Origin of the sequence: Castellaniella sp., from assembly GCF_034675905.1 — a bacterium.
Taxonomy (GTDB): Bacteria; Pseudomonadota; Gammaproteobacteria; order Burkholderiales; family Burkholderiaceae_B; genus Castellaniella.
Window position 1 is genome coordinate 173,015 of the sequence record NZ_JAUCCV010000010.1, and the last position, 113,284, is coordinate 286,298.

Here is a 113,284-nt window from a genome sequence, read left to right on the forward strand (position 1 = left end):
CAGGGATGTTGCAGGCTGGACAAGACCAGTTCATCGAGCCGATAGCGCAAGCTGATCCACAGGATATAGCTCAGGCGCCAGAACGTCAGCATGCGGCCTCCGGCAGGTGCTGCAAGCGGACATCCAGGCGGTCGAGACGGGATTCCAGCGCCCGCAGATCACCGCGCCAGCGGCGAAAATCCGCCCCCCGCAGGCCGATGCCGGATTCCTCTGCCAGATATTCGGTCAGATTGTCCTGCGCCCGCCCGGCGCTATGCCGCAGACCGGCCGCCAACTGCCGCCCCCCCTGGATCAAACGGATCGCCATGACGTCGCCTACGATACGAGACAGGTCGTCTTCGACATCCCAGCGCAGATCCCGCGCCAAGTCGGACACCAGGTGCGCCAGACCGGCATCCCCCTGGATGCGGGCCAGCGCCGTCACGCCCGCCAGGCCCTGAGACCGCCAGGCTGCCGGCAGGTCGCGCAGCCGGTCTGCCGGCACGGACAAGGTGACATCGGGCACGATGGCCGCATCACAGGCCTGCAGTGTGCCATCCGCGCCGATGCCGGCCTGCAACGACCAGGCGCCGGCAGACACCCGTAACGACTTGCCGGCATGGGCGGACAAGCGTTCACGCGCCCAGGACTCGCGCCGCAACAAGGCATTGAGCCCGGACAGCAGCAGGTCTGCAGGCCGGGGCAGGAAAGAAGGAAGCAATATGTTCATGCGCAGGAAGCCGATGACCTGTCCAATCAGGGACGGGCGCCGACACCACAGAGATGCGTCAGCCCGGAAAAACACCATGGACAGGGTTCAGAAAACCGGGGGTCCGGGAAACGCCTATCGGCTACCCCGGACCCCCAGTTTACTGGTTTTGCGTGCCTCCCATGCGGGGGAGACCGTGAACCGCAACAGGCCTGTCATGCCCCGCTAGGGGGCATGCATCACGCCTGCGGGTCGAGCTGTTGAATCCCAGCCAGCAGCCAGCCCGCGCCATCAGCCTTGTACAGGTTCCAGACCTCTTCCACGCGGAAGGCCTCGGCGCCAGCGGCTTCGCGCAGCATGCCCGAATACCGCACGCTGGCCAGGTGGCCGCCCGCCACCGTTTCGATCCCCAGCAGCTCTGCATTCAGCAGGACGATCTCGGTGCGATTGCCCTCGTTGGGCTGGGGCAGACGCGGCGTGATTTCCGCCAGCAGATCATCGGTCAGCAATTCGCGCAAGGCGTCGCGGTCGCCCGCATCCCACAGCCCCTGGACCTGGGTGAACTGCTGTTTGGCCTGGCTCAGGAAGGTCGGCACGTCAAAGTCGCCCGGAATGAACCAGGACGGGTCCTGGGCGGCGGTGGACGGGACGGATTCGATCACCGGCGCGGCAGACGCGGCAGGCGCCGATGCCCCTGACGGCTGATTCCAGGCGGCAGGCTGCTGCGCCTGACGATAGCTGTTGTTGCCGCCGGCGCCGGCAGGCGCCAAGGGACGCTGGGCGCCCCGCAGGCGCCGCACCAGGTACATGACGGCGAAGATCACCAGACCGATCAGCAGCGCGCTGGACAGGAATTCCAGGAACGCCCCCGACAAGCCCATGCTGGACAGCAAGGCAGCGATACCCAGACCCGCTGCGATACCGGCAATCGGCCCCAACCAACGGGACATGCCCGACTTGGCTGCGCCAGCCGCAGCCGTCCCTGCCGCACCGGCAGCCGGCGTCGCAGCCCGCTGGGTGGCGGTCGAGGCCGCCGGCGGCGTGACTGCCTGGCGCTGCTTCATGACGTTGGAGGACTGGCGGCCAAAGCTCATGCCGCCGCCCATGCGGCGCGCCTGGGCATCGGTGGTGACGGCCAGCATCAGCAAGGCCGCAACCAGCAGCAAGGTAGCGACGGCCCAACGGGGCATTTGAACAATCATGGAGTCTCCTGGATGAAATCGTGCATCAGCTTGGACATTCGGATTTCCTGAAATCTGACAAGAAGCTGAATCACCGTAAATTACCACAGATTCCAATGATTCGCAGCAGTCGGTCTGTCACGAAAAACAGCGCCGTCGCGGGATCTGCAGAAACAATCAGGGCCGCACGAAGCGGCCCTAATACCGGTGAGACAGTGCGCCTAGTCCAGCCGGACGCCTTCATGCAGCGCCACCACGCCGGCGGTCATATTGAAATACTGCACCCGGCCGAAACCCACGGTGCGCAGCATCTCGGCCAGGGTGTTCTGATCCGGATGCATGCGGATGGATTCCGCCAGATAGCGGTAGCTGCCCTCGTCGGACGCCACCAGCTGCCCGATCTTGGGCAGGATATTGAAGGAATACCAGTCGTAGACCGGCGCCAGCGCCGGGGCGACTCGGGAAAATTCCAGCACCAGCAGTTTGCCGCCCGGTTTCAGAACCCGATGCATTTCCGCCAGGGCCCGGTCCTTGTGCGTCATGTTGCGCAGACCAAACGCCACCGACACCCGGTCGAAATGGCGGTCGGGAAACGGCAGGCATTCGGCATCGCACACCGCGACCGGCGTGACCAGACCGCGATCCAGCAGGCGATCGCGCCCCACCCGCAGCATGGAATCATTGATGTCCGTCAGCCAGACCTGGCCCGTCGGCCCTGCCCGTTTGGCAAAGGCCCGCGCCAGGTCGCCGGTGCCGCCGGCGATATCCAGCACCCGCATGCCGGGGCGAATCTGCGCCCGACCCACGGTAAAGGCCTTCCAGGCGCGGTGCAGGCCGCCCGACATCAGATCATTCATCAGGTCGTAGCGGCTGGCAACCGAATGGAAGACTTCAGCCACGCGATGCGCCTTGTCGGCCTCGCGGACGGTCTCGAATCCGAAATGGGTTTGCGACGCCTGACCTGGCGGTTGGGATGGTTCACTCATGATCCGCGTATCGTACCGCATTCCTCTGGTCAACCGCGCTAAAGAACAGCAGCGGCAGCGTCATATGAATGAAATAATGTGACCGTATGATGACCACGCTCAATACGACCACAGGATTCACATATCTGTCATGTCCGCCACGATTCTGATCATCGAAGACGAACCCGCCATTCTGGAGCTGCTGTCCGTCAATCTGACGCATGCCGGCTACACGGTCAACACGGCACAAGACACCCGCCAGGCTCAGGTCCAGATCCAGAGCGTGCTGCCCGATCTGATCCTGCTGGACTGGATGCTGCCGGACCAGCCGGGCATCCGCCTGGCCCAGCAATTGCGCGCCGCCCCCCGCACCCGCGACATCCCGCTGATCATGCTGACCGCACGCGGCGCGGAACAGGATAAAGTCGACGGCCTGGAAGCCGGCGCAGACGACTATCTGACCAAGCCCTTCTCGCCACGCGAACTGTTGGCCCGCATCAAATCGCTACTGCGCCGCCGTGCGCCCCAGCTGACACCCGACCCGATCCAGGCAGGTGAGCTGATGCTGGACCCCAATGCCCGGCAGGTGTTTGCGCGCCAGCAGACGCTGACCATGGGGCCGACGGAATTCCGCCTGCTACACTTCCTGATGACGCATGCGCAACGCGTGTACAGCCGCAGCCAATTGCTGGACCAGGTCTGGGGCGATCACGTCTTCGTCGAGGAACGCACGGTGGATGTCCACATCCGCCGCCTGCGCAAGGCACTCTCGCCCGCCAACCAGGAACACACCATCCAGACCGTCCGGGGCGCCGGCTACCGTTTCAGCACGACACATACGGAATGACCAAAACGCTTGTTTCCATCGCGCTCTGGGCGCTGAGCGGCTGGCTGCTGGGCGCCTGGCTGGGCGCCGCCACCGGCTGGGCGATTTTCGCCCTGGGGCTGCTGACCATGATCCTCGTCAGCGGCCTGCAACTGTCGCGCATCGCCCGCTGGGTGCGAAACATCGATGATCCGCCCCCGCCCTCGATCGGCCCCTGGGATGAAATCCTGGCCCCCATCTATCGCAAGCTGAAACAGAACCGCCTGGACCTGCAGGAACGCAGCCGCAATTTTCAGCGCGCCTTGCTGGCCGCCGAAGCTCTGCCGGACGGCGCCCTGACACTGGCGCCGGACAAATCCCTGCTCTGGTGCAACCAGACGGCGGCCGAACACCTGGGATTGAATCTGCACCAGGACCGTGGACACAGCGTGCTGAATATCATCCGCGCACCGGAATTCGCCCGCTATGCACGACAGGACAGCTGGGACAAACCGCTGATCCTGCATCTGAGCCATAGCGGCCAGGTCCGCACCCTGATGCTGCATCTGGCGCCCTACGGGATCGGGCAATTTCTGATGGTCACACGCGACATCACCCAGATCGAGCGCCTAGAAAATACCCGTACCGAATTCGTCGCCAACGTCTCGCACGAAATGCGCACTCCGCTAACCGTGCTGTCCGGTTTCGTCGAAACGCTGCTGGATCTGCCTGACGAGGCCATCAGCACGGCACAACGCAGGCACTACCTGGAATTGATGGCCCAGCAGGCTCACCATATGCAGGCCCTGGTCGCCGACCTGTTGACGCTGTCATCCCTGGAAACAACCCCCAACAGCGCGGGCGCTCCGGCGCCTGTGTCCGCCCTGATCCGTACCGCGCTGACACAATGCCAGGCCCTGTCCAAAGGGCAGCATCAGTTCGATATCCAGCTGGATGACTCCTTGCAGGTCACCGGCCAAAGCAAAGAATTGTCTTCAGCGTTCAGCAATCTGCTGACCAACGCCGTGCGTTACACCCCGGCCGGCGGGACCATCACGGTCAAGTGGACGTCACAGCCGGACGGCGGCGCCTGTTATCAGGTGCATGACACCGGCATCGGCATCGCCACAGACGACATCCCCCGGCTGACGGAACGTTTTTTCCGTGTGGATCGCGGGCGGTCGCGCGTCACGGGAGGCACAGGCCTGGGCCTGGCGATCACCAAACACGTCGCCCTGCGCCACCAGGCCACGCTGGACATCGACAGCGCGCCGGGCGCCGGCAGTACCTTTTCGATCCACTTCCCTGCGGCCCGGGTCTGCCCGGCGGCCCCTCAGGCAGCTGTGGCAGACCACGCCGCCTGACGCCCTACAGAAACAGCTGGTAGGCCGGATTGTCGGTCTCGTTCCAGTAGGGATAGCCCAGGGTCGACAGAAAGTCCTTGAAGGCTTTCTTGTCGTCCGGCGGCACCTGCATGCCCACCAGGATGCGGCCATAATCATCGCCCTGATTCCGGTAATGAAACAGGCTGATGTTCCAGTCGGGATTCATGGCGCCCAGGAACTTCATCAAGGCGCCGGGGCGTTCCGGGAATTCAAACCGGTACAGCACTTCATGCTTGGCCAGGCCCGAATGGCCGCCCACCATGTAGCGCAAGTGCGTCTTGGCCATTTCGTTGCTGGTCAGATCCAGCGTGGGGAATTCCTGCTTGCGGAAATGCGCCGCCAGTTTTTCGATTTCCGATTCCGAGCGGATCTGCAGGCCGACATACACGTGAGCCTGTTCGGCGTCGGAAATCCGGTAATTGAACTCCGTCACGGCCCGCTGACCGACCGCCTCGCACAAACGCAGGAAACTGCCACGCTTTTCCGGCAAGGTGATGGCGAACAGGGCCTCGCGCGCCTCGCCCACATCGGCGCGCTCAGCCACAAAACGCAAACGGTCGAAATTCATGTTGGCGCCACAGGTAATGGCCACCAGGGTCTTGCCTTTCCATTTCTGCTGGGCGGCATACCGCTTGGCCCCGGCCAGCGCCAGGGCGCCGGCCGGCTCCAGCACGCTGCGCGTGTCCTGGAAAACGTCCTTGATGCCGGCGCAGATCGCATCCGTATCCACGGTGATGAAATCATCCACGTATTCACGCACCAGGCGGAATGTTTCCTGCCCCACCTGCTTGACCGCCGTGCCGTCGGAAAACAAGCCCACGTCGTTCAGGCGTACCCGCCGGCCAGCCCGTACGCTGCGGATCATGGCGTCGGAATCTTCGGTCTGCACGCCGATCACCTGGATGTCCGGGCGCAATTGCTTGATGTAGGCGGCGACACCGGAAATCAAGCCGCCGCCGCCGATGGCAACAAACACAGCATCGATGGGGCCGGTGTGCTGGCGCAGGATTTCCATGGCCACAGTGCCCTGCCCCGCAATGACATCGGGGTCATCAAAGGGATGCACGAACGTCAGGCCATCCCGCGCCTGAAGTTCGGTCGCATGTTCCGCCGCCTCGGTGAAGCTGTCGCCAAACAGCACCACCTCACCGCCCAGCGCGCGCACGGCATCAATTTTGACCAGAGGCGTGGTCACCGGCATGACAATGACGGCCCGGCACTTCAAGCGGTTGGCCGACAGCGCGACGCCCTGGGCATGATTGCCGGCGGATGCCGCGATCACCCCGCGCTTCAGTTCCTCGGCGCTCAGATGCGCCATCTTGTTATAGGCGCCGCGCAGTTTGAAACTGAATACCGGCTGGGTGTCTTCACGCTTGAGCAATACCGTGTTGCCGATGCGCTTGCTGATTCGGGGGGCCAGGTCCAGGGGGGTTTCATGGGCGACGTCATAGACTTTGGACGTCAGGATGCGCTTCAGATAATCGACGGACATGGCACACAGAAGGTGATGAGGGAAGCTGAAAAGAATATCACAGGGAAAAACCGGATTCATGCCGGCCCCTGCAGCCCCTAAGATCACACTGCCCATCCACCACGCCGCCACGGTCCCAGCTCGACGAAAGCCAAGCAGCCCGGTACAGTGGCGCTAGCAGATACTACAGGCTTGAAATTTCACACTATGGGTACCGACGAGCAGCGCTATGCATTCTCCAAACCGCTGTGCATCACCAGCGCGCTGCTAAGTCTGATCGTCCTCAGTCTCATCTGGCTGGGCATTTCACAGCGGATCAGCACAGAGCGCGACCAGGCGGTCGAGGCCGCCATGCTCGCCAACTCCAATCTGACCATCGCCTTCGAACAGGACATCTTTCGCACGTTCAAGGCGGCGGAACAGGTCGCCGCCTTTGTTCGCGAAGGCTACCTGAAGCATGGCGCCGCCCCTGACCTGCAACAGTGGGTCCGGCAGCACGTCATCCGCGAAGACATGTTCACCATCATCAGCGTGGTGGACGAACACGGCACGATCATCGCCAGCAGCCAGGACACGTCCCCCACAGTCAATTACGCAGATCGGGATTTCTTTCTGGCCCAGCGCAGCAATACCCAGGACACGCTGTTCATCAGCCGCCCCGTGCTGGGCAGGGTGTCAGGCGAATGGCGCATCCCGCTGTCCTTGCGCATCTCACGCCCGGACGGCAGTTTCGCCGGTGTTGTGGTCATGGCGATCAACCCGGCCTATCTGACCAATTTCTATCGCCAGGCCAATCTGGGCGCAAACGGTCTGCTGGAAGTCACCGGGCTGGACGGCTATACGCGCGGACGCAAGATCGGCAACCAGATCAGCTTCGACCAGGATGCGCACGCGCTCTCCTGGTTCACCCGGCGCACGAGCGCCCCGACAGGCAATTTCAAGGACGACGCAGATATCGACGGCATCACACGCATCATCAGCTACCGGACCCTGGGCGACTATCCTCTCATGGCGGTTGTCGGGACCTCCTATGACGAGGCAGTCGCCGCCCACCGGCACCGGCGCACCGCCTATCTGCTGGTCGCCAGCGCCCTCTCGGTCCTGATTCTGTGTTTTGCCGCCAGTCTGATTCTGGCCATGTCACGCCAACGGGCCATCACCCTGGCGCTGCAGGCCAGCAAGGCCAAACTGGTACATGCCGCACGGCATGATCCGCTGACCGGGCTGCCCAACCGCGTCCTGTTTCAAGAACGCTGCTTAAGAGCCATGGAAGCCGCTCGGCGCCACGATACCCTGGCGGCAATCCTGTATCTGGATCTGGACGGCTTCAAAGAAGTCAACGACTGCTATGGCCACGCCACCGGCGACGATCTGTTGCAACAAGTCGCGCTGCGTCTGGCGCAGCACGTGCGCGCCGCGTCCGAAGATACGGTGGCGCGCTTCGGCGGCGACGAATTCGGCATTGTGCTCAATCACCTGGCATCCCAGGATGATGGCAAACACATCATTCTGCATATTCTGGCCGCCATGTCCCAGCCGTTTACGCTGGACGGAGCCGAGGTCCGGATCTCAGCCAGCATCGGCGCCGTCCTGTATCCCACGCACGGCGCCGACCTGAACACGCTGATCGGCAAAGCCGACACCGCCATGTACACCGCCAAGCACGCAGGCAAGAATCGCTTTGCCTGGTGGACAGCGGCGCGGCGGCAGACCGGCTGAGACCTGGCGCCGACGAGGCGCTTACAAGGCAGCGATGGCCTCGTCGTAAGCCGCCCGCAAGCGGGTATAGACAGGACCCGGCTTGCCCGTCCCCACCGGCTGCCCATCATATTGCGTGATGGGCAGGACTTCCTTGGTGGCCGACGACAACATCAATTCATCGGCAGCGGCGACCTCGGCCTGGGTAATGGGGCGGGACTCAAAAGGAATTCCGGCACGGGCGGCCAGCTGTTCCAGAAAGCCGTAGCGGATGCCTTCCAGGATCAGGTGATCCCGGACCGGCGCACGCATCACGCCGCCCTTGACCACCCAGATATTGCAGGACGAGCCTTCGGACAGCTGGCCATCGCGAAACTGCACGACCTCGTCCACTCCGGCATCCGTGGCGTACTGCTTGGCCAGCACATTGCCCAACAGGGAAACCGATTTGATCTCGCAATGCAGCCAGCGTTCGTCAGGCATGCTGACAGCCGTCATGCCGTGTTCCCGCTTATGCGCATCGGGGCGTTTGAGCGGCGAGACCATGCAAAAGACTGTCGCCTGACTGCTGGCCGGAAAGCCATGATCCCGTTTGGCCACGCCGCGCGTGACTTGCAGATACACCGTGCAATCCCCCTGGGCGTCCGTGCGCGACAGCATGTCGGCGACCAGGTTTTCCCAATCGGAGAGGCTGCGCCCGGTATCCAGGCGAATGGCCTTCAGGCTGCGCTGCAGGCGGGCCAGATGGTGCGACATCAGGAAGGGCTTGCCCCCATAGCAGGGGACGACTTCGTAAATGCCGTCGCCGAAAATGAAACCTCGGTCCAATACCGAGATCTTGGCATCGCCCAAGCGGACGTAATCGCCATTCAGATAGACAATGCTGTCATTGTCAACACCGGGAATCATGACTTATACCTTTAAAAATACGGAAAGAGCCCCCCACGCCGCACAGGCTTCGCCCGCTTGCCGCCCCTCAAGGGGGACCCTTTGCCTTGGGGCAGCCCGGCGGCAAATCAATGGTGCAGAATTTTCGACAGGAAGTGCTTGGCGCGGTCGGAGCGGGCATCCGGATTGCCGAAGAATTCGTCCTTGGTGCAATCCTCGATGATGGAGCCTTCGTCCATGAAGATCACGCGATCAGCCACGCTGCGGGCAAAGCCCATTTCGTGGGTCACGACCATCATGGTCATGCCTTCTTTGGCCAGATCGACCATGACGTCCAGCACCTCGTTGACCATTTCCGGGTCCAGCGCGGACGTGGGTTCGTCAAACAGCATGGCCATCGGGTCCATGGCCAGCGCCCGGGCGATCGCCACGCGCTGCTGCTGGCCGCCGGACAACTGACCGGGATATTTATCGATGTGGGCGCTCAGTCCGACGCGGTCCAGCAGGGCCCGGCCGCGTTCCTTGGCCTCTGTTTCGGGGCGGTTCAGAACCTTCATCTGCGCCAGCGTCAGATTGCGCATGACCGACAAGTGCGGGAACAGCTCAAAGTGCTGGAACACCATGCCGATGCGCGAGCGCAATTTCGGCAGATTGGTGCCGGCGCCGCCGACGGATACGCCGTCGATGAAGATCTCGCCCTTTTGAAAGGGTTCCAGCGCATTGGCGGTCTTGATCAGGGTGGATTTCCCCGAGCCCGACGGCCCGCAGATCACCACGACCTCGCCGGTGGACACCTTGGTGGTGCAATCTGTCAGGACCTGAAAGGAACCATACCATTTACTGACGTTCTTGAATTCAATCATGTTTTAACTCCTGCCCTCAGCGCACGATAGCGATGCGACGCTCAAGCCGCTTGACCGAGCGGGATGCAATATAGGAAATAATGAAATAGACGACGGCGGCGAAGATGAACATTTCCACCATGCGTCCATCGCGCTGGGCGATATTGTTGGCGGCCCCCAGGAAGTCGGTCAATGACAGCACGTAGACCAGGGACGTATCCTGAAACAACACGATCATCTGGGTCAGCAGCACCGGCGTCATATTGCGAAATGCCTGCGGCAGCACGATCTGCCCCATGACCTGCCAGTAGTTCAGCCCCAGCGCATAGCCGGCCCCGACCTGCCCGAAGGGAATCGACTGGATGCCCGCGCGCATGATCTCGCAGAAATAAGCCGCCTCGAACAGCACGAAGGTGATCATCGCCGAGGTGAACCCACCCACGGCAATCGGTCTCCCCGCCCCAGTGACCCAGCCAATGATGTAGGGCACCAGAAAGTAGAACCAGAAGATGATCAGGATCAGCGGCAAGGCCCGCATCAGGTTGACATAAAACCCTGCCACCCCCGAAATGACCCGGTTTGAAGACAGCCGCATCATGGCCATCAAGGTACCCAGGATCACGGCGCCGATCGTCGACAACACCGTCAGTTTCAGTGTGAACACCAGACCCGTACCCAGCACATACGGCAGGGTGCGCCAGATGACATCAAAATCAAATGCATGCATGATCGCCCCTTTAACGCTTGGTGCCGATGAAACCCGGCACGCTGATCCATTTTTCGAGCAAGCGCATCAGTACCACCACCACCAGATTGATGATGAGATACAAGATGGTCGCAGCCGTGAAACTTTCGAAAATCTGGAAGGAGAATTCCTGCATGGAACGGGCGGCCCCGGTGATTTCCAGCAAGCCGATGGTAAAGGCGATGGACGAGTTCTTGATCAGGTTCAAGGCCTCGGAGGTGAGCGGCGGCATGATGATGCGCACCGTCATGGGCAACAGCACGTAGCGGTACATTTGCGGCCGGGTCAGACCCAGGGCCGTCGCCGCCATGCTCTGCCCGGTGGGCAGCGCCGTGATACCGGCCCGCACTTGTTCGGCGATCCGGGACGAGGTGAATAGGCCCAGACAGACGGTCGCCGTCCAGAAAGTGCTCCAGACCGGGTCGGCTGTCTTGATCATGTCGCCCAGCGCCTTGGGCACCAGTTCGGGAAACACGAAATACCACAAGAACATCTGCACCAGCAGCGGGACATTGCGGAAAAGTTCGACATAGGCCGCGCATACGCGCTCTACCCAGGCGATGCGGGTCGTGCGCAAGACCCCGACCACGACGCCGACGACCAGGGCAATCACCCAGGCCAGCACCGACACGCCGAGAGTCCAGTACATGCCCCGGATCAAGGTATACAAATAGGTTCCGGTGCCGTCAGGGGCGTCCGCCCAGAAAATCAGCCAGTTCCAGTGGTAATTCATACGAATATCCTGTGCAGCGCGTCCAGATGCGAAAACCACACCCAGCGGCGCCAGTGATGCAAACGGCACCCCCCAGCGTTCAATCCGGGAGGTGCCGCCACTTTTGAAGTGTTTCCCTGAAGACTATTTATTTATAGTCGGCGGGATTGGGCGAGTCGGTCGGATGCGCGATGACATTTTTCAGTTCAGGCGTCATCGGCCAGTTCAGGTTGATGTTCTTGGGCGGAATCGGCGAGGTGAACCATTTCTTGTACAGCGCGTCGATTTTGCCGTCCTTCATCATGGCCTTGACCGCATTGTCGACCGCCGTCTTGAATTGCGGGTCGCCCTTGGGTTCGATCATGCCGTAAGGTTCGATCGTGTAGGCCTTTTCGCTGATCATCCAATCGCCCGCATTTTGCGAGTTGGCCACCAGACCAGCCAGCAGGATGTCATCCATGAAGAATGCCGTCGCACGGCCGCTGGAGACGGTCAGGAAGGCTTCGGAGTGATCCTTGGCCGGGATGATGCGCATGCCCAGATTCTGATCAGCATTGACCTGGGTCAACCATTTCAGATTGCTGGTGCCGGATGTGGATACCACGGTCTTGCCCTTGAAGTCGGCCAGATCGTTCAGCTTGGAAGCCTTCAGGGCGGCGAAACGCGTGGCGGTGACAAACGTGGTCGGCGTGAAGGCGACCTGTTCCTGGCGCTGAGCGTTATTGGTGGCCGAGCCGCAGGAAATATCCACGGTGCCATTGGCCACCAGCGGGATCCGCGTGGAAGAGGTCACAGAGACCAGCTTGATCTTCAGGTTGGGCAGGCCCAGGTCCTTTTTCAGGGCATCGGCAATCCCGTAGCAGATGTCCATGGAATAGCCGACAGGCTTTTGATTGTCGTCCAGATAGGAAAACGGAATCGAGGAATCGCGATGCCCGAGGGTCAGTTCCCCCGTGGCTTTGATTTTGTCGATCCGGCTGGTTTCGGCCTGGGCGGCGGTCATGCCCGCGACCGAGACGGCAGTTGCCAGAATGATGGGCAATAGTTTCATGGTTCCTCCTGAAAAGCTTGTTGTAATAGGTGTTCCGTCGGTCATGACGGGAACGGGGCCTGCCTGGGGTACGGCAAGCGACCGTTAGTTTAATCATTTTGTCGTCCTCGACACCACGCCGCATGAAACAGCAAGGTGATCCGTACCATTATCAGCAGATCACCGTGTTCCAACAAATAGCAATTTCACGGGGTCCCATAACGACAGGCTATGCTCTATACTGCTAGGCTGACAGACGTCACCAGCTGCCATATCCGGCTGTTCCAGCCGGCTTTTATTTCCTCCTTTCATTCGATACCCCATGCGGTTGCGGCACATCGAAATCTTCGAGGCCATACGCCAGGCCGGGTCGCTGACCCAGGCGGCTGCTTTGCTGAACATCTCGCAGCCCGCCGCCAGCAAGATCCTGGCTCACGCCGAATCCCAACTGGGTTTCAAGCTGTTTGACCGGGTCAAAGGCCGGCTCGTCCCCACCCGGGAAGCCGAAATCCTGACCCCGCAGATCGAACAGCTAGGCCAGGACCTGGCCCACGTGCGCCGGCTGGCGGCCAATCTGCGCCAAGGCAGGCAAGGACACCTGCGCATCGGCTGCGCACCCGCCATCGGACTGGGGCTGCTGCCCATGGCCATCCAGCGCTTCCATCCGGGGTCCGACGCCTCTTTCAAGATCAGCACCCTGCACAGTCCCGACCTGGTCGAAGGCCTGCACGCCCAGGAACTGGACTTGGTGATTACCTTCGACGATCACGATCACCCCGGCCTGCGCCGCATCCCTATCGGCGTCACGGAACTGGCCTACCTGAGCCTGACCCCCACCGCCAGCCCCATCAAACTCACCCAACTGGCCAGACGACCGGTCATCGCGCTGGACACCCGCGATCAGGTCGGCACCGTCATGGACCACGCCCTGCAACAGGCAGGCATCAGCCTGGACACCCGCATCATCGTCCAGACCCACTACGTAGCCTGCAGCCTGGTCGAGGCCGGCTGCGGCGACGCCATCGTGGACTTGCTGACCGGGCGCGCCATGCTGAAACCCGGCATGACGCTCAGCCGCCTGGATCCTCCCGTACCGATCCCGATCAACATCATGGTGCACGCCAACGACCCCCTCAGCCTGTTGCATCGCGACTTCATCGATTGCATTCAGGACATCTGCACGGCGCTCTCCCACCCGCCGCCCACCCCCGCTTCCTAAGCACCCATACCCATTGGTTATGGATGATGCCTTGATCGGCATTTGTCACCGCCCTGGCTGAGACCGACAATTCCCGCTGTTCCCTGTTCATGGATACGGAAAATGCATGCATGCGTGATTGGCGCCGGTGTCATCGGTGTGACGACGGCTTGGCAACTGGCCCGCGAAGGCTGGCAGGTGACGCTGGTCGATGCGGCCACCGAACCGGCCAGCGGCGCCAGCCATGCCAATGGCGGACAGCTCAGCTACAGCTACGTCGCCCCCTTGGCCGGACCTGGCGTACTGCCGCACCTGCCAAGCTGGCTGCTCAGCCCCAGTTCGCCGCTGCGCTTTCGTCTGCGCGCTGATCCTTTGCAATGGCGCTGGTGCCTGCAATTCCTGCAGGCCTGCAATGCCCGCGCCGCTTCGGCGACATCCGCGCAACTGCTGGCCTTGTCTTATCTCAGCCGGCAGGTGCTGCACGACATTCAGCAGGACAATCCCATCGACTTTGCCCATGCGCGCAACGGCAAGCTGATCGTCTACCGCACGCCCGCGCTGCTGGACAAGGCGCGCGCGCAGGTCGCCCTGCAGGCCGATCTGGGATCCGACCAGCAGATCCTGACGACCGAACAGCTGATCGCACAAGAGCCTGCGCTGGCGCCGGCCCGCGCCACCCTGGCGGGCGCGATCTATACGTCCAGCGAAGAGTCCGGGGACTGCGCCCGCTTCACACAAGGACTGGCCAGGCAGCTGGCGACCATGGGTCAGGTGACGCTGCGTCCGCAGACCACTATTCAACAGCTGGAACGCCATCACGGGCGCATCCGCCGCCTGTTGACCGTGACCGGGGAAGCCATCGAGGCAGACCAGTTCGTGCTGGCCGCCGGCATGGGCAGCCGCCCGCTGTTGGCTGCCCTGGGCGTACGTGCGCCCCTGTATCCCCTGAAAGGCTACAGCCTGAGCCTGCCGTGCCATCAGGAACAGGTCCCCGCCATCAGCGTGACCGACTACGAACGCCGCACGGTCTATGCCAAACTGGGCGATACCCTGCGTATTGCCGCGATGGTCGGCATCGGCATGCCAAGTCAGGGCATCGAAGCCGACCGCATTGCCCTGGTCAAACGGCAGGCGCAGGAACTGCTGCCGCAAGTGAACCTGGGTCCGGCGCAGGCTTGGGCGGGACAGCGTCCGGCGACCCCGCATGGCCGCCCCCTGATCGGCCGCAGCCGGGCCGCCGACAATCTGTGGCTGAACATCGGTCACGGCGCACTGGGATTCACGCTGGCCTGCGGCAGCAGTCATCTGCTGGGCAGTTTGATGGCCGGCGCAGCACCAGCCATCAACCCCGCCCCCTTCCGACCCGACTGCTGAACCTCGCGAACGGCGCCCCACCCCCGTCTGATCACCACCCCAGTTGGATTACACTGCCTCCACCATGGAAGCCTGGCTGCAATCCTCCATCCACGCCCTGCTGGCCGCACTGGCCTTGCCTGGGGTCGGCTTGCCCGCCATCTTCGTGATCAGCCTGGTGTCCGCCACGCTGCTGCCCCTGGGATCCGAGCCGGCCGTCTTCACTTACGTCCATCTGGCGCCGCATATGTTCTGGCCGGCTGTGCTGGTCGCCACGCTGGGCAACACCCTGGGCGGCGCCATCACCTACGCGATGGGTGCGGGCGCTGAAAACATCTGGCAGCGCTGGCGCCACCCCCACACGACGGTCTCGACGCCAGCCGCCCTCCCGGCAGGCGGTCGCTGGCACGGCCTGACGACCGCTTGGTTTCGCCGCTTCGGGCCGCCAGCACTGCTGCTGTCATGGCTGCCGGGCGTGGGAGATCCTTTATGCGCAGTCGCCGGCTGGCTGAAGCTGCCCTTCTGGCCCAGCGTGTGCTACATGGCCATCGGCAAATTTTTACGCTATGTGATGATGACCGCCGCCCTGATGCACGCCTGGCCCTGGCTCAGCCAGTGGTTGTAGCGTCTGCAACGCACCGGCAACCTTCAAATATCGTCAAAGAATGCAAATACATGGATACCATCTGATAGATTGATGGTAAGTCAATGTATTCAGCTGCGGCATTTCATGTTTTCACCTCACCGCTCTCCGGACAGCACAGGCCGTTCCATCGCCTGGGCGCTCTTGGTGCTGGCGGCTACTTTTCTTCTGACCCTGCTCAGCCAGCCGTTCCCAAGAGAAGCGGGTCCCGCCCTCTGGCCTCTCGATGCCATACTGGCGGGCCTGCTGCTGCGATTCTGGGTGCTCAGGCATGCCGCCGTCTGGCTCGCCATCTACGCCGGGCCAACCCTTGCCCGCATGCTCCTGGGCGGCTCCTGGAACCTGTCCAGCCTGTATAGCCTGGTCGATCTGTCAGGCATACTGGCTGCCCAGTATCTTCTGACTTCCCACTGGGCGCCCAAAAACCTGCGCAGCGCCCAAGCGATCGGCCGGGTACTGCTTGCCTGCACGGCAGCGGCCGCCATCAACACCAGCATGGCGCTGACCTTGCTGCCCTGGGCGCATCAATCTGGCATGACAGCCACTGCCGCCGACTGGCTGTTCAGCCGGTTATTGGGCTACTGCGCATTCCTGCCGCCTATCCTGCTGCTACCCAGACGCGGATCGCGCCTGGCGGATCAGGCCTCCCTCTGGCGCAAATGGTTCAAGCGCCTGAAACAACCGCGATCCCTGCTGCCGCTTGTCACCCTGATCGCCAGTCTGGGGCTTTGTTTCCTGTTGGGCGGCCTGGGCGCCATTGCCTTCCCCATCCCTGCTCTCTTGTATTGCGCCTGGCTCTACCGCCAGCAGACCAGCGCCTGGTTGACCGCCGGCACAGCCGGGCTGCTGATCCTCAGCGCCATTCAAGGCTGGATTCCCACCTATTATCTCTCGGCGCCCGCAGCAACGGCTCCCTCCTGGGCGATGGCGTCGCTGCATCTCGGCATTCTGCTGCTGGTGGCAGCGCCCTTGCTGCTCTCCGGCACCGTAGCGGCGCACCATGAGCAGGTCTCCACCCTGACCCAGGCGCTGAACCACGACACCCTCACCCGAGCCTTGTCGCGCGCCGCTTTTTTAAAAGATTCCCAGGCACATCTACGCAGCACATCGGCCCCATCGCCACAGGCCGGCATGCTGATGCTGGACCTCGATCACTTCAAGCATCTGAACGATCACTACGGCCACGCAGCGGGCGATCAGGCCTTGAGAGAATTCTCAAGCTGCATCCATGCCGCCATCCGCCCGGGCGATCTATTCGGCCGCTTGGGCGGTGAAGAATTCGGCATTACCCTGCCGGGCACATCACTACAGGCATCCGCAGACATCGCAGAACGCTTGCGCGCTTACATCGAGGCGCTGGTTATCCGCGTATCCGACGGCACGAGCCTGTTCATCACCGTCAGCATCGGCGTTGCTCATACCTCGCAAAGCCCTCACGACAGCCCCGACGAACTGCTGACCTACGCCGATCAGGCGCTATACCAGGCAAAACGCAGCGGCCGCAACCAGGTCTGCGTCTACCGTGACGCCGCCCGCTTGGCCGAGCCGCCCGATCCCCCTGCACCAGACAGTTTCACATTGCCATCAGAGCACACGTCTACTAGCATAGCGCCAGCCACGAACAGGATTGCCATGACTGCCTCTGCCGACCTCCTCCCCTTGATCGCCGTGCTGGAAGACGACCCGGCGCAATCCGCATGGCTGCAGCAGATCCTGCTGCCGGCCGGTTTCGGCTGCCAGGCTTTCGACAAGGGCAACGATCTGCTGGCCGCTCTGCGGACCTCCAATACCTTCCAGCTGCTGCTGCTGGACTGGGAACTGCCTGGCATCAGCGGCATGGAAGTCCTGCGCTGGGTCAGGGCCAACCTGCCGGGCAACATTCCGGTGATTTTCGTCACCAGCCGCACGCTGGAAAGCGACCTCGTCGAAGGCCTGGATGCCGGGGCCAACGATTATCTGTGCAAACCCTGCCGCCCCGCCGAGCTGCTGGCCCGCATCCGCGCCCAACTGCGTCCGCAGCAATCCCATGCCAGCCCCGACTCCCGCTTTCACCTGGGAGAATTCTCGGTCGACCCCAGCAGCCGGGAGATCCACCTGCGTGGTGAAATCATCCAGATGACCCCCAAGGAATTCGATCTGGCCGCCCTGTTCCTGCGGCACCCCTGGCGGCTGTTTTCCCGTGACGACCTGAGTACGCTGGTCTGGAACCGGGAAATTCCCAGCACATCCCGCACACTGGACACGCACTTGTCCAACATCCGCAAAAAACTCCAGCTCGGCCCGGCATCCGGCACCTTGCTGAACGCATCGTACGCGCTGGGCTATCGGCTCGAGCTGCTGGAAGATCCACAGGAAGATTCATGACGTTCTCTACTTTGCCTGCTCGCGTCCGCCGCCGCGCGCCCTTGGGTATGGTCTTGCTGGGCGCAAGCCTGGCGCTGCTGCTTGGCACGACTGCGCACGCCCGCCCGCTGGGCGCCCAAGGCGACTATTTTCTCTACCAGGTCGAACCGGGCGATACGCTGGAAGCGCTGGCGCGCCACTACACGCTGGACCCCGGCAACTGGCCTACGCTGCAAACCCTGAACCAAGTGGCGGACCCCTACCTGCTGCAGATCGCCCGGGTGTTGCGTATTCCACTGGCCATCATTCCCCGGCGCCCGGCCCAAGCCAAAGTAACGCACCTGAGCGAGCAGGCAACCCGCAACGGGCAGCCCCTGCGAGCCGGTGACAGGCTCGAAACCGGCGACACCCTGCGCAGCAGCCAGGGGTCCGTTACCCTGACCCTGGAAGACCATAGCCTGCTCACCATCGCCCCCGACACCGAAATACAGGTCCGCAACCTGCAGACCTTTCGCGGCAGTGAGCTGAGCGACACGGTATTGAGCCTGCCCCACGGCAGCGTCGAATCTTCCGTGGCGCCGGATAAAACCGGAGTGGGTCGCTTCGAGATCCGCACGCCCGCTACCGTCACCGGCGTGCGCGGCACGCAACTGCGCGTCCATGCCAACAAAGCCGGCTCCCGCCACGAAGTGCTGAGCGGCGAAGCCGCGATCCGGAACGCCGCCCACGCCGAGCAATCGCTCGCCCGAGACCACGGGGCCGCCTACGATACCTCCGGGGCCTTGCTGGGCACCCACGCCCTGCTCCCTGCCCCCCAGCTTCATCCGCTCGAAAAAGGCGCCTCGTCGCTGACATGGTCGCCGGTGCCCGGGGCCTCGGCCTACCGGGTCCGCATCGCGCTGGAATCCGCCGGGACACAACTGGAATTCAACCAGCAGGTGACGCAGCCCCAGATCTCGCTTGTCCCGTCAGGGATCGGCGTCCGCTACGTCTTTGTCCGGGCAATCGACGCGCTGGGGATTGAAGGCAGCGACGCCAGGCTGAGCATCTGGACTCCCGATGGCCTGATCAGTTCAGACGGCAATCCTGTGCGCGGCGGCAGCGACGGCGCACCGATCCGCCTGATGGACTACTAAGGCTCCGCCAAGGCATGTCCCCGCCGCCCAGCCACCATCCGCTCCGCCTGCAGCGGCGCCTGCTGGCGGAATGGCTGGGCCTGACCCTGGCGTTATCGCTGCTGATCATCGCCATCTCGGTCGGGGGCCGGTCCCCGATCTTGCGCGACATCAACCAGCAGGCCTACGACCTGAGCATGCAGCTCACCCCGCGGCCTATCGCTGACCGCGACATCGTCCTGGTCACGATCGATGACGCCAGCATTGAAGCGCTGGGTTATTGGCCCTGGCCGCGATCCGTCCATGCGGCGCTGCTGCCGCACCTGCGCCAGGCGCGAGCGGTCGTCCTGGACCTGATTCTGGCTGACCCACGCCCCGGCCGCCCCCAGGATGATCAGTTGCTGGCCGACGCCATGACCGATCACGGACGCGTCGTACTGCCCGAAGTGCTGGACCCGGAAGGCCGGCATGTGATCCGTCCCCTGCCGATACTCGCACAGGCGGCGGCCGCCATCGGCCGCATCGATACGCGGGCCGGTCCCGACGGGCGCCTGCGCGCCATCACACTGCAGCGCACCAGCCGCCAAGGGGATCGCATGCCCCATCTCAGCGTGGCGTTGACGCAAATGGCCGGCCTGCAGACTGCGGCACAACAGGCATCCTCCCCGCCAGCCGACACGCCGTCCTATCTGCAGTTCACGGACCCTGCGCACAGCTTTGTCCGCTACCCCTATGCGGCGGTCCTGGGGGGCGCGATTCCAGCAACAGAATTTCAAGACAAGATCGTCCTGGTCGGGGCATGGGCCTCCGGGTTGGGGGACCAACTGCCCACCGCCATGGGCAGCGGCCTGACCGCCGGGGTCGAAATCCTGGCCGACAGCATCCAGAATCAGAAGCAATCCTTATGGATCCGCATCACGCCGCCCTGGGTCACGATGCTGGTTTCTTTATGCATTCTGTGGCTGGCTTGCCTGGGTTTGCGCAGATTGTCCCCGCGCGCGGGCCTGGCGGGCACGCTGGCCGCGTTGCTGAGCTTTCTGCTGGCGGATGCCTGGCTCCTGTCCCAGGCGAACCTCTGGGTGCCCCCTGCGGGCCTGCTGGTGGCGATTCTCCTGGCCTACCCGCTATGGGGCTGGCGCATACAAGAGGCATCCCTGCAGCATATCGACCGGGAACTGGAACGCCTGCAGATCCCCTCCAGGCAGAGCCAGACGCCACCCGCCCGATGGGTCGGCCCCAACACCCTGCCAGCGCGCGCGGCTCGCCTGCAACAGGCGGTATCCCGCCTGAAAACAGCCGCTCAGGATCAAAGAGACACTCTGGGCTTCATTTCCCACGATATGCGTTCACCGCAAAATGCCATCCTGGCGGCCATCGACCTGCACCGTCAAACGCCCGCGCAATGGAGCAAAGCCGCCACGCTGTCCCACATCGAACAACAAGCCCATACGACCTTGCATCTGGTGGACAATTTCGTCCAGCTGGCGCGCGCCGAATCCACGCCCTTGCAGAAGCACCCTTGCATCCTGGACGATCTGGTCCAGGACTGCTGTGATCGCCGCTGGTCCCAGGCGGCGCAACGCCGCATCACACTGACCTTCAAACCCTGCGGCCACGAAGACACCATCGACATCGATAGCGAGCTGATGCGCCGCGCCGTCGGCAACCTGCTGGACAACGCCATCCTGTACAGCTTCGAAGACGGAGAAATACAGTGCCGCATCGACAGAAATGCATCCTCCTGGTGCATCCATGTCCAGGATGCCGGTCCCGGCATCACGCCTGAACAGGCGCCCCATCTGTTCACCCGCTTCTGGCGCGCCGCCGGAGACGGTAAAAAGCCGGCAGGCAGCGGCCTGGGCCTGGCTTTCGTCCAGACGGTCGCGCAACGCCATGGCGGTCAGGCGAGCTGCACCAGCGAGCCGGGACATGGCGCCCGCTTCAGCATCCAGCTGCCGGACGTCAACTAGCGGCCAGACAGCCGGGCCGGCCGAGTTTTGCCATTACACTAAGCGATTGCCCCTGCCTTCCATAGGGACACTACCGCCACGATGCCCTCATGAACGCCCCCGTCGCCTCCGAACTGCTCGAACCCGCCCAAGCGCCTCGCCTGCGCGAAATTCCCTACAACTACACCTCCTGGTCGGATCGTGAAATCGTCCGCCGGCTCTTGGGGGAATCCGCCTGGCAACTCCTGTCCGAACTGCGTGGACAGCGGCGCACCGGCCGATCCGCGCGGATGCTGTTCGAAGTGCTGGGCGATATCTGGGTCGTGCAACGCAATCCCTACCTGCAAGACGACCTGCTGGACAATCCCAAGCGCCGCCACCAATTGGTCGAGGCGCTGAACCACCGCCTGAACGAGGTCGACCACCGCCGCGACGATGACCACGGCCCGCGCGACGCCCAGGTCCAGCAGCTGCTGGCTGCCGCCCGTACCGCTGTCGCCACGTTCGAGGACGATTTCATCACGGTGGAAAAGCTGCGCCACGACGCCATGAAGCAGCTGTCGCGCCTGACCAAACGGGACAACATCCGTTTTGACGGCCTGTCACGGGTGTCGCACGTGACCGACGCCACCGACTGGCGGGTGGAATATCCCTTTGTCGTGCTGATGCCCGACACCGAGGACGAGATCGCCGCCCTGGTGCGCGCCTGCATCCAGTTGGGCCTGACCATCGTGCCGCGCGGCGGCGGCACCGGCTACACCGGCGGCGCCATTCCCCTGACCTGGCGCTCCGCCGTCATCAACACCGAAAAACTGGATGCCATCGGCCAGGTCGAAGCCATCGCCCTGCCGGGCGTCGACGCGCCGGTGCACACCATCCTGACCGGGGCCGGCGTCGTCACGCGCCGGGTGGCCGAAGCCGCCGAAGCTGCCGGGCGCGTCTTTGCCGTGGACCCGACGTCGGCGGACGCATCCTGCGTGGGCGGCAACGTCGCCATGAACGCCGGCGGTAAAAAAGCCGTGCTGTGGGGTACTGCACTGGACAATCTGGCCTGGTGGCGCATGGTAGACCCCCAGGGCAACTGGCTGGAAGTCACCCGCCTGGACCACAATCTGGGCAAGATCCACGATGCCGCGCAGGCCTGCTTCGAGCTGAAATGGTTCGACGGCAAGCAACGCCCCGGCCAGACCGTACTCAAAACAGAAGTCCTGACCATCGAGGGCCATCGTTTTCGTAAAGCCGGGCTGGGCAAAGACGTCACCGATAAATTCCTGGCCGGCCTGCCCGGCGTGCAAAAAGAAGGCTGCGACGGACTGATCACCGCCGCCCGCTGGATCCTGCACCGCATGCCTGCACACACACGCACGGTCTGCATGGAGTTCTTCGGCCAGGCCCGCCAGGCGGTCCCGTCCATCGTCGAAGTCAAACACTATCTGGACACCGATGGCCGCGCCGCCGGCGCCATCCTGGCCGGCCTGGAGCATCTGGACGAGCGCTACCTGCGGGCCGTCGGCTACGCCACCAAAAGCAAGCGCGGCACCCTGCCCAAAATGGTGCTGATCGGCGACATCGTCGGCGACGATGAGCACGCGGTGGCCTTGGCCGCCAGCGAGGTCGTGCGCATCGCCAATTCGCGCCACGGCGAGGGCTTCATCGCCGTCAGCCCCGAATCCCGCAAGAAATTCTGGCTGGATCGCGCCCGCACCGCAGCGATTTCCCGCCACACCAACGCCTTCAAGATCAATGAAGACGTGGTGATCCCGCTGCCGCGCATGGGCGAATACACGGACGCCATCGAACGCATCAACATCGAACTGTCCACGCGCAACAAGCTGCGCCTGATCGACGCCCTGGAAAGCTATCTGCAGGGAGACCTGCCCGTCGGCAAGGCCGAAGACCCGGACGACGCCGAACACACCCGGGACTTCATCCTCTCCACCCGGCGGCACGATGCGCTGGCCACCCTGGCGGCTGTCCGCACCCGCTGGACCTGGCTGCTGGAGCATCTGGACGCATCGCTGGCGGACCACCGGGACACGCTGACAGGCCTGGGCCTGGACGCCTTGCTGCCCGCCCTGGACGAACGCCTGGCCTCGCAGCCGGACAGCCGTATCGTGGACATCATCCAGGATCACACGCTGCGCATTTCCTGGAAGACCGACATCCGCGGCGCCATGGAACGCCATTTTGCCGGCGCGGAATGCGCCGCCGTGCTGGCGGGCCTGCAGGCCACCCACGACCGCATCCTGAAAAGCCGCGTGTTCGTCGCCCTGCACATGCACGCGGGCGACGGCAATGTGCACACCAACATCCCGGTCAATTCCGACGACTACGAGATGCTGCGCGAAGCCAACCAGGCCGTGGCCCGCATCATGAAAATCGCCCGCAGCCTGGACGGCGTGATCTCCGGCGAACACGGCATCGGCCTGACGAAATTCGAATACCTGAACGAGGCCGAACTGGCGCCGTTCCAGGACTACAAACGGCGCATCGACCCGGATGGCCATTTCAATGCCGGCAAGCTGATGCCCGGCGCCGATTTGTCACGCGCCTGGACGCCCAGCTTCAACCTGCTGGGCTACGAATCGCTGATCATGCAGCGCAGCGAAATCGGCGCCATTTCCAATGCGATCAAGGACTGCCTGCGCTGCGGCAAGTGCAAGCCGGTCTGCGCCACCCACGTGCCGCGCGCCAATCTGCTGTATTCGCCGCGCAACAAGATCCTGGCCACCTCTCTGCTGATCGAGGCCTTCCTGTACGAGGAACAGACCCGGCGCGGCGTCAGCATCCGCCACTGGGAAGAATTCGAGGACGTGGGCGATCATTGCACCCTGTGCCACAAATGCTACAACCCCTGTCCCGTGGATATCGACTTCGGCAACGTGTCCATGGACATGCGCGCCCTGCTGCGGCGCATGGGGAAAAAATCCTTCAACCCCGGCACAGCGGCGTCCATGTTCTTCCTGAATGCCAAGGACCCGCGCGTCATCAAGGCGACCCGCACGGCCATGATCGACATGGGTTACAAAGCCCAGCGTCTGGCGCATGACCTGCTGGCCCCGATCGCCAAGAAACAAATGGCCCACCCGCCCGCCACGGTAGGCAAGGCGCCGGTCCGCGAGCAGGTGATCCACTTCATCAACAAGAAAATGCCCGGCGGACTGCCCAAGCAGACGGCACGCAAGCTGCTGGACATCGAAGACCCCGATATCGTCCCCATCATCCGCAATCCGGCCACCACGGCCCCCCATAGCGAAGCCGTGTTCTATTTCCCCGGTTGCGGATCGGAACGCCTGTTCTCGCAGGTGGGCCTGGCGACCCAGGCCATGCTGTGGCATGTCGGCGTCCAGACGGTGCTGCCGCCCGGTTATCTGTGCTGCGGCTATCCGCAGCGCGGCAATGGTCTGGCCGACAAGGCCGAGCAAATGGTGACAGACAACCGCGTGCTGTTCCACCGCATGGCCACCACGCTGAACTATCTGGATATCAAGACGGTGGTGGTCAGTTGCGGCACCTGTTACGACCAGCTGGAAAGCTACGAGTTCGACAAGATTTTCCCTGGCTGCCGCCTGATCGACATCCACGAATACTTACTGGAAAAAGGCGTGGACATCGCCGGAGTGCAGGGCGTGCGCTACATCTACCACGACCCCTGCCATACCCCCATGAAGCAGCAGGATCCGATGAAAACGGTGAAATCACTGCTGGGTGAATCCAACGCGATCAAGACCGACCGCTGCTGCGGGGAATCGGGCACGCTGGCGGTGTCGCGGCCTGATATTTCGACGCAGATCCGCTTTCGCAAACAGGAAGAACTGGCAAAGAACACCGCCGCCATCCGCGCCGATGGTTTCCAGGGCGAGGTCAAGATGGTGACGTCCTGTCCGTCCTGTCTGCAGGGGCTGGCCCGCTACGAACAGGATACGGGGCTGTCAGCAGATTACATCGTGGTAGAGATGGCCAAGCACCTGCTGGGGGAAAACTGGATGCCGGATTACGTCCAGGCGGCGAATTCCGGGGGGATTGAGCGGGTGCTGGTGTAGAAAGACAGGCGCGCGCGCCGGAGACTGATATCTCGGGGGCGCGCCCAACACCCGGTCCTGCGCGGTTCAGGCTTCCTTGCCCGTGGCGAATTCGCAGACCGTGTAGACAGGCAGGCCCGAATCGCGCACGGCCTTGGATCCGCCCAGATCGGGCAGGTCGATGATGGCGGCGGCTTCGGCGACGTTGGCGCCCAATCGCTGCAGCAGGCGCGAGGCGGCCAGCATGGTGCCGCCGGTGGCGATCAGGTCGTCGATCAGCAGGACGCGCTGGCCGGGGCGCACAGAATCGGTGTGCATTTCTACCGTGGCATTGCCGTATTCCAGGGCGTATTCCTCTGCCACGGTGCGGTAGGGCAGTTTGCCCTGCTTGCGCACAGGCACGAAACCCAGATTCAGTTCGTAGGCCAGCACAGACCCGACGATGAAGCCGCGCGCGTCGATGCCCGCCACCAGATCCAGGCGCTGGCGCATGTAGCGATAGACAAACAGATCGATCAGCACCCGAAACGAGCGCGGATCCTGCAGCACAGGCGTAATGTCGCGAAACTGGACACCCGCCTTCGGCCAATCGGGTACGGTACGGATCGTGTCGCGGATGTACTGGGCCGGATCGGTTTGCATGGCATCATCCTGATAGAAAGCGAGGCGGCCACAGTGTAGCCTGGAAATTTCACCATCGGGCCTGCAATGTGATCTGGTCAAAATCATCGACCAGCACGGTCACCCCGACCTGCGCACGCCCGTTTGACGGCAAAACGGGCAAGGCGATGCGCCACAGGCCATCAGCTTGCCGTTGCGCGGTCCGGCGCACCGGCTCGATGCCGGCGTCAGGGGCTCCCACGGCGACGGCCACGCTTTGCGCGATGAACGGCTTGCCGTCAGGCTGCGTCAGGTGGATCGTCCAGCTGCCGCCGAACGGTTCCAGCACCACCTGCACCCGGTCATCGGCCAGCGTCACGGCGCTGGCGACCGCGACGGGGGCTGAGGCCAGGCTGCGCGGTGGCGGCGTAAAGCGCCACAAAGCCACCACCGCCAATATCACGACCGCCAGGACGATCTCGGCGCGTATGGCGCTGCGCAGACGGCTGCGGGCTGTTCCCCGACCGGCCAGCACCGGCCCGGTCAGACGCCAACGGTTATAGGCAGCCAGGCAAAACAGCAGCCCGACCAGACACAGCTTTGCGGTCAATACACGGCCATAATCCGTATGCCACAGATCGGCGACACGATCCAGCTGCAGCACGGACAGCAAGGCGCCGCTTAGGACCAGCAAGGCCACCACCGGCGTGATCCAGCATGAAAACCGCGCCAGCGCACGATGGCCGCCAGCAGCCTCCAGCGGACGGCGCAACAGGCGCGACAAGGGCATCAGGACGCCGATCCAGGCAATCGCCATCATGACATGCAACGCCACGGCAGGGCGCGACAGCCACTGGGGCGGCGCCGTCCCGGCATGCCCGCTGACCGCCAGCGCCATGCCGGCAAACAGCAGGCTGGCCAGCGCCGCACCCAGGAACAGACCTCGGGGGCGCAGCACCTGAGCCAGCGCGGCAGCCCCAAACCCTATGGCCGCGAGACCCAGGGTCGCTGCGTAAGTGCTGGCCAGGGCTTGCGCCCATGTGGCAGGCTGCGCCAGCGCAGCCCAGGGCGCATCCCGCAGGTCCAGTCCCTGCAGGCCCAGACTGACGGGCAGCAAGACCACCCCCAGGCTGATCGCAGGACGAGACCATGTGTTCCGTCCGTTTGCGTCCAAAAACCGGGACAGGGCGGCGCCCACTGCCGTGAACAAGCACAGGTATCCCAGCCATCGGACGATCCAGATAGCCAGGCTACGGGCGGACGCCGGCGGGCCAGCAGCCGCCACAGGCGCGCTGCTGGCGCCGATCGCATAATCCAGCGTGCCGCCCACAGGATGCCCATCCGTCGAAACGACACGCCAGCTCAACAGATACGTCCCCTGCGCGCGGTCCTCAGGAACGGGAATGCGGACCTCCCGCCCCTGATCCTGCACCGGCCCAAGGGCCAGCGACTGGCCATCCGGCCCGACAAGCTGCGCCGCCGTGACACCGACAGGTTCACTGAAGGTCAGCACGACGGCGGCAGGCGCCTGTGCCAGCACAGAACCGGATGCAGGCGACGCCGTCACGAGCGCCGCATGCCCCCAAGCCAGCTGCGACCCCGTCAGCAAGCAGCCCAGCGCGACGAGCAGGACTCTCATCAGTGATGATGCCCTGCTGCCGCTGCAGGCGCCACCAGCTTGACACGCGGCGCGGCGCCTTCGGCTTCTTCACCCCCGCTGGTATTGATCCAGCGATCCACCCCTTGGGCGCATTCCTGCACGACCGGGAAATACAATGTCGAGCCCGCCTTCAACGAAGACGACAGGAAAGCGCGAAACACGAACTCGTCGTAGTAGGCGTCCGGTAAAGCGCCGCTCCAGCTGACTTCCCGCACCCCCTGATCCAGCTTGGCGCCGTGCAGCGTCTGCGGCTGATCGTATTTGCCCTGGACGATGTCAGTCTTCCAGCCGGCCTTGGGCTGCGGCTTGACCGCCAGCACGCCTTCCGGGATGCGTACCCGCAAGCGGGTGGTATCAGACCCCTGGCAGCCATGCGGAACACGCACCACCGCCATGTAGTAGCTGCCCACGGTCGCCTGCCCGGTTGCCAGCGTCACGTGCGCCTGGGCGGCGGGAAGGGAAAAAAACAACGCAGCAGCGGCGCCGCCGATAAAAGACAATTTCATGAGATCAACCTTTTCAGTATGTTGCGACAGATCATCAGACGCGGCGGCACGGATTAGCGCACCCATGATCGGTACGCGCATGCGCGGCAAAAGCCGGTCATGCCGTCCGCATCCATCAAGCAAGACAGGGTCAGATCTGCGGCGGTGCGCGGGAACCCAGTGGAGCGCCATACGGATGAGCCGCCGGCGGCGGGCCATCCGGGTGAACCAAGGTCAGGATGACGCCCAGCAGGACAGCTGGGATGACCGGCGCACCAGAAGGCAGCGGAACGCCGCCCCCATGAAAGGAGATCAGTGAGTAAGGGCAGTGATTCGCATCGAAGTGGTCCGCCGGATCACCCTGGATCGGCTCATGCGATGTCTGGGCTGGGGCGCCGCACAAGACAACCAAGGGCAATCCATCCGCAGCGCCCGCCAGATTGGGCATATAGCCCATCGGCACCAGCGCGCGCAGCACCCATGCCAGACACAGGGCCCACGCCCAGGTGAATGACAAGCGGCGACTGCATCGATAGGCCTCGGATCCCATGGACAGCAGTATAAACGTCAAGGCACAGTAAAATCGACACATGCACACCCAGCCCCAGATCACTCCGGACGCACTGCGCCACAGCGCAACGCGCACCTTCGACATCGAAATCCAGGCCCTGCAAGCCCTGCAAGGGCGCATCGACGCCCATTTCGAGCAGGCGGCGCGCCTGATCCTGGACTGTCCTGGCCGCGTGGTCGTCACCGGCATCGGCAAATCCGGCCACGTCGCCCGGAAAATCGCCGCCACCCTGGCCTCGACCGGCACGCCCGCCTTTTTCATGCATGCCGCCGAAGCCATCCATGGCGACCTGGGAATGCTGACCGGCCAGGATATTCTGCTGGCGATTTCCTACTCCGGGTCCGCCCAGGAACTGATCACCATCATTTCCGTGGCCAAGCGCATGGGTACGCGCATCATCGCCATGACCGGCCATCCCGAATCCGAACTGGCGCGCAGCGCCGACATCTCCCTGGATGCCGCCGTCGACCACGAGGCCTGCCCCTTGAATCTGGCGCCGACCGCCAGCACCACGGCGGCCCTGGTGCTGGGCGACGCGCTGGCCGTAGCCTGCCTGGAAGCCCGCGGCTTCAATCGCGACGACTTCGCCCGATCCCATCCTGGCGGGGCGCTGGGCCGCCGCCTGCTGACCTCGGTGGCCGACGTCATGCGCAGCGGCGCCGCCCTGCCGCGCGTGGCAGCCGACACGCTGATCCCCGACGCCCTGACGGAAATGTCCTCGAAAGGCATGGGCATGACCATCGTGCTGGACCAGGGCCGGCCGGTGGGTATTTTCACCGACGGCGATCTGCGCCGCATGATCGCCCAGCACGGCGACATCCGCGCGCTGCCTGTGTCCGCCGGCATGAGCCGCCACCCGCGGGACATCGCCGCCGACGCCCCCGCCATCGAGGCGGCCAGCATCATGGACGCCCACAAGCTGAATCAGATGCTGGTGCTGGACGGTGACGGGCTATTATTGGGTGCTTTGCACATGCATGACCTTCTGGCTGCCAAGGTGATCTGATGAACGAACTGCCCGGTTTTTCCCACCCCGCTGAAGCCCAGATCCTGGCCCGCACCAGCGCCGAGGTCCGCGAGCGCGCCCGTGCGGTGCGCATGATGATCTTCGATGTGGACGGCATCCTGACGGACGGCAGCTTGTGGTACGGCGAACACGGCGAAGCCGTCAAACCCTTCAATGCGCTGGACGGCCACGGATTGCGCCTGCTGCGCGAACAAGGCATCCGCGTTGCCTGGGTCAGCGGCCGCAAAAGCGCCATCACCGCCCGCCGCGCGGCCGAACTGGGCATCTCGCCAGTGCTGCAGGGCATCCACGACAAGATCACCACAGTAGAAGACCTGGCCCGCGAAGCGGGTCTGGGGCTGGACGCTGTAGGCTATATGGGCGACGACATCATCGACCTGCCCGTGCTGCAGCGCGTAGGCTTTGCCGCCAGCGTACCCAACGCCCCATTCTACGTCAGCCAGGCGGCGCACTGGGTCGCTGGTCTGCCTGGCGGACGGGGCGCCGTGCGCGAATGCTGTGACTTGGTGCTGGCCGCCCAGGGGCGTCTGGGGGCTTGCTTTACCGCATCTCTGTCCACGCTGGGCGGCGCCATCCAATGAAGGAACGGCTACCCGGCTTGGTCGCGGTCCTGCTGCTGGGCCTGCTGGTGCTGGGCACCTGGTGGGCCTCGGACTACGCCCTGCGGTCGATCGAGATCGATCCGCCCCGGCGGATCACGCACGAACGCGATTCCTGGGCCAGCGCCTTTGTCATGCTGCGCACCGACCCCAAAGGACATGCCATCAATCGTCTGGAAGGCAGCGCCATGGAGCACTTTCCCGACACGGACAGCTACGAGATCACCGCCCCCAAAGCCACCGGTCATCAAGCGAATTCCCCGATCACTGTCGGGACCGCCAAAATGGGCACTCTGGATCAGCACGGCGAACGCATCATCCTGAACGGCGATGCACACCTGCAGCGCCTGCCCGATAGCGATCACCAGCTGCTGGACGTGCGCAGCGAACAGCTGACCATCGAACCCAACCAGGACCTGGTCTACACCGACCGGCCGGCGCTGGTCGTCAACGGCCACTCCACCATGCGCGGCCAAGGGATGCGCTACGATAACCGCACCCGCCAGCTGACGGTCAAGGCCGCCAGCGACGTCAAGATTTCCGGCGAAGATCAGGCGGCCCGCAATACCGGACCCAACAAGACCAAACAACCATGAAAACCTTGCCCCTCGCCCTGTTTGCCGCACTGGTCGGCTCTTGCCTGGCCCTGTCCGCGCAAGCAGCCCCCGCCCAGGCTAAAGCCGCCGAGCCCGACACGATCATTCTGTCCGATACGCTGCACTATGACGACATCAGCAAAGTCAGCACCTTCACCGGCAATGTGGTCCTGACCCGAGGCGCCATGACCTTGCGCGCCGACAAGCTCGTCACCCGCGAAGACGCGCAGGGCAATCAGTTCGGCACGGCCACTGCCGGCAAGGGCGGCGCCGTCACCATCCGCCAGGAAAATCCGGCCAAATTCGAAACGCTGATCGCGACCGGCCAGCAGGCGGACTATGCCGGGCAATCCGGCGACATCACCCTGACCGGCCAGGCCACCGTCACCCGGCAAATTTGCGGTCAGTCCTTTGACAATGTGCGCGGCGCCCGCATCATCTACCACGAAAAAACCGGCACCTACGAAGCCTTCGGCGGCCAGAATTCCGCCGCTGCCGGCGGGCGCGTCCGATCCCTGGCGCAACCTCAGTCCCGCGTCGACCAGGCCATCGCCAAATGCCGGGCAGGACGCTCGTAACCGCATCACGCCTCATGTCTGCCACTACACATCCCACGCCAGAACCCGCCCGCAGCAGCGGCTGCCTCCAGGCCATCGGCCTGGGCAAGACCTTTGGCCGCCGCGCCGTGGTCCAGGACGTTTCCCTGTCCGTCGGCAGCGGCGAGGTCGTCGGCCTGCTGGGCCCCAACGGGGCCGGCAAGACCACCAGCTTTTACATGATCGTCGGCCTGATCCCGGCCGACACCGGCCGCATTGCCATCGATCACCATGATGTCACCGGCGTGCCCATGCACCGCCGCGCTCAGCTGGGGCTGTCGTACCTGCCTCAGGATGCCTCGGTCTTTCGCCGCCTGACGGTCGAGCAGAACATCCGGGCCGTGCTGGAACTGCAACGTGACCCGCAAGGTCATCCGCTGCCGGGTCATGCCATCGAAGAACGGCTGGAATCCCTGATCGACGAACTACAGATCGAACACATCCGCCGCAATATGGCGCTGTCGCTATCCGGCGGGGAACGCCGCCGGGTGGAGATCGCCCGCGCCCTGGCGACCCATCCCCGCTTCATTCTGCTGGACGAACCCTTTGCCGGGGTCGATCCCATCGCCGTGATCGAAATCCAGCGCATCGTGCAGTTCCTGCGCGGGCGCAATATCGGCGTGCTGATCACCGACCACAACGTGCGCGAAACCCTGGGCATCTGTGATCGCGCCTATATCATCAGCGAAGGCCGGGTGCTGACCAGCGGCCACCCCAACGAGATCGTCGACAACGAAGCCGTGCGCCAAGTCTATCTGGGCAAGAATTTCCGGATGTAGGCTGCCCTGGCCCTCAGGGGACCCGGCAGCTTGTTTACCAGCCGACCCAAAAACAAATCGCCCCTGCATGCAGGGGCGATTTTCATGTGCGCGGCCAGACATTGCCCGCCAGCGAATCCATCTATCTTACCTTTTTTCACCCCTCTTGCTGTCTTTTTGCCAACCGGTACACTGGACCTGTCATCAATCTGTCAGAAAAGGAGCCCCCTTCCCCTCACTCCCGGTTCTTTTACAGAACCACCCCTGTTTTTTTCCGCAAGGAGCCTGCACTATGAGCCTGACAATCACCGGTCGTCATCTGGAAATCACCCCAGCCATCCGCGAATACGTCCACACCAAGACCGCTCGCGTCCTGCGGCACTTCGATCAGGTCATCGATACCCAGGTCATGCTCTCGATCGAACCGCTCAAACACACGGCTGAAATCACCATGCGTCTGCGCGGCAAGGATCTGCATTGCGCAGCCTCGGATGACAATCTGTACGCGGCCATCGACCTGCTGGTCGACAAAGTCGACCGCCAGGTGATCAAATACAAATCCAAGGCTCAGACATACGCCCATGAACCACCAAAGCGCCAGGAAATCCACGCTGAATAAGCCTTCCTACCGCTTGGCCGCAATCGGCCGCCACTGACTCATGGCCTCGCAGCGTTGCTCCGGGGCCATGTTGATATCCAGAGGCATCTGACACCTATAATGTCGTCATGAACCTCAGCTCCCGCATTCTGCCACCGGGCAATATCGTCCTGGATCTGGCGGCGACCAGCAAGAAACGTGCCTTCGAGCACGCCGGCCTGCTGTTTGAAAACAATCAGGGCGTGGCCCGCATGTCCGTCTTTCATAGCCTGCTGGCACGCGAGCGCCTGGGATCGACAGCCCTCGGTCACGACGTCGCCATCCCTCACGGCCGTCTGAAAGACCTGCGCGAACCGCATGCCGCCTTCATCCGGCTGGCCAATCCGATCCGTTTCGACGCCAATGACGGGCGCACCGCGCGCCTGTTGTTTTTCCTGTTGATGCCCGAAGCCGCCACCCAGACCCATCTGGATCTGCTGGCCGGCATCGCTCGCCTGCTGTCCGATGTTCAGGTGCGCCAGACGCTGGCCCAGTCCACCGACCCGCAGCAGATCCATCAACTTATTCTGAACGGTGCTGACCACCAGCCGACTGAACATGCTGACCATTCAAGAGCTGATTCGTGACAACGCCGACAAGATCAGCTTCACCTGGCTAGCCGGGCAGGACGCCGCCGCCGAGCGCGCCATCCCGGACACCCGGGAGGCCGCTGCCGATCTGGTCGGCCACCTGAACCTGATCCACCCCAGCCGCATCCAGGTATTTGGCGCCGAAGAAATCTCCTACTACCGCCACCTGGATATCAAGCGCCGCCGCCACCACCTGGAAGATCTCGTCGCAGGCGGCGTCCCGGCCATCGTCCTGGCCGGCAGCACCGAAGCCCCCGACGATCTGCAGGCCTTCTGCCAGGAACAGGCGATCCCGCTGGTGGGCACCCCCGTCGACGCCGCCCACCTGATCGATCTGTTGCGCATCTATCTGGGCAAGCGCATCGCCCCCAAAACCACGGTGCATGGTGTCTTCATGGACGTGCTGGGCCTGGGGGTGCTGATCACCGGCGAATCCGGCCTGGGGAAAAGCGAACTGGCCCTGGAACTGATTTCCCGCGGCCACGGCCTGGTGGCCGACGACGCAGTCGAACTGTCCCGCACCGCGCCCAATTTCGTCGAAGGCCAATGCCCCTCGCTGCTGCAGAACCTGCTTGAAGTCCGCGGCCTGGGTTTGCTGGACATCCGCACGATCTTTGGCGAAACATCCGTGCGGCGCAAGATGAAGATCAAGCTCATCGTGCATCTGGTGCGCATGACGCCGGATAATTTCGAGCGTCTGCCCATGCAGGACGAATACCAGGACATCCTGGGCATCCCCATCCGCCGCGTCATGCTGCAGGTGGCCGCCGGCCGCAACCTGGCCGTGCTGGTCGAGGCCGCTGTGCGCAACACTATCCTCAGTCTGCGCGGCATCGATACCATGGGCGAATTCATCGAACGCCAGGCCCTGGCCATCATGGAAAGCACCCGGGAAAAACGCCCGTGACTCACTGTATTTTTTCTTGCATCGACGGCGCAGGCCGACAAGGCGCACCATGCTGAACATCGTTCTCATCACAGGCATTTCAGGATCCGGCAAGTCCGTGGCCTTGCGCATGCTGGAGGACACCGGCTACATCTGCATCGACAATCTGCCTGTCCGCTTCCTGCACGACTTTATCGCCAGCACCCAGGATAGCGGCCTGGAACGGGTGGCGGTCGCCATCGACGTGCGCACCCCCGGCGATCTGGACGAACTGCCCGGCATCCTGACCAGCCTGCGGGCCATGGGCACGGCGCTGCACGTCATTTTTCTGGATGCCGACGACCATACCCTGATGCAGCGGTATTCCGAATCCCGGCGCCGGCACCCCCTGACCGACCGGATGCAGCACGAAGGGCTGGACGCCTCGCTGCAGGGCTGCATCAGCCGCGAACGCGATCTGCTGGCGCCCTTGCGCCACCAGGAACACGTCATCGACACGTCCGACCTGACGCCAGGCCAGCTGCGCAGCTGGGTGCGCGACCTGGTACAGGTCGATCGGGCCTCGGTCATCCTGACCTTTGAATCCTTTGCCTACAAACGCGGCGTCCCGCATGACGCCGACCTGGTCTTTGACGTGCGCTGCCTGCCCAACCCGCACTACGACCCCGACTTGCGCCCCCTGACCGGGCGCGACGCACCAGTGGCCGCCTGGCTGGCCCAATTCGGCAGCGTTGACGCCATGATCGAAGATATTTCCGGCTTTATCCGCAAATGGCTGCCGCTCTACATGCAGGACACGCGCAATTACCTGACAGTGGCCATCGGCTGCACGGGCGGGCAGCACCGCTCGGTCTACGTCACCGAGCAGCTGGCGCGGCGCTTTGCCGACCATTCGCCCTTATTGGTGCGCCACCGTAATCCCATGCTGCATACGCCGACGCCATGACCACAACCACCCTGACCATTCCGCCCGCATGCCCCTCGCAGCCGCCCCGGCCATCATTCGGGCGCGCCCTGATGATCAGCGGGCTGTGTCTCCTGATGGCAGTGCTGGCAGGCTGCGCCTCACGATCAGGCGGCTACTACAAGGACGACGGCCCGGGCGACCGCGTCCCCGCCGACATCGCGTCGATCCCCGACGCCGTGCCGCGCCTCGAACGGCACGCGCCTGCCAATTTTCGGCCCTATGAAGTCTTCGGCGTGCGCTACATCCCCATCAGCGAAGACCAACCCTATCGCCAAGAAGGCATCGCCTCGTGGTATGGACGAAAATTCCATGGGGAGAAGACCGCCAATGGCGAAACCTATGATATGTATGCCATGACGGCCGCCCACCCGACCCTGCCGATTCCCAGCTACGCCCAGGTGACCAGCCAGGTCAACGGGCGCTCTGTCGTCGTGCGCATCAATGATCGCGGCCCCTTTCATCCAGGACGCATCATCGATCTGTCTTACGTCGCCGCCGCCAAGCTGGGCCTGATCGGCCCCGGTAGCGGACGCGTGCTCGTCCAGGCCATCACCAACGCTGACATCCGCGCGGGCCGCACGCCGGGCGCACCCTTGATGGCCTCAGCCAGCCCGGTGGCCGAACCCATCCAGCCGCAAGCCAGCCTCGTCAGCGCGCCCCCAGCGCCTGCCCCCGCGCCTGCGCCCGCCGCCATGACGGCGACGACGGCCACAGGCGGCGGCATTTATCTGCAATTCGGCGCCTTTTCCTCGTTGGACAATGCACAGGCCCTGGCTCAGCGCGTCAACGCACAGATGGATGGGTCTCTGGGCCAGGTATCCGTCAGCCACCAGCCGCCGCTCTACAAGGTGCGCATGGGACCCTTCCCATCCCGCGATCAGGCGCACCAGACAGCCAGCGCGTTGTCCGCCTCTGCGGGGATGAACCCGGTCATCGCCCTGGATCAGGGCTTGTGACGCAAGGCCCAGGCATACAGGTGATCACGCGGCAGCCCTGTCGCCGCCGCCCCCACCCGCGCCGCATCGCGCACGGATAACTCGGCCAGCAGCGCCTCCATCAACCGCTGCTGATCGGCGGACAGATCGTCTTCCGATGTCTCTTGGACGGCGACAGGCGCATGCAGCACCAGCACGAACTCGCCCTGACTGCGGTGGGAGTCTTCGGCCAGCCAATCCAGCACTTGCCCCACAGGCAAGGTGTGGATCTCCTCGAAGCGCTTGCTGAGTTCCCGGGCCAGCGTCAGCAGCCGATCCGGAGCGGCCAGCGCACACAAATCGGTCAAGGCCGCCTGCAGGCGATGCGGCGTCTCGAACAACACCACCGGCACAGGCCAGTTCAGCCAGCGGCCCAGCCATTTACGCCGCGCCTGGGGCTTGGAAGGCATGAAGCCGGCAAACGCAAAACCTGGCTCGTCGTCACGCGTCGCGCCGCTGGCCATCAGGGCGGTGATCACGGCGCTGGGGCCCGGCAAGGGCATGACCCGATAGCCCGCTGCCTGCACCTGGCGCACGATGCGGGCGCCGGGATCGCTGACGGCCGGCGCGCCGGCATCGGATACCAGCGCAATCCGCTGCCCCTGCGATAAGCGCTGCACGATGGTCTCGGCCGCTTGTTGCTCGTTGTGCCGATGCGCCGACAGCAAGGGGGTGGCGATTCCCCAGGCATCCAGCAGCGTCCGGCTGGTGCGCGTGTCTTCCGCCGCGATGGCATCACAGCGTCGCAAGGCCTCCCAGGCCCGCAGGCTGAGATCGCCCAGATTGCCGATAGGGGTGGCCACCACGTACAGGCAGGCGGGCGGCCAGGTCTGCTCCGCCACTTGCTGTGCGTGACGTTTCCATGTCAGCGCCCCTTCATCCAGACCATCCATGTCCGCCATACTGAATACCTTATTTCCAGAATATTTCCGCACCATGTCGGCCGACCCATACATCCGGGCCCAAGAAGCCCAGCGCCTGGCCCGACGCCGGCGCCGACGAACCCGACGCGGTAGCGCCAGCCCGACGGCCAGCCTGGCAGCGCCGGACAGCGCCTGTATCGCCGGGGGGTCGCCCACGCAACAACAAGGACACGCGGCTGAAACCTTGGCCGCACGGCATCTGAACGCCCTGGGGTTATTGATCCTGGCCCGTAACTTGCGCTGCCGTGCGGGTGAAATCGACCTGGCAGCCCGACACGGGCCTGCTCTGGTCTTCATCGAGGTGCGGCAGCGGCGCGACCAGCACCACGGAGGCGCCGCCGCCAGTGTAAACCGGGCGAAGCAGACCCGCCTGATCCGCGCCGCCCGCTACTTTCTGCCCACCCTGACCCGCCTGCATTTCGAGGGTCGTCAGCCCCCCTGCCGCTTTGACGTCATCGGCATCGAAGATGCCCGGATCGACTGGATAAGGGATGCTTTCCGAATGGAATAATGGTTACGTCCGCCCTCGCCCATCGCGCGCGCTCATGCGATAATCGCCTGCATGGATATGACCTCCCGCATGACGTCGCACTTCGATGATGCCGTCGATACTTTCAAAACCAGCGCCCGCGAACTGGCCCCTGCCCTGGCGGCCGGAGTCGACCTGCTCTTTGGCGCTCTGACGAACAACGCCCGCATCCTGGCCTGCGGCAACGGCGGGTCTGCTGCCGACGCCCAGCATTTCGTGGCGGAACTGGTCGGCCGCTTCGAGCGCGACCGCCTGCCGCTGGCGGGTATCGCCCTGAACACCGATACCTCGATCATGACGGCGGTCGGCAACGACTACAGCTTCGCTTCCATCTTCGAACGCCAGGTCAATGCGCTGGGGCAACCCGGCGATGTGCTGGTCGCCATTTCCACCAGCGGCAATTCGCCCAATGTGATCAAGGCCATCGAAGCCGCCCACGAACGCGAAATGCAGGTCATCGCCCTATCCGGCAAGGGCGGCGGCCAGATCAATTCTCTGCTCTACGAAACCGACATCCATCTGTGCGTCCCGCATGATCGCACCATGCGCATCCAGGAAGTCCATATCCTGCTGCTGCATGCGCTGTGTGACGGCATCGACGCTTTGCTCCTGGGAGACCCCCTCTGATGACCCTGTCCAATCGCCTGTCCTTCACCCGTTCTCTGGCTCGTTGCCTGCTTGGCCTGGCCGGCCTGTCAGCCTTATCCGGATGCGGCCTGCTGATCGTCGGCGGCACAGCGGCCACGACAGCCCTGGTCGCGACGGATCGCCGCACCGCCGGCGAACAGGTAGACGACCAGACCATCGAACTGCGGGTCTCCAGCGAAATGAACAAGGCCTTTGGCGACAAAGCCCGCTTGACCGGCACATCCTACGCCGGCCGGCTGCTGCTGATAGGCGACGTCCCCACCGAAGCCGACCGCCAGCAAGCCGTCAGCATCGCCCGCACCATCCCCAAGGTCCATTCCGTCGATAACTACATCCGCGTGGGCGACCTGACGGCGCTCAGTGTGCGCACCAACGACACCTGGATCACCTCAAAGGTCAAAAGCCAACTGACGACCACCGAAAATGTGCCCTTCCGCACAATCAAGGTCACCACCGAACGCGGCGTCGTCTATCTGATGGGCAAGGTCACCGCCGCCGAAGGCGAACTGTCCGCCAAGGTCGCCTCCGGCATCACGGGCGTCAACAAAGTCGTAAAATTGTTCCAGATCGTGTCGCGGGAAAGCCTGATCACGGACCCTGACAAGCCCGCTCCCGTCACGGATTCCAGTTCCCCCAGCGCGACTGCCACGCCGACTGCGGCTGATGGCGGGGGCGCACAACCTATGCCCGTGCAATGAAAAAACTGATTCTCGGCCTGGCTGCGGTGATCGCCATCGGCGGCGCCGCCGCGCTCTGGCAACTGCAAGGCGGCGCTCAGGCGGCGCCCGATGTCGCATTCACCGACCTGCAAGGCCAAACCGTCACGACGCAAGACCTGCGCGGCAAAGTCGTGCTGGTGAAATTCTGGGCGACCAGCTGCACCACCTGCATCGCGCAGATGCCCGACACCATCCGCCATTACCAAGACCTCAAATCCCGGGGCTTCGACACGATCGGCGTGGCCATGCAGTACGACCCGCCCAATTACGTCAAGAACTACGCTGAAACCCGCCAACTGCCCTTCCCGGTCGTCATCGACGCCCAGGGCAAACTCGCTCAGGCATTCGGCGACGTACGCCTGACCCCGACGGCCTTCCTGATCGACAAGCAAGGCAACATCATCAAACGCTATCTGGGCAATTACGACGAACAGGCCTTTCTGGCCACGGTAGAAAAGGCGCTGGCTTCATGAATACGCTGACGGACACCGCCTCGGCGCTCTCGGCCACCATCAAGGCCGAAGTCCTCTCCGAGGCCCTGCCCTACATCCGCCGTTTCCACGGCAAGACGGTCGTCATCAAGTACGGCGGCAACGCCATGACCGACGAACACCTGCAGCGCACCTTCGCACACGACGTGGTGCTGCTGAAACTGGTCGGCCTGAACCCGATCGTGGTGCACGGCGGCGGGCCGCAGATCAACAGCGCCCTGAAACGCATCGGCAAAGAAGGCACCTTCATCCAGGGCATGCGCGTCACCGACGCCGAAACCATGGAAGTCGTCGAATGGGTGTTGGGCGGCCAGGTGCAGCAGGACATCGTCATGATGGTCAACGAGGCAGGCGGCAAGGCCGTAGGCCTGACCGGCAAGGATGGCTGCATGATCCAGGCGCGTAAAAAACTGATGGCCGACCCGGACCACCCCGGCGAAATGCTGGACATCGGTTTTGTGGGCGACATCGAACGCATCGAACCTGCCGTGGTCAAGGCCCTGCAGGACGATCAGTTCATCCCCATCATTTCGTCCATCGGCTATGGCGAAGACGGCCAGGCCTACAACATCAACGCCGACGTGGTCGCCGGCAAGATGGCCGAGGTGCTCGGGGCGGAAAAACTGGTCATGCTGACCAATACCCCCGGCGTGCTGGACAAAAACGGCGAACTGCTGCGCAGCCTGTCGGCCCAGACCATCGATACGCTGTTCCAGGACGGTACGCTGTCAGGCGGCATGCTGCCGAAAATATCGTCTGCCCTGGATGCCGCCCGGTTCGGCGTGAATTCGGTGCACATCATCGATGGCCGGGTGCCACACTGCCTGCTGCTGGAAATCCTGACCGACCGCGGGGTCGGCACCATGATCAGTTCGCACTGATGACGGCGCGCAGCGCCAACCGCGCGACATGACCCCATTACGCGCCCCCAGCCCGCTGCGGCGGGGGCGTCCTGTCCGGCCTGACGATCCGATCTGGCTGTTCGACCTGGACAATACCCTGCACGACGCCTCGCATGCCATTTTCGGCATGATCGACCAGCGCATGGGCGCCGCCGTCGCCCAGGCGCTGGATCTGCCGGACGATCAGGCGGACGCGCTGCGGCGGCGTTACTGGAAACGCTATGGCGCCACTGCCATCGGGATGGCCCGCCACCACCATGTCAATCTACGGCAATTTCTGGCCAGCTGCCATGATTTCGATGTAGCCCCATTGGTGCGGGCGGAAACCGGCCTGAAGGCCCGGCTGCGCAACCTGCCGGGCACCCGTATCGTGCTGACCAATGCGCCGGCGCACTACGCCCGCCGTGTGCTCAAAGCGCTGGGCGTGCTGCAGGAATTCGACGGCCTATGGGCCATCGACCACATGATGCCCATGGGACTGCCGCGCCCCAAGCCTTCCCTGGGACTGATGCGCCAGATCGTCGCCCGCCTGGGCGCGCCGGCGCACCGGATCATCCTGGTCGAAGATACGCTGCGCAATCTGAAATCCGCACGTCAGGCCGGTCTGGGCACCGCCTATCTGTACCACCCCGGCACGCCGTTTGCACGGCAGCAGCATGGTCGCGACCTGTACGTGGACGTGCGCGTCAATCGCCTGAGCACCTTGCTGCTGCAGGCGCACGCCGGGCGCATACCGGGCAGCCGGGATCACGCCTGAAACGGATCGTATGCCACTGCATGCGCAGGGCGTCGACCGATAGCAGCCGTCCCACCAAAGGTTCGCCCATGCCGGTGATCAGTTTGATCGCTTCAGCGGCCTGAACGCTGCCCACCATGCCGACCAGCGGCCCCAGGACGCCGGTGGTGGCGCAGCGCAGTTCTTCCACGTCATCGGCTTCGGGAAACAGGCAGTGATAACAGGGCGACGCGTCATCACGCAGATCGTAGACGCTGATCTGGCCGGAAAACTTGATGGCCGCTCCGGATACCAGAGGGACACGATTGGCCACACACGCCCGGTTGATGGCGTGCCGAGTGGCAAAATTATCGCTGCAATCCAGCACCAGATCGACCTGGGCGCTCAGTTCGCGCAAACGCGCTTCGTCCAGGCGCTCGACCAGCGCCTGCACCTGGATATCGGGATTCAAGGCCAGCAGGGCATCGCGGCCGGATTCGGCCTTGGGCCGTCCCAGCCCGGCCATCGTATGCAGAATCTGGCGCTGCAGATTGCTGAGTTCGACAGCATCGTCATCCACCAGCAGCAGATGTCCGACTCCGGCTGCCGCCAGATACAGAGCGGCGGGAGAACCCAGACCGCCCGCCCCCAGGATCAGCACCCGGGCGGCCAGCAGGCGTTCCTGGCCCTCGATGCCCAGCTCATCCAGCAGGATGTGCCGGGCGTAGCGCATCAGTTGCGCATCGCCCAGCGTGACCGGCCCCTGGGTCATTGGGTCTTGATCAGCCCTTCGGGGGTGATCCGATAGCGATCCACCTCGCCCGAGCCCTCATTCAGGGTTTTTTTTTTCAGCAGCCGCCGGTTTGGCCGCCGATGCCGCAGCAGGTTTTGCAGCCTGCGTCTTATCCGCCGCCTGCGCCTGGCGCACCAGGGCAGGATCGGATTTCAGCACCGGGCGGCCCTGCAGCGCATTGATGGCCTGCTGCAGCTGCCAATCGTCGGCGCCGCCGAACTCGAACATCTTGATTTCACCCTCGACGAAATCACCGTCTTCGTCCTGGTCCGCCAGCGGCGTCGCCTGGCTGGTGGTCAGGTGGTGCTGCAGATCGACTTCGCGTTGCATGCGAAACAGATTGCCGGCCGCGCTGTCGTCGACGACATGGTCCGGCGCCACTCCGGTATTCTGGATGGAACGGCCGCTGGGCGTGTAATAACGGGCGGTGGTCAGCTTGATCCCGGTGTCCTTGCTGAGCTGCAGCACCGATTGCACGGAGCCCTTGCCGAACGTGCGGTTGCCGATGATCTGGGCGCGCTTGTAGTCCTGCAGGGCGCCCGCCACGATTTCCGATGCCGATGCCGAACCGACATTGACCAGGACGACCATGGGAATCGTGCGCGTCCAGGACGGCAGGCTGACCCCGGCATCGACGCCGTGGTTGCTGGTCAGGGATCGTGCGTAGAATTCCTCGTTGGACGAAGGAATACGGCCCTTGGTGGATACCACCAGCTTGCCGGAATCCACGAATGCCGACGTCACGCCGATGGCGCCATCCAGCAGGCCGCCCGGATCGTTGCGCAGATCCAGGATCAGCCCCTTGGGCGCCTGTTTTTTCGACAGATCGGCCAGCATCTTGACCAGATCGGCCGTTGTGCGGTCCTGGAACTGGCTGACGCGTACATAGGCAATGTCATGCGCCAGCATCTTGCCCCGCACGCTGCGGGTCTTGATCATCTCGCGCACGATATGAAATTTCAGGGGCTTGGGGCTGCCGGCGCGCTCAATGGTCAGATCGATGGGGGTGCCGGGTTCGCCGCGCATTTTCTTGACCGCATCGTTCAGGGACATGCCTTTGGTCGGCTCGCCATTGATCTGCGTGATCAAGTCGCCGGTCAGGATACCGGCGCGAGCGGCCGGCGTGTCCTCGATCGGTGCGATGACCTTGGGCATGCCTTCCTGGGTGCCGATTTCGATGCCCAGGCCGCCGAAACCGCCGCGGGTGATGTCCTGCATCTGCTTATAGGCTTCTTCGTCCAGATAGACGGAATGCGGGTCCAGGTCGGAGAACAGGCCCTTGATGGCATCATCCATCAGCACCTGATCGGCCACGGGCTCTACATAGCTGGACTTGATGGCGCCATAGACGTTGGCGAACTGCTGCAGGCTTTTAAGCGGCAGAGGTTCGCCTTTCTGGGCAGCGGCAGTGATGCCCAGGCTGACCAGGACACCCCCCAGAAAACCCGCCACGATCCAGCCCAACGTTCGATTCTTTCGCATGCCCATGCACGTTCCCTAAACAAATGCCCTGCTCGAATATCCTGCCCACATGCCGCACGACACAATGCGCACGCGCCAAACTCAACATAGTACAGAAATTAAGGCTGCAACCATAGTTGGGGATTGATCGGCGCCCCCTGGTGGCGCAGCTCAAAGTACAAGCCTGGTTCGACCTGCCCCCCCGTGGCGCCGACACGGGCGATCACATCCCCCGCCGCCACCACATCGCCGACCTGCTTCAACAGGGCCTGAGCATAGCCATAGATGCTGAGATACTGTTGACCGTGGTCGATGATGATCAGATTGCCGAAACCGCTGAGCCAATGCGCATACACCACCCGCCCGGGAGCAACAGCATGCGCCGGCGTGCCAACCGCCGCGCGCAGCACAATGCCGCGCCACACACCGCCCTCGGGGCGCTGCATGCCGAACCGCCCCTGCACCTCGCCCGCCACTGGCCGCGGCAGGTTTTTATGCAGCCCTGAAAACCCCTTGTCGGGCATGAGCCGGCCCACGTCCTCGGCAGGTTCGGCGGCTGCCGGCGGCACGGGCCGCGCTGTATCCGCCGAGGCGGCCTGTTCCTCGGCAGACAGCCCGGAACCGGCGGATTCCCGCACGTGGCGTTCTGCTTGCTCGCGCACCTGCTGCGCCTGCCGGGCAGCCTGTTCCTGCTGCGCTTTCAGCCGCTGCTGTTCGCGCTGCGCCCGTTCCGCTTGTTCCTTGGCATGGCGTTCAGCGGCCGCCTTGAGCGCCGCCTGGCGGCGGGCTTCGGCACGGACGATTTCGGCATCCAGCGACTCAATCAAGGACCCCAGCCGCGCATCCCTGGCCTGCAGATCCTTGGCTTGCGAGTGCTCGTCTTTCAAGCGGGCCTGAATCTGGGCCAGCACTTCGTGGCGCTGCGCCTGCTGCGCCTGCAATGCCTGCTTCTGAACCTGTGTGTCGGCGACCAGCGCGTCGAGTTCCTGCTGGCTCTCATCTGCCTGCTGCTGCAATTCGGCCAGCCGCACCACCGTCGCCCGCAGCGTCTTCAAGGTCTGGGTCCGGGCCCGCGAGACATAGGCCAGATAAGCCAATTCCCGGCCGATGTCCTGGGGGTCCTTGCCCGACAACAGCGCAGTCCAGGGTGACAGACCGCTGGCGTATTGGGCACGCAGTTGGTCGGCCAAGGCCTGGCGCTGCCGATCAAATTCAGCAGTCTGTTGCTGATGCGCCGTCTGCAGCCGCGCCAGCGTACCGGTCAGGGTCTTGTGGCGCTGATCCAGATCCGCCAGCTTGCGGCTGATGTCGGAGATCGCCTGCTCGGAATCCTTAAGAGCAAGCGTGGCATCCTGACGCGCAGATTCCGTCGATCCAATGCGTTTTTGCAGCGCATCGATCCGGTCGCGCAAGGCCTGACGGTCTTCACGGGCCTGCGTCTGGCGGACCTGCAAAGAAGATTGCGCCTGAGCGCAGACCACCGCCAGGCACAGGCACAACCCCAGACCGATACGTCGCATATCAGGCCTGTTGCGCCTTGCCCTGATTGGCCACCGCCTGCATGGCGGCCCGGATCTGATCCTCGTCGCCCAGATAGTAATGGCGCAAGGGCCGCAGTTCGTCGTCCAGTTCGTAGACCAGCGGCTGGCCAGTGGGGATGTTCAAACTGATGATGTCTTCATCGGACACACCGTCCAGGTGCTTAATCAAGGCCCTCAGGCTGTTGCCGTGGGCGGAAATCAACACACGCCGCCCGGAACGGATGGCAGGCGCGATGGAATCGTTCCAGAACGGCACGACGCGGTCCACCGTATCGCGCAAACATTCCGTCGCTGGCAGCTGATCGGCCGGCACGCGTTGGTAGCGGGCATCGAACCGCGGGTGGCGGGGGTCGTCATCGGCCAAGGGATTGGGCGCGATGTCGTAGGCCCGGCGCCACTGCAGCACCTGCGCATCACCGTATTTGGCAGCGGTCTCCGCCTTGTTCAGGCCTTGCAGGGCGCCGTAGTGCCGTTCGTTCAGGCGCCAACTCAGCCCGATCGGCGTATGCATGGCATCCATGGCGTCCAAGGCGATCCAGAGCGTGCGAATGGCGCGTTTCAGGACGGAAGAAAAAGCCAAGTCAAACACATAACCCTGCTCACGCAGCAGTTCACCTGCTTGCCGCGCCTGGGTTCTGCCTGTATCGGTCAGGTCCACATCGGTCCAGCCGGTAAAGCGGTTTTCGAGATTCCATTGGCTTTCGCCATGACGCATGAGGACCAGTTTGTGCATGATCGGTTAACCTGAGAAGTTGAAAACTGCGGACCATTTTATAATCCCTCAGCATACAATTTCCCCTCGACCGCTGTTACAGGAAGCACTGTGGACTTTTTACTCAGTCAAAACAACCTCTGGATCCTGCTTATCGCCCTGGCATCCGGGGCCATGCTGCTGTGGCCCGGCCTGGCCAAAGGACGCTCCAACGCACGCATCCCTCTGGCCGATGCCATCCAGCACATCAATCGCGATCAAGGCGTGTTCGTGGACATCCGTCCGTCCGAACAATTCAAGGCAGGCCACATCCCCCAAGCCCGCAACATCACCCTGGATACGCTGGATGCCCACATCGGCACCTTGCCCCAGGACAAACCCGTCGTCATCGTCGACGCCCATGGGCGCGAGGGCGCCCGCGCCGTGGCGCAGCTGCGCAAACACGGTTTTACCCAGGCATTCTGTCTGGATGGCGGCTTGAACGCCTGGACCGAAGGCGGCATGCCCCTGAAAAAATCCTGACCGAGTCTTCCCCAATGGCCCAAGTCACCATGTACTGCACGACCGTGTGTCCTTACTGCACACGCGCCGAGATGCTGTTGAAACAGCGCGGCGTCCAGAATATTCACAAAATCTATGTGGACCGGGACCCGGACCAGCGTTCCATCATGATGGAACGCACCGGCCGGCGCACCGTGCCGCAAATCTACATCGACGAACGCCACATCGGCGGCTTCGATGACCTATCCGCGCTGGATCGCGCCGACGGCCTGCTGCCGCTGCTGCAAGCCTGACTCTGTTCCCGCCCCCTCACCCCTCTTGCACGGAAATCTCCATGTCTGAAGAAAATCAAACCGAAAACGGCCAGGCCCCCAGCTTTGGGCTGCAACGCACCTACATCAAAGACCTGTCTCTGGAAATGCCCAATGCGCCGGGCATCTTTCTGGAACAGGAAGGCCCGACCGTCGAGGTCTCCATCCAGGTCGGCGGCCAGCAACTGGCAGAATCCGTGTTCGAAGCCGTGGTCACGGCCACGGTGACCACCCGCATCGGCGACAAGGTCCTGTACCTGGTCGAGCTCAGCCAGGCCGGCATCTTCGAAGCCTCCAACATCCCTGCCGATCAGCTCGATCCGCTCCTGGGCATCGTCTGCCCGACCATGCTCTACCCCTATCTGCGGGCCAATGTGGCCGACACCATCACGCGCACCTCGCTGCCGCCGCTGCACCTCAGCGAGATGAACTTCCAGGCCTTGTACGAACAACGCGTGGCTCAGCAACAAGGCGGCGACCAAGCGCAGGGCGAAGACTCCGGTCTGATCCTGCCCCCAGGCGCCCGCAACTAAGCAGACAGGCCCGGCATCGGCAGCGCACCACTTGCCTATCCGGGCCATCGCCTTTCACCAGACCCGCCATATGTCATCCGTTCGGCTATCCGTCTTGGGCGCCGGCAGTTGGGGCACCGCGCTGGCCGCACTGGCCAGCCTGCGCAGCGACACCCTGCTGTGGGCCCGCGATACCGAGACAATCCACGCCATCCAGCAGACCCGCCGCAATCCGCGCTATCTGCCGGGCATCGATTTGCCTGCCGCTCTGGCAGCCACTGATGACTGGTCGGCAGCGCTGGCTCACGTGCTGCAAGGGCCGGACGACGCCACCCGGCTGATCGTGCTGGGCGTCCCCATGGCGGGGCTGGAGAATCTGTGTCGCCGGCTGGCCAGCGACCTGCCCGCCCAGGTGCGCACCCCTATCCATCTGCTCTGGACCTGCAAGGGCATCAGCCCCGACACCCAGCAATGGCCGCATCAGATCGTCAGCGCCGCGCTGCCCCACGCCCCCTGGCTGCAAGCCGGCGTCCTGTCCGGCCCTTCGTTCGCGCGTGAAGTCGCCCGGGGCCTGCCGGTCGCTCTGACCGTCGCCAGCACCCAGGCTCAGACCGGGCAAGCCGCACAAGCCGCCTTTCATGGCACCCAGGCCCGCATCTACACGACCCGCGACATCATCGGCGTCGAAGTCGGCGGGGCGCTGAAAAACGTCATGGCCATCGCCTGCGGCATCAGCGACGGGCTGCAACTGGGCACCAATGCCCGAGCGGCGCTGATCACCCGAGGGCTGGCGGAAATCCAGCGCCTGGGCGTCACGCTGGGCGGGCGCGCGGAAACCTTTACTGGTCTGACAGGTCTGGGCGATCTGGTGCTGACCGCTACAGGCGATCTGTCGCGCAATCGTCAGGTCGGCATTGCGCTTGGCCAAGGCCAGTCGCTGGATACGATCCTGGCCAGCGGCATGACCGCCGAAGGCGTGCGCTGCGCCCGCGCGGCGCTGGCCCTGGGAGCGCGCCACGAAATCGAACTGCCCATCACCGAAGCCGTGTGCCAGGTGTTGTTCGAAGGCCTGCCCCCGCGCCAAGCCGTCGCGGCATTGCTGGCCCGCGAAGCGCGGTCGGAATAAGCCGGCCCCCTAGAGGACCATCACACGCCGCCGGCATAGCCGGATTGCCGCCAGGCCTCGAATACCGTCACCGCGACGGCATTGGACAGGTTCAGGCTACGCTGCTGCGGGCGCATCGGCAGGCGAATGCGCTGCTCCATGGGAAAAACAGCCAACTGTTCGGCAGACAGGCCGGCGGTTTCCCGGCCAAAGACAAACACATCACCGGGCTGCAACGCCCGTTCGCCGATCAGCACCGACCCATGCGTCGTCAAGGCGAAGCGGCGGGCAGGATCCCCGCCGATGGCATCCAGCGCCTGCGTCAGGCTGTCATGCACCCGCATGTCCGCCCACTCGTGATAGTCCAGCCCCGCCCGGCGCATGCGGGCATCGTCCAGCGGAAACCCCAAAGGGCGCACCAGATGCAGAAAGGTCCCGGCATTGGCGGTCAGCCGGATGATATTGCCCGTATTGGGCGGAATTTCGGGTTCGACGAGGACGACGTGAAACATGGCGATAGAGGAGATCCGCTGCGCAGCAGGCGCATATACGGATCCGATTGTAAAACGCGCCACGGCCGCCGCCCGAAAGACCTGCTCGTCCCCTGACCGTCACAGCCCGGGGGGAAGCGCGCGGTGCACGGCGCGGGCGAGAACCCAGCCTTCCACCCGATCAACACCAGCGGCCTTCAGCGCCATAGAGACCGCCTGCATCGTCGCGCCGGTTGTCAGCACGTCGTCCACGACGGCGACCCGCGCGCCGGCCAACTGCCCCGCCTGACCGCAGGCATACAGACCGGCCTGGGCGTGCAAGCGGTCGGCGCGTCCCAGCAGCGCTTGTTTCCTGCCGTCCTGCACACGTTGCACGCCGGTCAGCCGGTACCTCAACCCCAGCCGCAGCGCCAGCAGGCGGGCGACCTCGGCTGGCGGGCTGAAACCCCGCTGACGCAGCGCCTGACGCCGTGCAGGCACCGGCACGATCCAATCAGGGCGGTTTGCCGGCACGGCATCACGCACGGCGCGGGCCAGCTGATCGGCCAGCACCTGAGCCAAAGACACGCGACAACGGACCTTGTAATCCTGGATCAGATCCCGTCCCAGGCCCTGATAGTCAAATGCCGCAATGATCCGCTCATAGGCCGGGACTTCGGGCGGGCAATCAGGACACAGGCCCGCCGTCAAAGGATGCACGCATACAGGGCAGCGAGAACGAGCTGGATCCATCGCCAGCGCCCCTGTACAGGCCTCGCACAGACCCTGCCCCAGCATTCGTCGCCCGCACCCCGGGCATTCAGCCGGTAGCCAGTCGCGCCAGGCTGTGAGATGCCGCATAATGTCACCTTCCTTTCCGCCAGTGCGCTCCATCACATCACAGTATCGGGCGCGGCGGCACCGGCCTTGATCCTTTATGCCACAGCTTCCCCGCCTGCCCATCGACCCAGCCGCCGTATCGCGACAATTCGCCCGGCGCGCGCCTCTGGACGCCCCGCAGTTTCTGTTTGGCGAAATCGCCCAACGCATGCTGCGCCGCCTGAGCTACATCCGGATCGATCCACACGATATTCTCGACGCCGGCTGCGGGGCGGCGCACGCCCTGGACCCATTGCGCGCCCGCTACCCGAACCTGCATTACATCGGCCAGGACAACTGCGCGGCGCTGCTGGATACGGCCCGCGAGCGCTTCCTGAGCAAACCGGGTTTCTGGCACCGCCTGCGCAACAAACCCACACCTCAGCCTGAATTCCTGCAAACGGACCTGGCCGAATCCGGACTGCCCGGCGAAAGCCTGGACCTGGTGTGGTCGAATCTGGCCTTGCACTGGCACCCGGAACCGCATCTGGTGTTGCAGGAATGGCGCCGGATCCTGCGCAACGACGCCCTGGCCATGTATTCCAGCCTGGGACCGGGGTCATTGCGCGAGCTGCGCGATGCCGCCGCCGAGGCCGGTCTGGACACCCAGCCCATGGAATTCGTGGACATGCACGATTTCGGCGATCTGATGCTGCAGGTCGGCTTCGCCGACCCTGTGATGGATCAGGAAATCATCACCCTGACTTACAAAACCGCCGACAAGCTGCTGGATGACGTGCACATACTGGGCGGCAACCCCCACACGCAGCGGCGGCCAGGGCTGGCGGGCCGCGCCTGGCGCGACCGACTGATCCAGGCGCTGGAGCGCCGCCGCCACCAGGACGGCACCATTCATCTCAGTCTGGAAGTCGCCTACGGCCATGCCTGGCGGGCAGCCGCCCGGCGCGGCGTGATCGGCGAACTGCCCGTCACGGTCTTCAAACGCGCCCAGCCCCTGGAAGACGGCAAGCCGCCGCCCAGGGTCGTGCCGCGCAAACCGGACGCTTAAACCGGCGCCCCGTACAGGTCGTATTCGTCGGCATCTTCGATGCGGACCTGAATCAAGTCGCCAGGGGCGCGGCCCGCGGCATTGCGCAGCAGCACGCTGCCGTCGATTTCCGGGGCATCGGCCATGGATCGGGCGGTAGCGCCGCCTTGATCATCGACCTCGTCCACCAGCACCGTCAGGGTCTGCCCGACCTTGGCTGCCAGACGCTGCGTGGAAATCGCCTGCTGATGCGCCATGAAGCGTTCCCAGCGTTCTGCCTTGACCTCGTCGGGCACCGGATCGGCCAGCTCATTGGCCTTGGCGCCCTCTACCGGGGAATACTGGAAACAGCCGACCCGATCCAGCTGCGCCTCGCTCATCCAGTCCAGCAGGTATTGGAAATCTTCTTCCGTTTCTCCCGGGAAGCCCACGATGAACGTGGAACGCAGCGTCATGTCCGGACAGGTTTCACGCCACTGGCGGATGCGCGCCAGGGTGCGGTCTTCAAAGGCAGGGCGCTTCATGGCTTTCAGGATGCGCGGACTGGCGTGCTGGAAGGGAATATCCAGGTACGGCAGGATGCGGCCCTCGGCCATCAGGGGGATCAGCTCGTCCACGTGAGGGTACGGGTAGACATAGTGCATGCGCACCCAGACGCCGAATTCACCCAGGGCCTGAGCCAGCTCGGTCAGGCGGGTCTTGACCGGCCGCCCATCCCAGAAGCCCGTGCGGTATTTGACATCCACGCCGTAGGCGCTGGTGTCCTGGGAAATCACCAGCAGTTCCTTGACGCCTGCATCCACCAGGCGGCGGGCCTCGCCCAGCACATCGCCGATCGGCCGGCTGACCAAGCGCCCGCGCATGGATGGAATGATGCAGAAACTGCAGTTGTGGTTGCAGCCTTCGGAGATTTTCAGGTAGGCATAGTGGCGCGGCGTCAGGCGGATGCCCTGGGGCGGCACCAGATCCACGTAAGGATCATGCGCGCGGTCATGCGGGGCGGCGTCGTGTACCGCCCGCACTACTTGTTCATACTGTTGCGGGCCGGTCACCGCCAGCACCGCCGGATGCACGGTGCGGATCATGTCGGCCTCGACGCCCAGGCAGCCGGTCACGATGACCTTGCCGTTTTCAGCAATGGCCTCGCCGATGGCGTCCAGCGATTCGGCCTTGGCGCTGTCGATGAAGCCGCAGGTATTGACCACCACTACGTCCGCGCCATCATAATTGGCGCTGATGGTGTAGCCATCCATACGCAGCTGGGTCAGAATTCGTTCTGAATCGACCAGGGCCTTGGGGCAGCCTAGGCTGACGAAACCGACACGGGGGGATAGGCTCATGAAATCCTCGAGGTGCAGAGCAAACCCTTGATTTTAATGAATTGGTGCTACAGTCCCCAAAAATCGCCTCTGATCTGCAGAATTCAGTCTCCCATCGTGCCAGAATCACCACACGCCCCTCTCGCTTCCCCCGACTCACCGCCTCGAACCGGCATCGCCCTGTCGCAGCAGCTGCTGGCGGCCGCCCAGGCCATACGCGGCGTGCTGACCGGCCAGTCGCTGTCCGAAGCCCTGGATCAAACACCGCCCGCGCTGCGTCCGGCGGCCCAGGCGCTGTCCTTTCACGCCATGCGCCAACTGGGTTTCGTCCAGACGGCGCGCGCGCTGTTGGCGCCCCGCCGACCGCCCGACCGTCTGACCGAGGCCTTGCTGCTGCTGGGCCTGAGCCTGCTGGAAGCAAGCTTGCGCCAGGCCGATGGCGCCCCCCTGATTCCCGGCACACCGATCTATACCGAACATACCCTGGTGCACCAGCTGGTGCAGGCGGCGCAATCCGACCGCCACACGCGCCCTGCAAAAAACCTGATCAATGCGGTCCTGCGCCGTTACGGACGGGAAAGGGCGCTGCTGCTGCCGCAGATCCTGAGCAAACCGCTGGCCCGCTGGAATCACCCTGACTGGTGGGTCGGCGCCCTGCAGCAAGCCTGGCCGCAGGACTGGGCAGCCATCCTGCAGGCTGCCGACCAGCCCCCGCCCATGACGCTGCGAACCAACGTCCGCCAGATATCCCGCGACGAGCTGCTGACACAACTGCGGCAGGCCGGCATCATCGCCACGCCGGTCGGATCCGCCGGCCTGATCCTGGACCGCCCGCTGCCCGTGCGCGACATTCCGGGCTTTGCCGACGGCAGATGGTCAGTGCAGGATGCCTCCGCCCAGCGGGCAGGCGAACTGCTGCCCCTGCAAGACGGCATGCGGGTGCTGGACGCCTGTGCAGCGCCGGGCGGCAAGACCGCCCACCTGCTGGAACGCCACACCCTGGCCTTGACTGCGCTGGACAGCGATGAACGCCGCCTGGCGCGGGTTGCCGACAACCTGCAGCGCCTGCGCCTGTCGTCGGACACCGTGCAGCTACGCTGCGCCGATGCCGCCGCCCCCGCCGACTGGTGGGACGGCCAGCCCTACGACGCCATTCTGGCCGACGTCCCCTGCACGGCATCCGGTGTCGTGCGCCGCCACCCGGACATCCGCTGGCTGCGCCGCGCCGAAGACGTGACCCGCACCGCTGCGCTGCAAGCCAGCATCGTCGACGCTTTGTGGCCGCTGCTGAAGCCTGGCGGCCATCTGCTGTATGCCACCTGCTCGATCTTCCCCCAGGAAGGCGAATCCCAGGTCCAGTCCTTCCTGGTTCGTCATGGCAACGCGCAGCGCCTGCCTGCCCCCGGACAGATTCTGCCGGGCGGAACGGACCACGGCGACGGATTTTTCTATGCCCTGATCCGCAAGCAGACATCCGCCGCCATCGGGTAGAAACTGCTCCAGCGACAAGGCGACGCATCACCTGCCGCTTGCGCTCAAACGCAGCGTCATCAACAATACCGCCATTGTCTGCTTCGTCGCCCGGCTCGTGCATGCTTCGTTTTCTGATCACCCTGAGCTTCTGCCTGCTGAATTTTCTGCCAGCCGCGCATGGCCGTGAAGGTCAGGTCATCCGTATCGATCCCCTGGTGCAGCAGGGCCAGTTGCTGATCGACGCCGATGTCAATTTCACGCTGGACGGCGACCTGCGCGACGCCGCACAAAAGGGCGTACCCCTGTATTTCACTGCGGACCTGGAGATCCATCATCCCCGCTGGTGGTGGTTCGATCAGACGATCATTGCTGCGGAACAGACCTGGCGCATCCAATTCAACGCCTTGACCCGGCAGTGGCGCGTCTCCCTGGACACGCTGTCCCTGCCCGCCACCACCCTGGACGAAGCCCTCGATCTGGTGCGCCACATCCGAGGCTGGCAGGTAGGTTCCGCCGACCAGTTCCGGCCCGATACCGATTACGAAGGACAGTTGCGACTGCGGCTGGACACCTCACGGCTGGCCCGGCCGTTTCAGGTTGATGCCCTCAACAGCAACGCCTGGTCACTGACCACCCCATGGAAAAAATTCACCTTTTCTCTTTCCGACGGCACGCCCCGAAACTGATCCGCTGGGCGTTGCGCATCACCTTGCTGGTGGCCGCCGTCAGCGCCATGGCCCTCTTGGGCCTGCTGGTCTGGTCCACAGGCAACGCCTCGCGCTATGCGCAGCAGTACGACCTGCTGTTGCTGCTCAACGGCGTGCTGGCTGTGGCCCTGATGTCCTGGGTCGCCATGCTGACCATCCGGCTGATCCGCCAGATCCGGCGGCGCCAGTTCGGCGCCCGGATGACGGCGCGCTTCACACTGTATTTCACCCTGATCGGCATTCTGCCCGGCGTCGTCATTTACGTGCTGTCGGTGCAATTCATGTCGCGCTCGATCGAATCCTGGTTCAACGTGCGCGTGGACAGCGCCCTGGAGGCCGGCCTGAACCTGGGCCGCGCCGCCCTGGATGCCCAGCTGACCGAACTGACCGGCCGCGCCCATACCATGGCGCTGCGCTTGAACACCGCCAGCGACGCCGAAACCGCGCTACTGATCACCTCGCTGCGGGAAAGCAGCAACATCGACGAAGCCATGGTGTTCACCGGCACTGGCCGGCTGGTGGCCTTTTCCTCCTCCGCGTTCGGCCAATTGCTGCCCGATCTGCCGCCCAACAGCGTGATGAACCAATTGCGGGTATCGCAGGGCTATGCAGCCGCCGAAGCCGACGTGACATCCGGCAGCGGTCCCACCAGTACGGGGCTGCACCTGCGCGTCGTGATCCCGCTGGGATCTTCCGCCGACCGCCTGGGTTCACCGATGGGCCTGGGCAGCGATACCCGCTGGCTGCAGCTCATCCAGGCGGTACCCGAACGCATCGCCCACAACGCCAGCCAGGTGCAGCAAGGGTTCCGCGACTACCAGGAATTGGCCCTGTCGCGGCTGGGCCTGCGCAAGCTGTACGGCATCACCCTGACCCTGGCGTTGATCCTGGCGGTATTCGCCGCCGTCGTCGTCGCCCTGGCGGTGTCGCGCCGGCTGGTGCGGCCCTTGCTGACGCTGGCCTCGGGCACCCAGGCTGTGGGCGTGGGCGATTACCGCCCCCTGCCAGAGCCCCCGGCCCGCGAAGAGGTTGGCCAGTTGACCCGGTCATTCAACGCCATGACACGTCAACTGGAGGAGGCCCGGCGCATGGTGGACCGCCACCGACGTCAGCTGGAACAAAGCAATCTGTACCTGGAATCGGTGCTGAGCAACCTGTCATCCGGGGTGCTGGTCTTCGACCATGCGTTCCGCCTGAGTCTGTTCAATCAGGGGGCGCAAAGCATCCTGCATCTGGATCTGCGCACCTGTCAGGGACGGCCCCTGGAAACCGTAGAGGGCGCCCTGCCCCTGTCCCAGCTGATCCGTCAGGCTTTTGCCGCCCACAGCGCAGTTGAATCGACACGCCCTTACTGGCAGCAGCAATTTGAAATCGAATTGCAGCAGGCGCCGGACAATGAACGCAAAAAACACGTCATTACACTATTGGCGCGCGGCACCAGCCTGATCATGGATGGCCGCGAAGACGGTTACCTGGTCGTGTTCGACGACATCAGCGAGGTCATTTCGGCCAGCCGCACGGTCGCCTGGGGCGAAGTCGCCCGCCGCCTGGCGCATGAAATCAAGAACCCGCTGACGCCCATCCAGCTATCCGCCGAACGCCTGGCCATGAAACTGGCCGACCGCCTGAATCCCGACGACGCAGCCATGTTGCAGCGGTCCACCCAGACCATCGTCAACCAGGTCACCTCACTCAAGCACATGGTGGACGACTTCCGCGAATACGCCCGCACGCCGCCGCCCCAGATGCAGGAGATCGACCTGAACGCGCTGCTGAGCGATGTCCTGGCGCTATACGGCTGGGACTCGGCGGAACCCGGCGCCGCCCGATCCGGCGTGCGCATCGACGTCCGCCTGGCCGACGACCTTCCGCCGATCCAGGGCGATCCGGCGCAACTGCGTCAGGTGATCCACAACCTGCTGGCCAACGCCCGCGATGCCGCCAGCGCCCACGCAGCCCCCGGCACGGCGGAAATCCGCATCCAGACACGGCTGATCGCTCCCGAAGACGCGACAGGCCATACCAGCATCCGCCTGACGGTGTCGGACAACGGCCCCGGTTTCGCGCCGGAAGTGCTGCACCGGGTCTTTGAACCCTATGTGACCACCAAAGCCGCCGGCACCGGCCTGGGGCTGGCCATCGTCAAGAAAATCGTCGAGGAACACGGCGCCCAGGTGGATATCTCCAACCGATCCGAAGGCGGCGCCCGGCTCTCGATCCTGTTCTCGCTGCAAGCGTCCCGCCCCGTCCGGCTGGACGCCGAAGGTCAGGCACAGGATAATACGCACAACACATAGGTGAGGTGATATGGCCAGAATTCTGGTGGTCGACGACGAAATCGGCATTCGTGAACTGCTGTCCGAAATTCTCTACGATGAAGGCCATACGGTCGCTCTCGCAGAAAATGCTGCTCAGGCCCGCGACTACCGTCTGCGCCAAAGACCGGATCTGGTCCTGCTGGACATCTGGATGCCCGACATCGATGGGGTCAGTCTGCTTAAAGAATGGTCCAGCCAAGGGTTGCTGAACATGCCCGTCATCATGATGAGCGGTCACGCCACGGTGGACACCGCCGTCGAGGCCACCCGCATCGGCGCCGTCGACTTCCTGGAAAAACCTATCACCCTGCAAAAGCTGCTGAAGACCGTGGCGGCCGGTCTGGCCCACCCGGTGATCCCCGCTTCCATGCGCAGCCGCACGGAACGGCCGGTCATGCCGGACCCCGTCTTTACCCAGCAGCCCACGCTGCACAGCAGCGCTGCGCCCTCGCCGGTAGCGCCCGCCCCCGCACCGGACGACTCCCATCTGGGCGCCATTTCCCTGAATCAACCGCTGCGCGAAGCGCGTGATGAATTCGAGCGCATTTATTTCGAATATCACTTGCTGCACGAAAATCACAGCATGACGCGGGTATCAGAGCGCACCGGTTTGGAACGCACCCACCTGTACCGCAAACTGAAACAGCTGGGCATCGATACATCGCGCAAAAAATCGTCGGGCGGCTGAACGCCGATGCGATAGACGGCGCATCGGACCCGTCAGGCATACGCCGTCACGGGGTCCGGCTCGCCAGCCTACTCAGCCCGGTATGACTGCAGGAAAACGTCTACCGGCTGACGCCGGCCACCGGGCTTTTGCAGCGCGGTGATACGTAACACACCGTCTGCCGTTGCCACGTCGATACCCTCCCGGCTTGTCTGCACGAGAGTCCCCGGCACGGGCGCTGCGCCTGCCAGTCGATGATCCGCAGGCAGCGCCTGAGCCGCCCATACCTTGACCGGCTGATCGATCCCAGGCAAGACCATCGTGGTCCCTGGAAAGGGATCAAAGGCACGGATACGCTGGGCCAGCGCGACAGCCGGCAAGGCAAAATCCAGGGCAGATTCGGATTTCTGCAGCTTGTCCGCATAGGTGACGCCATCTAGCGACTGCGGCACTGGCGCCGGCGGCGTCCCTGCATCCAGATCGCCCAATACCGACACGATGGCCCGCGCCCCGTCGGCAGCCAAGGCGTCATGCAGGCTGGCCCCGGTATCACCCGACTGAATGGGCCGTTCCACCCGCAACAGCATGGCGCCGGTATCCAGACCGGCATCCATCTGCATGATGGTGATGCCGCTGGCCGCATCGCCCGCCTGGATGGCGCGCTGAATAGGGGCAGCCCCCCGCCAGCGCGGCAGCAGGCTGGCATGGATATTCAGACAGCCATGGCGTGGCAGGTCCAGCACCCACTGCGGCAGGATCAGACCATAGGCCGCCACCACCATCACATCCGGCGCCCAGGCCTGCAAGGCTGCCTGAGCGGCGCGTGCCTCATCGGGAAACTTGCCGTCCAGGCGCAGGCTGCGCGGCTGCAGGACGGGGATGCCGGCATCCAGCGCCGCCTGCTTGACGGGACTGGGTTGCAATTTCATGCCCCGCCCCGAGGGGCGGTCCGGCTGTGTCAGCGTTCCAACGACCTCATGACCGGCCTCTAGAATGGCCAACAGCGCCTGCCGGGCGAATTCCGGGGTGCCTGCAAATACCAGCCGCATGCATCAGCCCTCCGCAGCTTCGCGCTGCTGTTTGCGCAGGCGGGTGCGGATGCGATTCTGTTTCAAGACGGACAGATATTCGACGAAGACCTTGCCCAGCAGGTGGTCCAGCTCGTGCTGAACGCAGACAGCCAGCAGGCCGTCTGCGTCGAATTCATAGGTTTCGCCCTGCTCGTTGAGTGCGCGCACATGGATGCGGGCCGAACGCTCGACTTCGTCGTAGACCCCGGGCACCGACAGGCAGCCTTCCTCGTAGATTTGAAGTTCGTCGCTTTTCCAGGTGATCTCGGGGTTGATCAGCACATGCAGCTCATTGCCGTCCTCGGATACGTCGATGACGACCACCCGTTCGTGGACATCCACTTGAGTCGCCGCCAGGCCCACGCCCGGCGCGGCATACATGGTTTCCGCCATGTCGCGCACCAATTGGCGGATACGGTCATCCACTTGCTGCACCGGCGCGGCGACTTTATGCAGCCGTGGATCCGGATATTTGAGAATGGGAAGCAAAGCCATGACGATTGCCTGATTCAATAATGCCTAAAGCTCTATCATAAAACATGTTTTACGATCTCTCCGGGATCAGAACGTCACACGGGATGTCTGCGGCATCCGATCCATGGCACACTGCCGCCATGCCACTGACCATTGCCGACAATGAATTGCGGGCCTGGATCCGCCTGAGCCTGGAACCCGAGCTGGGGGCGGCGCGCATCCGCCTGCTGCTGTCGGTGTTCGGCATGCCGCAGGACATCTGCGCAGCCTCGACCGGCAGCCTGGCGCAATATCTGGACCCCGGCCTGGCTGCCCGGCTGCGCCAGGCGCCCGACGAATCCCTGCAATCCGCCATCGATGCCAGCCTGCACTGGCTGGCTGAACCCGACCGTCATCTGCTGACGCTGGCCGATCCGCAATATCCCCAAGCGCTGTACGAACTGAGCGATCCGCCGCCCGTCCTGTATGCGCATGGACGCCTGGATATCCTGCACCGGCCCATGATCGCCATCGTCGGCGCCCGCAGCGCCACTCCCGAAGGCGCCCGCAACGCGCATGATTTCGCCCGGCATCTGGCTCAACAAGGTTGGTGCGTCGTCAGCGGGCTGGCCAGCGGTATCGACGGCGCCGCCCATGCGGGCGCACTGGATGCGGGCCCGGCGGGCGGCGGCACCCTGGCCGTGCTGGGGACCGGCATTGACCGAGTCTATCCTCCCGCCCACCGCGCCCTGGCCCACCGCATCGCCGAAAACGGTCTGATGCTGTCGGAATTTCCGCTGGGCGCTCAGGGCCTGCCCTTTCATTTCCCGCAGCGCAACCGCCTGGTGGCGGCGCTGGGCCGCGGCGTGCTGGTGGTCGAAGCCGCCGCCCGCAGCGGCTCGCTGATCACGGCACGGCTGGCCGGCGAGATGGGGCGCGAGGTCTTTGCCATCCCCGGATCCATCCACTCCCCCTTGTCACGCGGCTGTCACGTACTGATCCGCCAGGGCGCCAAGCTCGTTGAGTGCGGCCAGGACATCATCGAAGAACTACGGCAGGGATCCCTGCCCGGCCTGCCTGCCGCTCAGCCCGCGACCGCCCCCGCCCATCAGACACCGGACCCCGATGCCGCGCACCTGCTGCACGCGCTGGGCTACGAACCGACAGACATCGATGCCCTGCAGGGGCGTACCGGCTGGCCCATCGACCGGCTGACAGGCCAGCTGACCTTGCTGGAAATCAGCGGCAGTCTGGAACGGCAGGCTGACGGGCGCTATCGGCGGCTGCCTGGATGACCGCAGGCCGGCGCCCGCGCTATCATCGATAGCATGCCGCTACGCTACACGCCCCGCCTGGCGCTGAACCCGGCGCTCATCTGAACAGGATCCCAGGATTTCCCATGAACGAACACGTCAAGATCGTCGAGGTCGGCCCGCGCGACGGCCTGCAGAACGAGCAGCAATTCGTCGACTCGGCCATCAAGATCGCACTGGTCGACCGCCTGGCCGCCGCCGGCTTTCCCAATGTCGAGGCGGTCTCTTTCGTCTCGCCCAAATGGGTGCCGCAGATGGCGGACGGCGCGCAGGTCATGGCGGGGATCACGCGGCAGCCTGGCGCGATCTATTCAGCCCTGGTTCCCAACATGCGCGGCCTGGAAGGCGCCTTGTCCGCCCACATAGACGAGGTCGTGATCTTCGGAGCAGCCAGCGAGGCCTTCTCCCAGCGCAATATCAATTGCTCCATCGCTGAATCCATCGCCCGCTTCGAGCCGGTTGCGGCCGCTGCCAAGCAGGCCGGGTTGCGGCTGCGCGGCAGCATCAGCTGCGCCCTGGGCTGTCCTTATCAGGGCGAAACCCCTGTCGCCGCCGTCGTGGACGTGGCGGAACGATTCCTGCAACTGGGTTGCGACGAAATTGACGTCGCCGACACCATCGGCGTCGGCACCGCCGCCCAGGTCGCCCACGTCATGCGCGCCGTGGGCCAGATCACCGACCTGAGCACCCGGGTATCCGGACATTTCCACGACACCTACGGCCAGGCGCTGGCCAATATCCTGTCGGCCCTGGAATGCGGGGTGCGCATCTTTCACAGTTCCGTGGCGGGTCTGGGGGGCTGCCCCTACGCCAAGGGCGCGACCGGCAACGTCGCTACTGAAGACGTGTTGTACCTGCTGCAGGGCCAGGGGCTGCATACCGGAGTGGACCTGGAGGCCGTCGTGGATATCGGCCAATGGATTTCCGGCCAGCTTGGCCGCCCTACAGCCAGTCGCGCCGGTCGCGCCCTGGCATTGAAAAAGGCTTGACCCGATGTCCCCTTTTGACCGTCCCACCCCCGAAGAACACGCCGCTTTACTGGCCCAAATCGCCCCCCTGCCCCTGAGCGGACGCGCCTGGCCACGCTGGATCGGCGTGATCGCCTGGCTGCTGATGGCCCTGATCGCGGTACGCCTGTTCACGGTGCTATGGCTCTCTCCCGAAACCGCCCTGCCGATGCCGGTCATCGCCAGTCTGGTGGTGTGTTTCGGCGCGCTGCTATGGATGAGCTGGCATATGTGGACCTCGGTGACGGAAATCTCCGACTGGGGCATCCGCCAGTCATGGATTTCACGCCGCGAGGTTTCGTGGGCGGAAATCCAATCCACCAAATTCATTCCGCTGTTCGCATCGAAAAAACTGGTGTGCTTCGTGCAAAAAGGCCGGCCGATTTTCTTTCAGGCAGGCAGCCGCGAACTGCAGACCGCTTTTGCGCGCATCAGCCTGGTGTATCGCAAAAAAACCTGAGTATCAGTCGTAGCGGCGGATATCCTCGATCACCTTGCCGTCATTGGGCAGGCTGCCTGCCGGCACTACATCCACGACCGCCCGCAGCTTGGTCTGATCCCGCACGGTATCGGCCACGCGGGCCAGATCCAGGCCATCGCCTGATTCGATCCTGAGCGTCATGATGTCGTGCCCCATCTCGCCAGACACGACCAGCCGCGCCCGATTGATCTGCGGATGCCGATCCAGCACCCGGGCGATCTGCTCGGGATGCACGAACATGCCGCGCACCTTGGTCGTCTGGTCGGCGCGCCCCATCCACCCCCGGATGCGGCCGTTGGTCCGACCGCAGGGAGAGACGCCCGGCATCAGCGCCGACAGATCCCCGGTACCGAAACGCACCAAGGGATAGTCGGGGTTGAACGTCGTCACCACGATCTCGCCGACCTCGCCATCCGGCACGGCCTGGCTGGTGCCCGGCCGCACGATTTCCACGATCAGGTCTTCATTCAGGACCAAGCCGTCACGCGCTTCGGTTTCAAACGCAATCATGCCCAGATCCGCACTGCCATAGGCTTGGAAGCCTTGGATGCCTCTGGCCTGGAACCAGGCCTGCAGCGACGGCGGATAGGCCTCGCCGGAAAACAGGGCGCGGTGCAACATGGGCAGCGCCACGCCCATCTCGTCGGCCTTTTCCAGGATGATGCGCAAAAAACTGGGCGTGCCGGTATACGCCTGGGGCGCCAGATCCGCCATCGCCCGCACCTGCTGTTCCGTCTGCCCTACCCCGCCCGGAAAAACGGTGCACCCCAGCGCATGTGCGGCCGTTTCCATCATCGAACCCGCCGGCGTGAAATGATAGGAAAAGCAGTTATGCACCAAATCCCCGGGGCGCACACCCGCCGCATGCAGCGCGCGGGCAAAGCCCCAGTAATCGGGCCGGGCGCTCTCGGGTTCGTAGATGGGGCCGGGCGAGGCGAACACGCGCCGCGCGGCGCCCCAACCGATGGTAGATACCCCGCCAAAGACCCGAAGCCTTTCAGCCTCATCCTGCGCCGCTGGCCGGGTGATGCGGGCGGCATGCTGGATCTGCAGCAGCTCGCCTTTGCGCAGCACCGGAATCTGCGACAGGGTCTCGCGTGAAGTCAATCCGGCCAGGTCTACCCCCTGCAACTGCTGCGCGATCGCCGGCGCACGCGCCCGGGCTGCCGCCAGCACGGCAGGCAGCCTGGTCAGCAGCGCCTGCTCTCGCGCATCGGCGGACGCCGTCTCACGCGCATCGAAATAAGCCTGCATGGTGCTACCCCCTGTGAATCAGGCCAGCCAGCGCTTGCGCCGGCGATAAAACTTGGTATCGCGAAAACTGGTGCGGCCGGACCCCGACACGCCCAGATAGAATTCCTTGACGTCTTCGTTTTCAGCCAATGACCGGGCGGCCCCATCCATCATGACGCGCCCGTTTTCCAGGATGTAGCCATAATCGGCGTAACGCAGCGCCACATTGGTGTTCTGCTCCGCCAGCAGAAAACTGACGCCTTCGCGCTGGTTCAGATCCCGCACGATCTCGAAGATTTCCTCGACGATCTGCGGCGCCAGCCCCATCGATGGTTCATCCAGCAGGATCATGCGTGGATCGGCCATCAAGGCCCGGCCGATGGCCGCCATTTGCTGTTCACCGCCCGAGGTATAGCCCGCCTGACTTTTGCGGCGCTGCTTCAGGCGCGGAAAATACTGGTAGACCAGGTCCAAGGCCGCCGTCAGGTCGCCGCGCCCCAGACGCCGGGTATAGGCGCCGGTCAGCAGGTTTTCCTCGATGCTCAGGTGGGCGAAACAGTGCCGGCCTTCCATCACCTGGATCACGCCGCGCTGCACCAGGTCGGCAGGCGACAGCGATTCAATGCGTTCGCCGCGATAATCAATGCTGCCTTTGGTGACTTCGCCGCGTTCGCCCCGCAACAGATTTGAAATCGCCCGCAGCGTCGTGGTCTTGCCCGCGCCATTGGCTCCCAGCAGAGCCACGATGCGGCCTTCGTGCACGCAGAGCGAGACGCCCTTGAGCACCAGGATCACGTGGTTGTAGATGACCTCGATACCATTGACGTTCAACAAGACAGCGGGTTCAGAGGCCTGTGCGCTTTCCATGAATGTTCTCCTGGGGGTCAGGCATGCGCCTGACCCCGGCACGGCTTACTCGGCTGCACAATCCCGCACGGGCAGTTTCTTTTCCGTGGCGTATTTTTCACCCAGGGACTGCACCAGCGGCGTGATGTATTTCGGGTTCGACTGATACCAGTCGGACACCACCTTGAACGCCTTGCCATCCCACTGGATGATGCGCGCCCAGTCCGTACCCAAGTGGTTTTCGCACGTGGTCTTGACCGGACGCATCAGCTTGGCAAAGCCCAGTTTTTCCAAGTCGGCCTGATCCAGATCCAGGTTTTCATAGCCCCAGCGCACCTGTTCCGGCGTCATGGCCTTGCCCTTGCCGAATTTTTCCTGGGCGGTGCGAATGGCCTCGACCTGCAGCATGGAGATCATCATGCCGCGCGTATACGCAAGAGAACCGAAGGTCTTGCCGTCCGTATCGGAGCCCTGGCCTTTGTCATAGACATATTTCTTGACGTCATCATGCACCCGGCCATGCTCGGCGCTGTTCTGGATGGTAATGCCGTGATAGCCCTTGGCCGTATCGCCCAAATCGGCCACGTCGGTTTCCGAGCTGGCCCACCAGATGCCATACATCTTGTCGCGCGGATAGCCCACAGCCTGCGCCTCGCGGATCGCGGTGGGCGTCATGATGCCCGCGCTTTGCATCAGGACGAAATCAGGGCGATTTTTGCGAATCTGCAGCCAGGTCGATTTTTGTTCCACCCCGGGAGCGGCCACAGGGTACAACTGCAATTCGAAACCGTTGGCCTTGGCGCGGGCTTCCAGTACCGGGATGGGTTCCTTGCCAAAGGGCGAGTCATGGTAGACCAGGGCGATCTTCTTGCCTTTGAGCTTATCCTCGCCGCCCAGGTTCTTGGCAATGTCCTGGATCATGACATCGTAGGCGGTCCAGTAAGTGCCCAGCAGCGGGAAATTCCATTTGAACACCCGCCCGTCCGCCGATTGCGACAGGCCGTAACCGACCGTCACGACGGGGCGCCCATCGACCATGGCCTTGTCCGTCACGGCAAAGGTGATGCCGGTGGACTGCGTGTCATACCCGGTCGCGCCGCCGAATTTATCCTTCAGGCGTTCGTAGCATTCGACCCCCTTGTCCGTGGAATAGGCGGTTTCGCATTCCTCGTAGACGATCTTGACGCCGTTGACCCCGCCGTCGCGTTCGTTGATCATCTTCAGATAATCCAGCTTGCCGTTGGCCCAGGGAATCCCCAGCGGCGCGAACGACCCTGTGCGATACACCAGCAAAGGAATGAAATTTTCTTCGGCAGCCTGGGCGGTGCTGAATACGCCCGCCAGCCCGGCGGCAGCCATCACGACAGTCGCCGTCGTCTTGGTCAATATATGCTTCATCTGTAGCTCCTCCTGGTGCTGAAGGCACCTTTGAATGAGGCGCATCCAAGCGGATGTCGCCGGAATATCGCCACCGGGACCGGGGTCTGAGGCGCGCGGATCCCACGCGCCGCAAATGCCCTGCCTAGTGGGGAAATGGCCAGATCCTCAGTTTCTCCTTGGCAATGCTCCACAGCCTGGCCAGGCCGTGCGGTTCTACGATCAGAAAAAACACGATTAAAAAGCCGAACACCATGTGTTCGATGTGCGCGGCGACGTCCACCGGGATGGACAGCCCCAAGGCATGCGGCACATTGGTCAACAGCACGGGGACCAGCACCATGAAGGCGGCCCCGAAGAAACTGCCGATCACCGACCCCAGGCCGCCGATGATGATGATGAACAGCAGCTGCAAGGAACGGTTCAGGTCAAAGGCCAGGGGTTCCCAGGAGCCCAGGTGCACATAGGCCCACAGGGCGCCAGCCACGCCGATGATGAAGGAACTGACGGCAAAAGCAGTCAGCTTGGCGTAGACCGGACGGATGCCGATGACGGCGGCGGCCACGTCCATGTCGCGGATGGCCATCCACTGCCGGCCGATCGCCCCACGCACCAGATTTTTGGTCAGCAAGCCGATCACCACAACGAAACACAGCACAAACAGATATTTCTGGATGGGCGTGACCACCGGAAAACCGAAGAAATCCAGCGCCGGGACGGACACATTGCCGGACGTCGAGTAATTGGTGAAATACGGGATGCGCAAAAAGGCCCAATCCATGAAGAACTGCGCCGCCAGGGTCGTGACGGCCAGGTACAGGCCGCGGATGCGCAGGCTGGGCACGCCGAACAGCACGCCCGCCAGGGTGGCGAAAACCCCGCCCAGCAGAATCTGCACCACCAGCGGCAAGTCCAGGCGCACGCCGAAATTCCAGGCGGCATACGCGCCCACGGCCATGAAGGCCCCCGAACCGATGGAAATCTGCCCGCAATAGCCCACCAGCACATTCAGGCCGATGGCCGCCAACGACAGGATCAGAAACGGAATCAGAATGGCCTGCAGCCAGTATTCCGACGCCATGGCCGGCACGCCCACGAAGGCCGCGATCAACAGAATGCCGATGAACCAGCGGTCCTGGCGGATCGGAAAGATCTGCTGATCCGCACGGTACGTGCTTTTGAACTGGCCGTTTTCACGATAAAACATGGATGCGGACTCCCCCGTGACGTCTGAGCCGGTCAGACGCGGTCAATGATTTTTTCGCCGAACAGCCCCTGCGGCCGAAACAGCAGGAACACCAAGGCCAGCATGTAGGCAAACCAGATCTCGATGCCGCCGCCCACAAAGGGCCCCAGATAGACCTCGGACAGCTTTTCACCCACACCGATGATGAGCCCGCCCACAATGGCCCCCGGCACCGACGTCAGCCCGCCCAGGATCACCACGGGCAAGGCGCGCAACGCCGCGGTGGACAGGGTGAACTGCACGCCGAACTTCGATCCCCAGACGATGCCCGTCACCAGGGCCACCAGCCCGGCGACGGTCCAGACCACGACCCAGATGCGGTTCAGGGGAATGCCCACCGACTGGGCGGCCTGGTGGTCGTCGGCCACGGCGCGCAAGGCCCGCCCTATCGTGGTGTATTGGAAAAAGAAGGCCAGCACCGCCACCAGTACGGCGGCCACGACCGCAGCGGTCAGGTCTTCCAGGCTGACCAGTACGCCGCCTTCGAAGAAGGATTCCAGAATGAAGGCCGGATCCTTGGGCATGCCCACATTGATCGAATACACGGAACTGCCGAACAGGATCTGGCCGGCGCCATCCAGGAAATAACTGATGCCGATCGTCGCCATCAGCAGCGTCGTGGCTTCCTGATTGACCAGATGGCGCAGCACCCAGCGTTCCACCAGCACGGCGATCAGCCACATGAACGCGGCGCTGAGCACGAAGGCCAGCAGATTCGACAGCCAGGGATAGCCGCCGCCCAGCCAGCCATCGATCCAACCCGACAGACGGGCCATGGCCAGTGCCGCGATCAGCACCATGGCGCCTTGGGCGAAATTGAATACCCCGGAGGCCTTGAAGATCAGTACGAAACCCAGCGCCACCAAGGCATACAGCATGCCGCTCGTCAGCCCGCCGATCACCGTTTCCAGAAAGAATCCCATGTTGCCGCCTTAATGAGTGGTGCCCAGATAGGCGCGTATGACTTCCGGGTTGTCGCGAACCGCATCGGGCGTGCCATCGCCGATCTTGCGGCCATAGTCCAACACCACCACCCGGTCGGAGATATCCATGACCACGCCCATGTCATGCTCGATCAGCACGATGGTGGTGCCGAATTCATCATTCACATCCAGGATGTAGCGGCTCATGTCCTGCTTTTCCTCGACGTTCATGCCGGCCATGGGCTCGTCCAGCAACAGGATGCGCGGTTCCATCGCCAGCGCCCGGCCCAGATCGACGCGTTTCTGCAGGCCATAGGGCAGCCGCCCCACCGGCGTCTTGCGCCAGGCCTGGATTTCCAGGAAATCGATGATGTTTTCCACAAACGCTCGGTGGGCGAGTTCCTCGCGCTCGGCCGACCCCAGGCGCAGCGCCTGGGCCAGCACGCCGCTCTTCATGCGCAGGTTGCGGCCCGTCATGATGTTGTCCAGCACGCTCATGCCTTTGAACAAGGCCAGATTCTGGAATGTGCGGGCAATGCCCATTTCGGCCGCCCGGCGCGGATTCATGCGGGCGAACTGCTGGTCCTGCAACAGGATGCGGCCTTCCTGGGGGGTGTAGACGCCATTGATGACGTTCAGCATGGAACTTTTCCCCGCCCCGTTGGGGCCGATGATGGCGCGGATTTCATGTTCGCGCACATCAAAGGAAATATCGGTCAGCGCCTTGACACCGCCAAAGGACAGGGAAATATGCTGCAGGTCCAGGATGGCTGACCCTATCCTGCCGGCGCGGCCCGTGTCGGCAGAAACATCGTGCGCCGCCTGGGTGGTCTGGCTGCTCATTCAGGCTACCTTTTTCAGGGGTTCGGGCCGGCTGACGGCGGCTGTTTCGATGCGCAGATCGGCGGCGACCAGGCCGCTGCGCCCGTCTTCGAATTTGACTTCGGTTTCGATATGTTGATGGCTGCGATGATCGAACAAAGCGTCCACCAGCACGGCGTATTTCTGCGCAATGAAGGCACGGCGCACTTTGCGGGTGCGGGTCAGTTCATCATCATCCGGATCCAATTCCTTGTGCAGGATCAGGAAGCGGACCACCTGGGACGCCGTCAGCTTCGGATCCTGCGCCAGATCGCGATTGACCTGCTCGACGCAATCGCGGATCAGGTCGTAGACATCATCCTTGGACGCCAGGTCGGTATAGCCGGCATAGGGCAGGCCCCGGCGTTCCGCCCAGTTGCCCACGGCTTCCAGGTCGATGTTCACAAAGGCGCAGACCTCGTCGCGGTCTGCGCCGAACGCCACGGCTTCCTTGATGAAGGGAAAGAACTTAAGCTTGTTTTCGATGTACTTGGGCGCAAACAGGCTGCCGTCGGACAACTGGCCGACGTCCTTGGCGCGGTCGATGATTTTCAGCTGGCCATCGGCGTCCAGATAACCCGCATCCCCCGTGTGGTACCAGCCATCCGATGTATAGGCTTCAGCGGTAGCCTGCGGGTTCTGGTAGTAGCCGGTGAACATGCCAGGGCTGCGCACCTGGATCTCCCCGGTATCTGCCACGCGGATATCCACGCCGGCGCAAGGCGGCCCGACCGTATCGTCACGTACCTGGCCATCGGCCTGCACACAGACGAAAACGGATGTTTCGGTCGAACCGTACAACTGCTTCAGATTGATGCCGATGGAGCGGTAGAACACGAACAGGTCCGGGCCGATGGCCTCGCCCGCCGTATAGGCCACCCGCACCCGGCTCATGCCCAGGGTATTGCGCAATGGCCCGTAGACCAGGGCGTCGCCCAGCGCGTATTTCAGGCGGTCCCAGGCGCCGACCGAGCGATCGCCATCCAGGATGCGCACGCCGACGCGCTGCGCCAAGCCCATCGCCCGATGAAACAACCAGCGCTTGGGGCGGCCGGCGTCTTCCATGCGGATCATGACGTGGGTCAGCAGGCCTTCCAGCACCCTGGGCGGCGCAAAGTAATAGGTGGGGCCGATGTCGCGCATATCGATGGACACGGTATCGGGCGATTCCGGATGATTCACCGTGAAGCCGGTGGTCAGGAACTGCGTATAGGAAAACATGTTCTGGCCGATCCAGGCGGGCGGCAGATAGGCCAACACGTCTTCGCGGTCGCTCAGGTTTTCGAAGCGTTCGATCACCCGCGCCCGGTCGATCAGGGCCTGGTGGCTGAGCACCACGCCCTTGGGTTTGCCGGTGGTGCCCGAGGTATAGAACATGGCGGCGGTATCGGCAGGAGCAATAGCGGCCATGCGGCTGTCAATTTCCTGCGGTTGCTGGCGGATACGATCATCCCCGCGCGCCAGCAAGGCATCCCAGGACAGCAAGCGGTCATCCTGATAATGGCGCAAGCCGCGCGGATCGTCGTAGACCAGCGCCCGCAACGCGGGGCAGCGGTCAGAGACTTCCAGCATCTTGTCCAGCTGTTCCTGGTCCTCGACCACGACGACGCCGACCTGGGCGTCCTGCAGCACAAAGGCCATTTCCTCGGCCACGGCATCTTGATACAGCGGCACCGGGATGGCGCCCAGACACTGGGCCGCCATCATGGCCATGTACAACCGGGGACGGTTTTCGCCGACGACAGCCACGTGCTCGCCGACGGCGACGCCCAGATCCGCCAGCCCGGCGGCGATGCGGCGGACTTCAGCCGCCACCTGGCGCCAGCTGAGCGTCTGCCAGATGCCCAGATCTTTTTCCCGGATCGCGGGCCGCTGGCCGCGGACCTGCGCATGATGCATCAGCAAGGCGGGAAATGTCACCGCCACGGCGGATTCCTGTACCATGATGTCTCCTTGGCCCGGCCACGCGCCATTGCGCGGGGCTGGTCAGTGCGCCTCTATCCGAGGCGTCATGCATCCTAAGGTACAGGGCGCATCCACGCCGGACTGTCGCACATATGACATTCACACATGATCTAGGGTAATTCCCCATGAACTTGTCACGGTCTCTGCAGACCCACGCGGCCTGGTTCGAATTGCTGGACGATGCCCAGCAGGCGCGGGTCATCCGGGACACCGCCGTGGCTCAGGTCGAAGCCGGCACCATCATCGAACACAAGGGCGTCGTGGCCGGCGCCTGGATCGGCGTGCTGGACGGTCTGATCAAGGTCTCGGTGGGCAATGCCGAAGGCAAGCTCGCCTCGCTGACAGGGGTGCCGGCCGGCGGCTGGATCGGCGAAGGCTCTCTGCTGAAACGCGAGGCCCGCAAATACGACATCATCGCCCTGCGCCGCAGCGTCATCGCCCGATTGCGCGGCGACACCTTCGACTGGTTGCTGGACAACAGCATCCCCTTCAACCGCTTTCTGCTGCACCAGTTGAACGAACGGGTGGCCCAATTCATCGGCAAGGCGGAACACGACCGCCTGCTGGCCCCGGACGCTCGGGTCGCGCGCTGCCTGGCCGAGCTATTCAACCCGCTGCTGTATCCGGGCAATTCCACCCGGCTGGAAATCACCCAGGAAGAAATCGGCTACCTGGCGCGGATATCGCGCCAACGCACCAATCAGGCCTTGCGCACCCTGGAAGCCGCCCGGCTGTTGAAAGTCGAATACGGCGCCGTCCAGGTGCTGGACCTGGACGGCCTGGGACAGTACGGAATATAAACAGGCGCCTGCTAGTGCCCGCCCAGATAGGCGGCGGCCACGGCAGGATCGCTGCGCAAGCGGGCAGCCGGCCCTTCGACGGCGATCCGCCCGTTTTCCAGCACATAGCCGTAATCGGCCACAGCCAGCGCGGCGGCGGCGAATTGCTCGACCAGCAGCATGGTGACGCCTTCGCTCTTCAAGCGCGAAATAATGCGAAACACCTCGTCGACCAGAATGGGCGCCAACCCCATCGAGGGTTCGTCCAGCAAAACGACTTCGGGGTTGAGCATGACGGCGCGGGCCATGGCCAGCATCTGCTGTTCCCCGCCCGACAGCGTGCCCGCCAATTGGGTACGGCGCTCTTTCAGGCGCGGAAAGAGTTCCAACGCCCGATCCAGGTCATGTGCCACATCCCCTTTGGCCCGGCTGCCGGTCAAGCGCGGAAACGCCCCCAGCAACAGATTGTCCGTCACGTTCAGCGTCGGGAACACACGCCGCCCTTCCGGTGAATGCGCCAGGCCCAGGCGGGCGATCCGGTGGGATTCCAAACCCTGGATCTGACGCCCATCCAGACTGATGGTGCCTGCCGTTGGCCGCAGCATGCCCGAGATCGCCTTCATGGTGGTGGTCTTGCCGGCTCCGTTCGAGCCGATCAGGGTCACAACCTTGCCGGCCGGCACTTCCAGGCTGACGCCGTGCAGCACTTTGACCTTGCCGTACCCGGCTTCCAGTTTTTCGATTTTCAGCATGCTTGGGCTCCTGCCTGTTCGCCGCCCAGATAGGCTTCGATCACCCTGGGGTCAGCCTGCACGTCCTGCGGCAGGCCCTCTGCAATTTTCTGGCCGAAGTCCAGCACCGAGACCGCATCGCAGATCCCCATCACCACGTCCATGTGATGCTCGATCAGGATGACGGTCAAGCCGCGTTCCTTGATCTTGCGCATGATGGCCAGCAGATCCTCGATGTCGGGCGCTGTCAGTCCTGCCGCCGGCTCATCCAGCAGCAACAGATGCGGGTCCAGGGCCAGCGCCCGGGCAATTTCCAGCAGACGCTGCTTGCCGTAAGGCAGGTTGCGGGCTTCTTCCTGAGCCAAGGATGCCAGTCCCACGAAATCCAGCAAGGCGTAGGCGCGCTCTCGGGCGGCCTGTTCTTCCCGGCGCCACAAGGGCAAGCGCAAGGCGATACTGCTCAGGCGGCTCTTGAAGGTGTGGTGCAAACCGACCAGGACGTTTTCCAGCGCCGTCATTTCTCCGAACAGCTGCACGTTCTGGAAGGTCCGGGCGACGCCGCGCGCCGCGATCTCGGACGAGGTCAGACCCGACAGGTCCTTGCCGGCGAACACCACCGACCCGGAGGTCGGCACATAGATGCCGGTCAGCACGTTCATCATCGTGCTCTTGCCCGAACCATTGGGACCGATCAGACCGTGGATGGTGCCTCGGCGCACTTCCAGATCGACCTCGTTCAGGGCCCGCAGGCCGCCGAACTGCATGATGGCCTGGCTGACTGAGAGCAGCACGCCATGCGAGGCGTCCGGATCCCGGCCCACCTGGGCCAGGCCTGCCGCCACCGATACCGGCGGCGGCGCGTCATGGCGATGGCGTCCCCAAAACTGGCTGATGAAACCGACGATGCCATCGGGCAGGTAGTAGACGACGAACAGGATCATCAGCCCGAAGATCGTCAGACGCCAGTCGGTCATCTGCTCCAGGACCATCGAACCCACGGCCAGCACCAGTGCGCCGGCCACGGGCGCCGCCATCCGTTTCCAGGTCGCCCGGCCCCGCCGCACGGCCAGCGTCGCCCCGACGGTCACCAGCACCGCCAGACCGATGGCCAGCGGCCGGAACGTGGACACGTCATCCAGCATCTTGGGCAGCAAGACGATGATGGCCGCGCCCAGCAAGGCGCCGGAGCGAGTCTTGCGACCGCCCATGATGATGGCCAGCAGGAACAGCACCATCAGTTCGAACGTATAGGTATTGGGCGAAATGTACTGTTCGGAATAGGCGTGCAGCGCCCCCGACAGCCCCGCCAGCCCTGCGCTGATCACGAAAGCCACGACCTTGTAGCGATAGACGGACACCCCCATGCAATCGCAGGCGATCGGGCTGTCGCGCAAGGCCTCGAAGGCCCGTCCATAATGCGAACGCGCCACCCGCTCGGTAAACAGCACCGATAGCGCCAGCAGACCCAGCACCAGCCAGAAAAATTCCGGGCCGGTCAGCATGTGGTCGCCGATCATGGGTTTGTCCAGGCTGATCCCCATGGGGCCTGCCGTCAGGAAATCCATTTCGTTGATCAGAATCTGGATGATGGTGCCGAAAGCCAGCGTCACCATGGCCAGATAAGGCCCCGTCACCCGCAGGGACGGCAGCGCCAGGATCGCCCCGAACACTGAGGTCACGGCGATGGCGGCGGGAATCGTCAGCCAGAACGGCAGATTCAGATGCAGAATCAGCGCGCCCACCGTATAGGCGCCGATGCCGAACAGCCCGGCATGGCCCAGCGACACCTGGCCGGTGTAGCCCACGACGATATCCAGACCCAGCAGCAGGACGGCGTAGATCAGAATGGTTTCGATCAGATGCAGGTAATAGGGGTTGCTCACCGCCAGCGGCACTGCCGCCAGGACCGCCACCAATACTACGAACGACAGCAAAGACTTCTTGTTCATGGATCAGACCTTCTTGATGGCGGTTTTGCCAAACAGACCGGCCGGACGCACGGTCAGCACCAGCAGCAGCAGAATCAGGCCCGGCACATCCTTGTAGCCGGTGGACAGATAGAAGCCCGTCATGGTCTCCATCACCCCCAGCAACAGGCCGCCGACGATGGCGCCCATGCCGCTGGTGAGCCCCCCGACAATCGCCACCGCAAAGGCCTTCAGGCCCAGCACGGCGCCCATCGAAGCGCCGGTCAATGTCAACGGCGCCACCAGGACGCCGGCAAACGCTGCCGTCAACGACGACAGCGCATAGGAAAACGTGATGACCAATTTGGTATTGATGCCCATCAGGCCCGCCGCATCCCGATCCCCGGATGTCGCGACCACGGCCTTGCCGTAGATAGAGCTGCGGTTGAACAGTTCAATGGCTCCCATGATCAACAGGGCGCCCGCCACCACCAGCAATTCCATGGGCAGGATGCGCGCACCCAGCACCGTGAACGGCGTCTCGGACACCGGTGAGGGGAAACGCAGCGCATCACGACCCCAGATGTTTTCCGCCATATTGCGAAAAATGATGCCCAGGGCGATCGTCGCCATGATCCAGCCGAATTCGGACCGGGCCTCGATCGCCGGGCGCACCGCGACCCGTTCGACCACGGCACCCTGCAGCATCCCGAAAATACAAACCAGGGGGATCATCAGCCAGTAGCTGATGCCGAACCCCACCAGGGTCAAGCCAACCAGCCCGCCCAGCATCAAGGCGTCGCCCTGGCCGAAGTTCAGGGTCTCGGAGGTGGCATACGTCAATTGGTACCCGAAGGCGATGACCGCATAGATCATGCCCAAAGCAATGCCGCTATAGGCAAGCTGCAGAAAAATCGTCATGACACATTCCAGCAAAATGCGCCGTCCGGCGAGGTCTGGCCGCACCGACGGCGCTACAAAGCAGCTCCCCCGCCCTATCAGGCCGCGACGGGGGGCATCGATCAGGCAGGTTTACTGTGCGGACTGGCCGGAGTTGGCCACGCTGCGCTTTTCGTCTTCGGGGTGCGCGAAGACCACGCGGCCCTTGGAGACCTCGCCCATGTAGACCGTGTCCGGGCTATCGATGGTTTCGTGGTCGGACGTCGAATAGGGCTGCTTGTAGGTCATGATGACGCCCTCGATCGGCTTTTGCAGATTTTCCAGTGCGGCGCGGATATCCGGCCCCTTGGTATTGCCGGCCTGCTCGATGGCAGCCGCCAGCAGCAGGACCGAGTCATACCCCTGGGCGGCGGACACAGCCGACTCGATCACCCCGTTTTTCGGCTGGCCGTCCTTGATGTAGGCGTCGATGAAGGCCTTGCGTTTCGGGGTGTTGGGGTTCTGGATGAAGGTCTGCGGCATCAATGCGCCATCGCCGTTGGCGCGCGCCGTGTCGATGAAGTTTGCCATGGCCAGGGTCCAGCTGCCGATCATCGGCACCTTCCAGCCCAGTTTGGCCATGCCGTTGGCCAGTTGCGCCAATTCAGGCCCAATGCCGTAGGTCAGCAAGGCTTCGGCCCCGGCTTCCTTGGCACGCAGCAACTGCGCGGTCATGTCCACATCGCCAATATTGAATTTTTCCACCACGACTGGTTTGACGCCCAGTTTTTCCAGCGCCTTTTCCATGTCCTCACGTCCCAACTGACCATAGTTGGTGGAATCGGCCATGATGGCGACTTTCTTCAGACCGCGCTTGGTCACGGCCTCGGCCGCGATCATGGGCGCCTGGATGTTGTCGGCAGCCGACGTACGGAAAATGTAGTTGGCTTCGTATTTCGGCTTCTCGAACTGGCGTGACACCACGGTGCCGGTCGATACGTTGACGATGGCGGGGATTTCGGCTTTTTGGTAGAAGCGGGTCGCTGCCAGCGCGACCCCGGTGTTGATGAAGCCCACCGTCGCCACCACATTTTCACGGCTGATCAGTTCCTGGGCAATCTGGACGCCACGTTCGTTCTTGGCTTCGTCATCGCGTTCGATCAGTTCCAGCTGGCGGCCCAGCACGCCGCCGTTGGCGTTGATGTCCCGGGTAGCCAGGCGCACGCCTTCGCGCATGCTGACGCCCATCGACGACGAGCCCCCGGTATAGGGGCCGGACACCCCGATCTTGATCGTATCAGCAGCGTACGCGGTGGCGGCCAGGGACAGCGACAAGGCGGCGGCCAGGCAGGTCTTGGAAAATTTCATGAGGTCTCCTGTTTTGATGTGGCCGACGGTCATGTCGGTCATAAGTGGTATCGGCGAAAGTCTAGCGATCCACCACAGGAGCGGTTGGAAAATGCATCGGGACAGGGCGGAAAATAATTCCGCACCTCGTCAGTCCCCTAGGGGAAACCGGGGAATCCGGCGGCAAAGATCCCTGAGCCATAGGGAAAACGATAGCCTGCCCCCCACCAGTGGCATGGAGGCATCGTGGCACAGGTAGTAGTGGGAATCCGGCGCTGCCGTGATGGGAAAGGGCGCCACCAGCTGTCCCGACTGCAGGCTGTCGCTGGCCAGGCTGCGGCGCGCGATCATGACGCCCTGTCCGGCGCAAGCGGCCGCCATGGCCATGCCCAGATCAAAGTAGCTGATCCCTTCTTCGGGCTCGGGCCAGTCCAGTCCCGCCGCCTCGAACCAGGGTTTCCAGGGGTCCAGCGGACTGTGCAGCAAATGGTTGAGCTGCAGATCGGACGGCCGGCGCAAAGGCCCATGGCGGTGCAGGTATTCCGGCGAACACACCGGAAACACCACATCGTCGGTCAAGAGCTCGGAGACCGCCCCCGGATAGCGCCCCAGCCCGAAACGAATCCATAAATCTGCCTGTGTCGGCCCGATGTCCAGATACGGGATGGACATCACCACGCTGAGATCCAGGTTGGGATGCGCCCGCATGAATTCATGCAGATGCGGCCCCAGCACCCAATGGCCGAACGACGGCGTGGTAACCAGCCGCAGACTGTCTCGCGGTTTTTGCGCCCGGTGATGCAAAGACACGTTCGACAGCAGGTGCAGCGCGGTTTCGATCTGTTCCAGATATTCGTGCCCGATGGCCGTCAGCGCCACGCCCCGGCTGCCGCGTTCGAACAGGGGTTGGCCCAACAGAGCTTCCAGCTGCGTGATGCGCTTGCCTACTGCGCTGGCCGTAATGCACAGTTCCTCGGCGGCACGGCCAAAGGAGCCCAGCCGGGCGGCGGACTCAAACGCCCGTATCGTCGCCAGGGACGGCAGGCGGATGTTCTGTTGGGCGAGTGACATGATCGCAGGATCCCAAACACCGGTATGGAAGAGTGATCTGGCATTGTGTCACACCCCCCGGTCACCGCCTACCCGGCCTTCAGGCGCCTGCGGCTTCGCTCACCCTGCCCGCACCAGGCCGGCCGCCGCCGTTTGGTTCGTGGCGGTATCGATCAGAATGAAAGACCCCGTCGCCCTTTGTGTTTCATAGTCGTCCAGCGCCAGCGCATCCCGGGTGCGCAAACGAACCCGGCCGATGTCGTTCATGGCCAGGGTGCCGTTCCACTCGACAGACCGCAACTCATGGATGTCGCGCCGGGTCTGCACCGCCTGAATCCGGACCTGGGTCAGGCGGCTGCCTAATTTCAGCCAATACAGCCGGGCCGGGTTCAGGGCCTGCTGATCCAGCCAGCACAGATCCGCCTCGAAATCCTGCCGCAATACCGGCCGCGCATGCTCATCGACCAGCAGGTCGCCCCGCGATACATCGATATCCCGGTCCAGCACCACCGTGATGCTATCGCCGGGCAGCGCTTCATCCAAGGCCTGTTCCCCGCGCAGCAGACGGGTGATCACGGCGGTTTCCTGGCTGGGCAATACCTGCACGACGTCGCCCACCCGCCATGCCCCGCCTTGCAACTGGCCCGCATAGCCGCGGAAGGCATTCGGCCCGCTGCCCTGGTGACGGATGACCCACTGCACGAAAAACCGGGCATGGCCATTGCCCTGATGCGGGTCCAGCGGCAAGGATTCCAGCAGGGTCAGCAGCGGCAAGCCCTGATACCAGGGCGTCAGTTCACTGCGCTGCACCACGTTGTCCCCGGACAAGGCCGACAAGGGCACAATATGAAAATGCGGGATATTCAGCCGCGCCGCCAGATCCTGATAGGCGGCGTGGATCTGATCGAACACCGACTTGTCCCACCCCACCAGATCCATTTTGTTGACCGCAACGACGATGTGCTGCAGCCCCAGCAGCCGCGCCAAGGTACTGTGCCGCTTGGTCTGCGGCAACAGTTCGCCATCGGCCACACGGCTGGCGTCGATCAGGATGATGGCGGCATCCGCCGTGGATGCGCCGGTCACCATATTGCGCGTGTACTGCTCGTGTCCTGGCGCATCGGCCACAATGAATTTACGCGCCGGGGTCGCAAAGTAGCGGTAGGCGACATCAATGGTGATGCCCTGCTCGCGTTCCGCCTCCAGGCCATCGGTCAGCAGGGCCAAGTCGTACTGCGCATCCGGCGCCCGTGTGTATTTCGACCCGGCGATGGCCTGCAGCTGGTCGGCGAATACCCCCTTGCTGTCGAGCAGCAGCCGCCCGATCAGGGTGGATTTGCCGTCATCCACGGACCCCGCCGTAATCAGGCGCAGCACCCCGGTTTCACCGGCCGCCGGCCACTGTTCATTGATCGCATTCATCAGAAATATCCTTGTTTCTTGCGCCGTTCCATCGACGCTTCCGAAGTCTGGTCATCCATGCGCGTCGCGCCGCGCTCGGTCAAGGTGGCGACTGCCGTTTCCGCAATGATGTCGGCTGGCGTCGCGGCATCGGACGCCACCGGGCATGTGCAGGACACGTCACCCACGGTGCGAAAGCGCACCGTCAGCTGTTCTTCGTGCTCGCCTTCGCGCAGCGGCGTCAAAGCGGTCACGGGAACCAGCAGCCCCTGGCGACGCACGACGTCGCGCTGATGGGCGTAATACAGCGGCGCCAACGCCAGCTGCTCACGTTCGATGTATTGCCAGACATCCAGCTCCGTCCAATTGGAAATGGGAAACACGCGGATGTTTTCACCGGGATGGACGCGCGTGTTGTACAGGTTCCAGAGTTCCGGTCGCTGGGCCTTGGGGTCCCACTGACCAAATTCGTCGCGAAATGAACAGATGCGTTCTTTGGCGCGAGCTTTTTCCTCGTCGCGCCGGGCGCCGCCGATGCAGGCGTCAAAACCGAATTCCGCAATGGCCTCCAGCAATGTCGTCGCCTGGGCCGCATTGCGGGAATCCGTGGCATGGCGCAGCACCACCGTGCCCCGGGCGATGGAATCCTCCACGCCGCGCACGATCAACTCTTCGCCCAGTTCCGCCACACACTGATCGCGAAAGGTAATGACTTCCGGGAAGTTATGCCCCGTGTCGATATGCATCAGAGGAAAGGGAAAACGCCCCGGACGAAAGGCCTTTTCCGCCAGCCGCAGCAGCACGCAGGAATCCTTGCCGCCGGAAAACAGCAGCACGGGCCGGGCGCACTCGGCGGCGACTTCGCGCAAGATATGGATGGCTTCGGATTCCAGCCAATCCAGATGAGTACGGGTAGAGGAAGCGATGGCAGTCGTCATGATGAAAAGGTAGATTCAACAGAAGCAGGAGGGGCAGGATCATCCGCACGCGGGCGCACCCCGGGACGATCCGCCAGATTGGAGGCATGCAGGCCGCATTCACGGCTGTCGCGCTGTTCCCACCACCAGCGGCCGGCACGCGGGTCTTCGCCCGGCCGCACCGCGCGTGTACAGGGCTCACAGCCGATCGAGGGATAGCCCCGGTCATGCAGCGGGTTGTAGGGAATGCCCAGCGCCCGGACCACCGCCCAGACCTCGTCGTTTGTCCAGGCCGCCAGCGGATTGAATTTCTGCAGGCCGAACGTCTCGTCCCATTGGGATTCCGGCAGTTCCGTGCGCGTGACGGACTGCTCCCGACGCTGGCCCGTGATCCAGGCCGTGTGGCCGGCCAAGGCGCGGCGCAGGGGTTCGACCTTGCGGATGCCACAGCATTCCTTGCGTAGCGCGACGCTCTCGTAAAAGGCGAATTCGCCGTGCGCCGCCACATGCGCCTGTACGGCGGCCGGATCCGGGTGCATGATTTGCACGGCGATGCCGTAGCGATCACGGATCACATCCGTCATGGCCAGCGTTTCGGCATGCAGCCGCCCGGTATCCAGCATGAACACCCCCAACGGCCGCGGCAACTGGGCCAGCGCATGGATCAGCAAAGTGTCCTCAACCCCCATGGACGAGGCCAGCACGGCATCCGGGTAGTCTGCTGCAATTTCGTCCAGACGAGCCAGCAGGTCCTGCCAATGGCGCGACAAGGCAGCGGTCAGGGAGGTAGGCATAGGACGCTCCAGTCAGGAAGGCCGGCGGCCAAGACAGCACAGGCCCGCCAGCAAGAGCATCCAGTGTGCCCGCACGGTTGCGGCAACGGAACGAACAAATCGTTGATTCCATATAACCCTGGAAATGCCGGACGCAGGACTATCGCGCCCTTGTCCGAGCACCTATTTTCCGCCCCCTTGCCCACAGGCAATCCGGGTGGCACTAAAATGGTGTCAGTTGTATGTCCTTGTCCTCTCTGAATTCATAAAAAGGCTGCACACCATGGCTGAACCGCATTCTCACCCCTTGCCCTCGTACCTGGACCCGGCGCACCCCGGCCCCTGGGGGATCTACCTGGAACAGGTCGACCGGGTCACTCCGTACCTGGGCAACCTGGCCCGCTGGGTCGAAACCCTCAAGCGCCCCAAGCGCATCCTGATCGTGGATGTGCCGGTCGAACTGGACAACGGCACGGTAGCTCACTTCGAAGGCTACCGGGTGCAGCACAACACCTCGCGCGGGCCTGGCAAGGGCGGCGTGCGCTTTCACCAGGATGTCACTCTTTCCGAGGTCATGGCCCTGTCGGCCTGGATGTCGGTGAAATCCGCGGCGGTCAATCTGCCGTTTGGCGGCGCCAAGGGCGGCATCCGCATCGATCCGCGCCAGCATTCCCAGTCCGAGCTCGAACGCATCACACGCCGCTACACCAGCGAAATCCACGACATCATCGGACCCAATAAAGACATCCCCGCACCGGACGTGAACACCAACGGCCAGATCATGGCCTGGATGATGGACACGTACTCCATGAACGAAGGCCGCACCACGACCGGCGTCGTGACGGGCAAGCCGGTTTCCCTGGGCGGCAGCCTGGGCCGCATCGAGGCCACCGGGCGCGGCGTCTACGTCATCGCCTGCGAAGCCGCGCGCGAATCCGGTATCGACATCAAGGGCGCCCGCGTGGCGATCCAGGGTTTCGGCAATGTGGGCGGCACGGCGGCACGCCTGTTCCATGATGCCGGCGCCCAGGTCGTCGCCGTCTACGACCACACCGGCGTGGTCTACAACGCACGGGGCCTGAACGTCCCGGCGCTCAGCGAGCACGTCCGCGAACACGGCGGCGTCGCCGGCGCGGCGGATGCCGATACCCTGACACCGCAAGAATTCTGGTCTCTGGAAACCGACATCCTGATCCCGGCCGCCCTGGAAGGCCAGATTACGCATGAAAATGCCGATCTGATCCACACCCGCATCCTGGTCGAAGGCGCCAACGGCCCCACCACCCCCGAAGCGGATGACATCATCTCGGCCAAGGGGACGATCATCGTGCCCGACGTGGTCGCCAACGCCGGCGGGGTCACGGTCAGCTACTTCGAATGGGTGCAGGATTTCTCCAGCTTCTTCTGGACGGAGCAGGAAATCAACCACCGCCTGGAAGCCATGATGCGTTCCGCCTACAGCGCCATGTCGAGCGTGGCGCGCCAGCATGGGGTGTCCTTGCGCACAGCGGCCTTTATCGTGGCCTGCTCGCGCATCCTCGAAGCCCGCCAGGTGCGCGGCCTCTACCCCTGATGCAACGTCTGCTGCTGATCGGTACCGGCGGCACCATTGCCGCCACGGCCACCGATGCCCGCCGATTGACCGACTACCAGGTCACTCAGGGCATCGAGGCCATGCTGGCCGCCATCCCGGGGGCCGGCACGTTGGCCGATATCCGCTGCGAACAGCCGTTCAATGTGGATAGCCGGGCGCTGCACACCACACAGGTGCTGCAACTGGCCCGCCGTGTGCAGCAGGCTGTACGCCAGGCGGATGTCGATGGCGTCGTCATCACGCATGGCACCGACAGCCTGGAAGAAACCGCTTTTCTGCTGCACCTGGTCACCGACAGCCCCAAGCCCATCGTCCTGGTGGGCGCCATGCGTCCGGCCTCGGCGCCCAGCGCCGACGGCCCCCTGAATCTGATCAACGCTTTATTGGTCGCCCGCGATCCGGCCAGCATGGGGCGCGGCGTCATGATCGTCATGAATGACGGCATTCTGGCCGCCCGCCAGGCGGCCAAAGGCCATACCACCCGGGTCGACGCCTTTGGCGGCGACGGCCTGGGCATGCTGGGGGCAGTCTGCGACGGGCGGGTGCACTATGCCCAACGTCCCAACCCCCGCACCGTACCGGCCTTTCACCTGACCGGCTTGCGATCCCTGCCGGCGGTGGACATCATCAGCGACTACCAAGATGCTCCCGTGCATCCTTATCAGGCAGCCATCCAGGCCGGAACACGCGGCATCGTGGTGGCCGGCATGGGCAACGGCAGCCTGAGCATCGCCGCCGAGCGCGGCTGCGCCCAGGCGATCCGCCGAGGCCTGATCTGCGTACGGGCCAGCCGCGTGCCTCGCGGCGCCGTGACGCCCAAGGACTCTGATGCGGAAACCGGCCTGCTGGCCGCCCATGACCTGAATCCGCTGCAGGCCCGCATTGCGCTGCGCCTGGCCTTGGCGCATGGCCTGGACCATGCCGCCATCGGGTCGCTGTTGCAAGAACTGTAGATCAGCTCCAGTCCAGAACCACCTTGCCGCTTTGCCCTGACAGCATCGCCTCGAACCCCTGACGGAAATCCGCCACCGGGTAATGGTGGGTCAGAATGGGCGACAGATCCAGGCCGCTTTGCAGCATGGCCACCATCTTGTACCAGGTCTCGAACATCTGCCGGCCATAGATGCCCTTGATTTCCAGGCCCTTGAAGATCACTTGGCTCCAGGCCGCCCCCACGCCATCCGGCAAAATGCCCAACATGGCGATCTTGCCGCCATGGTTCATCTGTTCCAGCATCGTCGCAAAGGCGCTAGGTACTCCGGACATCTCCAGCCCGACGTCGAACCCTTCGGTCATGCCCAGTTCGCGCATCACGTCACGCAGGTCTTCCCGGGCCACATTCACCGTGCGGCGGGCCCCCATGCGGGCGGCCAGATCCAGACGGTAATCGTTCACATCGGTGATGACGACGTTGCGCGCGCCCACGTGGCGGGCGATGGCGGCCGCCATCGCGCCGATGGGACCTGCGCCGGTGATCAGCACGTCCTCGCCCACCAGATCGAAGGCCAGCGCCGTATGTGTCGCATTGCCATAGGGATCGAAAATCGCAGCCAGATCATCGGACACGTCATCCGGAATGCGAAAGGCGTTGAACGCCGGGATCACCAGATAATCGGCAAAGGCGCCGGGCCGATTCACCCCCACGCCCTGCGTATTGCGACACAGATGGCGGCGCCCTGCCCGGCAATTCCGGCAATGGCCGCAGGTGATGTGACCTTCGCCGGAGACCCGGTCGCCGATCTTGAAACCCTGGACTTCCTGGCCGATTTCCACGACCTCGCCCACGTATTCATGACCCACATGCATGGGGACAGGAATCGTGCGCGCCGCCCATTCGTCCCACTTCCAGATATGGATGTCGGTCCCGCAAATCGCCGTCTTGCGAATGCGGATCAGTATGTCGTTGTGACCGATGGCGGGCTTGGGGACGTCCACCATTTCCAGTCCCACCGCGGGCTGGGTCTTGGCCAAGGCTCTCATGGAAACTCCAATAGGCGAAAAACGCAGACTGCGAACGCAGTCTGCCGAATCAATATCAGATCACGCGGCGGGCATCAGGCCTGCCCGATCACACCCAGATCCCGGCCGACCTGGGCGAAAGCCGCCACCGCCCGATCGATATCCGCCAGCGTATGCGCGGCGCTCATCTGCGTGCGAATGCGGGCCTTGCCCTTGGGGACCACCGGATAGGAAAAACCGATCACATAGATGCCTTGTTTCAGCAGGGCGTCCGCCATACGGCTGGCCAGCGCGGCTTCACCCAGCATGACGGGAATGATGGGATGCTGCCCCGGCACCAGGGTAAAGCCCAGCGCCTGCATGGCTTGGCGGAAGTGCTGGCCGTTACGGTGCACCTGCGATCGCAGCCGATCGCCCTCGGCCTCCTGCAACAGCGTCAGCACCCGGCGGGACGCCGCCACGATGGACGGCGCCAAGGTATTGGAAAACAGATAAGGGCGTGAGCGCTGGCGCAACAGATCGACAATGACGGGATCAGCGGCCACGTAGCCGCCCGAGGCCCCGCCCAGCGCCTTGCCCTGCGTGCCCGTCAGGATGTGCACCCGTCCCTGGACGCCGCAGTATTCGGGCGTGCCGCGCCCTCCGGGGCCCATGAAACCCACCGCGTGGGAATCATCGACCATGACCAGGGCGTCGAATTCATCGGCCAGGTCGCAGATGGCGGACAGGTCGGCAATGATGCCATCCATCGAAAATACGCCATCCGTGGCAATCATCACGTGGCGGGCGCCGCCATCCCGGGCGGCCTGCAGCTGCGTGCGCAGATCCGCCATGTCGTTGTTGGCGTAGCGATAACGGTGCGCCTTGCACAGCCGTACGCCATCGATGATGCTGGCATGGTTCAGGGCATCGCTGACGATGGCATCCTGCTCATCCAGCAGGGCCTCGAACAAGCCGGTATTGGCGTCGAAACAACTGGAATACAGAATCGCAGCGCCCATGCCCAGCCACTGCGCCAATTCGGATTCCAGCGCTTTATGTCCGGACTGCGTGCCGCAGATGAACCGCACGGATGCCATGCCGAAGCCATCGGCGGCCAAGCCCGCCTGGGCGGCCTGGATCAGGCGGAGGTCATTGGCCAAGCCCAGGTAATTGTTGGCGCAGAAATTCAGCACCTTGGCGCCGTCTGACAGTTCGATCTGCGCGGCCTGCTGGCTGGCGATGATGCGTTCGGATTTGTAGAAGCCGTCGGCGCGCAACTGCCCGATCCGGGCCTGCATATCGGCAAGAAATGCCTGGGACATGATTCACCTTTTGGGGAAATGCCAATAACTGCCTGGCATTGTACGCCGGGGCGCTTTCCGCCTGACAATCGGTGAAACTGTTGACAATCCGCCAGCCTGTGCACACTATTGTTTTGCAACGCTACGCCCTATGATTGCAACATCTGTTCTCACTTCAGCCCTATGCGCCTGCATCCACGCGTCATTCCTGCGGTTTTCCGGCTGGCCCTGGCATGCTTGCTGGGTCTGGCCGCCGCTCGGGCGCAGGCTCTGACCCTGAAGGTCGGCATCTACGATCAGAAACCCGATGTGTATATCAATGCCAACGGCCAGCCCGCCGGCATCCTGGGCGAACTGCTGAACGAAATCGCCCGCCGCGAAGGCTGGACCCTGCAGACCCAGGCCTGCACCTGGGCGGACTGCATGCAATTGCTGGTCAGCCGCAAGATCGATCTGCTGCCCGACGTCTACTACACTCCGGAACGCGCTCAGACTTTCAGCTTTCATCACGTTCCTGCCCTGCACAGCTGGTCACAGATATACGCGCTGCCCACCAATTCCCTGCGCGCCATCACCGATCTGAAACACCACACCATCGCCGTCCTGGCTGGTTCCACCCAACAGGATTATCTGCACACCACGCTCAAAGCCCTGAACATCGATGCCCAGCTGGTGCCGGTCCAAAGGCTGGAAGAAGGCTTCCAGATGGTGAACCGCCACCAGGTCGATGCAGTCGCTGCCGATTTCTACATCGGTGAACTGACCGCACGAGACTACAACCTCAACTCGACCGCGATCATCTTTCAGCCTACCCAGGCTTTTTTCGCTACGCCGAAAGGCACGCACTCCGAAGTCCTGGCAGCCATCGACCGCTATCTGAGTACGTGGCAGGCGGATCCGAATTCTTTTTATTTCCGCACGCTGGATCACTGGCGATCCCCCTCCACCCCATCCACGCTGGGGCGCGACGCGGCCTGGATCATGGCGGGCCTGGCCAGCCTGCTGGCGCTGGTGCTGCTCATCGTCCTGTGGCTGAAAATCCAGATGCGCCACCAGCACCAGCGACTACAGTCCAGCGAGCGGCGGCTGGATGCCATTCTTGATAGCGTCGACGCCATCGTCAGCATCAAGGACCCAGGCGGACGCTACGTCTTCGCCAACCGCAAACTCGAAGAATTCCTGGGCATCGGCCCGGGGGAAATCATCAGCCGACGCGACGCGGACTTCATCACCGACCCGCAGTCGCTGAGCTCGATCGAACAAAGCGATCAGGCCATCCTGAGCACACGTGAACGCAACGTCATCCAGCAGGTCATCAAGCGCCCGAACAGCACGGATTCACGCACGCTGCTGACCATGAAGGCGCCGCTGTACAAGCCCGATGGGGGCATCGAAGCCATCTGCGTCGTCGCCACCGACATCACCGACCGCCTGCTGGCGGAAAAAACTGCCCATCGCCTGACGTTCTACGACAACCTGACCAACCTGCCCAACCGGCGCATGGCGCTGGAGCGCCTATCGCAACAGATCGAGCGCTCGCAGCAGGACAAAACCTACGGCGCCCTGCTGCAGCTCGACCTGGACAGCTTCAAGAAAATCAACGACACGCAGGGTTATCGGGTGGGCGACCAGGTCCTGTCCGCCATCGCCGAACGACTGACCCATGCCACGCGGGAACGCGATCTGGTGGCCCATACCAGCGCCGACGAATTCGTGGTGCTGATCGACGGCCTGGGACCGGAACAGCACGAGGCCGCCCGTACGGCCATGCACATCGCAGACAAGCTGCGACGAGCCATCTCGGGCAGCGCCCTGACCGTTCAGAACACGCCGGCCTTCATCACCGCCAGCATCGGCCTGACCCTCATCCACGCCGGCAGCCAGGATACCGACCGGGTCATGCGCGAGGCCGACATGGCCACCCAAAGAGCCAAGGAACGCGGCGGCAACCAGGCCGCCTTCTACGAGCAGGACCTGCAGGCCGAGGTCGAGCAGCGGCTCTGGCTGGAACACGACTTATTGCAGGCCATCGGCACCCCGCAGCTGTCCCTGCACCTGCAGCCGCAATTCGGCCAGGACGGCCACGTCACCGGGGGCGAACTGCTGGCCCGCTGGATGCACCCCCACCACGGAGCGATCTCGCCCGCCCTGTTCATCCCGGTGGCCGAGGAATCGGGCCTGATCAACCTGCTGGGCGCCTGGACCCTGGGGGTCGCCTGCGACACACTGCTGACGCTGCAAGCTCTAGGAGAGACCTACCCGCTGTCGATCAACGTCAGCCCCAAACGCCTGATGGATCCGCAGTTCGTGGAGTACGTGCACAACATGCTGGAACAGAAAGGCCTGCCCGGCAACCGCCTGATCTTCGAAATCACCGAAGGCGTCCTGATCCAAGACATCCAGGCCGTCACCCAGCGCATGCAGGCGCTGTCCCGGCTGGGCATCCGCTTTTCCATCGACGATTTCGGCACAGGCTATTCCAACCTGGCCTATCTGAAACGCTTGCCGCTCTATGAGCTGAAAATCGACAAGAGCCTGATCCAGGATCTGCCCCACGACACCGACAGCATCGCCATCGTGCAGATGATCCTGGCCATGGCCGACCAGCTGAATCTGCGGGTCGTGGCCGAAGGCGTCGAAACCGAAGACCAATCCCGCTTCCTGTTCCAGCACGACTGCCATGCCCTGCAGGGCTTCCTGCTGGCGCGGCCCATGCCCATCGGCACCTGGCTACAGAGCGTACGCGAACGCCGCGCGTGACCTCTTTAAAGGAAAAACGCCCCGCGCCGATTGCTCGGGGCGGGGCGTGTTGCCGGCGTTCGCCGGCAGACTGCCGTCCTACTTGAACATCTTGTTGTAGTCCTCATCGGAAGGCGCCGATGGGGCCGCGCTGGACGGCGTTGCAGACGATCCGGCGTCGCCGCCATACAGGTTGGCGGCATCGCCGTAGCCGCCTCCCCCATAGCCGCCGAAATTGCCTGCATCGATCTTGATGTCCTCGATATTGACCTGGGGCCGGTCCGCCTTGTAGTGCGTCACCATGCCCGGGAACATCAGGACGGCGATGACCATGACGATCTGGATGATGATGAAGGGCAGCGAACCCCAATAGATCTGACCGGTCGTGACCTTGGCGATGGTCTTGCCGGTGACCTTGTCCAGATAGTCATCCTTGGGCGCCACCGATCTCAGGTAGAACAGAGCGAAGCCAAACGGCGGATGCATGAAGGACGTCTGCATATTGACCGCCAGCAGCACCCCCAGCCAGATCAGATCGATGCCCATCTTGTCAGCCACCGGCCCGATCAAGGGGACGATGATGAAGGCCAGCTCGAAGAAATCCAGGAAGAAGGCCAGGCCAAAGGTCAGCAGGCTGACGACGATCAGGAAGCCCATCTCGCCGCCCGGCAGACCGGTCAGCAGGTGCTCGACCCACAAATCGCCATTCACGCCCCGGAAGGTCAGGCTGAATACCGACGAACCGATCAGGATGAACACCACGAAGCAGGTCAGCGTCGTGGTCGTGTCCATGGCCTGGCGCAACAACTTGAAGTTCAGCCGGCGCTTGATGACCGCCATGATCAAAGCGCCCACCGCCCCCATGGCCCCGCCTTCGGTAGGGGTGGCCACGCCGATGAAGATCGTGCCCAGCACCAGGAAAATCAGCGCCAAGGGCGGAATCATCACGAACGTGACGCGCTCGGCGATCTTCGACAGCAGTTTCAGGCGCAAGATCTTGTTCAGCAACGCCATGACGAACGCTGCCGCGCCCCACAGCAGGATGCTGGTGACGATCAGTTCGTCCACGTGGGCCTGCGGATCCAGCAGGTACTGCACCCCTACGTAGGAGATTCCGACTGACAACGCCATCAGCACCAGCAGAGACGGGACACCATGACCACCGCTGGGCTCGATGAACGTACGGGCTTCGGGCGGGATGGCTGGCGCGGCCTTGGGACGGAACATCGCCACCGCCACCACGTACAGGATGTACAGCCCCGTCAGGGCAAAGCCCGGCAGGAAAGCGCCCTTGTACATGTCGCCGATGGATCGACCCAACTGGTCAGCCAGCACGATCAGCACCAGCGAAGGCGGAATGATCTGTGATAGCGTCCCTGATGCTGCAATCACCCCGGCGGCCAGCCTGCGGTCATAACCGTACCGCAGCATGATCGGCAGGGAAATCAAGCCCATGGAAATCACCGATGCCGACACCACGCCGGTGGTAGCCGCCAGCATGGCGCCCACCAGAATGACCGCGATGGCCAAGCCGCCGCGCAAAGGCCCGAACAGCTGCCCGACAGTTTCCAGCAGGTCTTCGGCCATACCGGATCGTTCCAGAATCAGGCCCATGAAGGTAAAGAACGGCACCGCCAACAAGGATTCGTTGGACATGACCCCGAACACTCGCTGCGGCAAGGCCTGAAACAAGGAAGGCGTCAGCAGGCCCAGGTCAATCCCGACCAGACCAAACAAAATACCATTGGCAGCCAGTGAAAAAGCAACCGGGAAACCCAGCAGCAGCAGGATGACCAACATGCCGAACATGATCGGCGCCATATAGGCAAGCAATAAGGCTTCCATGATCAGCGCTCCTCGTGCGAGGCGGACTCGCGTTGCGCCGCTTCACGGGCGATTTCGTCAGCCAGTTCTTCTTCGGCCGATTTGCCCACATGCGTGTCACGAGGATCCGGGCAAAGCCCGCCCAGGCAGCCAATGCACTTGATCAGATGCGACACGCCTGCAGCCACCAACAGCGCAAAGCCGACGGGGATCAGGAATTTCGCGGGCCAGCGAATCAATCCACCGGCATTGGAGGACTGTTCCAGGTTCACGAATGAATCCATGAAGAACGGCCAGGACAGCCACATGATCAGGCTGGCCATGGGCAACAGGAAGAACACGACACCAAAAATTTCGACGTAGAGCTGTGTGCGGCGGGAAAAATGGGCCGCCAGCACATCGACGCGGACATGTTCGTTTTTCAGCAGGGTATAGCCGGCAGCCAGCAGAAAGACGCCGCCAAACAGATACCACTGTAATTCGAGCCAGGCATTGGAACTGAGATTGAAGAGCTTGCGCACCGTTGCATTGGTGGCGCTGACGAGCACGGCAAGCAGGATCAACCAGGTCACAGCCTGACCCACGCGGCGATTGATGGCATCAATCACCCGCGACAAGGCTAGGAGTGTTTTCATGATGAAGATCAGTCAAAAATAAGGAGAGCGCCCGGACACGCACCAGCCCCCGCAAGCGGGGGCTGGTGCGAAAACCGGCGACACAGGCCAGCCCGAAAAGGCCGGCACAAGACGCGCAAGCGCCTATTTAGTCGCTGAGGCCAAGTACTGGTCGAAGCTGCCTTCGGCGATCCGGAACCAGGGGATTTCGTGGTCGCGGAAGCCCATGTAATCGTCATGGATCTTCTTGAAGCCGGGATCCTTAGCGGACAGTTCCGCATAGGTTTCCTGGGCGGCCTTGAAGCAGGCATCCATGACGGGCTTCGGGAAGGCCCGCAATTTGGCGCCTTCGCCGATCAGGCGCTTCAAGGCGTTGGGGTTTTCCGCGTCGAAGGTACCGATCATGGTGTTGGTAGCCAGCGCCGACGCCTGATCCAGCACTGCCTGGTAGTGCTTGGGCAGGGCCTCGTATTTGTCCTTGTTCACATACAGGGACACTTGCAGCGTGCCTTCCCACCAGCCCGGGAAGTAGTAATACGGCGCCACACGGTGGAAGCCGAGCTTTTCGTCGTCGTAGGGACCGATCCATTCAGCCGCATCGATCGTGCCTTTTTCCAGGGACGGATAGATGTCGCCGCCAGCGATCTGCTGAGGCACCACGCCGAGCTTCATCAGCACCGCGCCGGCAAACGCGGCCGTGCGGAACTTCAGGCCTTTCAGGTCGTCGACCGTTTTGACTTCCTTGCGGAACCAGCCGCCCATCTGGCAGCCCGTATAGCCGCAAGGGAAATTCACGATATTGAACTTGGCAAACAGTTCCCGCATCAATTGGCGGCCATTGCCATGCATCACCCAGGCATTGTGCTGGCGCGTATTCAGGCCAAAGGGCACAGCGCCGTCAAAGCACAGCGACGGGTCCTTGCCGAAATAGTAGTAGGACGCCGTATGGCCGCATTCGACGGTGCCGTTCTGTACGCCATCGAGCACGCCCAGCGCCGGCAGAATTTCGCCGCCAGGAAAGGCACGAATCTGGAATTTTCCGCCCGTGGCTTCGGAGACGAATTTCGCGACGTTTTCGCCGCCGGAATAAATCGCATCCGCACTGCGCGGGAAGCTGGAAGCCAGGCGCCAGGTAAGGGTAGGCGCATCCTGAGCGAAGACGGGAGCGGCGAGAGTGGTACCGCCGGCGGCTACGCCAAAGGCGGCCTTCTTGAGGAAGGAACGACGTTGCATGAGAGAGAGCCCCTATGAGTTGATGGTAAACCCGGATTTTTGTACTGTTTTGTAAACAGCGAGAGCGCGCGAATTGTCTCCCGAATACGACAGACGGCGCAATCAGTAATAACGCTTAGCAGCTTCTGAAACCGAATCCGCCTATTTATGTATCCCAGGGTGCACAGACAGCAATTTCCTTGCGCGGACAGCGCTTTGCCACCCGCAATAGGGATGGCCTTATGCGACAATGAACGATTCCATTCCGATGTTCCCATCCGTGTCAGATTCCCCCGACTCCTTCAGCCTGCGCCAGATTGCATTGCCGGCCTTCGGCCCCTCATTGCTGTTCGGTCTGGGCGAAGGCGCCATCTTTCCTGTCCTGGCGCTCAGCGTCCGCGACATGGGCGCCAGTTCCGCCGTCGCAGGCCTGATCGTGGCCCTGATCGGCGTCGGGTCTCTCCTGGCCAACCTGCCTGCGGCTGCCCTGGCCACCCGCTACGGCGAACGACGGGCCATGGTCGGCGCATCGGCATTCAGCCTGTTGGGACTGGTCCTCTGTCTGCTGGCCTCGAACCCTTGGGTGTTCGGACTCGGCGTGTTCATGATCGGCTTGGCCAGCGCTGTCTTCCTGCTGGCCAGGCAGACCTTCCTGGTCGAAGCCGTTCCCCTGCACATGCGCGCCCGCGCCATGTCCACCCTGGGCGGCACCATGCGCATCGGCATGTTCATCGGCCCCTTTGCCGGCGCTGGCCTGATCCACCTGATGGGGCTGGACGGCGCCTACTGGCTGTCGATGCTGGCGATGCTGGGGGCGGGCATCATTTCCCTGGCCATCCCCGACCTCGAGCCCCGCACGGCAGGCCCGTCAGGGACTCCTCCACCCCGGGTCAGCATGCTCGCCATGCTGCGCCAGCATGCGCGCATCATGCTGACCCTGGGGATTGCCACATCGCTGGTCTCGGCGCTGCGCGCCTGCCGGCAGATCGTCATCCCTCTCTGGGCCGACCACATCGGCCTGGACGCGGCATCCACTGCGCTGATCTACGGCCTGATGGGAGCGGTGGACATGCTGCTGTTCTACCCCGCCGGCAAGGTCATGGATCAGCACGGCCGGCTATGGGTGGCGCTGCCCTGCATGCTGATCATGGGATTGAGCCTGCTTGCCATGCCCTGGACGACCGATTTCAACAGCCTGCTGGCCGTGTGCATCGTGCTGGGATTCGGCAACGGCATCGGCTCGGGCATCCTCATGACCATCGGGGCTGACGCCTCTCCGCGCGAAGGCCGCACGGTCTTTCTGGGCCTATGGCGCCAGATCACCGACCTGGGCGGCGGCGGCGGGCCCCTGCTGCTGTCAGGCTTGACGGCAGTGGCGTCGTTGGCGACCGGCATTGCCGCCGTCGGCGGCATGGGCCTGCTGGCAGCCTGGATGTTCTGGCGCTGGCTGCCCAGGGGCACGGTACTCAGGTGATGGCCGCCCCTCCCCGGCCTCTCGCTGCAAGCCTCGGCCCGCCGCCCACGACCAACGGGATGCGGGCCGCCTTGTTTCTGGTGCTGATCGGCATCTGCGCAGCCCTGCACATCTGGAAGCTGCCGCCCGCCCTGCCGCAGCTGCAGGCCCAGTTCCAGCTGAGTCTGGTGCAATCAGGCTTTCTGCTGTCTGTGGTGCAAATGGGCGGCATGGCGCTGGGTCTGCCGGTCGGCCTGATGGCTGAACGCATCGGCCTGCGCCGCTGCATCCTGATCGGTTTGGCCACCCTGGCGCTGGCCTCCGCTCTGGGAGCCTGGCTGGACTCCGCCCTGGCCATTCTATTGTGCCGAGCCCTCGAAGGCTGCGGCTTTCTGATGGTCGCCATGCCGGTGCCGTCCCTGATCCGCCGGCTGATGCCGCCGGAAAATCTCAGTCGTATCATGGGTTTGTGGGGCTGTTACATGCCGCTGGGAACCGTGATCATCCTGCTGTCGGGGTCCTGGGTGATCCGTCTGGGTAATTGGCAGCTGCTGTGGCTGCTGCTGGCTGTCCTGACGCTGGCCTGTTTTCTGCTGACGCTGTCCCTGGTGCCGCCGGACCCGGCGCGCGACGACCGCCCTCATCCGGCGGCGCTGATGCTGACGCTCACAACACTGAGATCACAGAACGTCTGGCTGGTCGCCCTGACGTTCGGCGCCTATGCCAGCCAATGGATCGCCGTGATCGGTTTTTTGCCGACGATTTATGTGTCAGCAGGCATCGCCGGCACCACCGCCGGTGTGCTGACCGCCATCGTGGCCGGGGTCAACGCCATCGGCAACCTGGCCGCCGGGCGCCTGTTACACCGTGGCGTTCAGGCCTGGCAATTGCTGCTGCTGGGCCTGGGCGCCATGATCCTCTGCGCCTATGCCGCGTTCGGCGCCCATCTACCGGCCGCAGTACAGTTTCTGGCCGTCCTGGCTTTTTCCATGGTGGGCGGCCTGGTGCCCGCGACCTTATTCGTCCTGGCCTTAACGCTGGCGCCTAGCCCGCAGACGACATCGACCACCATCGGCTGGATGCAACAGTGTTCGTCGCTAGGCCAGTTCCTTGGACCGCCACTGGTCGCCTGGGTCGTCAATCAGGCGGGGGGCGACTGGCAATGGACCTGGGTGGCCACCAGTGCACTGGCGCTGGCAGGCATCGGCCTGACACTGCAGATCCGGCGCCGCACCCTGAGAAACCGCGAAGCCTAGTCGAGGATCGGCGGCACCGGCAGCCCTGATTGCGCCCAATCCACAGGCGCGCGCACCGGCAGCACGCCGCTGCCGCAATCCGGATCCGCCAGGTTGACACGGCGTTCCGGGATCGCATGGGCCCAGCGGATGGAATAGAAAACCTTGACCACCGGCAATTCCGGCAGATCAGGGTTCTGAGCCACCACCAAACCCAATTCGCTATTGATCAAGCTGATGATGGAACCCACCGGGTAGCGGCCGACCGAGCGGACGAAAGCCCCCAGCACGTCCATATCGAACTGGCCTTCCGCATTGAGCATTTTGAACAATGTGAAGGCCGGATCCCAACCCTTGCGATACGGGCGGCTGGACGTCATTTCATCGTAGAAATTACAGATGGCCGCCATCCGCGAGAGCAGGCCTATCTGCTTGCCGACCAACTGATCCGGGAACCCCTTGCCGTCCATGCGCTCGTGGTGATGCAGGCAGACCTCGACGACCTCGGGCGGGATGGACGGATCGGCCCGCAGCACGGCAGCCCCCGCAGCAGGATGCTGGCGCAGCAATTCCTGAGGAGGCTGAATGGGACGACCGATCTTGCCTGTCGGATCGGCAGGATCGCGAACCTTGCCGATATCATGCAACAAGCCGGCCATCCCGGCCAGATGCACGTGTGCGTCGGCCAGCTTCATGGTACGCGCCAACGCCGTCATCAAGGCGGCAACCGCCACGGAATGGGCATACAGATATTGATCGGCTCTTTTGATACGGGCCAGGCTGGTCAAGGCGTCGGGATGGCCATCCAGCGAGTCGGCCATATCCTGCACCAAGCCCTGGACCTGGCTCAGGTCCAGCTTGCTGCCCAATTCGGCCTCGGCAAACAGCTGTTTGACCTGATCCCGGGATTCATCAAGGATTTCCTTGGCGTCATCAAAGACCTGCTGTTCGCTGGTCGCCCGTGGCGCAGCCGGCCGATCCGGCGCAGTCGCGACAGCAGCGGAGCCAGCCACGCCAGCCGCAGCTACCGGCGCAGCTGCTGACACGGTACTTGCCCCTACATCCAAGCCTCGATCCGTATCGATCAGCACCCATTCCAAGCGCGAACCCTGCAGTTTTTTCAGCTTGCTGTCGCTGGAAATCAGGAAGCGCGACCGCCAGAAGGAATGATCCAGGAAGGATCCCCCCAGATCCTGAACATACATGCCCACGCATAACTGGGAAACGGGAACTTTTTTAATCATGTGCGATATGGGAGGGGGGTGAACGGCCTGTCAGAGTGTATCCGAAGATTGCCGGTCAGACTCGCCCGGCGTATCCATGCCTTCCCAGCGAGGGCCGGGCACATGGATATCGAACAGATCCAGCACCCGGCAGACCGTATGATCGATCATTTCTTCCAAGCTGGCTGGCCGCATGTAAAAGGCAGGCAGCGGGGGGAAAATCACTCCGCCCATTTCTGTTACTGCAGTCATATTGCGCAAATGCGCCAGATTGAGGGGCGTCTCGCGCACCATCAGCACCAGACGGCGGCGTTCCTTCAGCGTGACATCCGCGGCGCGGGTAATCAAATTATCGGACAAGCCGTGCGCAACGGCCGCCAGCGTGCGCATGGAGCACGGCGCCACCACCATGCCGGCGGTGGCAAAGCTGCCGCTGGCCAGCGCAGCCCCCACGTCGCGGGGGCTGTAAACCTGATCGGCCAGCGCATGCACCGCTTGGCGATCCATGCCCAGTTCGTGGCGGATATTCAACACGCCAGAGGGTGAAATCACCAAATGGGTTTCAACATCCTGCGCACGGGCCAGCGCCAGCAGACGAATGGCGTACTGTGCGCCAGTCGCCCCGCTGATACCGATGACCAGCCGGCGCTTTGATGTCACTCGACGGCCCCGGCGTCCTTCATCAAGGTAGCCAGTTCGCCGCTGGCGTGCATTTCATTCATGATGTCAGTGCCGCCGACGAATTCGCCCTTGACGTAGAGCTGGGGAATGGTGGGCCAGTTGGCGTAGTCCTTGATGCCTTGGCGGACTTCGGCGTCTTCCAGGACATTGACGGTGACGAGCTTGGTCACGCCGACTTCCTTCAGAACCTGGATCGCCCGCCCGGAAAACCCGCACTGCGGAAACTGAGCCGTGCCCTTCATGAACAGGACGACCGGATGGCTGGTCACGGTTTCGCGGATGAAATTCTGGACTTCGGATTGCGCTGTTTCGCTCATGGTGATCTCTTTAAAAGTCAGGCCGGCAGGCGGCCCCAGGTGACGCGTTCGATGCCGGCCAGATCCCGCAGGCTGGCCACATCGGAAAACCCCGATGACTGGAACAAAGCACGCACGGCGGCGGCTTGATCCCAACCATGTTCTACACACAAGACCCCGCCAGACCGCAGATAGGCCGCCGCCCCCTGCGCAATACGATGCAGGTCGCTTAAGCCATCCGCCCCGTCGGTCAACGCCCCCTGCGGTTCGAAGCGCAGGTCGCCCTGGACCAGGTGAGTATCTTGTGAGTCGATGTAGGGAGGATTCGAAACGATCAAATCATATTGTTCCGAACCCAACTGACTATCGTACCAATTCCCGTGTGAAAACAATAGCTTTGCCCCCAAAGCGCGTGCGTTCATTTCCGCCACGGCCAGCGCCGCCAGGCTGCAATCGGTAGCTCGCACCCGGGCATCTGGCCGATCCAGAGCCATGGAAATCGCCACGATGCCGCTGCCGGTACCCAGATCCAGCACCTGGGGAGACGGCAGGCCGGCGATAGCCTGCAAGCCGCATTCCACCAGCAATTCGGTATCCGGCCGGGGAATCAAGACAGCGGGGCTGACATGAAAATTTCGTCCCCAGAATTCCCGATACCCCAGAATGTAGGCGATCGGTTCGCCCGCCAGCCGGCGCGCCTCCAGCGCCTGATAGGCGGCTGCCTGCCCGGCATCCGGCAGATCCGCATCATGGGTAATCAGCCAGGTGCGGGACACGCCCAGCACCTGCTGCCACAGCAGGCGTGACTCCAGATGCGGCAAAGGACTGTGCGCCAACCAGTCCCGCAATGAGCGCGCCATCCGTTCAGTCCAGCGCCAGGGCGGCCAACTGCTCGGCCTGGTGCTCGGCCAGCAAGGCGCTGGTGACTTCGTTCAAGTCACCATCCATGATCTGGGCCAGCTTGTAGAGCGTCAGATTGATACGATGATCGGTCATCCGCCCTTGCGGGAAATTGTAGGTGCGGATGCGTTCGGACCTGTCTCCCGTCCCCACCAGGCTTTTACGCTGGGCGGCTTCGCGGGCATGGACTTCCTGCTGCTGGCGATCTTTCAGCCGGGCGGCCAGCACCTGCATGGCTTTGTCTTTATTGCGATGCTGTGACCGGTCGTCCTGACATTCCACCACCAAACCAGTCGGCAGGTGCGTGATCCGCACGGCCGAATCAGTCTTGTTGATGTGCTGCCCGCCCGCCCCGCTGGCGCGAAACGTATCGATGCGCAAATCGTTCGCGTTGATCTGGATGTCCGACTGGGCATCGGCTTCCGGCATCACCGCCACCGTGCAGGCCGAGGTATGCACCCGCCCCTGGGATTCGGTTTCCGGCACACGCTGCACCCGGTGCGCTCCCGATTCGAACTTCAACCGGCCATACACCCCATTGCCTTCGATGTGTGCAATGACTTCCTTGTAACCGCCCAGTTCGGCTGCGCTTTCGGACATCAGCTCGACCCGCCAGCCGCGGACCTCGGCGTAACGCGCATACATGCGCAACAGATCCCCCGCGAACAAGGCGCTTTCATCGCCGCCCGTGCCAGCGCGGATTTCCAGAAAGACGCTGCGGTCATCGTCCGGATCCTTGGGCAGCAACAGAATCTGCAGATCAGCTTCCAGTTGATCGATCCGTTCACCCGCCCCCGCCAGCTCTTCTTCGGCCAGCGCCTTCATATCAGGGTCAGCCAGCATTTCGCGGGCAGTCGCCTGATCGGCGCAGACCTGCTCCCAGGACTCGAAGACGCGCACGACAGGTTCTAATTCCGCGCGCTCACGCGTCAATTTGCGGAAACGATCCATATCGTCGGCGCTATCCGGCTCGGCCAGCATGGCGTCAATCTCGACCAGACGGTGGCTGAGCTGTTCCAGGCGGCTGCGCATTGAGCTTTTCATGGAGGAAATTCCAGGGGATAAAAAAGAAGGGACGCGGCCCGGCGGATCAATCGCCGGATCGGAAGACAAGGAAACGAGAAAAGCAGCTACCGGCGGCGGCGAATGCCGACTTCGGGCAGCAAACGCGGCAGCAGCGCCAGCATCTGGTCGCGCTCTGCGCCCTCGCTGCGGTTAAGCGCCGCCAATGGCCCGTGCATGTATTTATGCGTCAGGCTGTAGGCCAGCTGTTCCAGCACGACTTGAGGATCGTCGCCGCGCGCCAGCAGGCGCCGGGCACGGTCCAGTTCGGCCTGGCGCAAGGCGTCGGCGCTGTGCTGGTAATCGATGATCGCCGGCACGATGGCCCGGTTGGACAGCCAATGCATGAAATGCTGGACACGGGCTTCGATGATGGCCTCGGCCTGGACCACGGCGGCACGCCGGGCATCGGTGCCGGACTGCACCATGCGGCCCAGATCATCGACCGTATACAGATAGACGTCGGCCAGACGGCCGATTTCCGGTTCGATGTCACGCGGCACGGCCAGATCAACCATCACCATGGGGCGATGGCGGCGCGTGCGCGCAGCCCTTTCCACCAGCCCCAGACCGAGGATGGGCAAGGATGAGGCCGTACAGGATACGACCACATCGAATTCAGCCAGATGATCCGGCAAGGCGGACAGTTTCAACGTGCGGGCATCGAACTGCGCGGCCAGCAGCTCCGCGCGTTCCAGCGTGCGATTGGCAACAGCCATCTGGCGGGGTTGCGCCGCCGAAAAATGGGTCGCACAGAGTTCGATCATTTCGCCCGCGCCGATGAACAGCACATTCGCAGCGGACAGATCCCCCAGCACGCGTTCGGCCAGCCGCACGGCGGCGGCCGCCATGGACACCGAATGGGCGCCGATGGCAGTCTGCGAGCGGACTTCTTTGGCAACGGAAAAAGTGCGTTGAAACAGCTGGTGCAGCAGCGTGCCCAAGGTGCCGGCCTGTTCGGCGGCGCGCACGGCATCTTTCATCTGCCCCAGGATCTGCGGTTCGCCCAGCACCATGGAATCCAGCCCGCTGGCCACGCGAAAGGCATGCCGCACAGCATCATTGCGCTGGTATTCGTACAGATGCGGCGTCAGCTGGCCGGCTTCCAGGCGGTTGAAATCCGCCAACCAGCCGGGCAGCGCCGTGCGCACGCCTGGATCGGCCGCACAGTAGATTTCCGTGCGATTACAGGTCGACAGAATCGCGGCCTCGCGCACCGACGAGCCAAACGTGGTCCGCAGGGCCGATAGCGCAGGCTTGAGCAATTCGATCGGGAACGACACGCGTTCGCGCACGGAAACGGGCGCGGATACATGGTTCAGGCCGAAGGTCAGGACGTCAACGGACATGCCGCAGCAAGATTTATGAATGGAGACTTCAGCATTATAGGTCGCGACGTCGATAGTGGGCTATTTTCCCGCCACGGCGTCTGCGCACGCTCAAAAATTCGTGTATGATTCGACGTCTTGGCCCGGTAGCTCAGTCGGTAGAGCAGAGGATTGAAAATCCTTGTGTCGGTGGTTCGATTCCGCCCCGGGCCACCAGTTGATCTAAATTATCGATTCAACTGGCATTTCTTCAAAGCTCATTCCCCTAAAAAACCTTCCATGTCCCTCATAGGCACACAGGACAGGTACACATGGGTACCATGGCAACCCCTCACAAAGACCCCGCCAGCGGCATTTATACCTACGCCGCCGCATTCCCAAAGCCATACAGCCGATCATCAAACGGGGCAGTGATTGGCAAGAATCCCTACGCACACGAGACTTTACAACCGCCTGTGAACGCTTCGCCGTGGCCTATGCAGAAAGCTGCCAAGCCATCAAGGCCGCACAGGCTGAACTTGCGGGGGTGAACACCCGTGACAGATAAGATCAAACTCTTTGACACCCAGCAGGTTCGAGCCGAATGGGATGCTGACCACGAAAAGTGGTGGTTCTCGGTGGTGGACATCATTGCCATCCTCACAGAAAGCGTGGATGCTGCCGCCTATTGGCGCAAGCTCAAGCAGCGCCTGAAAGCAGAAGGCAACCAAACCGTGACAGCCTGTCACGGTTTGAAGATGCAAGCTGCTGACGGCAAGCAACGCCTGACCGACGTCGCCGACACGGAACAAATCCTGCGCCTCATCCAGTCCATCCCCAGCAAGCGGGCCGAGCCTTTCAAGCTGTGGCTGGCCCAGGTGGGCAGTGAACGCCTGGATGAAACCGTTGACCCCGAGCAGTCTATAGACCGCGCCATCCAGAACTACCGCCGTCTTGGGTACAGCGAAAACTGGATCAACCAGCGCATCAAATCCATCGAGGTCCGCAAGGCCCTGACCGATGAATGGGACAAGGCAGGTGTGCAGCAAGGGCAAGAATATGCGGCACTGACCGATCTGATGAGCCGCGTCTGGAGCGGCCTGAGCACCCGTGAATACAAGCAGCACAAAGGGCTGAAAAAAGAAAATCTGCGTGACAACATGACCAACACTGAATTGGTGCTGAACATGCTGGCCGAAGTGGCTGCCACGGATATCTCGCTGGTGCGCAACCCCCAGGGCCTGGCTGAGAGCGCCACGGTGGCCGCCGAAGGCGCACAAACCGCCAAGGCTGCCCGCCTGCAGCTAGAGAAAAGCACCGGGCAGCCGGTCGTCAGCCGATTGAATGCAAAGGCACTGGGGACAGACAAAATCGGGCACAAAAAGAAATAAGCTGATTGCCCGGTTTTAGTAGTCGGCTACGTCCTCGCGCGTCACGTCGCCATCCCTTTTATGGAAAGCTCGCCTACAGCCTGACTTAGTAGGCGGCGTTGGGCCAATCGGTATAGCCTGTGGCGCCGCCGCCGTAGTAGGATTCGCGCGGTGCGACGGCCAATCCGATACCGCGTCGCAAGCGCTCGACCAGATCCGGGTTGGCGATGAAGGGTCGGCCAAAGGCCACCGCGTCAATCTTGCCTTGCGCGCGGCGTGCAATTGCCAGCTTAAGGTCATAACCGTTGTTGCCAATGTAGGCACCGTCAAACAATGCACGCAATGCATCCAGGTCCACACCATCGGGTAGCGCGCGCGTACCGCCAGTCGCCCCTTCCACAAAGTGCATGTAGGCCAGTTGGAATCGGTTCAGTTGCTTGATCAGGTAGCCATAGGTCGCCATCACATCGCTGTCGGGCGGCGTGTTGCCGGCATCGGGCGTCACCGGCGACAAGCGGATGCCGACCCGATCGCTGCCCCAGATGTTGACCACGGCTTCGGTCACCTCCAGCGTCAGGCGCGTACGGTTCTCGATAGAGCCGCCATACCGGTCGCTGCGCTGATTGGTTGAATCGCGGATAAATTGATCCAGCAGATAACTGTTCGCAGAATGAACTTCGACGCCATCGAACCCGGCGCGCTGGGCATTTTCAGCCGCCCGTCTGTACTGCTCGATGATGCCGGGGATTTCATCGGTCTCCAAGGCGCGTGGCATGGACACGGGCACAAAGCCTTCTGTTGTGTAGGTCTGGCCTTCGGCCTTGATCGCCGATGGCGCAACCGGCGCCCGGCCATCGGGCTGCAGCTGGCTGCTGGAAAAGCGGCCAACGTGCCAGAGCTGGTTGACGATCTTGCCGCCCGCGGCGTGCACTGCGTCGGTGACCATCTTCCAGCCCGCAACCTGCTCGTCGTTCCATAAACCAGGCGTGGCCGCATACCCACGCCCTTGCGCCGAAATATTGGTCGCCTCGGCGATAATCAGGCCGGCGCCCGCGCGTTGGGCATAATACGTGGCATGCAACTCGCCCGGAATGCCATCCTCGTCATAGCGGCTTCGGGTGAGCGGGGCCATGGCAATGCGGTTGCCCAGTTCGAGGGCGCCCATCGTAGTCGGCGAGAATAGATCCGTTTGAATGTTGTCATCTGTCATGGATTTTTCCAATATAATTGACCAGTCGTCTATTAAATAAGTAAAAAAACACTGCTCAAGAAAGCAGGCGCTTCGTGTTGATCAGAGCCGTATCGAAAGGCGCGTGATCTTTGTTCAACTTGGCCAGCAAGGATGCCCCCAGCCACAGTTGGTACAGCGATTGGGCCAGCATAGGCGCCGGGGTTTCAACCGGGATCGAACCGTCGAGTTGCCCTTGACCGATGCATTGAGCGATGCGTTCGATGATGGCATCGGTTCCCGTTTTCAGCACCACGCGCATGTCTTCGGATAGATCGCACACTTCCGGCCCCAGCTTGACCACCAGGCACTTCTCATTGGGCAGGTCCGACCCCTCGGTGTGCGCCCAATGGCGGAAATAACGCGTCAGCCGTTCGACAGCGGTACCCTCCGCAGTGATGAGCATTGTGTCCACCGTGGACAGGTACTCGGAAAAATACTCCCCCAGCAACGCCTGCCCGAACGCTTCCTTCGATTTGAAGTAGTAGTAAAAGGAGCCCTTGGGCACGCCGGCTGACGCCACCACCTCGGTCAGGCCGACGGCGGTATAGCCTTTGTGGGTCATCAGGGATCTAGCGACATCCAGGATGTGCTGACGCATTTCTTGCGCTGGTTTCTTCATGAATAAGGATCTGAGTCTTAACCCAGGTGGTCTTGGCCACCGGCTCAAGAATTCGTGAGCCGTCGCACAGGACGCGATCTTCCTGGATCAAGACCGACTGCCCCTCAATCGTGTAAGTGATATCGAGCTGATTGCGCACCTCGGGTCTGGGCCTACGACTTTCAACGAAGCCGCCGACCACACGCTTTATATGCGCCATTTCCAGTTCATTAAACGCCACCTCTGCCCCTTAACCCTATCTGTCGCCGGACCAACGTTCGCGAGCAGGGCAAATGCCTCTCCTCGTCTACGCATGCATATGCTGCTGCGCTGCCGTCACATCCAGCACATGCCCGGAATGCTCTGCCTGCCATAAATCATAATCGGCTTGCATCTGCAGCCACATGATGGCTGTCGGGGCGGGAATCCACTTTGCCAATCGCAAGGCAAGCTCCGGCGTCACGCCAGAGCGCCCGTTGATGAACCGGGAAAACTGTACACGCGACACGCCCAGCTGCGTGGCAGCCTCGGTCACGGTGAGACCCAATGCGGGTAGCACGTCTTCTTTAAGCAGGCTGCCCGGGTGCGGGGGATTGTGCATCTGCATCGTGTGCTCCTAGTGATAATCCTGGTAATCGACCAAAATGGCATCCTGCCCATCAAAGGCAAAGCTTAGCCGCCAGTTGCCATTGACCCAGACGGACCAGTGTCCTCGTAGATCCAAGCCTTTCAGTGGATGCAGCCGCCAACCTGGTACATCCATGTCCTCTGGCCTGGTAGCGCGATTCAACGCCATCAGCTGGCGCTGCAAGCGAGAAGCATGAGCGGCCTGAATCTTCGCCTTCGACCCCGTCTCGAAGAACAGCTGGATGCCTTTGTGCCGAAAGCTTTTGATCATGCTGTATTGTATCTTGTAAAGACACACGACGCAATATCGGCTCTGTCCTTTACCCGGCAGTTCTAACCATGCCTACTTCGCATGGAGAACGCGTTGTAAACCAGGGGCCGACTGCACCACCACTGAATCATCAGTGGACTCAAAAGCTTGTCAGATTTCTGGCAGGCTTTTTTTTTCGTCCTATGTCCTGCGGCTGTCAACCAAGTGCCAATCGCGCTAATGGGTTCAGCTTCTTGGCTTCTTCGGTTCTACCCCATTAACGGAGGCTGCCAGGCCATGGACTGGGTGAAAAGTGAGTGACGATATACTGTTTTCGTCGAAAAGGTGGTAGAGGGCGGTAGTATGGCTGCAATCCAATCCCGCTGGGGGCGCTGGCTGGTCCAGTGCCTGTCCTGTCTGTCCCTTCTGTCTGCGCTGGTCTGGCTGGCCGCGATGGCCTTGATGTTGTACGACGCCAACACCTATCTCTCGAAAATATCCGCCCAGCCCACCCCGTCGCTGGATGATCTGATTCTGTCCGGCCATGTCGAATTGGCCGGGCCGGTGCGGCAGGGGACGGACGGCATTGCCGCCCCCTTTGGCTGGGTGCTTGGCCGAACGCCGTGCGCGCAAGTGCTGGCGCAGGTGCCGGACAGCAGTCAGAATGCCTCTGTCGCTGTCATCCTCGTGGGCGCTCAGGGTGTGGCTGCATTGGGCGTGCCGGGCCTGCTCGGCCTATCTGTCGGCTGTAACGCGGATGACGTCGTGGATCGCGTCTCGATGCGGTTTTACAAGGACCGTGATGAACAGGTCCGCATGCGGGCTATGGCGCGGGAATTAAGCGCACGCTATCGTGTCGTCCAGGCGCCGTCCCCGGCCCGCCAGCCCAATGGGAAGAATCGGTTTGCCGCCTGGCGGGCGGACAACGCCATCATCGACCTGAACTATCACATCATGGACCGCAATTTCCGGCTGGAATACGCGGACCCCTGCATCCGGGTACGTATCGACCAACGGCTGCAGCATGATCGGGGCGAAACCCTTGAAGAATCCAAGGCTGCAGACGCCGCGTATGCCGCCTGCCTGCGTTCACCAGGAAATTAAAGATGACAGCCGCCCCGCAACCCGCCGCCCCGCTTGCCGCGCCCCGGATGTCCCGGCATGTCGTCCATGGCCTGATCCGCCATTGGCTGCTGCGGCACGCGCCCATCGACTGGCTGATGCTGACCAAGGTCTGGTGGATATTCTGGATCATGGGTTTTTTGCTGAGCTGGCTGTTCGTCTGGGGGCCGCTCGGGGGCTACTTGGACCCGGACGGGGGCATGGCCGGTGTCTGGCTGTTTTCGATCATGACGACGGCGGCGTGGCTGGTGCTGGGCGGGCTGTTCATCTGCCGAGCGCTGTGCAGGTGGCAGGCGGTGCCCGATGCGCTGTTGCAGGCGCTGTTGGCGGCGGCACCCGATGATGTCCCCGAGGCGGATCGCACCCGGCTGCGGCAATTGATCCAGCAGCAGGGGCCGATCGCCTATCGGACCCTGTTTGCGTGGTGCGGCAAGCGATTTACCTCGGTGTAAAAACGGCTTTTTGCGGGACGGCATCCAAAGGCGTACGAACGACCACGATCTTGAGCGTCTCGATGACTTTCTTGCGTCGGACAATCGCTGTTTTCCGCTACGCATGCGCATGATGCTGCGCCGCTTTCACGTCAGGAGACTGCCTGGGTGAAGTCGCTTTAACTGACGGGACCAGGCTGTAAGCTGCAGTCTAGTCCTGATTTTTTTGAAAGCTCCGGCTCTCGAGGTACAATCCGGTCCTCGGTATCCGCAATGGATATCGGCTGATCGTACATCACGATTTTCACTGGACCCGGCTTGCCGGGTGGCTCGACCGGGCGCCTATCCCTCGGACAATCCCAAGCGAATCAGGCTCGCTCCGAGACCGACTTACTCACTGACTGCTGGTGCAACGCCCCTCGCTTGCTAGCTTTAGCTTAGCCAATTCATGTCTTTTTTCTCCTCGTTTCACCGCGAATGGTGGTTCAGTCCGCGCGCCGATATGCTCGCCGGCATCCTGGTCGCGCTGGCTCTTATCCCGGAGGCGATCGGTTTCTCCATCATCGCCGGCGTAGACCCGAGCGTGGGACTCTATGCATCCTTCTCCATCGCTGTCATCATTTCCTTGGTCGGCGGACGACCGGGAATGATTTCCGCGGCCACCGCTGCGGTTGCCGTACTCGTTGTGCCCTTGGTTCGCGATCATGGGGTCGATTACCTTTTTGCCGCAACGATGCTGATGGGCCTGCTGCAAGTGGCGGCGGGTTTCTTAAGGCTCGATCTTCTGATGCAGTACGTGTCCAGGTCAGTGGTCACGGGTTTTGTAAACGCATTGGCCATTCTGATATTCATTGCCCAACTGCCACAACTGACTCATGTCACATGGGTGACGTATGCCATGGTCGCCGCGGGTCTAGCCATCATCTACCTTGTGCCACGGCTTACCAAGGCGATACCTTCGCCTCTGATTGCCATCGTTGTGCTCACCATGGTTGCCATCTATGGCAATCTGAACGTGCACACGGTGGGTGACATGGGCGACCTGCCCTCCGCGCTGCCGTCATTCTTCATCCCAAACGTGCCCTTTACATTGGAAACGCTGCGTATCGTTTTTCCTTTTTCACTGGCCATGGCGGCGGTAGGCCTTCTGGAATCCATGATGACCGCTCAGATCGTCGATGATCTGACTGACACGCCCAGCGATAAGCGTCGCGAATGCAAAGGCCAGGGAATTGCCAATTTCCTTACCGGGTTTCTAGGCGGCATGGGCGGCTGCGCCATGATCGGGCAATCCGTCATCAATGTTAAGTCCGGCGGATACACGCGCTTATCGACGTTCGTGGCCGGTACGTTTCTTCTTTTCCTGATTGTCGCCCTTGGACCATTGGTTTCACGCATCCCGATGCCGGCGCTGGTTGCGGTGATGATCATGGTGTCGATTGGCACCTTCAGCTGGGGGTCCATCAAGAATCTCCGCTCTCATCCCTGGCAGTCGTCGGTGGTGATGCTCGTGACGGTTGTCGTCGTGGTCTGGACGCATGACTTGGCCCAGGGCGTGCTGGCCGGCGTGGTGCTGAGCGGACTGTTCTTCGCCAGCAAGGTAAGGCAGCTCTTTACGGTCCGTTCCGAGCTCTCGCCGGATGGCAAGACACGCACCTATTTTTATTCTGGGCAAGTATTTTTCGCCTCTGCCGAACGATTTGCGGAGTCGATTGATTTCAAGGAGGTGGTCGACAAGGTGGTGATTGATGTTTCCCACGCACACGTCTGGGATATATCGGCCGTAGGCATTCTGGATAAGACCATCATCAAACTGCGGCGAGAAGGTGCTGCCGTGGAGATAGTCGGACTCAACGAAGCGAGCGCCGCCATGGTCAGACGGTTCGCCACGACCTGAGCGGCGCGATTGGTCTAGGCGTCGAAATTTGGCGCCATTTCAGATGCCCCGAACGACTCTTTGACCGAACCGTTCCCGATCATGCGGCGTGGAAAGATCCTGCTGCGGGCCTACGGAAATGATACCGTGCGGGTTGATCGTCGGATGGCTGCGAAAATAGTGGTGGCGAATGTGATCCATGTACACCGTTTGTGCGACACCCGGCATCTGGTAGATATCGCGCAAGAGGCCTGAAAGGTTTGGATAGTCGGCGATGCGCTTGCGGTCGCACTTGAAGTGCGTGACATACACCGCATCAAAGCGCACAAGCGTGGTCCACAGGCGCAGATCTGCTTCAGTCAGCACATTGCCCAGAAGATAGCGGCTCTTGCCCAGCCGGTGCTCTAAGTCCTCGAGAGTATCGAAGAGCGCCGTCACGGCCTCGTCGTAGGCTGCCTGGCTGGTAGCGAACCCTGCCCGATACACACCGTTGTTCACGCGCGGATAAATGATGTCGTTGACGGCATCAATGCCGGCACGCAGATCGGCTGGATAGTAATCGCCGGGAGCCACGCCCTCGCCATCGAAGGCGACACCGAGCATACGCATGATTTCGGAGGACTCATTATTGACGATGGTCTCGCGCTCTCTGTCCCAGAGCGTGGGCACCGTCACGCGACCCGTGTAGTGGGGATCGGCTTTCTGATAGAGCTGGTAGAGCCTGTCGCAGTGGTAGAGCCGATCACCCGTGGCCCCTCCAAAATCGGTCCCAAACTCCCAACCGTTTTCCAGCATCAGGGGGTGAACCACCGAAATGCCTATATGCTCTTCCAACCCCTTCCAGGCACGCATCACAAGCGTGCGGTGCGCCCACGGGCACGCATAGGACACGTACAAGTGATAACGGCCTGCTTGCGCCTTGAACCCACCTTCGCCAGTCGGACCTGCGCTGCCGTCCCTGGTCACCCAGTTGCGGTATTGGCTGGCCTTGCGCTCGAAGCGCCCGCCCGTGCTTTTGGTGTCGTACCACTGGTCCTGCCACTTTCCGTCGACCAATAATCCCATGAAACCACCTTTTTAAGTTCAAGCCCGCCAATGGCAGGCGTCGCCTCGGCAGACCATTCATGTGCGCAATGCGGACAAATATAGTGTTCGCCATCCTGATAGGTATCCTGGGCGGCGCATTCAGGGCAATTCGGGAAATCAGGCATCGTGCACGGCGCCAGCCACCTGACGCAGGGCGCGCTCGAAGAACTCGGGCGCCTGGCCGCCCTGAATGAGATGCTGATCATTCAAGATGATGGACGGGACGGAAGTGATGCCTTGCTGTGCGTAGAAATGCTCACGCGCGCGCACGTCCGCCGCATATTTGTCGGAATCCAGAATCTCGCGTGCTTGCTCGGTATCCAGACCCGACTCGTGGCACAAGCGGATCAGCACGTCATGCGCGCTGGGGTTTTCACCATCCGTGAAGTACGCCTTCAAGAGCGCATGCTTCAGCACCAACTGACGCCCATGGAGGCCGGCCCAATGCAAAAGCCGATGCGCATCGAAAGTGTTGTACGTGTGCGTGCGCTTGTCCATATGAAACGTGAAGCCGACCTCAAGGCCGCGCGCGGTGATGAGCTCGCCGTTGTGCCGCACCTGCTCAGGCGTCATCCCATACTTACGCGACAAGCGTTCTACGGTGTCCTGCCCCTCGGGCGGCATGTCCGGGTTCAATTCGAAGGGCTGGAAATGAATCTGCGCCTCGACCTCGCCATCAAGCCTGGCCAAGGCGCTTTCCAGCGAAGCAAGCCCCACTGCGCACCACGGACAAGACACATCAGAAACGAAATCGATCTTGATCCGGGCAGTCATACGCGGCTCCTGTAAAAGCAAATGGCAGCGCCCCCATTCTATCCGACGGCTACATCCAACACGGGTATCCGTCCGAGCGGTGTTAGCGAATGGAGCAGCGCAGGCCACGGATGAATACTCAACACGCAGCAGGATGCGAATGCAGCGTTTACTGCGCCAGCGCCCAGGCGACATGTTCACGCACCAGGGCGCTTTCATGATCGGCGCGGCTTAGCAAGGCAGCACGCAATTCCCGGGCCTGCGCCGCGTCGGCCTGACGCAGCGCATTGCCCAGCGCCACAGCGATATTGCGCAGCCAGCGCTCGTGATTGATGCGCCGGACCGGCCCGCCCTCGGTATATTTTAGAAAGGTGGCTTCGTCCCAGGCGAACAGTTCTACCAGCCGGTGACCGACCAGCGGTGAGCGCTCGTCAAAATCCGGCAGTTCGGTCGTTTGCGCATATTTGTTCCAAGGGCAGATCGTCTGGCAATCATCGCAGCCATAGATATGGTTGCCCATCAGCGGTCGCAATTCCTCGGGGATGGGGCCGTGATTTTCGATGGTGAGATAGGAAATACAGCGGCGCGCATCGACCACGCCCGGCGCGACGATGGCGCCCGTAGGACAGACGTCGATACAGGCGGTACAGGTGCCGCAATGCGCGCTGACCGGATCGGTGGGCTCGAGCGGAAAATCCACAAAGATCTCGCCCAGAAAGAACATCGACCCTGCATCACGCGAGAGCACCATGGAATGCTTGCCCCGCCAACCTTGTCCGCTGCGGCTGGCCAGTTCCTTTTCCAGCACCGGCGCTGAATCTGAAAAAACACGATAGCCAAAGGGACCGACCAGCGTCTCGATGCGGCCACATAATTTTTGCAGCCGCGAGCGCACCACCTTGTGATAATCACGCCCCCGCGCATACAGCGACACCACGCCCTCGCCCGGTTCGTTCAGCCGCGACAGTTCGCGCGCTTGCCAGCCGGGCGCTGTGCCGCGCGGCAGATAGGGCATGCGCGCCGTGATCACGCTGATCGTGCCGGGGACCAGTTCCGCCGGGCGCGCACGCTTGAGGCCGTGGCGCTCCATGTAATGCAGGTCACCGTGATACCCCAGGGCCAGCCACTGCAGCAACTGCGGTTCCGCCGAAGACAGATCCACCCCCGAGACGCCGACTTGGGAAAACCCCAGTTCGTGCGCCCAGGCCCGTATCTGATGGATCCATTGGCTGCTGCCGGTGCTGGTCGATAAGGAGGTTGAGGAGGGCATCTTGCAAGTCTAGTCGTTTTCGGTGGATTCAGAGGCCGCCCGCCACGCATCAACCAACGGCACGCCGGAGAGGGCCATTGCACAGCCGCACGAGTACCTGTTGTACAGTGAGCACTGGAAGACAAAGGACCTGCAAAGACCGCGACACCTCGCTTGAATGTACGCTATATAGCTCAGTGAACCGCCACACCCGCCCCCCGATCGCCTGCAATCAGTGCGCGCATTTCCACATTACCTTTGACCCGCACTTTCCATACGGCTGCCACGCAATGGGTTTCAAGAGCCGCCGCCTGCCTGAACACGAGGTCCGGGCGGCCACCGGCCACGCCTGCCTGAGTTTTACCCCAAAAGAACCTCGGCAACGAACACCCTGATCCATAGGCTTTCACGATGCCTGACCGCCAGATGAACACCGCATATATGAAACGACTTGAACTCCTCATTCCGCCGCCCCTGGTCATGCTGATCCTCGGGGCGATCATGTGGCTGCTGCCTGCGATATTCCCAGCCCTGACCCTGACATGGCTCCAGCGCGCTGCAGTTGGAGCGCTCATCAGCCTGTTGGGTTTGATCATCAGCCTGGCGGGCATTGCCACATTCAGGCATGCCAACACCACGATCGACCCGAAACGCCCTGCGGACGCCGCCTCGCTGGTCAGTTCGGGAATATACCGCTACAGCCGAAATCCTATGTATCTGGGCGTACTGCTCGTCCTGATCGGCTGGGCTGTGTATTTGGGCAACATGCTCTCGGTACTTGCTGCGCTCGCCTTTATCCCCTTCATCACGCGCTTCCAGATCATGCCCGAAGAACGTCTGTTGACAGACAAATTCCCGTCGGAATTCCCGGCCTATATGCGCACAGTCCGCCGGTGGCTATAAAACGCCCCCATGGATACCACCCCGAATTACCGCCCATGACCGCCGGAAACCCGCCGCGCCGCCACCGTTCCGGCCAAATGCGCCGCGTGACCAAAGCGCCGCCCGAACAATCCCGCCTGCTCGTGCTGAACAAGCCTTTTGGCGTCTTGACGCAATTCAGCGACGACCAAGGGCGCGCGACACTGAAAGATTTCGTCGATGTCCCTGGCGTCTATCCGGCGGGACGTTTGGACCGCGATAGCGAAGGCCTGCTGCTGCTGACCAATGACGGCCGTCTGCAAGCCCGCATTGCAGACCCCCGATACAAAATGGCGAAGACCTACTGGGTGCAGGTCGAAGGCGAACCAGCTGACGTCCAATTGCAGCGCCTGCGCACCCGCGTGGACCTGAAAGACGGCCCCACCCTGCCTGCCCAGGCCCGCATCCTGGCGGAACCGCCACTCTGGCCGCGCGATCCCCCGGTGCGGTTTCGCCAAAGCATCCCGACTGCCTGGCTGGAAATCACCATCCACGAGGGCCGCAATCGCCAGGTGCGACGCATGACGGCCGCCGTCGGTTTGCCGACCTTGCGCCTGGTCCGTATCAGCATCGGTCCCTGGGCGCTGGACGATCTGCAACCCGGCGCATGGCGCGAAGTCAACCTATGACGCAACACCGCCACCTGATCCAGGAACACGAAGTTGAATTCATTGCCATCCGCGCACAAGGCGCCGGCGGGCAGAATGTCAACAAGGTATCCAGCGCCGTCCACCTGCGCTTTGACATCCAGGCGTCTTCGCTGCCCGAGCCCATCCGCGAACGCCTGATGAATCGGCGCGACCATCGCATTACCGCCGCAGGCGTGATCGTGATCAAAGCGCAATCCAGCCGCAGTCAGCCGCAGAATCGGCTGGAAGCCCTGGCGCGCCTGCAGGACATCATTGACCAGGCCAGCGCGACCCCTACGATCCGGCGCCCCACCCGTCCGACGCAGGGTTCCAGGCGCCGCCGCCAGCAGGCCAAGACCGAACACAGCGCCACCAAGCAACTCCGCGCCAAGGTCACGGGGTACTGAGTTCTGGGAACCGTTTTTGATGGAGCTTCACATGCACGATCTGCCCAGCCAGCGGCCCGACCCGCTGTGCATTCTTCCTGCCGGCGATACGCCGGCCCAGCTCTTCGTCGTGCTGCACGGCGAGTCTGCCGAGCCAGGCCAGATGCTGGATGCCGTGGCGGCCATCCGCCAGGCGTTTCCGCAGGCAGTGATCATCCAGCCTTACGGACCGTTTGGGGCGCAGGCTGATCGGCGCTGGATCGCAGATGCCGCCCCGGATGCGCGGGCCTACGTCGAACTGATCGCGAACGCGGGAGCGGCCATCGCCAAGGAAATCACCGCCTGGCAGGAGCAGTACGGTCTAAGCGGCGAGCAAACCGCGCTGGTCGGGTTCTCGGAAGGCGCCGCGGTAGTGCTGGAAGCCGTATGTTCCGCCGCCGGCTTGGCGGGCCGCGCCCTGTTGTTCTGCACACGCTTTGCCGCGCTTCCAGAAACCGCGCCGCATACCGCCACCCTGCATCTGCTGCATGGTGCAGGCGATACCGTGGCGCCGGTGGGACAGGCCCGTCAGGTTCACGCACAGCTGGCGGAACTGCAGGGCGATGTGACACTGGACATTGCCTCGGGCGTCGGTCACGATCTGCACGCGGCGCTGATCCGTCAGGCGATCATCCGGCTGCAGACCTGCATCCCCTTGCACCGTTGGGAAAGCATGCAAGGCGCCCCTGATCTGCGCATTGACGAATACAGCGCCGACGATACGCAAGGTGACGGACACTCCGGCCCGGGAACGCTGCACTGACGCCCCACCAAGCCAGCATCACACAGACGACCTTGCCGCAGGCCGCGTACATCCCAGCGCATATGGATTACATTAGCGACACTTTCCCCAGGGCCAAAGAAAGCGCCGCAGCAAAGGAGACACACATGGCTCAATCACCCTCTATTTTCGGAGGCGCTTGCATCGTCGCCGGCGTCTGCGTCGGCGCTGGCATTCTGGCCCTGCCCAGCGCCGGGGCCGGGGCCTGGACCGGCTGGTCGATCCTGGTCATCCTCTTGACGATGATCGTCATGACAGCGTCCGGCTGGATGCTGCTGGAAACTTTCCGGCCCTTTCCCAATATACGGGCTTCATTCCATTCAGTGACCAAAGAACTGCTGGGTCCGGTCGCCAGCACGATCAACAACCTCGCCGTCTATTTCGTCGGCGCCATTTTGCTGTATGCCTACACCACCACAGCAGGCCAGATCTTGCAGGGCATGCTGGGTCTGCACAGCAAAGCGGCCGCAACGCTGTACGTCATTTTCTTTGGCGCTTTCGTGTGGTGGTCCACGCGCCTGGTTGATCGCATCTCTACCCTGCTAGTCATCCTGATGGTGAGCACATTCGGTTTCAGCATCTATGGGCTGGTAACCCATATCGATCTGGCCCTGTTGCTCAACCAAGGCGAGCTGGGCGGGTCCTATGCCAAATACGCACTGATGCTGGTGCCGGTGGCGGTGACCTCGTTCGGCTACCATCACTCGGTCGCCTCGATGCGCATCTACTATCGTGACGAGCGCCGCGCCGGCTACGCCATCCTGGGAGGCACCGGTATCGCCGCCGTCTTTTATGTCATCTGGCTGCTAGGCGTGTTCGGCAATGTGCCGCGCACAGAATTCGGCCCGATCATGGCGGCCGGCGGCGAAGTCGATACCCTGCTGAGTGCGATTGGCGGCACTGCCTCGTCACCGCTCGTGCACACGATGCTCACGGCCTTTTCCATGGCCGCGATCCTGTCTTCTTTCATCGGCGTGGGCCTGGGCCTGTTCGACTACATGGCCGATCTGCTGGGCATCGAAGACAGCCGCATGGGCCGCTTCAAGACATCGCTGGTCACGTTCCTGCCCCCCTTGCTGGGATCACTGCTGGTGCCTTTCGGCTTTGTCTTTGCAATCAGCTATGCCGGCGCGGTCGCCACCATCTGGACCTGCATCATCCCCGGCCTGCTGGTGATCAAAAGCCGGCGCATCCATGCGAACCACCATGCAGGATTCACATGCCCAGGCGGCAATGCATTAGCCTGGGCCGTGATCATTTTCGGCGTGCTGGCGGCGATTTTCCACCTGCTGAACATGGCAAGCCTGTTGCCGGTATACACCTTGTAAACA

Annotated in this window: 111 protein-coding genes, 1 tRNA gene, 2 pseudogenes and 1 other annotated feature (1 of these 115 only partly in view); of the genes and pseudogenes, 56 read left to right on the top strand and 58 right to left on the bottom strand. The window is 63.0% G+C overall.

Annotation, left to right across the window (positions count from 1 at the left end):
- The 4 genes from ubiB to ubiE all read right to left on the bottom strand — a co-directional run.
- On the bottom strand, positions 1–92 hold the 5' end (the start) of the coding sequence (gene ubiB / locus VDP79_RS10910) for a ubiquinone biosynthesis regulatory protein kinase UbiB (protein ID WP_323018227.1). It extends 1,474 nt beyond the left edge of the window; 92 of the gene's 1,566 nt are visible here — the first part of the coding sequence; it begins with the start codon at positions 90–92; the stop codon falls past the left edge of the window.
- A complete protein-coding gene (locus VDP79_RS10915; protein ID WP_323018228.1) occupies positions 86–709 on the bottom strand; it encodes a ubiquinone biosynthesis accessory factor UbiJ in 624 nt (207 codons plus the stop codon). The genes ubiB and VDP79_RS10915 overlap by 7 nt, the downstream gene beginning before the upstream one ends.
- A 218-nt stretch (positions 710–927) precedes the next feature.
- Positions 928–1,890: a Tim44 domain-containing protein gene (locus VDP79_RS10920; protein ID WP_323018229.1), complete on the bottom strand. Its 963-nt coding sequence runs from the start codon at positions 1,888–1,890 to the stop codon at positions 928–930.
- Between the two features lie 200 nt (positions 1,891–2,090).
- Positions 2,091–2,855: a bifunctional demethylmenaquinone methyltransferase/2-methoxy-6-polyprenyl-1,4-benzoquinol methylase UbiE gene (gene ubiE / locus VDP79_RS10925; protein WP_323018230.1), complete on the bottom strand. Its 765-nt coding sequence runs from the start codon at positions 2,853–2,855 to the stop codon at positions 2,091–2,093.
- Between the two features lie 130 nt (positions 2,856–2,985).
- Here ubiE and phoB point away from each other — a divergent pair, with 130 nt between their 5' ends.
- Positions 2,986–3,681 (top strand): phosphate regulon transcriptional regulator PhoB, encoded by a 696-nt coding sequence (gene phoB / locus VDP79_RS10930; RefSeq protein ID WP_323018231.1) that lies wholly within the window; start codon positions 2,986–2,988, stop codon positions 3,679–3,681.
- Positions 3,678–5,003: a phosphate regulon sensor histidine kinase PhoR gene (phoR, locus tag VDP79_RS10935; RefSeq protein WP_323018232.1), complete on the top strand. Its 1,326-nt coding sequence runs from the start codon at positions 3,678–3,680 to the stop codon at positions 5,001–5,003. Before phoB ends, phoR begins: the two co-directional genes overlap by 4 nt.
- A gap of 4 nt (positions 5,004–5,007) precedes the next feature.
- Here phoR and ilvA read toward each other — a convergent pair whose 3' ends face one another.
- Entirely contained in the window at positions 5,008–6,516 is a 1,509-nt protein-coding gene (gene ilvA / locus VDP79_RS10940) for a threonine ammonia-lyase, biosynthetic (RefSeq protein ID WP_323018233.1), read from the bottom strand.
- A gap of 171 nt (positions 6,517–6,687) precedes the next feature.
- Between ilvA and VDP79_RS10945 the strand changes: the two genes are divergently transcribed.
- Positions 6,688–8,214, top strand: a complete 1,527-nt coding sequence (locus VDP79_RS10945; RefSeq protein ID WP_323018234.1) for a diguanylate cyclase domain-containing protein — start codon at positions 6,688–6,690, stop codon at positions 8,212–8,214.
- A 21-nt stretch (positions 8,215–8,235) separates the two neighbouring features.
- Here VDP79_RS10945 and VDP79_RS10950 read toward each other — a convergent pair whose 3' ends face one another.
- The 5 genes from VDP79_RS10950 to VDP79_RS10970 all read right to left on the bottom strand — a co-directional run bounded on the left by VDP79_RS10950 (position 8,236) and on the right by VDP79_RS10970 (position 12,431).
- The gene (locus VDP79_RS10950) at positions 8,236–9,102 is read right to left on the bottom strand and encodes a D-amino acid aminotransferase (RefSeq protein ID WP_323018235.1); all 867 of its coding nucleotides are present in this window, start codon (positions 9,100–9,102) and stop codon (positions 8,236–8,238) included.
- Between the two features lie 107 nt (positions 9,103–9,209).
- The gene (locus VDP79_RS10955) at positions 9,210–9,944 is read right to left on the bottom strand and encodes an amino acid ABC transporter ATP-binding protein (protein WP_323018236.1); all 735 of its coding nucleotides are present in this window, start codon (positions 9,942–9,944) and stop codon (positions 9,210–9,212) included.
- Positions 9,945–9,960: 16 nt separating this feature from the next.
- On the bottom strand, positions 9,961–10,650 hold the full coding sequence (locus VDP79_RS10960) for an ABC transporter permease subunit (protein WP_323018237.1): 690 nt from the start codon (positions 10,648–10,650) through the stop codon (positions 9,961–9,963).
- A 10-nt stretch (positions 10,651–10,660) separates the two neighbouring features.
- Complete coding sequence (locus tag VDP79_RS10965; RefSeq protein ID WP_323018238.1) at positions 10,661–11,401, bottom strand: amino acid ABC transporter permease; 741 nt, start codon at positions 11,399–11,401, stop codon at positions 10,661–10,663.
- Positions 11,402–11,528: 127 nt separating this feature from the next.
- A complete protein-coding gene (locus VDP79_RS10970; protein WP_323018239.1) occupies positions 11,529–12,431 on the bottom strand; it encodes an amino acid ABC transporter substrate-binding protein in 903 nt (300 codons plus the stop codon).
- Between the two features lie 301 nt (positions 12,432–12,732).
- Here VDP79_RS10970 and VDP79_RS10975 point away from each other — a divergent pair, with 301 nt between their 5' ends.
- From VDP79_RS10975 to VDP79_RS11010, 8 genes and pseudogenes are all read left to right on the top strand, one after another.
- Positions 12,733–13,629: a LysR family transcriptional regulator gene (locus VDP79_RS10975; protein ID WP_323018240.1), complete on the top strand. Its 897-nt coding sequence runs from the start codon at positions 12,733–12,735 to the stop codon at positions 13,627–13,629.
- Between the two features lie 102 nt (positions 13,630–13,731).
- A complete protein-coding gene (locus VDP79_RS10980; protein WP_323018241.1) occupies positions 13,732–14,982 on the top strand; it encodes a D-amino acid dehydrogenase in 1,251 nt (416 codons plus the stop codon).
- Positions 14,983–15,046: 64 nt separating this feature from the next.
- Complete coding sequence (locus tag VDP79_RS10985) at positions 15,047–15,586, top strand: YqaA family protein (RefSeq protein ID WP_323018937.1); 540 nt, start codon at positions 15,047–15,049, stop codon at positions 15,584–15,586.
- Positions 15,587–16,528: 942 nt separating this feature from the next.
- Positions 16,529–17,110, top strand: a pseudogene (locus VDP79_RS10990) (GGDEF domain-containing protein); the annotation flags it as partial.
- 126 nt (positions 17,111–17,236) lie between these two features.
- Complete coding sequence (locus VDP79_RS10995; RefSeq protein WP_323018938.1) at positions 17,237–17,968, top strand: response regulator transcription factor; 732 nt, start codon at positions 17,237–17,239, stop codon at positions 17,966–17,968.
- The gene (locus tag VDP79_RS11000) at positions 17,965–19,083 is read left to right on the top strand and encodes a FecR domain-containing protein (protein WP_323018242.1); all 1,119 of its coding nucleotides are present in this window, start codon (positions 17,965–17,967) and stop codon (positions 19,081–19,083) included. The genes VDP79_RS10995 and VDP79_RS11000 overlap by 4 nt, the downstream gene beginning before the upstream one ends.
- Before the next feature lie 14 nt (positions 19,084–19,097).
- Positions 19,098–21,032 carry a CHASE2 domain-containing protein gene (locus VDP79_RS11005; RefSeq protein ID WP_323018243.1) on the top strand — a complete coding sequence of 645 codons (1,935 nt, stop codon included), beginning with the start codon at positions 19,098–19,100 and terminating at the stop codon, positions 21,030–21,032.
- Positions 21,033–21,121: 89 nt separating this feature from the next.
- A complete protein-coding gene (locus VDP79_RS11010; protein WP_323018244.1) occupies positions 21,122–25,054 on the top strand; it encodes an FAD/FMN-binding oxidoreductase in 3,933 nt (1,310 codons plus the stop codon).
- A 66-nt stretch (positions 25,055–25,120) separates the two neighbouring features.
- On the opposite strand, the gene VDP79_RS11015 is transcribed toward VDP79_RS11010, so the two are convergent.
- From VDP79_RS11015 to VDP79_RS11030, 4 genes are all read right to left on the bottom strand, one after another.
- Entirely contained in the window at positions 25,121–25,675 is a 555-nt protein-coding gene (locus VDP79_RS11015; protein WP_323018245.1) for an adenine phosphoribosyltransferase, read from the bottom strand.
- Between the two features lie 49 nt (positions 25,676–25,724).
- A complete protein-coding gene (locus tag VDP79_RS11020) occupies positions 25,725–27,272 on the bottom strand; it encodes a copper resistance CopC/CopD family protein (protein WP_323018246.1) in 1,548 nt (515 codons plus the stop codon).
- Positions 27,272–27,799, bottom strand: a complete 528-nt coding sequence (locus VDP79_RS11025; RefSeq protein ID WP_323018247.1) for a YcnI family protein — start codon at positions 27,797–27,799, stop codon at positions 27,272–27,274. Before VDP79_RS11025 ends, VDP79_RS11020 begins: the two co-directional genes overlap by 1 nt.
- Positions 27,800–27,929: 130 nt before the next feature.
- On the bottom strand, positions 27,930–28,295 hold the full coding sequence (locus VDP79_RS11030) for a DUF2946 family protein (RefSeq protein WP_323018248.1): 366 nt from the start codon (positions 28,293–28,295) through the stop codon (positions 27,930–27,932).
- A 73-nt stretch (positions 28,296–28,368) separates the two neighbouring features.
- Between VDP79_RS11030 and VDP79_RS11035 the strand changes: the two genes are divergently transcribed.
- From VDP79_RS11035 to VDP79_RS11080, 10 genes are all read left to right on the top strand, one after another.
- Positions 28,369–29,355 (top strand): KpsF/GutQ family sugar-phosphate isomerase, encoded by a 987-nt coding sequence (locus VDP79_RS11035; RefSeq protein WP_323018249.1) that lies wholly within the window; start codon positions 28,369–28,371, stop codon positions 29,353–29,355.
- Entirely contained in the window at positions 29,355–29,957 is a 603-nt protein-coding gene (locus VDP79_RS11040; protein WP_323018250.1) for a KdsC family phosphatase, read from the top strand. The genes VDP79_RS11035 and VDP79_RS11040 overlap by 1 nt, the downstream gene beginning before the upstream one ends.
- Positions 29,954–30,571, top strand: coding sequence for an LPS export ABC transporter periplasmic protein LptC (gene lptC / locus VDP79_RS11045; RefSeq protein WP_323018251.1), 618 nt, complete (start codon positions 29,954–29,956; stop codon positions 30,569–30,571). The genes VDP79_RS11040 and lptC overlap by 4 nt, the downstream gene beginning before the upstream one ends.
- Complete coding sequence (lptA, locus tag VDP79_RS11050) at positions 30,568–31,149, top strand: lipopolysaccharide transport periplasmic protein LptA (RefSeq protein ID WP_323018252.1); 582 nt, start codon at positions 30,568–30,570, stop codon at positions 31,147–31,149. The genes lptC and lptA overlap by 4 nt, the downstream gene beginning before the upstream one ends.
- Before the next feature lie 14 nt (positions 31,150–31,163).
- Positions 31,164–31,946, top strand: coding sequence for an LPS export ABC transporter ATP-binding protein (lptB, locus tag VDP79_RS11055; protein WP_323018253.1), 783 nt, complete (start codon positions 31,164–31,166; stop codon positions 31,944–31,946).
- Between the two features lie 271 nt (positions 31,947–32,217).
- Positions 32,218–32,544, top strand: a complete 327-nt coding sequence (gene hpf, locus VDP79_RS11060; RefSeq protein WP_323018254.1) for a ribosome hibernation-promoting factor, HPF/YfiA family — start codon at positions 32,218–32,220, stop codon at positions 32,542–32,544.
- A gap of 107 nt (positions 32,545–32,651) precedes the next feature.
- Entirely contained in the window at positions 32,652–33,149 is a 498-nt protein-coding gene (locus VDP79_RS11065) for a PTS sugar transporter subunit IIA (protein WP_323018255.1), read from the top strand.
- Positions 33,121–34,059 carry an HPr(Ser) kinase/phosphatase gene (gene hprK, locus VDP79_RS11070; RefSeq protein ID WP_323018256.1) on the top strand — a complete coding sequence of 313 codons (939 nt, stop codon included), beginning with the start codon at positions 33,121–33,123 and terminating at the stop codon, positions 34,057–34,059. Before VDP79_RS11065 ends, hprK begins: the two co-directional genes overlap by 29 nt.
- Before the next feature lie 49 nt (positions 34,060–34,108).
- Positions 34,109–34,984, top strand: a complete 876-nt coding sequence (gene rapZ / locus VDP79_RS11075) for an RNase adapter RapZ (RefSeq protein ID WP_323018257.1) — start codon at positions 34,109–34,111, stop codon at positions 34,982–34,984.
- Positions 34,981–35,961, top strand: coding sequence for a septal ring lytic transglycosylase RlpA family protein (locus VDP79_RS11080; protein WP_323018258.1), 981 nt, complete (start codon positions 34,981–34,983; stop codon positions 35,959–35,961). The genes rapZ and VDP79_RS11080 overlap by 4 nt, the downstream gene beginning before the upstream one ends.
- Here VDP79_RS11080 and rsmI read toward each other — a convergent pair.
- On the bottom strand, positions 35,949–36,881 hold the full coding sequence (gene rsmI, locus VDP79_RS11085) for a 16S rRNA (cytidine(1402)-2'-O)-methyltransferase (protein ID WP_323018259.1): 933 nt from the start codon (positions 36,879–36,881) through the stop codon (positions 35,949–35,951). The genes VDP79_RS11080 and rsmI overlap by 13 nt on opposite strands.
- Here rsmI and VDP79_RS11090 point away from each other — a divergent pair.
- Genes VDP79_RS11090 through VDP79_RS11115 form a run of 6 tightly spaced genes read left to right on the top strand, consistent with a single transcriptional unit; the run spans position 36,871 to position 40,948 of the window.
- Positions 36,871–37,413: a YraN family protein gene (locus VDP79_RS11090; protein ID WP_323018260.1), complete on the top strand. Its 543-nt coding sequence runs from the start codon at positions 36,871–36,873 to the stop codon at positions 37,411–37,413. The two genes, rsmI and VDP79_RS11090, sit on opposite strands and share 11 nt — an antisense overlap.
- Positions 37,414–37,464: 51 nt before the next feature.
- Complete coding sequence (locus tag VDP79_RS11095) at positions 37,465–38,058, top strand: phosphoheptose isomerase (RefSeq protein ID WP_323018261.1); 594 nt, start codon at positions 37,465–37,467, stop codon at positions 38,056–38,058.
- Positions 38,058–38,777, top strand: coding sequence for a BON domain-containing protein (locus VDP79_RS11100; RefSeq protein ID WP_323018262.1), 720 nt, complete (start codon positions 38,058–38,060; stop codon positions 38,775–38,777). Before VDP79_RS11095 ends, VDP79_RS11100 begins: the two co-directional genes overlap by 1 nt.
- Positions 38,774–39,271 (top strand): TlpA disulfide reductase family protein, encoded by a 498-nt coding sequence (locus tag VDP79_RS11105; protein WP_323018263.1) that lies wholly within the window; start codon positions 38,774–38,776, stop codon positions 39,269–39,271. The genes VDP79_RS11100 and VDP79_RS11105 overlap by 4 nt, the downstream gene beginning before the upstream one ends.
- The gene (gene argB / locus VDP79_RS11110) at positions 39,268–40,170 is read left to right on the top strand and encodes an acetylglutamate kinase (protein ID WP_323018264.1); all 903 of its coding nucleotides are present in this window, start codon (positions 39,268–39,270) and stop codon (positions 40,168–40,170) included. The genes VDP79_RS11105 and argB overlap by 4 nt, the downstream gene beginning before the upstream one ends.
- Before the next feature lie 28 nt (positions 40,171–40,198).
- Complete coding sequence (locus VDP79_RS11115; protein WP_323018265.1) at positions 40,199–40,948, top strand: HAD-IA family hydrolase; 750 nt, start codon at positions 40,199–40,201, stop codon at positions 40,946–40,948.
- Here the strand turns inward: VDP79_RS11115 and VDP79_RS11120 are convergent.
- The 4 genes from VDP79_RS11120 to gpmA all read right to left on the bottom strand — a co-directional run bounded on the left by VDP79_RS11120 (position 40,878) and on the right by gpmA (position 45,434).
- Positions 40,878–41,657 (bottom strand): molybdopterin-synthase adenylyltransferase MoeB, encoded by a 780-nt coding sequence (locus VDP79_RS11120; protein WP_323018939.1) that lies wholly within the window; start codon positions 41,655–41,657, stop codon positions 40,878–40,880. The two genes, VDP79_RS11115 and VDP79_RS11120, sit on opposite strands and share 71 nt — an antisense overlap.
- A gap of 78 nt (positions 41,658–41,735) precedes the next feature.
- Positions 41,736–43,187 (bottom strand): S41 family peptidase, encoded by a 1,452-nt coding sequence (locus tag VDP79_RS11125; RefSeq protein WP_416233102.1) that lies wholly within the window; start codon positions 43,185–43,187, stop codon positions 41,736–41,738.
- Between the two features lie 92 nt (positions 43,188–43,279).
- Positions 43,280–44,680, bottom strand: a complete 1,401-nt coding sequence (locus VDP79_RS11130) for a murein hydrolase activator EnvC family protein (RefSeq protein WP_323018267.1) — start codon at positions 44,678–44,680, stop codon at positions 43,280–43,282.
- 1 nt (position 44,681) lies between these two features.
- Complete coding sequence (gpmA, locus tag VDP79_RS11135; protein WP_323018268.1) at positions 44,682–45,434, bottom strand: 2,3-diphosphoglycerate-dependent phosphoglycerate mutase; 753 nt, start codon at positions 45,432–45,434, stop codon at positions 44,682–44,684.
- A 90-nt stretch (positions 45,435–45,524) separates the two neighbouring features.
- Here gpmA and VDP79_RS11140 point away from each other — a divergent pair, with 90 nt between their 5' ends.
- The 4 genes from VDP79_RS11140 to VDP79_RS11155 all read left to right on the top strand — a co-directional run bounded on the left by VDP79_RS11140 (position 45,525) and on the right by VDP79_RS11155 (position 47,863).
- Positions 45,525–45,935 carry a rhodanese-like domain-containing protein gene (locus tag VDP79_RS11140; RefSeq protein WP_323018269.1) on the top strand — a complete coding sequence of 137 codons (411 nt, stop codon included), beginning with the start codon at positions 45,525–45,527 and terminating at the stop codon, positions 45,933–45,935.
- Between the two features lie 14 nt (positions 45,936–45,949).
- Positions 45,950–46,207 (top strand): glutaredoxin 3, encoded by a 258-nt coding sequence (grxC, locus tag VDP79_RS11145; RefSeq protein ID WP_323018270.1) that lies wholly within the window; start codon positions 45,950–45,952, stop codon positions 46,205–46,207.
- Between the two features lie 41 nt (positions 46,208–46,248).
- Positions 46,249–46,758, top strand: a complete 510-nt coding sequence (gene secB, locus VDP79_RS11150; protein ID WP_323018271.1) for a protein-export chaperone SecB — start codon at positions 46,249–46,251, stop codon at positions 46,756–46,758.
- A 70-nt stretch (positions 46,759–46,828) separates the two neighbouring features.
- Positions 46,829–47,863 (top strand): NAD(P)H-dependent glycerol-3-phosphate dehydrogenase, encoded by a 1,035-nt coding sequence (locus VDP79_RS11155; protein WP_323018272.1) that lies wholly within the window; start codon positions 46,829–46,831, stop codon positions 47,861–47,863.
- 20 nt (positions 47,864–47,883) lie between these two features.
- On the opposite strand, the gene VDP79_RS11160 is transcribed toward VDP79_RS11155, so the two are convergent.
- Entirely contained in the window at positions 47,884–48,354 is a 471-nt protein-coding gene (locus tag VDP79_RS11160; protein WP_323018273.1) for a tRNA (cytidine(34)-2'-O)-methyltransferase, read from the bottom strand.
- Between the two features lie 99 nt (positions 48,355–48,453).
- Positions 48,454–49,065 carry a ComF family protein gene (locus VDP79_RS11165; protein ID WP_323018274.1) on the bottom strand — a complete coding sequence of 204 codons (612 nt, stop codon included), beginning with the start codon at positions 49,063–49,065 and terminating at the stop codon, positions 48,454–48,456.
- Between the two features lie 184 nt (positions 49,066–49,249).
- Between VDP79_RS11165 and VDP79_RS11170 the strand changes: the two genes are divergently transcribed.
- Positions 49,250–50,200: a methyltransferase domain-containing protein gene (locus tag VDP79_RS11170; RefSeq protein WP_323018275.1), complete on the top strand. Its 951-nt coding sequence runs from the start codon at positions 49,250–49,252 to the stop codon at positions 50,198–50,200.
- On the opposite strand, the gene rimO is transcribed toward VDP79_RS11170, so the two are convergent.
- Positions 50,197–51,519, bottom strand: coding sequence for a 30S ribosomal protein S12 methylthiotransferase RimO (gene rimO / locus VDP79_RS11175; protein ID WP_323018276.1), 1,323 nt, complete (start codon positions 51,517–51,519; stop codon positions 50,197–50,199). The two genes, VDP79_RS11170 and rimO, sit on opposite strands and share 4 nt — an antisense overlap.
- A 96-nt stretch (positions 51,520–51,615) precedes the next feature.
- Here rimO and rsmB point away from each other — a divergent pair, with 96 nt between their 5' ends.
- From rsmB to VDP79_RS11195, 4 genes are all read left to right on the top strand, one after another.
- Positions 51,616–52,989, top strand: a complete 1,374-nt coding sequence (rsmB, locus tag VDP79_RS11180) for a 16S rRNA (cytosine(967)-C(5))-methyltransferase RsmB (protein WP_323018277.1) — start codon at positions 51,616–51,618, stop codon at positions 52,987–52,989.
- Positions 52,990–53,090: 101 nt separating this feature from the next.
- Positions 53,091–53,657: a DUF4390 domain-containing protein gene (locus VDP79_RS11185; RefSeq protein ID WP_323018278.1), complete on the top strand. Its 567-nt coding sequence runs from the start codon at positions 53,091–53,093 to the stop codon at positions 53,655–53,657.
- Positions 53,657–55,975 (top strand): sensor histidine kinase, encoded by a 2,319-nt coding sequence (locus tag VDP79_RS11190; protein ID WP_323018940.1) that lies wholly within the window; start codon positions 53,657–53,659, stop codon positions 55,973–55,975. Before VDP79_RS11185 ends, VDP79_RS11190 begins: the two co-directional genes overlap by 1 nt.
- Before the next feature lie 10 nt (positions 55,976–55,985).
- Positions 55,986–56,684: a response regulator gene (locus VDP79_RS11195; protein WP_323018279.1), complete on the top strand. Its 699-nt coding sequence runs from the start codon at positions 55,986–55,988 to the stop codon at positions 56,682–56,684.
- A 68-nt stretch (positions 56,685–56,752) separates the two neighbouring features.
- Here VDP79_RS11195 and fmt read toward each other — a convergent pair whose 3' ends face one another.
- Both fmt and def read right to left on the bottom strand, forming a co-directional pair.
- Complete coding sequence (gene fmt / locus VDP79_RS11200) at positions 56,753–57,712, bottom strand: methionyl-tRNA formyltransferase (RefSeq protein ID WP_323018280.1); 960 nt, start codon at positions 57,710–57,712, stop codon at positions 56,753–56,755.
- Positions 57,713–57,715: 3 nt separating this feature from the next.
- Positions 57,716–58,228, bottom strand: coding sequence for a peptide deformylase (gene def / locus VDP79_RS11205; protein ID WP_323018281.1), 513 nt, complete (start codon positions 58,226–58,228; stop codon positions 57,716–57,718).
- Between the two features lie 119 nt (positions 58,229–58,347).
- Here def and dprA point away from each other — a divergent pair, with 119 nt between their 5' ends.
- The 3 genes from dprA (at position 58,348) to VDP79_RS11220 (ending at position 60,966) form a co-directional block, all read left to right on the top strand.
- Positions 58,348–59,481, top strand: coding sequence for a DNA-processing protein DprA (dprA, locus tag VDP79_RS11210; RefSeq protein ID WP_323018282.1), 1,134 nt, complete (start codon positions 58,348–58,350; stop codon positions 59,479–59,481).
- A gap of 104 nt (positions 59,482–59,585) precedes the next feature.
- Positions 59,586–60,488, top strand: coding sequence for a hydroxymethylglutaryl-CoA lyase (locus tag VDP79_RS11215; protein WP_323018283.1), 903 nt, complete (start codon positions 59,586–59,588; stop codon positions 60,486–60,488).
- A gap of 4 nt (positions 60,489–60,492) precedes the next feature.
- Positions 60,493–60,966, top strand: a complete 474-nt coding sequence (locus tag VDP79_RS11220) for a hypothetical protein (RefSeq protein ID WP_323018284.1) — start codon at positions 60,493–60,495, stop codon at positions 60,964–60,966.
- A 3-nt stretch (positions 60,967–60,969) separates the two neighbouring features.
- Here VDP79_RS11220 and VDP79_RS11225 read toward each other — a convergent pair whose 3' ends face one another.
- The 7 genes from VDP79_RS11225 to VDP79_RS11255 all read right to left on the bottom strand — a co-directional run bounded on the left by VDP79_RS11225 (position 60,970) and on the right by VDP79_RS11255 (position 69,417).
- Positions 60,970–62,241: a phenylacetate--CoA ligase family protein gene (locus tag VDP79_RS11225; protein WP_323018285.1), complete on the bottom strand. Its 1,272-nt coding sequence runs from the start codon at positions 62,239–62,241 to the stop codon at positions 60,970–60,972.
- Positions 62,242–62,259: 18 nt separating this feature from the next.
- Positions 62,260–63,087 carry an ABC transporter ATP-binding protein gene (locus tag VDP79_RS11230; RefSeq protein ID WP_323018286.1) on the bottom strand — a complete coding sequence of 276 codons (828 nt, stop codon included), beginning with the start codon at positions 63,085–63,087 and terminating at the stop codon, positions 62,260–62,262.
- Positions 63,088–63,132: 45 nt separating this feature from the next.
- Positions 63,133–64,425 carry an ABC transporter substrate-binding protein gene (locus VDP79_RS11235; RefSeq protein ID WP_416233126.1) on the bottom strand — a complete coding sequence of 431 codons (1,293 nt, stop codon included), beginning with the start codon at positions 64,423–64,425 and terminating at the stop codon, positions 63,133–63,135.
- 163 nt (positions 64,426–64,588) lie between these two features.
- Positions 64,589–65,650 (bottom strand): branched-chain amino acid ABC transporter permease, encoded by a 1,062-nt coding sequence (locus VDP79_RS11240; RefSeq protein WP_323018288.1) that lies wholly within the window; start codon positions 65,648–65,650, stop codon positions 64,589–64,591.
- Between the two features lie 32 nt (positions 65,651–65,682).
- Positions 65,683–66,612, bottom strand: a complete 930-nt coding sequence (locus VDP79_RS11245) for a branched-chain amino acid ABC transporter permease (RefSeq protein WP_323018289.1) — start codon at positions 66,610–66,612, stop codon at positions 65,683–65,685.
- Positions 66,613–66,621: 9 nt separating this feature from the next.
- Positions 66,622–67,455, bottom strand: a complete 834-nt coding sequence (locus VDP79_RS11250) for an ABC transporter ATP-binding protein (RefSeq protein ID WP_323018290.1) — start codon at positions 67,453–67,455, stop codon at positions 66,622–66,624.
- A complete protein-coding gene (locus VDP79_RS11255; protein WP_323018291.1) occupies positions 67,456–69,417 on the bottom strand; it encodes an AMP-dependent synthetase/ligase in 1,962 nt (653 codons plus the stop codon).
- A gap of 146 nt (positions 69,418–69,563) precedes the next feature.
- Here VDP79_RS11255 and VDP79_RS11260 point away from each other — a divergent pair, with 146 nt between their 5' ends.
- Positions 69,564–70,238, top strand: coding sequence for a Crp/Fnr family transcriptional regulator (locus VDP79_RS11260; RefSeq protein ID WP_323018292.1), 675 nt, complete (start codon positions 69,564–69,566; stop codon positions 70,236–70,238).
- A gap of 11 nt (positions 70,239–70,249) precedes the next feature.
- On the opposite strand, the gene VDP79_RS11265 is transcribed toward VDP79_RS11260, so the two are convergent.
- The 8 genes from VDP79_RS11265 to VDP79_RS11300 all read right to left on the bottom strand — a co-directional run bounded on the left by VDP79_RS11265 (position 70,250) and on the right by VDP79_RS11300 (position 79,243).
- Positions 70,250–70,969: an ABC transporter ATP-binding protein gene (locus VDP79_RS11265; protein ID WP_323018293.1), complete on the bottom strand. Its 720-nt coding sequence runs from the start codon at positions 70,967–70,969 to the stop codon at positions 70,250–70,252.
- A complete protein-coding gene (locus tag VDP79_RS11270) occupies positions 70,963–72,897 on the bottom strand; it encodes a branched-chain amino acid ABC transporter ATP-binding protein/permease (RefSeq protein WP_323018294.1) in 1,935 nt (644 codons plus the stop codon). The genes VDP79_RS11265 and VDP79_RS11270 overlap by 7 nt, the downstream gene beginning before the upstream one ends.
- 3 nt (positions 72,898–72,900) lie before the next feature.
- Entirely contained in the window at positions 72,901–73,776 is an 876-nt protein-coding gene (locus VDP79_RS11275) for a branched-chain amino acid ABC transporter permease (protein ID WP_323018295.1), read from the bottom strand.
- Between the two features lie 111 nt (positions 73,777–73,887).
- Entirely contained in the window at positions 73,888–75,102 is a 1,215-nt protein-coding gene (locus VDP79_RS11280) for an ABC transporter substrate-binding protein (protein WP_323018296.1), read from the bottom strand.
- A gap of 129 nt (positions 75,103–75,231) precedes the next feature.
- Positions 75,232–76,152 carry a LysR substrate-binding domain-containing protein gene (locus VDP79_RS11285; protein ID WP_323018297.1) on the bottom strand — a complete coding sequence of 307 codons (921 nt, stop codon included), beginning with the start codon at positions 76,150–76,152 and terminating at the stop codon, positions 75,232–75,234.
- Positions 76,153–76,251: 99 nt separating this feature from the next.
- A complete protein-coding gene (locus VDP79_RS11290; RefSeq protein WP_323018298.1) occupies positions 76,252–77,553 on the bottom strand; it encodes a sulfate adenylyltransferase subunit 1 in 1,302 nt (433 codons plus the stop codon).
- A complete protein-coding gene (cysD, locus tag VDP79_RS11295) occupies positions 77,553–78,470 on the bottom strand; it encodes a sulfate adenylyltransferase subunit CysD (protein ID WP_323018299.1) in 918 nt (305 codons plus the stop codon). The genes VDP79_RS11290 and cysD overlap by 1 nt, the downstream gene beginning before the upstream one ends.
- Positions 78,467–79,243: a phosphoadenylyl-sulfate reductase gene (locus VDP79_RS11300; RefSeq protein WP_323018300.1), complete on the bottom strand. Its 777-nt coding sequence runs from the start codon at positions 79,241–79,243 to the stop codon at positions 78,467–78,469. Before VDP79_RS11300 ends, cysD begins: the two co-directional genes overlap by 4 nt.
- A gap of 262 nt (positions 79,244–79,505) precedes the next feature.
- On the opposite strand from VDP79_RS11300, the gene VDP79_RS11305 reads away from it, so the two are divergent.
- Entirely contained in the window at positions 79,506–80,795 is a 1,290-nt protein-coding gene (locus VDP79_RS11305) for a Glu/Leu/Phe/Val dehydrogenase (RefSeq protein ID WP_323018301.1), read from the top strand.
- Positions 80,795–81,769: an asparaginase gene (locus VDP79_RS11310; RefSeq protein WP_323018302.1), complete on the top strand. Its 975-nt coding sequence runs from the start codon at positions 80,795–80,797 to the stop codon at positions 81,767–81,769. The genes VDP79_RS11305 and VDP79_RS11310 overlap by 1 nt, the downstream gene beginning before the upstream one ends.
- 1 nt (position 81,770) lies before the next feature.
- On the opposite strand, the gene tdh is transcribed toward VDP79_RS11310, so the two are convergent.
- Together tdh and VDP79_RS11320 are read right to left on the bottom strand one after the other, a co-directional pair.
- Complete coding sequence (tdh, locus tag VDP79_RS11315; RefSeq protein WP_323018303.1) at positions 81,771–82,796, bottom strand: L-threonine 3-dehydrogenase; 1,026 nt, start codon at positions 82,794–82,796, stop codon at positions 81,771–81,773.
- 74 nt (positions 82,797–82,870) lie between these two features.
- A complete protein-coding gene (locus VDP79_RS11320) occupies positions 82,871–84,079 on the bottom strand; it encodes a glycine C-acetyltransferase (RefSeq protein WP_323018304.1) in 1,209 nt (402 codons plus the stop codon).
- A 162-nt stretch (positions 84,080–84,241) separates the two neighbouring features.
- On the opposite strand from VDP79_RS11320, the gene VDP79_RS11325 reads away from it, so the two are divergent.
- Positions 84,242–86,818 (top strand): EAL domain-containing protein, encoded by a 2,577-nt coding sequence (locus VDP79_RS11325; protein ID WP_323018305.1) that lies wholly within the window; start codon positions 84,242–84,244, stop codon positions 86,816–86,818.
- Positions 86,819–86,896: 78 nt separating this feature from the next.
- Here the strand turns inward: VDP79_RS11325 and VDP79_RS11330 are convergent, their stop codons facing one another.
- The 3 genes from VDP79_RS11330 to VDP79_RS11340 all read right to left on the bottom strand — a co-directional run bounded on the left by VDP79_RS11330 (position 86,897) and on the right by VDP79_RS11340 (position 90,468).
- Entirely contained in the window at positions 86,897–88,642 is a 1,746-nt protein-coding gene (locus VDP79_RS11330; RefSeq protein ID WP_323018306.1) for a TRAP transporter large permease subunit, read from the bottom strand.
- A 2-nt stretch (positions 88,643–88,644) separates the two neighbouring features.
- A complete protein-coding gene (locus tag VDP79_RS11335; RefSeq protein ID WP_323018307.1) occupies positions 88,645–89,256 on the bottom strand; it encodes a TRAP transporter small permease subunit in 612 nt (203 codons plus the stop codon).
- Positions 89,257–89,379: 123 nt separating this feature from the next.
- On the bottom strand, positions 89,380–90,468 hold the full coding sequence (locus VDP79_RS11340) for a TRAP transporter substrate-binding protein (protein ID WP_323018308.1): 1,089 nt from the start codon (positions 90,466–90,468) through the stop codon (positions 89,380–89,382).
- 259 nt (positions 90,469–90,727) lie between these two features.
- Between VDP79_RS11340 and VDP79_RS11345 the strand changes: the two genes are divergently transcribed.
- A complete protein-coding gene (locus VDP79_RS11345) occupies positions 90,728–91,921 on the top strand; it encodes an MFS transporter (protein ID WP_416233127.1) in 1,194 nt (397 codons plus the stop codon).
- Between the two features lie 59 nt (positions 91,922–91,980).
- The gene (locus tag VDP79_RS11350; protein ID WP_323018310.1) at positions 91,981–93,156 is read left to right on the top strand and encodes an MFS transporter; all 1,176 of its coding nucleotides are present in this window, start codon (positions 91,981–91,983) and stop codon (positions 93,154–93,156) included.
- Here VDP79_RS11350 and VDP79_RS11355 read toward each other — a convergent pair.
- The 6 genes from VDP79_RS11355 to hemA form a co-directional block, all read right to left on the bottom strand.
- Positions 93,153–94,379, bottom strand: a complete 1,227-nt coding sequence (locus tag VDP79_RS11355) for an HD-GYP domain-containing protein (protein ID WP_323018311.1) — start codon at positions 94,377–94,379, stop codon at positions 93,153–93,155. The genes VDP79_RS11350 and VDP79_RS11355 overlap by 4 nt on opposite strands.
- Before the next feature lie 30 nt (positions 94,380–94,409).
- The gene (locus VDP79_RS11360; protein ID WP_323018312.1) at positions 94,410–95,018 is read right to left on the bottom strand and encodes a UbiX family flavin prenyltransferase; all 609 of its coding nucleotides are present in this window, start codon (positions 95,016–95,018) and stop codon (positions 94,410–94,412) included.
- Entirely contained in the window at positions 95,015–95,356 is a 342-nt protein-coding gene (gene grxD, locus VDP79_RS11365; RefSeq protein ID WP_323018313.1) for a Grx4 family monothiol glutaredoxin, read from the bottom strand. Before grxD ends, VDP79_RS11360 begins: the two co-directional genes overlap by 4 nt.
- Positions 95,357–95,373: 17 nt before the next feature.
- Complete coding sequence (prmC, locus tag VDP79_RS11370; RefSeq protein WP_323018314.1) at positions 95,374–96,195, bottom strand: peptide chain release factor N(5)-glutamine methyltransferase; 822 nt, start codon at positions 96,193–96,195, stop codon at positions 95,374–95,376.
- Positions 96,196–96,199: 4 nt separating this feature from the next.
- Positions 96,200–97,279, bottom strand: coding sequence for a peptide chain release factor 1 (gene prfA / locus VDP79_RS11375; protein WP_323018315.1), 1,080 nt, complete (start codon positions 97,277–97,279; stop codon positions 96,200–96,202).
- An 86-nt stretch (positions 97,280–97,365) separates the two neighbouring features.
- The gene (gene hemA, locus VDP79_RS11380; protein ID WP_323018316.1) at positions 97,366–98,646 is read right to left on the bottom strand and encodes a glutamyl-tRNA reductase; all 1,281 of its coding nucleotides are present in this window, start codon (positions 98,644–98,646) and stop codon (positions 97,366–97,368) included.
- Positions 98,647–98,765: 119 nt separating this feature from the next.
- On the opposite strand from hemA, the gene VDP79_RS11385 reads away from it, so the two are divergent.
- The 3 genes and pseudogenes from VDP79_RS11385 to VDP79_RS11390 all read left to right on the top strand — a co-directional run bounded on the left by VDP79_RS11385 (position 98,766) and on the right by VDP79_RS11390 (position 99,995).
- A tRNA-Phe gene (locus tag VDP79_RS11385) sits at positions 98,766–98,841 on the top strand.
- Positions 98,842–98,983: 142 nt separating this feature from the next.
- Positions 98,984–99,172: pseudogene (locus tag VDP79_RS14985) on the top strand (DUF6538 domain-containing protein); the annotation flags it as partial.
- Positions 99,162–99,995, top strand: a complete 834-nt coding sequence (locus tag VDP79_RS11390) for a Bro-N domain-containing protein (protein WP_323018317.1) — start codon at positions 99,162–99,164, stop codon at positions 99,993–99,995. The pseudogene VDP79_RS14985 and the gene VDP79_RS11390, both read left to right, overlap by 11 nt.
- Positions 99,996–100,080: 85 nt before the next feature.
- Here VDP79_RS11390 and VDP79_RS11395 read toward each other — a convergent pair whose 3' ends face one another.
- From VDP79_RS11395 to VDP79_RS11410, 4 genes are all read right to left on the bottom strand, one after another.
- On the bottom strand, positions 100,081–101,184 hold the full coding sequence (locus tag VDP79_RS11395) for an alkene reductase (RefSeq protein ID WP_323018318.1): 1,104 nt from the start codon (positions 101,182–101,184) through the stop codon (positions 100,081–100,083).
- Between the two features lie 55 nt (positions 101,185–101,239).
- Positions 101,240–101,824 carry a TetR/AcrR family transcriptional regulator gene (locus tag VDP79_RS11400; RefSeq protein WP_323018319.1) on the bottom strand — a complete coding sequence of 195 codons (585 nt, stop codon included), beginning with the start codon at positions 101,822–101,824 and terminating at the stop codon, positions 101,240–101,242.
- 286 nt (positions 101,825–102,110) lie between these two features.
- Positions 102,111–102,410, bottom strand: a complete 300-nt coding sequence (locus tag VDP79_RS11405; protein WP_323018320.1) for a HigA family addiction module antitoxin — start codon at positions 102,408–102,410, stop codon at positions 102,111–102,113.
- Between the two features lie 9 nt (positions 102,411–102,419).
- Positions 102,420–102,701, bottom strand: a complete 282-nt coding sequence (locus tag VDP79_RS11410; RefSeq protein WP_323018321.1) for a type II toxin-antitoxin system RelE/ParE family toxin — start codon at positions 102,699–102,701, stop codon at positions 102,420–102,422.
- Between the two features lie 342 nt (positions 102,702–103,043).
- Between VDP79_RS11410 and VDP79_RS11415 the strand changes: the two genes are divergently transcribed.
- The 3 genes from VDP79_RS11415 to VDP79_RS11425 all read left to right on the top strand — a co-directional run bounded on the left by VDP79_RS11415 (position 103,044) and on the right by VDP79_RS11425 (position 106,130).
- The gene (locus VDP79_RS11415) at positions 103,044–103,784 is read left to right on the top strand and encodes a hypothetical protein (RefSeq protein ID WP_323018322.1); all 741 of its coding nucleotides are present in this window, start codon (positions 103,044–103,046) and stop codon (positions 103,782–103,784) included.
- 2 nt (positions 103,785–103,786) lie between these two features.
- A complete protein-coding gene (locus VDP79_RS11420) occupies positions 103,787–104,254 on the top strand; it encodes a hypothetical protein (protein ID WP_323018323.1) in 468 nt (155 codons plus the stop codon).
- A 285-nt stretch (positions 104,255–104,539) separates the two neighbouring features.
- Positions 104,540–104,592: a sequence feature (sul1 is cis-regulatory element that is thought to sense ions involved in sulfur or methionine metabolism; They are found in Alphaproteobacteria), on the top strand.
- A gap of 89 nt (positions 104,593–104,681) precedes the next feature.
- Complete coding sequence (locus VDP79_RS11425) at positions 104,682–106,130, top strand: SulP family inorganic anion transporter (protein ID WP_323018324.1); 1,449 nt, start codon at positions 104,682–104,684, stop codon at positions 106,128–106,130.
- Positions 106,131–106,169: 39 nt separating this feature from the next.
- Here VDP79_RS11425 and VDP79_RS11430 read toward each other — a convergent pair whose 3' ends face one another.
- The 4 genes from VDP79_RS11430 to queG all read right to left on the bottom strand — a co-directional run bounded on the left by VDP79_RS11430 (position 106,170) and on the right by queG (position 109,218).
- Complete coding sequence (locus VDP79_RS11430; protein WP_323018325.1) at positions 106,170–107,174, bottom strand: glutathione S-transferase family protein; 1,005 nt, start codon at positions 107,172–107,174, stop codon at positions 106,170–106,172.
- Entirely contained in the window at positions 107,072–107,401 is a 330-nt protein-coding gene (locus tag VDP79_RS11435; RefSeq protein WP_323018326.1) for a hypothetical protein, read from the bottom strand. The genes VDP79_RS11430 and VDP79_RS11435 overlap by 103 nt, the downstream gene beginning before the upstream one ends.
- Positions 107,313–107,969: a DsbA family oxidoreductase gene (locus VDP79_RS11440; protein WP_323018327.1), complete on the bottom strand. Its 657-nt coding sequence runs from the start codon at positions 107,967–107,969 to the stop codon at positions 107,313–107,315. Before VDP79_RS11440 ends, VDP79_RS11435 begins: the two co-directional genes overlap by 89 nt.
- A gap of 148 nt (positions 107,970–108,117) precedes the next feature.
- A complete protein-coding gene (gene queG / locus VDP79_RS11445) occupies positions 108,118–109,218 on the bottom strand; it encodes a tRNA epoxyqueuosine(34) reductase QueG (protein ID WP_323018328.1) in 1,101 nt (366 codons plus the stop codon).
- A 390-nt stretch (positions 109,219–109,608) separates the two neighbouring features.
- Here queG and VDP79_RS11450 point away from each other — a divergent pair, with 390 nt between their 5' ends.
- The 5 genes from VDP79_RS11450 (at position 109,609) to VDP79_RS11470 (ending at position 113,281) form a co-directional block, all read left to right on the top strand.
- Positions 109,609–110,100, top strand: coding sequence for an isoprenylcysteine carboxylmethyltransferase family protein (locus VDP79_RS11450; protein ID WP_323018329.1), 492 nt, complete (start codon positions 109,609–109,611; stop codon positions 110,098–110,100).
- Between the two features lie 35 nt (positions 110,101–110,135).
- Positions 110,136–110,747: a pseudouridine synthase gene (locus VDP79_RS11455; RefSeq protein ID WP_416233103.1), complete on the top strand. Its 612-nt coding sequence runs from the start codon at positions 110,136–110,138 to the stop codon at positions 110,745–110,747.
- On the top strand, positions 110,744–111,154 hold the full coding sequence (arfB, locus tag VDP79_RS11460) for an alternative ribosome rescue aminoacyl-tRNA hydrolase ArfB (RefSeq protein WP_323018330.1): 411 nt from the start codon (positions 110,744–110,746) through the stop codon (positions 111,152–111,154). Before VDP79_RS11455 ends, arfB begins: the two co-directional genes overlap by 4 nt.
- Before the next feature lie 31 nt (positions 111,155–111,185).
- Positions 111,186–111,935, top strand: coding sequence for an esterase (locus VDP79_RS11465; RefSeq protein WP_323018331.1), 750 nt, complete (start codon positions 111,186–111,188; stop codon positions 111,933–111,935).
- A gap of 125 nt (positions 111,936–112,060) precedes the next feature.
- On the top strand, positions 112,061–113,281 hold the full coding sequence (locus VDP79_RS11470) for an aromatic amino acid transporter (RefSeq protein ID WP_323018332.1): 1,221 nt from the start codon (positions 112,061–112,063) through the stop codon (positions 113,279–113,281).
- The last annotated feature ends 3 nt before the right edge of the window (positions 113,282–113,284 follow it).

Bases quoted from the DNA above. Each gene is read 5' to 3' on its own strand.
- hemA (WP_323018316.1), bottom strand. From the start codon at position 98,646: ATGTCCGTTGACGTCCTGACCTTCGGCCTGAACCATGTATCCGCGCCC.
- VDP79_RS11020 (WP_323018246.1), bottom strand. From the start codon at position 27,272: ATGAGAGTCCTGCTCGTCGCGCTGGGCTGCTTGCTGACGGGGTCGCAG.
- lptC (WP_323018251.1), top strand. From the start codon at position 29,954: ATGAAGGAACGGCTACCCGGCTTGGTCGCGGTCCTGCTGCTGGGCCTG.
- VDP79_RS10960 (WP_323018237.1), bottom strand. From the start codon at position 10,650: ATGCATGCATTTGATTTTGATGTCATCTGGCGCACCCTGCCGTATGTG.
- VDP79_RS11015 (WP_323018245.1), bottom strand. From the start codon at position 25,675: ATGCAAACCGATCCGGCCCAGTACATCCGCGACACGATCCGTACCGTA.
- VDP79_RS11105 (WP_323018263.1), top strand. From the start codon at position 38,774: ATGAAAAAACTGATTCTCGGCCTGGCTGCGGTGATCGCCATCGGCGGC.
- VDP79_RS11325 (WP_323018305.1), top strand. From the start codon at position 84,242: ATGCGCCTGCATCCACGCGTCATTCCTGCGGTTTTCCGGCTGGCCCTG.
- VDP79_RS11155 (WP_323018272.1), top strand. From the start codon at position 46,829: ATGTCATCCGTTCGGCTATCCGTCTTGGGCGCCGGCAGTTGGGGCACC.
- VDP79_RS10950 (WP_323018235.1), bottom strand. From the start codon at position 9,102: ATGATTCCCGGTGTTGACAATGACAGCATTGTCTATCTGAATGGCGAT.
- grxD (WP_323018313.1), bottom strand. From the start codon at position 95,356: ATGAGCGAAACAGCGCAATCCGAAGTCCAGAATTTCATCCGCGAAACC.
- VDP79_RS11080 (WP_323018258.1), top strand. From the start codon at position 34,981: ATGACCACAACCACCCTGACCATTCCGCCCGCATGCCCCTCGCAGCCG.
- VDP79_RS11265 (WP_323018293.1), bottom strand. From the start codon at position 70,969: ATGCTGAAAATCGAAAAACTGGAAGCCGGGTACGGCAAGGTCAAAGTG.
- VDP79_RS10980 (WP_323018241.1), top strand. From the start codon at position 13,732: ATGCATGCATGCGTGATTGGCGCCGGTGTCATCGGTGTGACGACGGCT.
- VDP79_RS11245 (WP_323018289.1), bottom strand. From the start codon at position 66,612: ATGGGATTCTTTCTGGAAACGGTGATCGGCGGGCTGACGAGCGGCATG.
- VDP79_RS11420 (WP_323018323.1), top strand. From the start codon at position 103,787: ATGACAGCCGCCCCGCAACCCGCCGCCCCGCTTGCCGCGCCCCGGATG.
- VDP79_RS11095 (WP_323018261.1), top strand. From the start codon at position 37,465: ATGGATATGACCTCCCGCATGACGTCGCACTTCGATGATGCCGTCGAT.
- phoB (WP_323018231.1), top strand. From the start codon at position 2,986: ATGTCCGCCACGATTCTGATCATCGAAGACGAACCCGCCATTCTGGAG.
- VDP79_RS10985 (WP_323018937.1), top strand. From the start codon at position 15,047: ATGGAAGCCTGGCTGCAATCCTCCATCCACGCCCTGCTGGCCGCACTG.
- arfB (WP_323018330.1), top strand. From the start codon at position 110,744: ATGACGCAACACCGCCACCTGATCCAGGAACACGAAGTTGAATTCATT.
- VDP79_RS11040 (WP_323018250.1), top strand. From the start codon at position 29,355: ATGAACGAACTGCCCGGTTTTTCCCACCCCGCTGAAGCCCAGATCCTG.
- cysD (WP_323018299.1), bottom strand. From the start codon at position 78,470: ATGACGACTGCCATCGCTTCCTCTACCCGTACTCATCTGGATTGGCTG.
- VDP79_RS11395 (WP_323018318.1), bottom strand. From the start codon at position 101,184: ATGACAGATGACAACATTCAAACGGATCTATTCTCGCCGACTACGATG.
- VDP79_RS11335 (WP_323018307.1), bottom strand. From the start codon at position 89,256: ATGAAAACACTCCTAGCCTTGTCGCGGGTGATTGATGCCATCAATCGC.
- VDP79_RS11450 (WP_323018329.1), top strand. From the start codon at position 109,609: ATGCCTGACCGCCAGATGAACACCGCATATATGAAACGACTTGAACTC.
- VDP79_RS11185 (WP_323018278.1), top strand. From the start codon at position 53,091: ATGCTTCGTTTTCTGATCACCCTGAGCTTCTGCCTGCTGAATTTTCTG.
- VDP79_RS11285 (WP_323018297.1), bottom strand. From the start codon at position 76,152: ATGTCACTCGCCCAACAGAACATCCGCCTGCCGTCCCTGGCGACGATA.
- VDP79_RS11240 (WP_323018288.1), bottom strand. From the start codon at position 65,650: ATGTTTTATCGTGAAAACGGCCAGTTCAAAAGCACGTACCGTGCGGAT.
- VDP79_RS11405 (WP_323018320.1), bottom strand. From the start codon at position 102,410: ATGCAGATGCACAATCCCCCGCACCCGGGCAGCCTGCTTAAAGAAGAC.
- VDP79_RS11195 (WP_323018279.1), top strand. From the start codon at position 55,986: ATGGCCAGAATTCTGGTGGTCGACGACGAAATCGGCATTCGTGAACTG.
- VDP79_RS11465 (WP_323018331.1), top strand. From the start codon at position 111,186: ATGCACGATCTGCCCAGCCAGCGGCCCGACCCGCTGTGCATTCTTCCT.
- hpf (WP_323018254.1), top strand. From the start codon at position 32,218: ATGAGCCTGACAATCACCGGTCGTCATCTGGAAATCACCCCAGCCATC.
- rsmI (WP_323018259.1), bottom strand. From the start codon at position 36,881: ATGGCGGACATGGATGGTCTGGATGAAGGGGCGCTGACATGGAAACGT.
- queG (WP_323018328.1), bottom strand. From the start codon at position 109,218: ATGCCCTCCTCAACCTCCTTATCGACCAGCACCGGCAGCAGCCAATGG.
- VDP79_RS10995 (WP_323018938.1), top strand. From the start codon at position 17,237: ATGACTGCCTCTGCCGACCTCCTCCCCTTGATCGCCGTGCTGGAAGAC.
- VDP79_RS10915 (WP_323018228.1), bottom strand. From the start codon at position 709: ATGAACATATTGCTTCCTTCTTTCCTGCCCCGGCCTGCAGACCTGCTG.
- VDP79_RS11435 (WP_323018326.1), bottom strand. From the start codon at position 107,401: ATGATCAGCATCTCATTCAGGGCGGCCAGGCGCCCGAGTTCTTCGAGC.
- VDP79_RS11165 (WP_323018274.1), bottom strand. From the start codon at position 49,065: ATGGATCCAGCTCGTTCTCGCTGCCCTGTATGCGTGCATCCTTTGACG.
- VDP79_RS11065 (WP_323018255.1), top strand. From the start codon at position 32,652: ATGAACCTCAGCTCCCGCATTCTGCCACCGGGCAATATCGTCCTGGAT.
- VDP79_RS11340 (WP_323018308.1), bottom strand. From the start codon at position 90,468: ATGCAACGTCGTTCCTTCCTCAAGAAGGCCGCCTTTGGCGTAGCCGCC.
- VDP79_RS11260 (WP_323018292.1), top strand. From the start codon at position 69,564: ATGAACTTGTCACGGTCTCTGCAGACCCACGCGGCCTGGTTCGAATTG.
- VDP79_RS11290 (WP_323018298.1), bottom strand. From the start codon at position 77,553: ATGAATGCGATCAATGAACAGTGGCCGGCGGCCGGTGAAACCGGGGTG.
- VDP79_RS11230 (WP_323018286.1), bottom strand. From the start codon at position 63,087: ATGGAAAGCGCACAGGCCTCTGAACCCGCTGTCTTGTTGAACGTCAAT.
- VDP79_RS11255 (WP_323018291.1), bottom strand. From the start codon at position 69,417: ATGGTACAGGAATCCGCCGTGGCGGTGACATTTCCCGCCTTGCTGATG.
- VDP79_RS11090 (WP_323018260.1), top strand. From the start codon at position 36,871: ATGTCCGCCATACTGAATACCTTATTTCCAGAATATTTCCGCACCATG.
- gpmA (WP_323018268.1), bottom strand. From the start codon at position 45,434: ATGCACAAACTGGTCCTCATGCGTCATGGCGAAAGCCAATGGAATCTC.
- VDP79_RS11115 (WP_323018265.1), top strand. From the start codon at position 40,199: ATGACCCCATTACGCGCCCCCAGCCCGCTGCGGCGGGGGCGTCCTGTC.
- VDP79_RS11305 (WP_323018301.1), top strand. From the start codon at position 79,506: ATGGCTGAACCGCATTCTCACCCCTTGCCCTCGTACCTGGACCCGGCG.
- VDP79_RS10955 (WP_323018236.1), bottom strand. From the start codon at position 9,944: ATGATTGAATTCAAGAACGTCAGTAAATGGTATGGTTCCTTTCAGGTC.
- tdh (WP_323018303.1), bottom strand. From the start codon at position 82,796: ATGAGAGCCTTGGCCAAGACCCAGCCCGCGGTGGGACTGGAAATGGTG.
- VDP79_RS11415 (WP_323018322.1), top strand. From the start codon at position 103,044: ATGGCTGCAATCCAATCCCGCTGGGGGCGCTGGCTGGTCCAGTGCCTG.
- secB (WP_323018271.1), top strand. From the start codon at position 46,249: ATGTCTGAAGAAAATCAAACCGAAAACGGCCAGGCCCCCAGCTTTGGG.
- rimO (WP_323018276.1), bottom strand. From the start codon at position 51,519: ATGAGCCTATCCCCCCGTGTCGGTTTCGTCAGCCTAGGCTGCCCCAAG.
- fmt (WP_323018280.1), bottom strand. From the start codon at position 57,712: ATGCGGCTGGTATTTGCAGGCACCCCGGAATTCGCCCGGCAGGCGCTG.
- VDP79_RS11270 (WP_323018294.1), bottom strand. From the start codon at position 72,897: ATGAACAAGAAGTCTTTGCTGTCGTTCGTAGTATTGGTGGCGGTCCTG.
- VDP79_RS11170 (WP_323018275.1), top strand. From the start codon at position 49,250: ATGCCACAGCTTCCCCGCCTGCCCATCGACCCAGCCGCCGTATCGCGA.
- VDP79_RS11215 (WP_323018283.1), top strand. From the start codon at position 59,586: ATGAACGAACACGTCAAGATCGTCGAGGTCGGCCCGCGCGACGGCCTG.
- VDP79_RS11160 (WP_323018273.1), bottom strand. From the start codon at position 48,354: ATGTTTCACGTCGTCCTCGTCGAACCCGAAATTCCGCCCAATACGGGC.
- VDP79_RS11355 (WP_323018311.1), bottom strand. From the start codon at position 94,379: ATGATTAAAAAAGTTCCCGTTTCCCAGTTATGCGTGGGCATGTATGTT.
- VDP79_RS10965 (WP_323018238.1), bottom strand. From the start codon at position 11,401: ATGAATTACCACTGGAACTGGCTGATTTTCTGGGCGGACGCCCCTGAC.
- VDP79_RS11430 (WP_323018325.1), bottom strand. From the start codon at position 107,174: ATGGGATTATTGGTCGACGGAAAGTGGCAGGACCAGTGGTACGACACC.
- VDP79_RS11035 (WP_323018249.1), top strand. From the start codon at position 28,369: ATGCACACCCAGCCCCAGATCACTCCGGACGCACTGCGCCACAGCGCA.
- ilvA (WP_323018233.1), bottom strand. From the start codon at position 6,516: ATGTCCGTCGATTATCTGAAGCGCATCCTGACGTCCAAAGTCTATGAC.
- prmC (WP_323018314.1), bottom strand. From the start codon at position 96,195: ATGGCGCGCTCATTGCGGGACTGGTTGGCGCACAGTCCTTTGCCGCAT.
- grxC (WP_323018270.1), top strand. From the start codon at position 45,950: ATGGCCCAAGTCACCATGTACTGCACGACCGTGTGTCCTTACTGCACA.
- VDP79_RS11130 (WP_323018267.1), bottom strand. From the start codon at position 44,680: ATGCGACGTATCGGTCTGGGGTTGTGCCTGTGCCTGGCGGTGGTCTGC.
- VDP79_RS11440 (WP_323018327.1), bottom strand. From the start codon at position 107,969: ATGACTGCCCGGATCAAGATCGATTTCGTTTCTGATGTGTCTTGTCCG.
- VDP79_RS11010 (WP_323018244.1), top strand. From the start codon at position 21,122: ATGAACGCCCCCGTCGCCTCCGAACTGCTCGAACCCGCCCAAGCGCCT.
- VDP79_RS11000 (WP_323018242.1), top strand. From the start codon at position 17,965: ATGACGTTCTCTACTTTGCCTGCTCGCGTCCGCCGCCGCGCGCCCTTG.
- def (WP_323018281.1), bottom strand. From the start codon at position 58,228: ATGGCTTTGCTTCCCATTCTCAAATATCCGGATCCACGGCTGCATAAA.
- VDP79_RS11310 (WP_323018302.1), top strand. From the start codon at position 80,795: ATGCAACGTCTGCTGCTGATCGGTACCGGCGGCACCATTGCCGCCACG.
- prfA (WP_323018315.1), bottom strand. From the start codon at position 97,279: ATGAAAAGCTCAATGCGCAGCCGCCTGGAACAGCTCAGCCACCGTCTG.
- VDP79_RS11225 (WP_323018285.1), bottom strand. From the start codon at position 62,241: ATGCAGGCTTATTTCGATGCGCGTGAGACGGCGTCCGCCGATGCGCGA.
- lptA (WP_323018252.1), top strand. From the start codon at position 30,568: ATGAAAACCTTGCCCCTCGCCCTGTTTGCCGCACTGGTCGGCTCTTGC.
- ubiE (WP_323018230.1), bottom strand. From the start codon at position 2,855: ATGAGTGAACCATCCCAACCGCCAGGTCAGGCGTCGCAAACCCATTTC.
- VDP79_RS11400 (WP_323018319.1), bottom strand. From the start codon at position 101,824: ATGAAGAAACCAGCGCAAGAAATGCGTCAGCACATCCTGGATGTCGCT.
- VDP79_RS10970 (WP_323018239.1), bottom strand. From the start codon at position 12,431: ATGAAACTATTGCCCATCATTCTGGCAACTGCCGTCTCGGTCGCGGGC.
- VDP79_RS10975 (WP_323018240.1), top strand. From the start codon at position 12,733: ATGCGGTTGCGGCACATCGAAATCTTCGAGGCCATACGCCAGGCCGGG.
- VDP79_RS11250 (WP_323018290.1), bottom strand. From the start codon at position 67,455: ATGAGCAGCCAGACCACCCAGGCGGCGCACGATGTTTCTGCCGACACG.
- phoR (WP_323018232.1), top strand. From the start codon at position 3,678: ATGACCAAAACGCTTGTTTCCATCGCGCTCTGGGCGCTGAGCGGCTGG.
- rapZ (WP_323018257.1), top strand. From the start codon at position 34,109: ATGCTGAACATCGTTCTCATCACAGGCATTTCAGGATCCGGCAAGTCC.
- dprA (WP_323018282.1), top strand. From the start codon at position 58,348: ATGCCACTGACCATTGCCGACAATGAATTGCGGGCCTGGATCCGCCTG.
- VDP79_RS11300 (WP_323018300.1), bottom strand. From the start codon at position 79,243: ATGCCTACCTCCCTGACCGCTGCCTTGTCGCGCCATTGGCAGGACCTG.
- VDP79_RS10920 (WP_323018229.1), bottom strand. From the start codon at position 1,890: ATGATTGTTCAAATGCCCCGTTGGGCCGTCGCTACCTTGCTGCTGGTT.
- argB (WP_323018264.1), top strand. From the start codon at position 39,268: ATGAATACGCTGACGGACACCGCCTCGGCGCTCTCGGCCACCATCAAG.
- VDP79_RS11100 (WP_323018262.1), top strand. From the start codon at position 38,058: ATGACCCTGTCCAATCGCCTGTCCTTCACCCGTTCTCTGGCTCGTTGC.
- VDP79_RS11220 (WP_323018284.1), top strand. From the start codon at position 60,493: ATGTCCCCTTTTGACCGTCCCACCCCCGAAGAACACGCCGCTTTACTG.
- VDP79_RS11410 (WP_323018321.1), bottom strand. From the start codon at position 102,701: ATGATCAAAAGCTTTCGGCACAAAGGCATCCAGCTGTTCTTCGAGACG.
- VDP79_RS11320 (WP_323018304.1), bottom strand. From the start codon at position 84,079: ATGTCCCAGGCATTTCTTGCCGATATGCAGGCCCGGATCGGGCAGTTG.
- VDP79_RS11470 (WP_323018332.1), top strand. From the start codon at position 112,061: ATGGCTCAATCACCCTCTATTTTCGGAGGCGCTTGCATCGTCGCCGGC.
- VDP79_RS11125 (WP_416233102.1), bottom strand. From the start codon at position 43,187: ATGGGCATGCGAAAGAATCGAACGTTGGGCTGGATCGTGGCGGGTTTT.
- VDP79_RS11455 (WP_416233103.1), top strand. From the start codon at position 110,136: ATGACCGCCGGAAACCCGCCGCGCCGCCACCGTTCCGGCCAAATGCGC.
- VDP79_RS11005 (WP_323018243.1), top strand. From the start codon at position 19,098: ATGTCCCCGCCGCCCAGCCACCATCCGCTCCGCCTGCAGCGGCGCCTG.
- VDP79_RS11350 (WP_323018310.1), top strand. From the start codon at position 91,981: ATGCGGGCCGCCTTGTTTCTGGTGCTGATCGGCATCTGCGCAGCCCTG.
- lptB (WP_323018253.1), top strand. From the start codon at position 31,164: ATGTCTGCCACTACACATCCCACGCCAGAACCCGCCCGCAGCAGCGGC.
- VDP79_RS11235 (WP_416233126.1), bottom strand. From the start codon at position 64,425: ATGGCTGCCGCCGGGCTGGCGGGCGTATTCAGCACCGCCCAGGCTGCC.
- VDP79_RS11275 (WP_323018295.1), bottom strand. From the start codon at position 73,776: ATGACGATTTTTCTGCAGCTTGCCTATAGCGGCATTGCTTTGGGCATG.
- VDP79_RS11425 (WP_323018324.1), top strand. From the start codon at position 104,682: ATGTCTTTTTTCTCCTCGTTTCACCGCGAATGGTGGTTCAGTCCGCGC.
- VDP79_RS11025 (WP_323018247.1), bottom strand. From the start codon at position 27,799: ATGAAATTGTCTTTTATCGGCGGCGCCGCTGCTGCGTTGTTTTTTTCC.
- hprK (WP_323018256.1), top strand. From the start codon at position 33,121: ATGCTGACCATTCAAGAGCTGATTCGTGACAACGCCGACAAGATCAGC.
- VDP79_RS11280 (WP_323018296.1), bottom strand. From the start codon at position 75,102: ATGAAATTTTCCAAGACCTGCCTGGCCGCCGCCTTGTCGCTGTCCCTG.
- VDP79_RS11330 (WP_323018306.1), bottom strand. From the start codon at position 88,642: ATGGAAGCCTTATTGCTTGCCTATATGGCGCCGATCATGTTCGGCATG.